Source organism: Priestia sp. VA7, from assembly GCF_055710015.1.
This window is the reverse complement of the sequence record NZ_JBVQPN010000001.1, coordinates 461373-576217: the sequence shown is the minus strand read 5'-3', so window position 1 is coordinate 576217 and position 114845 is coordinate 461373. Positions and strand designations below refer to the sequence as shown.

129 protein-coding genes and 1 riboswitch (2 of these 130 cut by a window edge) are annotated in these 114845 nt (G+C 38.7%); of the genes, 15 read left to right on the top strand and 114 right to left on the bottom strand.

What is annotated here, in order from left to right:
• The 35 genes from AC0C45_RS03085 to AC0C45_RS02915 all read right to left on the bottom strand — a co-directional run.
• Positions 1–143 carry the start of a carbohydrate-binding protein gene (locus AC0C45_RS03085; RefSeq protein ID WP_095378770.1) on the bottom strand. 244 nt of this gene lie to the left of the window's left edge, so the window shows 143 of its 387 coding nt (coding positions 1–143); it begins with the start codon at positions 141–143; its stop codon lies off the left edge, out of view.
• Between the two features lie 99 nt (positions 144–242).
• Entirely contained in the window at positions 243–479 is a 237-nt protein-coding gene (locus AC0C45_RS03080; RefSeq protein ID WP_013058988.1) for a YlbE-like family protein, read from the bottom strand.
• 5 nt (positions 480–484) lie between these two features.
• A complete protein-coding gene (ylbD, locus tag AC0C45_RS03075) occupies positions 485–895 on the bottom strand; it encodes a YlbD family protein (protein WP_016765459.1) in 411 nt (136 codons plus the stop codon).
• 82 nt (positions 896–977) lie between these two features.
• The gene (gene lhaT / locus AC0C45_RS03070) at positions 978–1565 is read right to left on the bottom strand and encodes a lipoprotein heptaprenylglyceryl N-acetyltransferase LhaT (protein WP_047930810.1); all 588 of its coding nucleotides are present in this window, start codon (positions 1563–1565) and stop codon (positions 978–980) included.
• A 136-nt stretch (positions 1566–1701) separates the two neighbouring features.
• Positions 1702–2469, bottom strand: coding sequence for a menaquinol-cytochrome c reductase cytochrome b/c subunit (locus tag AC0C45_RS03065; RefSeq protein WP_013058991.1), 768 nt, complete (start codon positions 2467–2469; stop codon positions 1702–1704).
• A 110-nt stretch (positions 2470–2579) separates the two neighbouring features.
• Positions 2580–3254, bottom strand: a complete 675-nt coding sequence (qcrB, locus tag AC0C45_RS03060) for a menaquinol-cytochrome c reductase cytochrome b subunit (protein WP_013058992.1) — start codon at positions 3252–3254, stop codon at positions 2580–2582.
• A 3-nt stretch (positions 3255–3257) separates the two neighbouring features.
• The gene (locus AC0C45_RS03055; protein ID WP_013058993.1) at positions 3258–3758 is read right to left on the bottom strand and encodes a QcrA and Rieske domain-containing protein; all 501 of its coding nucleotides are present in this window, start codon (positions 3756–3758) and stop codon (positions 3258–3260) included.
• 204 nt (positions 3759–3962) lie between these two features.
• Positions 3963–4421: a YpiF family protein gene (locus AC0C45_RS03050; protein WP_230586508.1), complete on the bottom strand. Its 459-nt coding sequence runs from the start codon at positions 4419–4421 to the stop codon at positions 3963–3965.
• Between the two features lie 117 nt (positions 4422–4538).
• Positions 4539–5084 (bottom strand): ReoY family proteolytic degradation factor, encoded by a 546-nt coding sequence (locus AC0C45_RS03045; protein ID WP_013058996.1) that lies wholly within the window; start codon positions 5082–5084, stop codon positions 4539–4541.
• A 97-nt stretch (positions 5085–5181) separates the two neighbouring features.
• Positions 5182–6444: a tetratricopeptide repeat protein gene (locus tag AC0C45_RS03040; protein ID WP_306437809.1), complete on the bottom strand. Its 1263-nt coding sequence runs from the start codon at positions 6442–6444 to the stop codon at positions 5182–5184.
• A 253-nt stretch (positions 6445–6697) separates the two neighbouring features.
• Entirely contained in the window at positions 6698–7987 is a 1290-nt protein-coding gene (aroA, locus tag AC0C45_RS03035) for a 3-phosphoshikimate 1-carboxyvinyltransferase (protein ID WP_047930811.1), read from the bottom strand.
• A 21-nt stretch (positions 7988–8008) separates the two neighbouring features.
• A complete protein-coding gene (locus tag AC0C45_RS03030) occupies positions 8009–9109 on the bottom strand; it encodes a prephenate dehydrogenase (protein WP_034649092.1) in 1101 nt (366 codons plus the stop codon).
• A gap of 72 nt (positions 9110–9181) precedes the next feature.
• Entirely contained in the window at positions 9182–10285 is a 1104-nt protein-coding gene (gene hisC / locus AC0C45_RS03025; protein ID WP_257061289.1) for a histidinol-phosphate transaminase, read from the bottom strand.
• A 4-nt stretch (positions 10286–10289) separates the two neighbouring features.
• Positions 10290–11105 carry a tryptophan synthase subunit alpha gene (gene trpA, locus AC0C45_RS03020; RefSeq protein ID WP_013084883.1) on the bottom strand — a complete coding sequence of 272 codons (816 nt, stop codon included), beginning with the start codon at positions 11103–11105 and terminating at the stop codon, positions 10290–10292.
• Complete coding sequence (trpB, locus tag AC0C45_RS03015; protein ID WP_013059002.1) at positions 11092–12306, bottom strand: tryptophan synthase subunit beta; 1215 nt, start codon at positions 12304–12306, stop codon at positions 11092–11094. Before trpB ends, trpA begins: the two co-directional genes overlap by 14 nt.
• Complete coding sequence (locus AC0C45_RS03010; RefSeq protein ID WP_016765467.1) at positions 12303–12929, bottom strand: phosphoribosylanthranilate isomerase; 627 nt, start codon at positions 12927–12929, stop codon at positions 12303–12305. Before AC0C45_RS03010 ends, trpB begins: the two co-directional genes overlap by 4 nt.
• Complete coding sequence (gene trpC / locus AC0C45_RS03005; RefSeq protein ID WP_016765468.1) at positions 12919–13686, bottom strand: indole-3-glycerol phosphate synthase TrpC; 768 nt, start codon at positions 13684–13686, stop codon at positions 12919–12921. The genes AC0C45_RS03010 and trpC overlap by 11 nt, the downstream gene beginning before the upstream one ends.
• The gene (gene trpD / locus AC0C45_RS03000) at positions 13676–14701 is read right to left on the bottom strand and encodes an anthranilate phosphoribosyltransferase (protein WP_034649083.1); all 1026 of its coding nucleotides are present in this window, start codon (positions 14699–14701) and stop codon (positions 13676–13678) included. Before trpD ends, trpC begins: the two co-directional genes overlap by 11 nt.
• A complete protein-coding gene (gene trpE / locus AC0C45_RS02995; protein ID WP_016765469.1) occupies positions 14694–16208 on the bottom strand; it encodes an anthranilate synthase component I in 1515 nt (504 codons plus the stop codon). Before trpE ends, trpD begins: the two co-directional genes overlap by 8 nt.
• Before the next feature lie 283 nt (positions 16209–16491).
• On the bottom strand, positions 16492–17574 hold the full coding sequence (gene aroB, locus AC0C45_RS02990) for a 3-dehydroquinate synthase (RefSeq protein WP_034649081.1): 1083 nt from the start codon (positions 17572–17574) through the stop codon (positions 16492–16494).
• Positions 17574–18746: a chorismate synthase gene (gene aroC / locus AC0C45_RS02985; RefSeq protein ID WP_013059008.1), complete on the bottom strand. Its 1173-nt coding sequence runs from the start codon at positions 18744–18746 to the stop codon at positions 17574–17576. The genes aroB and aroC overlap by 1 nt, the downstream gene beginning before the upstream one ends.
• A gap of 134 nt (positions 18747–18880) precedes the next feature.
• Positions 18881–19663 (bottom strand): CheR family methyltransferase, encoded by a 783-nt coding sequence (locus tag AC0C45_RS02980; protein ID WP_237892930.1) that lies wholly within the window; start codon positions 19661–19663, stop codon positions 18881–18883.
• A gap of 211 nt (positions 19664–19874) precedes the next feature.
• Positions 19875–20324: a nucleoside-diphosphate kinase gene (gene ndk / locus AC0C45_RS02975; protein ID WP_013059010.1), complete on the bottom strand. Its 450-nt coding sequence runs from the start codon at positions 20322–20324 to the stop codon at positions 19875–19877.
• Positions 20325–20439: 115 nt separating this feature from the next.
• On the bottom strand, positions 20440–21405 hold the full coding sequence (hepT, locus tag AC0C45_RS02970) for a heptaprenyl diphosphate synthase component II (protein ID WP_013084891.1): 966 nt from the start codon (positions 21403–21405) through the stop codon (positions 20440–20442).
• Positions 21406–21486: 81 nt separating this feature from the next.
• Complete coding sequence (locus tag AC0C45_RS02965) at positions 21487–22191, bottom strand: demethylmenaquinone methyltransferase (RefSeq protein WP_013059012.1); 705 nt, start codon at positions 22189–22191, stop codon at positions 21487–21489.
• A 4-nt stretch (positions 22192–22195) separates the two neighbouring features.
• On the bottom strand, positions 22196–22990 hold the full coding sequence (locus AC0C45_RS02960; RefSeq protein WP_026106690.1) for a heptaprenyl diphosphate synthase component 1: 795 nt from the start codon (positions 22988–22990) through the stop codon (positions 22196–22198).
• 278 nt (positions 22991–23268) lie between these two features.
• Positions 23269–23499 (bottom strand): trp RNA-binding attenuation protein MtrB, encoded by a 231-nt coding sequence (gene mtrB, locus AC0C45_RS02955; protein ID WP_013059014.1) that lies wholly within the window; start codon positions 23497–23499, stop codon positions 23269–23271.
• A gap of 25 nt (positions 23500–23524) precedes the next feature.
• The gene (folE, locus tag AC0C45_RS02950) at positions 23525–24091 is read right to left on the bottom strand and encodes a GTP cyclohydrolase I FolE (RefSeq protein ID WP_013059015.1); all 567 of its coding nucleotides are present in this window, start codon (positions 24089–24091) and stop codon (positions 23525–23527) included.
• A gap of 148 nt (positions 24092–24239) precedes the next feature.
• Complete coding sequence (locus AC0C45_RS02945) at positions 24240–24512, bottom strand: HU family DNA-binding protein (RefSeq protein WP_013059016.1); 273 nt, start codon at positions 24510–24512, stop codon at positions 24240–24242.
• A 373-nt stretch (positions 24513–24885) separates the two neighbouring features.
• Positions 24886–26364 (bottom strand): stage IV sporulation protein A, encoded by a 1479-nt coding sequence (spoIVA, locus tag AC0C45_RS02940; protein WP_013059017.1) that lies wholly within the window; start codon positions 26362–26364, stop codon positions 24886–24888.
• Between the two features lie 229 nt (positions 26365–26593).
• On the bottom strand, positions 26594–27316 hold the full coding sequence (locus AC0C45_RS02935) for a hypothetical protein (RefSeq protein WP_047930814.1): 723 nt from the start codon (positions 27314–27316) through the stop codon (positions 26594–26596).
• Positions 27317–27340: 24 nt separating this feature from the next.
• Complete coding sequence (locus AC0C45_RS02930; RefSeq protein WP_047930815.1) at positions 27341–27544, bottom strand: DUF2768 domain-containing protein; 204 nt, start codon at positions 27542–27544, stop codon at positions 27341–27343.
• A gap of 315 nt (positions 27545–27859) precedes the next feature.
• Positions 27860–28891, bottom strand: coding sequence for an NAD(P)H-dependent glycerol-3-phosphate dehydrogenase (locus AC0C45_RS02925; RefSeq protein ID WP_013084894.1), 1032 nt, complete (start codon positions 28889–28891; stop codon positions 27860–27862).
• A gap of 17 nt (positions 28892–28908) precedes the next feature.
• On the bottom strand, positions 28909–30219 hold the full coding sequence (gene der / locus AC0C45_RS02920; protein WP_013084895.1) for a ribosome biogenesis GTPase Der: 1311 nt from the start codon (positions 30217–30219) through the stop codon (positions 28909–28911).
• A gap of 297 nt (positions 30220–30516) precedes the next feature.
• The gene (locus AC0C45_RS02915; protein WP_047930816.1) at positions 30517–31122 is read right to left on the bottom strand and encodes a YphA family membrane protein; all 606 of its coding nucleotides are present in this window, start codon (positions 31120–31122) and stop codon (positions 30517–30519) included.
• A gap of 120 nt (positions 31123–31242) precedes the next feature.
• On the opposite strand from AC0C45_RS02915, the gene AC0C45_RS02910 reads away from it, so the two are divergent.
• Positions 31243–31380 (top strand): YpzI family protein, encoded by a 138-nt coding sequence (locus AC0C45_RS02910; RefSeq protein ID WP_013059024.1) that lies wholly within the window; start codon positions 31243–31245, stop codon positions 31378–31380.
• Between the two features lie 31 nt (positions 31381–31411).
• Here AC0C45_RS02910 and AC0C45_RS02905 read toward each other — a convergent pair whose 3' ends face one another.
• From AC0C45_RS02905 to prsW, 10 genes are all read right to left on the bottom strand, one after another.
• Positions 31412–32626: an MFS transporter gene (locus tag AC0C45_RS02905; protein WP_336437174.1), complete on the bottom strand. Its 1215-nt coding sequence runs from the start codon at positions 32624–32626 to the stop codon at positions 31412–31414.
• Between the two features lie 176 nt (positions 32627–32802).
• Positions 32803–33855 carry a type 2 isopentenyl-diphosphate Delta-isomerase gene (fni, locus tag AC0C45_RS02900; RefSeq protein WP_047930818.1) on the bottom strand — a complete coding sequence of 351 codons (1053 nt, stop codon included), beginning with the start codon at positions 33853–33855 and terminating at the stop codon, positions 32803–32805.
• A gap of 16 nt (positions 33856–33871) precedes the next feature.
• Positions 33872–35008 carry a 30S ribosomal protein S1 gene (gene rpsA / locus AC0C45_RS02895; RefSeq protein ID WP_013059027.1) on the bottom strand — a complete coding sequence of 379 codons (1137 nt, stop codon included), beginning with the start codon at positions 35006–35008 and terminating at the stop codon, positions 33872–33874.
• Between the two features lie 162 nt (positions 35009–35170).
• Entirely contained in the window at positions 35171–35758 is a 588-nt protein-coding gene (locus AC0C45_RS02890; protein WP_034649065.1) for a lysophospholipid acyltransferase family protein, read from the bottom strand.
• A complete protein-coding gene (gene cmk / locus AC0C45_RS02885; protein WP_034649064.1) occupies positions 35755–36429 on the bottom strand; it encodes a (d)CMP kinase in 675 nt (224 codons plus the stop codon). Before cmk ends, AC0C45_RS02890 begins: the two co-directional genes overlap by 4 nt.
• A gap of 162 nt (positions 36430–36591) precedes the next feature.
• Positions 36592–36768, bottom strand: coding sequence for a YpfB family protein (locus AC0C45_RS02880; RefSeq protein ID WP_013059030.1), 177 nt, complete (start codon positions 36766–36768; stop codon positions 36592–36594).
• 69 nt (positions 36769–36837) lie between these two features.
• Entirely contained in the window at positions 36838–37503 is a 666-nt protein-coding gene (locus AC0C45_RS02875; protein WP_047930819.1) for a flagellar brake protein, read from the bottom strand.
• 156 nt (positions 37504–37659) lie between these two features.
• On the bottom strand, positions 37660–39009 hold the full coding sequence (ypeB, locus tag AC0C45_RS02870) for a germination protein YpeB (protein ID WP_047930820.1): 1350 nt from the start codon (positions 39007–39009) through the stop codon (positions 37660–37662).
• 17 nt (positions 39010–39026) lie between these two features.
• Complete coding sequence (gene sleB, locus AC0C45_RS02865) at positions 39027–39947, bottom strand: spore cortex-lytic enzyme (protein WP_095378777.1); 921 nt, start codon at positions 39945–39947, stop codon at positions 39027–39029.
• Positions 39948–40093: 146 nt separating this feature from the next.
• The gene (prsW, locus tag AC0C45_RS02860; protein WP_013059034.1) at positions 40094–40744 is read right to left on the bottom strand and encodes a glutamic-type intramembrane protease PrsW; all 651 of its coding nucleotides are present in this window, start codon (positions 40742–40744) and stop codon (positions 40094–40096) included.
• Between the two features lie 198 nt (positions 40745–40942).
• Here prsW and AC0C45_RS02855 point away from each other — a divergent pair, with 198 nt between their 5' ends.
• Positions 40943–41914, top strand: a complete 972-nt coding sequence (locus AC0C45_RS02855) for an asparaginase (protein WP_013084903.1) — start codon at positions 40943–40945, stop codon at positions 41912–41914.
• Between the two features lie 19 nt (positions 41915–41933).
• On the opposite strand, the gene AC0C45_RS02850 is transcribed toward AC0C45_RS02855, so the two are convergent.
• From AC0C45_RS02850 to AC0C45_RS02805, 10 genes are all read right to left on the bottom strand, one after another.
• Complete coding sequence (locus AC0C45_RS02850) at positions 41934–42905, bottom strand: YpdA family putative bacillithiol disulfide reductase (RefSeq protein WP_047932128.1); 972 nt, start codon at positions 42903–42905, stop codon at positions 41934–41936.
• A gap of 124 nt (positions 42906–43029) precedes the next feature.
• Positions 43030–44295: a Glu/Leu/Phe/Val family dehydrogenase gene (locus AC0C45_RS02845; protein ID WP_370506064.1), complete on the bottom strand. Its 1266-nt coding sequence runs from the start codon at positions 44293–44295 to the stop codon at positions 43030–43032.
• 357 nt (positions 44296–44652) lie between these two features.
• Positions 44653–45255 carry a genetic competence negative regulator gene (locus tag AC0C45_RS02840; RefSeq protein ID WP_047932129.1) on the bottom strand — a complete coding sequence of 201 codons (603 nt, stop codon included), beginning with the start codon at positions 45253–45255 and terminating at the stop codon, positions 44653–44655.
• 127 nt (positions 45256–45382) lie between these two features.
• Positions 45383–46294, bottom strand: a complete 912-nt coding sequence (locus tag AC0C45_RS02835) for a MerR family transcriptional regulator (protein WP_016765484.1) — start codon at positions 46292–46294, stop codon at positions 45383–45385.
• 107 nt (positions 46295–46401) lie between these two features.
• Positions 46402–47169, bottom strand: a complete 768-nt coding sequence (locus AC0C45_RS02830) for a metallophosphoesterase (protein WP_257061285.1) — start codon at positions 47167–47169, stop codon at positions 46402–46404.
• Between the two features lie 20 nt (positions 47170–47189).
• Positions 47190–47564: a hypothetical protein gene (locus AC0C45_RS02825; RefSeq protein ID WP_047932131.1), complete on the bottom strand. Its 375-nt coding sequence runs from the start codon at positions 47562–47564 to the stop codon at positions 47190–47192.
• A gap of 54 nt (positions 47565–47618) precedes the next feature.
• On the bottom strand, positions 47619–48071 hold the full coding sequence (locus AC0C45_RS02820; RefSeq protein ID WP_047932132.1) for a DUF2663 family protein: 453 nt from the start codon (positions 48069–48071) through the stop codon (positions 47619–47621).
• A 93-nt stretch (positions 48072–48164) separates the two neighbouring features.
• Entirely contained in the window at positions 48165–48770 is a 606-nt protein-coding gene (locus AC0C45_RS02815) for a CPBP family intramembrane glutamic endopeptidase (RefSeq protein WP_047932133.1), read from the bottom strand.
• Positions 48770–50287 carry a RecQ family ATP-dependent DNA helicase gene (locus tag AC0C45_RS02810; RefSeq protein ID WP_257061284.1) on the bottom strand — a complete coding sequence of 506 codons (1518 nt, stop codon included), beginning with the start codon at positions 50285–50287 and terminating at the stop codon, positions 48770–48772. Before AC0C45_RS02810 ends, AC0C45_RS02815 begins: the two co-directional genes overlap by 1 nt.
• Before the next feature lie 23 nt (positions 50288–50310).
• Positions 50311–51360, bottom strand: a complete 1050-nt coding sequence (locus AC0C45_RS02805) for a YpbB family protein (RefSeq protein ID WP_171776634.1) — start codon at positions 51358–51360, stop codon at positions 50311–50313.
• 257 nt (positions 51361–51617) lie between these two features.
• On the opposite strand from AC0C45_RS02805, the gene AC0C45_RS02800 reads away from it, so the two are divergent.
• The gene (locus AC0C45_RS02800; RefSeq protein ID WP_013059046.1) at positions 51618–51866 is read left to right on the top strand and encodes a ferredoxin; all 249 of its coding nucleotides are present in this window, start codon (positions 51618–51620) and stop codon (positions 51864–51866) included.
• A gap of 78 nt (positions 51867–51944) precedes the next feature.
• Here the strand turns inward: AC0C45_RS02800 and AC0C45_RS02795 are convergent, their stop codons facing one another.
• A complete protein-coding gene (locus tag AC0C45_RS02795; RefSeq protein WP_013084915.1) occupies positions 51945–52520 on the bottom strand; it encodes an ECF transporter S component in 576 nt (191 codons plus the stop codon).
• Positions 52521–52674: 154 nt separating this feature from the next.
• Positions 52675–52817, bottom strand: a riboswitch (FMN riboswitch).
• A gap of 298 nt (positions 52818–53115) precedes the next feature.
• Here AC0C45_RS02795 and serA point away from each other — a divergent pair.
• A complete protein-coding gene (serA, locus tag AC0C45_RS02790; protein WP_016765490.1) occupies positions 53116–54690 on the top strand; it encodes a phosphoglycerate dehydrogenase in 1575 nt (524 codons plus the stop codon).
• 33 nt (positions 54691–54723) lie between these two features.
• Here serA and AC0C45_RS02785 read toward each other — a convergent pair whose 3' ends face one another.
• From AC0C45_RS02785 to AC0C45_RS02730, 12 genes are all read right to left on the bottom strand, one after another.
• Complete coding sequence (locus tag AC0C45_RS02785; RefSeq protein WP_034649031.1) at positions 54724–55413, bottom strand: peptidoglycan DD-metalloendopeptidase family protein; 690 nt, start codon at positions 55411–55413, stop codon at positions 54724–54726.
• Between the two features lie 169 nt (positions 55414–55582).
• Positions 55583–57355, bottom strand: a complete 1773-nt coding sequence (locus AC0C45_RS02780) for an ATP-binding protein (RefSeq protein WP_472927895.1) — start codon at positions 57353–57355, stop codon at positions 55583–55585.
• Positions 57355–58071, bottom strand: a complete 717-nt coding sequence (locus AC0C45_RS02775) for a response regulator transcription factor (RefSeq protein ID WP_013059051.1) — start codon at positions 58069–58071, stop codon at positions 57355–57357. The genes AC0C45_RS02780 and AC0C45_RS02775 overlap by 1 nt, the downstream gene beginning before the upstream one ends.
• A 349-nt stretch (positions 58072–58420) precedes the next feature.
• Positions 58421–59599: a c-type cytochrome biogenesis protein CcsB gene (ccsB, locus tag AC0C45_RS02770; RefSeq protein ID WP_016765494.1), complete on the bottom strand. Its 1179-nt coding sequence runs from the start codon at positions 59597–59599 to the stop codon at positions 58421–58423.
• Positions 59600–59610: 11 nt separating this feature from the next.
• A complete protein-coding gene (gene resB / locus AC0C45_RS02765; protein ID WP_472927894.1) occupies positions 59611–61233 on the bottom strand; it encodes a cytochrome c biogenesis protein ResB in 1623 nt (540 codons plus the stop codon).
• A 12-nt stretch (positions 61234–61245) separates the two neighbouring features.
• Positions 61246–61767, bottom strand: a complete 522-nt coding sequence (gene resA, locus AC0C45_RS02760) for a thiol-disulfide oxidoreductase ResA (RefSeq protein WP_013059054.1) — start codon at positions 61765–61767, stop codon at positions 61246–61248.
• A 197-nt stretch (positions 61768–61964) separates the two neighbouring features.
• Positions 61965–62690 (bottom strand): pseudouridine synthase, encoded by a 726-nt coding sequence (locus AC0C45_RS02755; RefSeq protein ID WP_013059055.1) that lies wholly within the window; start codon positions 62688–62690, stop codon positions 61965–61967.
• Positions 62691–62776: 86 nt separating this feature from the next.
• Positions 62777–63310 carry a spore maturation protein gene (locus AC0C45_RS02750; protein WP_013084923.1) on the bottom strand — a complete coding sequence of 178 codons (534 nt, stop codon included), beginning with the start codon at positions 63308–63310 and terminating at the stop codon, positions 62777–62779.
• The gene (locus AC0C45_RS02745) at positions 63307–63906 is read right to left on the bottom strand and encodes a nucleoside recognition domain-containing protein (RefSeq protein WP_013059057.1); all 600 of its coding nucleotides are present in this window, start codon (positions 63904–63906) and stop codon (positions 63307–63309) included. Before AC0C45_RS02745 ends, AC0C45_RS02750 begins: the two co-directional genes overlap by 4 nt.
• Positions 63899–65047 (bottom strand): D-alanyl-D-alanine carboxypeptidase family protein, encoded by a 1149-nt coding sequence (locus tag AC0C45_RS02740; RefSeq protein ID WP_047932137.1) that lies wholly within the window; start codon positions 65045–65047, stop codon positions 63899–63901. The genes AC0C45_RS02745 and AC0C45_RS02740 overlap by 8 nt, the downstream gene beginning before the upstream one ends.
• Before the next feature lie 118 nt (positions 65048–65165).
• A complete protein-coding gene (gene scpB, locus AC0C45_RS02735) occupies positions 65166–65738 on the bottom strand; it encodes an SMC-Scp complex subunit ScpB (RefSeq protein ID WP_016765498.1) in 573 nt (190 codons plus the stop codon).
• Positions 65735–66490 (bottom strand): segregation/condensation protein A, encoded by a 756-nt coding sequence (locus AC0C45_RS02730; RefSeq protein ID WP_013059060.1) that lies wholly within the window; start codon positions 66488–66490, stop codon positions 65735–65737. Before AC0C45_RS02730 ends, scpB begins: the two co-directional genes overlap by 4 nt.
• A 198-nt stretch (positions 66491–66688) precedes the next feature.
• Here AC0C45_RS02730 and AC0C45_RS02725 point away from each other — a divergent pair, with 198 nt between their 5' ends.
• Together AC0C45_RS02725 and AC0C45_RS02720 are read left to right on the top strand one after the other, a co-directional pair.
• Entirely contained in the window at positions 66689–66787 is a 99-nt protein-coding gene (locus tag AC0C45_RS02725; protein ID WP_170836726.1) for a YjcZ family sporulation protein, read from the top strand.
• 132 nt (positions 66788–66919) lie between these two features.
• The gene (locus tag AC0C45_RS02720; RefSeq protein ID WP_016765499.1) at positions 66920–67441 is read left to right on the top strand and encodes a DUF309 domain-containing protein; all 522 of its coding nucleotides are present in this window, start codon (positions 66920–66922) and stop codon (positions 67439–67441) included.
• Between the two features lie 75 nt (positions 67442–67516).
• Here the strand turns inward: AC0C45_RS02720 and AC0C45_RS02715 are convergent, their stop codons facing one another.
• Together AC0C45_RS02715 and AC0C45_RS02710 are read right to left on the bottom strand one after the other, a co-directional pair.
• Complete coding sequence (locus AC0C45_RS02715) at positions 67517–67870, bottom strand: GNAT family N-acetyltransferase (protein WP_013059063.1); 354 nt, start codon at positions 67868–67870, stop codon at positions 67517–67519.
• A 244-nt stretch (positions 67871–68114) separates the two neighbouring features.
• Entirely contained in the window at positions 68115–68549 is a 435-nt protein-coding gene (locus tag AC0C45_RS02710; RefSeq protein ID WP_013059064.1) for a peptidylprolyl isomerase, read from the bottom strand.
• 388 nt (positions 68550–68937) lie between these two features.
• Here AC0C45_RS02710 and AC0C45_RS02705 point away from each other — a divergent pair, with 388 nt between their 5' ends.
• Positions 68938–69813: a DUF1002 domain-containing protein gene (locus AC0C45_RS02705; protein WP_013059065.1), complete on the top strand. Its 876-nt coding sequence runs from the start codon at positions 68938–68940 to the stop codon at positions 69811–69813.
• Positions 69814–69861: 48 nt separating this feature from the next.
• Here AC0C45_RS02705 and lysA read toward each other — a convergent pair whose 3' ends face one another.
• From lysA to AC0C45_RS02605, 20 genes are all read right to left on the bottom strand, one after another.
• On the bottom strand, positions 69862–71181 hold the full coding sequence (gene lysA, locus AC0C45_RS02700) for a diaminopimelate decarboxylase (RefSeq protein ID WP_047932138.1): 1320 nt from the start codon (positions 71179–71181) through the stop codon (positions 69862–69864).
• A gap of 138 nt (positions 71182–71319) precedes the next feature.
• A complete protein-coding gene (locus tag AC0C45_RS02695; protein WP_034649016.1) occupies positions 71320–72801 on the bottom strand; it encodes a spore germination protein in 1482 nt (493 codons plus the stop codon).
• A complete protein-coding gene (spoVAEA, locus tag AC0C45_RS02690) occupies positions 72794–73360 on the bottom strand; it encodes a stage V sporulation protein SpoVABEA (RefSeq protein ID WP_016765502.1) in 567 nt (188 codons plus the stop codon). Before spoVAEA ends, AC0C45_RS02695 begins: the two co-directional genes overlap by 8 nt.
• Before the next feature lie 6 nt (positions 73361–73366).
• A complete protein-coding gene (gene spoVAE / locus AC0C45_RS02685; protein WP_016765503.1) occupies positions 73367–73717 on the bottom strand; it encodes a stage V sporulation protein AE in 351 nt (116 codons plus the stop codon).
• Positions 73705–74736 (bottom strand): stage V sporulation protein AD, encoded by a 1032-nt coding sequence (spoVAD, locus tag AC0C45_RS02680; protein WP_013084932.1) that lies wholly within the window; start codon positions 74734–74736, stop codon positions 73705–73707. The genes spoVAE and spoVAD overlap by 13 nt, the downstream gene beginning before the upstream one ends.
• A 13-nt stretch (positions 74737–74749) precedes the next feature.
• On the bottom strand, positions 74750–75211 hold the full coding sequence (spoVAC, locus tag AC0C45_RS02675; RefSeq protein WP_013059071.1) for a stage V sporulation protein AC: 462 nt from the start codon (positions 75209–75211) through the stop codon (positions 74750–74752).
• 18 nt (positions 75212–75229) lie between these two features.
• A complete protein-coding gene (locus tag AC0C45_RS02670; protein WP_016765504.1) occupies positions 75230–75652 on the bottom strand; it encodes a stage V sporulation protein AB in 423 nt (140 codons plus the stop codon).
• The gene (locus AC0C45_RS02665; protein WP_016765505.1) at positions 75642–76262 is read right to left on the bottom strand and encodes a stage V sporulation protein AA; all 621 of its coding nucleotides are present in this window, start codon (positions 76260–76262) and stop codon (positions 75642–75644) included. The genes AC0C45_RS02670 and AC0C45_RS02665 overlap by 11 nt, the downstream gene beginning before the upstream one ends.
• A 160-nt stretch (positions 76263–76422) precedes the next feature.
• A complete protein-coding gene (gene sigF, locus AC0C45_RS02660; protein WP_013059074.1) occupies positions 76423–77184 on the bottom strand; it encodes an RNA polymerase sporulation sigma factor SigF in 762 nt (253 codons plus the stop codon).
• Between the two features lie 12 nt (positions 77185–77196).
• A complete protein-coding gene (gene spoIIAB, locus AC0C45_RS02655; RefSeq protein ID WP_013084935.1) occupies positions 77197–77640 on the bottom strand; it encodes an anti-sigma F factor in 444 nt (147 codons plus the stop codon).
• Positions 77640–77990 (bottom strand): anti-sigma F factor antagonist, encoded by a 351-nt coding sequence (gene spoIIAA / locus AC0C45_RS02650; RefSeq protein ID WP_013084936.1) that lies wholly within the window; start codon positions 77988–77990, stop codon positions 77640–77642. Before spoIIAA ends, spoIIAB begins: the two co-directional genes overlap by 1 nt.
• Before the next feature lie 102 nt (positions 77991–78092).
• Complete coding sequence (locus AC0C45_RS02645; protein WP_128819686.1) at positions 78093–79259, bottom strand: D-alanyl-D-alanine carboxypeptidase family protein; 1167 nt, start codon at positions 79257–79259, stop codon at positions 78093–78095.
• A 116-nt stretch (positions 79260–79375) separates the two neighbouring features.
• The gene (locus tag AC0C45_RS02640) at positions 79376–80206 is read right to left on the bottom strand and encodes a purine-nucleoside phosphorylase (protein ID WP_013084938.1); all 831 of its coding nucleotides are present in this window, start codon (positions 80204–80206) and stop codon (positions 79376–79378) included.
• Positions 80207–80222: 16 nt separating this feature from the next.
• A complete protein-coding gene (deoB, locus tag AC0C45_RS02635) occupies positions 80223–81404 on the bottom strand; it encodes a phosphopentomutase (RefSeq protein WP_013084939.1) in 1182 nt (393 codons plus the stop codon).
• A 197-nt stretch (positions 81405–81601) separates the two neighbouring features.
• On the bottom strand, positions 81602–82495 hold the full coding sequence (gene xerD / locus AC0C45_RS02630) for a site-specific tyrosine recombinase XerD (protein WP_013059080.1): 894 nt from the start codon (positions 82493–82495) through the stop codon (positions 81602–81604).
• Positions 82496–82501: 6 nt separating this feature from the next.
• A complete protein-coding gene (locus AC0C45_RS02625) occupies positions 82502–82729 on the bottom strand; it encodes a YqzK family protein (protein WP_047932141.1) in 228 nt (75 codons plus the stop codon).
• A 193-nt stretch (positions 82730–82922) separates the two neighbouring features.
• Entirely contained in the window at positions 82923–83375 is a 453-nt protein-coding gene (fur, locus tag AC0C45_RS02620; RefSeq protein ID WP_047932142.1) for a ferric iron uptake transcriptional regulator, read from the bottom strand.
• Between the two features lie 112 nt (positions 83376–83487).
• On the bottom strand, positions 83488–84132 hold the full coding sequence (spoIIM, locus tag AC0C45_RS02615) for a stage II sporulation protein M (RefSeq protein ID WP_013084941.1): 645 nt from the start codon (positions 84130–84132) through the stop codon (positions 83488–83490).
• Between the two features lie 118 nt (positions 84133–84250).
• Positions 84251–84421, bottom strand: a complete 171-nt coding sequence (locus AC0C45_RS02610; RefSeq protein WP_162837682.1) for a hypothetical protein — start codon at positions 84419–84421, stop codon at positions 84251–84253.
• Positions 84422–84666: 245 nt separating this feature from the next.
• Positions 84667–85218, bottom strand: a complete 552-nt coding sequence (locus AC0C45_RS02605; RefSeq protein WP_013059084.1) for an NUDIX hydrolase — start codon at positions 85216–85218, stop codon at positions 84667–84669.
• A 71-nt stretch (positions 85219–85289) separates the two neighbouring features.
• Here AC0C45_RS02605 and mciZ point away from each other — a divergent pair, with 71 nt between their 5' ends.
• Positions 85290–85454, top strand: coding sequence for a Z-ring formation inhibitor MciZ (gene mciZ, locus AC0C45_RS02600; protein WP_013059085.1), 165 nt, complete (start codon positions 85290–85292; stop codon positions 85452–85454).
• A 93-nt stretch (positions 85455–85547) separates the two neighbouring features.
• On the top strand, positions 85548–86465 hold the full coding sequence (locus tag AC0C45_RS02595) for an aldo/keto reductase (protein WP_237892939.1): 918 nt from the start codon (positions 85548–85550) through the stop codon (positions 86463–86465).
• 27 nt (positions 86466–86492) lie between these two features.
• Here the strand turns inward: AC0C45_RS02595 and AC0C45_RS02590 are convergent, their stop codons facing one another.
• From AC0C45_RS02590 to AC0C45_RS02575, 4 genes are all read right to left on the bottom strand, one after another.
• Positions 86493–86741 carry a YqkE family protein gene (locus tag AC0C45_RS02590; protein WP_034649007.1) on the bottom strand — a complete coding sequence of 83 codons (249 nt, stop codon included), beginning with the start codon at positions 86739–86741 and terminating at the stop codon, positions 86493–86495.
• A 64-nt stretch (positions 86742–86805) separates the two neighbouring features.
• On the bottom strand, positions 86806–87474 hold the full coding sequence (locus tag AC0C45_RS02585) for a 3-oxoacid CoA-transferase subunit B (RefSeq protein ID WP_034649004.1): 669 nt from the start codon (positions 87472–87474) through the stop codon (positions 86806–86808).
• Between the two features lie 20 nt (positions 87475–87494).
• A complete protein-coding gene (locus tag AC0C45_RS02580; protein WP_013084945.1) occupies positions 87495–88184 on the bottom strand; it encodes a CoA transferase subunit A in 690 nt (229 codons plus the stop codon).
• 235 nt (positions 88185–88419) lie between these two features.
• On the bottom strand, positions 88420–89607 hold the full coding sequence (locus AC0C45_RS02575; RefSeq protein ID WP_013084946.1) for an acetyl-CoA C-acetyltransferase: 1188 nt from the start codon (positions 89605–89607) through the stop codon (positions 88420–88422).
• Positions 89608–89784: 177 nt separating this feature from the next.
• Here AC0C45_RS02575 and AC0C45_RS02570 point away from each other — a divergent pair, with 177 nt between their 5' ends.
• A complete protein-coding gene (locus AC0C45_RS02570; protein WP_016765512.1) occupies positions 89785–90681 on the top strand; it encodes a hydroxymethylglutaryl-CoA lyase in 897 nt (298 codons plus the stop codon).
• 68 nt (positions 90682–90749) lie between these two features.
• Entirely contained in the window at positions 90750–91661 is a 912-nt protein-coding gene (locus tag AC0C45_RS02565; RefSeq protein ID WP_034649000.1) for an alpha/beta hydrolase, read from the top strand.
• Here the strand turns inward: AC0C45_RS02565 and AC0C45_RS02560 are convergent.
• The gene (locus tag AC0C45_RS02560; RefSeq protein WP_013084949.1) at positions 91658–91996 is read right to left on the bottom strand and encodes an iron-sulfur cluster biosynthesis family protein; all 339 of its coding nucleotides are present in this window, start codon (positions 91994–91996) and stop codon (positions 91658–91660) included. The genes AC0C45_RS02565 and AC0C45_RS02560 overlap by 4 nt on opposite strands.
• 130 nt (positions 91997–92126) lie before the next feature.
• Between AC0C45_RS02560 and AC0C45_RS02555 the strand changes: the two genes are divergently transcribed.
• Positions 92127–92342 carry a CDGSH iron-sulfur domain-containing protein gene (locus AC0C45_RS02555; protein ID WP_013059094.1) on the top strand — a complete coding sequence of 72 codons (216 nt, stop codon included), beginning with the start codon at positions 92127–92129 and terminating at the stop codon, positions 92340–92342.
• Between the two features lie 73 nt (positions 92343–92415).
• Here AC0C45_RS02555 and AC0C45_RS02550 read toward each other — a convergent pair whose 3' ends face one another.
• Both AC0C45_RS02550 and AC0C45_RS02545 read right to left on the bottom strand, forming a co-directional pair.
• Positions 92416–93210, bottom strand: a complete 795-nt coding sequence (locus tag AC0C45_RS02550; RefSeq protein ID WP_034648997.1) for an SDR family NAD(P)-dependent oxidoreductase — start codon at positions 93208–93210, stop codon at positions 92416–92418.
• A 23-nt stretch (positions 93211–93233) separates the two neighbouring features.
• Positions 93234–94190, bottom strand: coding sequence for an MBL fold metallo-hydrolase (locus AC0C45_RS02545; RefSeq protein WP_237892941.1), 957 nt, complete (start codon positions 94188–94190; stop codon positions 93234–93236).
• A 268-nt stretch (positions 94191–94458) separates the two neighbouring features.
• Here AC0C45_RS02545 and proI point away from each other — a divergent pair, with 268 nt between their 5' ends.
• A complete protein-coding gene (gene proI, locus AC0C45_RS02540) occupies positions 94459–95307 on the top strand; it encodes a pyrroline-5-carboxylate reductase ProI (RefSeq protein WP_013059097.1) in 849 nt (282 codons plus the stop codon).
• A gap of 137 nt (positions 95308–95444) precedes the next feature.
• Positions 95445–96461, top strand: a complete 1017-nt coding sequence (gene namA, locus AC0C45_RS02535; RefSeq protein ID WP_047932146.1) for an NADPH dehydrogenase NamA — start codon at positions 95445–95447, stop codon at positions 96459–96461.
• Between the two features lie 28 nt (positions 96462–96489).
• On the opposite strand, the gene rnz is transcribed toward namA, so the two are convergent.
• The 12 genes from rnz to mce form a co-directional block, all read right to left on the bottom strand.
• Positions 96490–97419, bottom strand: a complete 930-nt coding sequence (gene rnz / locus AC0C45_RS02530; protein ID WP_034648991.1) for a ribonuclease Z — start codon at positions 97417–97419, stop codon at positions 96490–96492.
• Positions 97420–97487: 68 nt separating this feature from the next.
• Entirely contained in the window at positions 97488–98846 is a 1359-nt protein-coding gene (locus AC0C45_RS02525; RefSeq protein ID WP_034648988.1) for an aspartate aminotransferase family protein, read from the bottom strand.
• A gap of 93 nt (positions 98847–98939) precedes the next feature.
• The gene (locus tag AC0C45_RS02520) at positions 98940–100409 is read right to left on the bottom strand and encodes a CoA-acylating methylmalonate-semialdehyde dehydrogenase (protein WP_034648986.1); all 1470 of its coding nucleotides are present in this window, start codon (positions 100407–100409) and stop codon (positions 98940–98942) included.
• A gap of 207 nt (positions 100410–100616) precedes the next feature.
• Positions 100617–102248 (bottom strand): PucR family transcriptional regulator, encoded by a 1632-nt coding sequence (locus tag AC0C45_RS02515; protein ID WP_237892943.1) that lies wholly within the window; start codon positions 102246–102248, stop codon positions 100617–100619.
• Between the two features lie 139 nt (positions 102249–102387).
• Positions 102388–102579, bottom strand: coding sequence for a hypothetical protein (locus AC0C45_RS02510; protein ID WP_013084957.1), 192 nt, complete (start codon positions 102577–102579; stop codon positions 102388–102390).
• A 393-nt stretch (positions 102580–102972) separates the two neighbouring features.
• Positions 102973–103185 (bottom strand): hypothetical protein, encoded by a 213-nt coding sequence (locus tag AC0C45_RS02505; RefSeq protein ID WP_013084958.1) that lies wholly within the window; start codon positions 103183–103185, stop codon positions 102973–102975.
• 33 nt (positions 103186–103218) lie between these two features.
• Complete coding sequence (gene hydA, locus AC0C45_RS02500; protein WP_016765522.1) at positions 103219–104637, bottom strand: dihydropyrimidinase; 1419 nt, start codon at positions 104635–104637, stop codon at positions 103219–103221.
• A gap of 19 nt (positions 104638–104656) precedes the next feature.
• Complete coding sequence (preA, locus tag AC0C45_RS02495) at positions 104657–105937, bottom strand: NAD-dependent dihydropyrimidine dehydrogenase subunit PreA (protein ID WP_013084960.1); 1281 nt, start codon at positions 105935–105937, stop codon at positions 104657–104659.
• Between the two features lie 21 nt (positions 105938–105958).
• The gene (locus tag AC0C45_RS02490; protein WP_237892947.1) at positions 105959–107320 is read right to left on the bottom strand and encodes an NAD(P)-dependent oxidoreductase; all 1362 of its coding nucleotides are present in this window, start codon (positions 107318–107320) and stop codon (positions 105959–105961) included.
• A 225-nt stretch (positions 107321–107545) separates the two neighbouring features.
• The gene (locus tag AC0C45_RS02485) at positions 107546–108664 is read right to left on the bottom strand and encodes a tripeptidase T (protein ID WP_050688173.1); all 1119 of its coding nucleotides are present in this window, start codon (positions 108662–108664) and stop codon (positions 107546–107548) included.
• A 25-nt stretch (positions 108665–108689) separates the two neighbouring features.
• The gene (locus AC0C45_RS02480; protein ID WP_028411572.1) at positions 108690–110240 is read right to left on the bottom strand and encodes an acyl-CoA carboxylase subunit beta; all 1551 of its coding nucleotides are present in this window, start codon (positions 110238–110240) and stop codon (positions 108690–108692) included.
• Positions 110233–110658 carry a methylmalonyl-CoA epimerase gene (gene mce, locus AC0C45_RS02475; RefSeq protein ID WP_028411573.1) on the bottom strand — a complete coding sequence of 142 codons (426 nt, stop codon included), beginning with the start codon at positions 110656–110658 and terminating at the stop codon, positions 110233–110235. The genes AC0C45_RS02480 and mce overlap by 8 nt, the downstream gene beginning before the upstream one ends.
• Positions 110659–110806: 148 nt before the next feature.
• Here mce and prli42 point away from each other — a divergent pair, with 148 nt between their 5' ends.
• Positions 110807–110902 carry a stressosome-associated protein Prli42 gene (prli42, locus tag AC0C45_RS02470; protein ID WP_149917156.1) on the top strand — a complete coding sequence of 32 codons (96 nt, stop codon included), beginning with the start codon at positions 110807–110809 and terminating at the stop codon, positions 110900–110902.
• 74 nt (positions 110903–110976) lie between these two features.
• Here the strand turns inward: prli42 and AC0C45_RS02465 are convergent, their stop codons facing one another.
• The 5 genes from AC0C45_RS02465 to AC0C45_RS02445 form a co-directional block, all read right to left on the bottom strand.
• Positions 110977–111501: a L,D-transpeptidase gene (locus AC0C45_RS02465; RefSeq protein WP_034648976.1), complete on the bottom strand. Its 525-nt coding sequence runs from the start codon at positions 111499–111501 to the stop codon at positions 110977–110979.
• A gap of 98 nt (positions 111502–111599) precedes the next feature.
• Positions 111600–112550 (bottom strand): aromatic acid exporter family protein, encoded by a 951-nt coding sequence (locus tag AC0C45_RS02460; RefSeq protein WP_013059112.1) that lies wholly within the window; start codon positions 112548–112550, stop codon positions 111600–111602.
• A 159-nt stretch (positions 112551–112709) separates the two neighbouring features.
• On the bottom strand, positions 112710–113432 hold the full coding sequence (locus AC0C45_RS02455; RefSeq protein WP_013059113.1) for an amino acid ABC transporter ATP-binding protein: 723 nt from the start codon (positions 113430–113432) through the stop codon (positions 112710–112712).
• Entirely contained in the window at positions 113425–114084 is a 660-nt protein-coding gene (locus AC0C45_RS02450) for an amino acid ABC transporter permease (RefSeq protein ID WP_013059114.1), read from the bottom strand. Before AC0C45_RS02450 ends, AC0C45_RS02455 begins: the two co-directional genes overlap by 8 nt.
• 31 nt (positions 114085–114115) lie before the next feature.
• Positions 114116–114845 carry the 3' portion of a transporter substrate-binding domain-containing protein gene (locus AC0C45_RS02445; RefSeq protein WP_026106695.1) on the bottom strand. 74 nt of this gene lie beyond the right edge of the window, so only the last 730 of its 804 coding nucleotides appear in the window; its start codon lies beyond the right edge, outside the window; the stop codon is at positions 114116–114118.

Here is a 114845-nt window from a genome sequence, read left to right as displayed (position 1 = left end):
ATCAGTGAAGGTTTTGTATTCATTGTACCAAACGTTTCAGCTGCCCGCGGTTGAGAGGAAATTTTAGTTTCAGGTTTTGGTTTATCATGGTTGCATCCTAGCAGAGAAACTACACATAAGGCCGTCGTTAATAGTAAGCGCATAATACCATTCCTTTATCATTCGTTTCTCCATAGTGTTTACAAACTCTTTGTTTTTACTCATGACGTGCAAAAATCTCTGCATCGCTATGTATGCAGAGATCATTGATTTTTCATGGACTGAAACATATGAAACATCATGTTTGCCATTTGAATCGAATTCGAAAACTTTTCGACTTTATGAGGAATCGTTTGTTTGTAGTAGTGCTTAGATTCTAATTCAAATTTCTCCAGTTCTTCAGGATTTCTAGATAAACGCCGGTACCACATTGGCTGTTCACGAACAAAGTCGTTGAGTTTAGGACGAGACTGCATATACTCGTATATATCTTTTCTCATTGCGTTTAATCTTTCCTAAAGCCAAATGGATTCCCTGGCCCGGAAGCTGCTCCTCCACCGGATGGCTTAGATGGCTGAAATTGCTGCAGTACTTGTTGAATATTCGAAATAGCTGAATTTACATTTGTGATATGATTTTGCATTTGATTCAAGTCCATGTTTTTCAGCGAGGATACAATTGTACCCATAATATCTTTTTTCTCCTCTGTCGCAGCAGCTGGTTCAGTCTTTGCACTTTCTTCTGAACGATATGCCTCCCACATTGGATCTTCTGCACCGAATAAATACCAATCTTCATAAAACTCTTTCCACGTTTTTTGCTGCTTTCGAACCTGTTCTACTAATTTTGGATGTGATTTTACAAATTGTTTAAATTCCACAACGGACGGATGAAGCTCTCGTTTGGTTTCCTTCACAGTCACTCACCTCATACTTAAATATAGCCTACTATATCTTAGAAAAAGAGAGCTCGTTTCGTGCACCTATTTCAAAAAATTTTTATAGCTGTTTTTTCGAAGAAGCACGAACTGTGAACCAGTATGTAATGAAAATAGATAAAATACTTAGCCAAAATGTAAAATAGCCAATTTCAGACATATACGCATTGAGCATGCTGTATCTTGGCATCATAGAAAAAACGTAATCAATGATATCATTATGTACGGCCCATACAGCGGCAACAGCTAAATGCCATAATTTAATCCGGTAAAACGGCACGTATAAAAGCCCTTGAAAAGCCATTGCTGCATGAGAAGCCATTAACATAAGCATCATCCAATCAATGTATCCTGTTAACACATAGACCAATACATTCATTATGACGGCCCAAATCCCGTATTTAAACAGCGTGATCATGGCTAAAGCTTCAAACAGTGAAAAATGCTTTCCAAGTAAAAGACCGATAAGTACAATAACAAAAAACAAGCTTGCCGTTGGACTATCAGGCACAAATAATAAAAACTTCTTAGGTGTTTCCGCTAATTGACTTCCATACCAAATATATCCATAGATTGTTCCTAGTATATTCACAATCAGCAAAAGCGTTAAAAAACGCTTATCTTTTAAGGTATACCATAACCAAGCCATTTAGAAAGTCTCCTTTACATTTAATCTCTTCTTTATTATGTACAGTTTTTGAACAATAGCAAGCACCTATCTTATTGATGTAAAACACAGCATTAAATAAATTCAAAAAAAAAACCAGCCCTTTGGCTGATTTTTACTATTCTTTCCCTAAGTTGCCGACAAATTCCGAGAGCGTTTTCAATTCTTTATCTGAACCTTTGAAAACACCTTTTGGCATATTGCCTTTACCATTTTTTGCGATATTGGCGATTTCTTCAGGAGATAAATCAATTCCTGTTAAAGCTGGAGCCGCAGGGCCTCCTTGTAAATTATCACCATGACAGGTCAAGCACGTTTGCTCTTGCATGATTTTGTAGCCTTCTGAATTTTTGTCAATCGCTACTTCTTCTCTAATTTTCCCTTGCTCTTCACGCGCTTTCCAATCCACCTGTGTCGCTGACTGCCACGTTAGGAAAAAGACTGCTGCTATAGCCAAAAGCATGAATCCTGTTGCAAACGGCCTCTTAGCTGGTCGTCTTTCTGGCCCTCGATCAATGAACGGAGCAAGCATTAATGCGCCAAATGCAATCCCTGGAATAATAAATGCACCTATAATATTATATGGACCAGAAGCAAATGAATATTTAAGCAATTGATATAGGAACAAAAAATACCAGTCAGGAAGAGGCAAGTACCCCGTATCAGTCGGATCGGCAATACGTTCAAGAGGAGATGGATGAGCGATGGTTAAACATAGATAACCGATTAAAAAAACTGCCCCTACCATCCATTCTTTTAGTAAAAAGTTTGGCCAGAATGCTTCTGTTTTCCCTGGAAATTCAGAGTAATCTTTTGGAATATTGGGTTTTCGTTCTGCAGGAACACGTGAATCTCCAACAAACTTCATCCCTTTACCACGATGCATGTTCTCCCTCCTTTTTCTCACTGTTCTAGTGAAAGTACTAACAACGGAGTATGTGCTTGATGCATATGATGACTAGTGTGATTGAATACTTGAATAAAGTGTATAAAATTTTATAGTGGTCCTGAAATTCCTTGTTTACGAATCATTAAGAAGTGGGCACCCATTAAGCCAAGTAGAGCTCCGGGTAAAAAGAATACGTGAATGGCGAAAAAGCGAGTTAGTGTTTGAGCACCAACGATGTCTGGATGTCCTGAGAGTAATGTCTTCACTTGCTGGCCTATAATTGGTGTGGATTCAGCAATTTGCAAACCTACTTTCGTTGCAAATAGCGCTTTCATATCCCACGGCAACAAATAACCTGTAAAACCTAAACCTAACATAACAAAGAAAATTAACACACCCACAATCCAGTTTAACTCGCGGGGTTTTTTGTATGCTCCTTGGAAGAAAACACGCAGTGTATGTAAAAACATCATGACGATAACCAAACTTGCTCCCCAGTGATGCATACCTCGAACAATTTGTCCGAAAGCGACTTCATTTTGCAGATAATAAACGGATTCCCATGCATTTTTTATATCTGGTACATAATACATGGTTAAAAACATGCCTGATAAAATTTGAATAACGGTAACAAAAAACGTTAATCCACCAAAACAATACACAAATGCTGAAAAGTGATGTGCAGGATTTACGTGCTCTGGCACTTCATGATCGGCCACATCTCGCCATAAAGGAGTAATATCTAGCCGTTCATCCACCCAGTCATAGATTTTATTCAACATTTTCTATGCCCCTCCTTGTGGTTTGGCTTTTCCTAGATATAACGTACCGCCTTTTACTTTTTGAACGTATACATCTAACGGTCCCATCGGTGGTGTCCCCGGTACATTTTTACCGCTTTTTTCATACATTCCCCCATGACAAGGGCAGTAGAAACGGTGTGGATAGTTTTTGTCACCAGCCCAGTTAACCGTACAGCCTAAATGCTTACAAATTGGTGACAGCGCGACGATTTCACCTTTATCAGTTTTGTACACCCAAGCCGATCTTGGCTCTTCTGATTTATGCCACGCATCCACTTGCTTGATTTTAAAATCGACACGTTTCGGCTCTTTTGTAATGTCTTTAACCTGCGCCACAGCTACTAAATCCTGACCCGCTTCTTTTTCTAAAATTGGATCTACTGCGAAGCGCACCATTGGCATTAACATTCCAGCAGCCATAAATCCCCCTACACCAGTGAGCGTATAGTTTAAAAACTGTCGTCTTGATACCCGATCACCCATGCTTTTCCCCCCTTTAAAAAAGTTCAGTCCAGAGAATTTTGGACACATGATGGACCATTCTATTAAACTAGGACATAATCATGATATATTAATATTTCTGGAAGGTCAATACAATAAAAACCTAAAACATGGAAATAATCTTTATTTTTCTAAATTTTTCGTCATTATTTTGTTTGCGCTTCCATTACTTATTCTACAGTCTTTTTAAACACTCCATTTCTCTAAAAAAATCGGCAGGAGCTGTTGAACTTGTTCATGTATGAGCGTATACTTATGCGACTCGTCTATATGCTCAAGCGGTAAAGCAGGTATCCAAATGCAGTGAGCCCCTATTTCTTTTTCATATTGCAGCCAGTCTCGGTCGCTAGTAAGCACAAAAAGATGTTTGACTTCATTGTCATTTATATGCTCATTCCAACGAAGTAATGTTTCATAAACAGCAGCTACTCCATCTTTTTTTAAATATGTAAAACTAGGTGTTAAAATCACTCTTCCTTTAAATTGCCTCTCTAACTCTTCAGTAAGAGCAGTCGTATATTCACTCATAGATGCAGTAAGCTTTAAATCTTCTCCGAAATCAATCGGAATGAGTGGAACCAATACAGTATCAACATAACTTTTGGATTGTAAGTATACATCCATTTCCTTGGCCTGAAGCTTCAACTTCCTTCTCCTCTCAGCAAGCCCGCTAAAGCTTGTCTTATTTATTTTCCAAAATGAATAAGGAGATAAAAAAAGAGATTGACCTTTTTCTAAGAAGCTAGCCAATCCCTCATTTATCTACTGTACATAATGGTTATTTAAATATTCGCTTAAGCGCTGAAATTCCTCTTTATCGTTTTCATCTAATGCTTTATCAATTAGTTCCATGATTTTTGATCGCTGAAACTTCTGAATAGATTCTTCCAATATTTGCTCAGCTAATACTCTGTCTTTTTCATTTGTTTGATTAGCTTTTGGCATATACGGATTGTCTTCCAGTACAGCCACATATTGAGGCGATGAATACAACGATCGGAAGTTTAATTGAATATAAATGTCTTCTTCTCGATTCAAACGAATATCATGAAATGATTTTTCTGCATCAGTTGTCATGATATTTTCTTTATAGAAACGAAATGGAGGGTCTTCCACACAGTGCGTAGACATCACCATCCCGCGAGGACAAAACTGTGCTTGCTCAACGAAGTGAACTCGTTTCATCAATTGATCATGGCTCATCAAATAATTTAAAATCCATACACATTCTCTTCGCTTCAGCTGATAATTCGTTAAAAACCAGCGAACAAATTCTTTTTTCTCGTTGACAGTAACAGGGGTCGTCATATTCTCACTTCCCTCCTCTGTGTTTAAACTCTCAGTTAAAACACCTTTTACAGTTATTTATTCCACACGGCAGCAATAAAATCCTCTGAACTATTATTTATTCTTCTAATTGAAATAATATGTCTTGAATTTCATCTACTGTTGGATCCATTGCTAATAAGGCTTGGAAAATCCCCTTCGCTTTCGAGCGCTGTCCTTCTTCTAATAAGAAGTAGCCATACTCTTCTAAAAACCCATACTCTTCTTTAAAAACAGTGTATGCAGATTCGTAGTATTTTAGCGCTGCTTCATAATTTTCTAATTCTTGGTGAGCTTTTGCTAAATCCCATTCAAAATGAGGGTCATGCTCATTATATTCTTTGGCGTGCTCGATATTCTCTACTACATCTTCATATCTCTCTTGACTCATATAAAGTTTAGAGAGAGTTAAAATGGCTTCAATATACCCTGGATCTAGTGCAATCGCTTGTTGAAATGCCGATTCAGCCTCTTCTTCTAGACCGCGCTTTAATGCTATCTTCCCTTTAAAAAAGTAAAGTTCTTTTTGAAATTCATCCTGCGCAATACCTTCGTTAACAGCCACCGCAGCCTCTTCTAGCATCTCTTCATGCTCATATGATTTTGCTAAATATAAATAAAGAGAATGGTACTCACGGTCTAGCTCTTTTAGTTCTGTGAACTTTTCAATAGCGGTCTGATAATGACCTGCTTGATACGCTGAAATCGCATATTCAAATAGTGTGTTAATCTCAAGCTTATCTTTTAGCGCTTGATCAAAGTAAGGAAGCGCTTCTTCGAACTGACCGATACCTGCTAAACTTTCAGCTAATCGCTGACGAAGATCTGTGCCGTTAAATTCTTTTTCTGTTTTTAGCAGCGTTTGATAAAAAGGAATCGCCTTTTGATAAATTCCTTGACTGCTGTAAAATTCACCGAGCCCAAAATCTATAACCGGCTCATTTGGAAGCATTTTTTTCGCTTCCATTAACTTTTGCTCACTTACTTCACTAAGGCCTTGCATTTGATATAAGTCAGCTACAAGAAGCAGAGCTGGCACGTAGTTATCATCTTCGCTGCTAATTTGATTTAAAATATGAATCGCTTCTTCTTCTTCTTCTAAATCGATAAGCATTTCAGCTTTTAATAAATACAGCTCGCCTTCTTCTGGGTATTTAGCGATGAGCTCGTCTATTAAAGGCAGCGCATCATTTACTAGTCCCCACTCTTGAAGCTGTTCAGCCATTAAAAATTTTTCTTCGTCTGTAGCTTTATCTTTCAATTCATGAATAAGGGCAAGACCTTTTTCAATTTCATTGGATTCTACGTAACCTATCGCGCGGTCTAGTTCTTTCACACACAATTCTCCTTTATTATTACATTCACTTTTTATATACAAATAAAACGAATTAATTTTCTATTCTTTTCAAACCGAAGCAAGAACACATGCTTCTATACACCATGATAAAATAGTTTGAGCGTTTGTTCAACAAATCAATTTGAATACGCTTACATTTTTCGAATAAAAATCCGAACGAGTTTGATTCTCTATTAAGAATATCAATTCATCGTTCGGATTTTCCTTCAACCAAAATGCGCTTGTTCCAGCCTCTTTCTTATTCGCTTAGTTTATCAAGATCTTCAAAGAAAGTAGGATAGGAGACGTGAATAGCTTCACTTCTCATTAGTGTTACCTCTCCCGTTGCAATGGCTGCTGCGACCGCAAGCATCATTCCAATTCGATGATCTCCATAGCTGTCTACTTCACCACTTTTTAGAGCCGCCTTGCCTTCAATGATGAGGCCATCAGCTGTTGGAGTAACAGAGGCACCGAGCTTGCTTAACTCCGTTGCAACCGTATCGATACGGTTCGTTTCTTTTACTTTTAATTCTTCGGCATCTTTAATAACTGTTTTCCCATTGGCCTGAGTCGCCAAAAGAGCGATTACTGGAATTTCATCAATTAAACGAGGAATTACATCCCCTCCAATTTCAATCCCTTTCAACTGAGACGTTTCAATCGTCAAATCGCCAATAGGCTCTCCATTTTGAATACGTTCATTAGAAATTGTAAGGCGTGCACCCATTTGCTGAAGCACATCAATAATACCTGTTCTTGTAGGGTTGAGTCCGACGTTTTTCAAAACGATTCGGCTGTTTGGAACAATGGCTCCTGCAACAAGAAAGAACGCGGCTGAAGAAATGTCACCAGGTACGTATACATCCGTTCCGCGCAGAGATTGTCCTCCTTCAATGCTTACAGTCGTTCCATCTACCTCTACGTCTACTCCAAAGGCGCGAAGCATACGCTCTGTATGGTCCCGTGATGTAAAAGGCTCGGTTACTTTTGTTGTGCCTTCCGCATGAAGTCCCGCTAGTAAAATCGCTGATTTTACTTGTGCACTTGCTACAGGAGAATGGTAATGAATTGCTTTTAAAGCTCCTCCTCGAGTGGATAAAGGCGTATATTGGCCGTGCTCACGCCCATCAATCTTTGCACCCATAGAGCGCAGGGGCACCGTAACGCGGCTCATAGGACGCTTGGCAATCGACTCATCTCCAATTAGAGACGTATGAAATGGCACACCTGCAAGAATCCCAAGCATTAAACGAGTAGTCGTTCCTGAATTTCCTACATCTAAGATAGAAGCAGGTTCACTTAACCCTTCGATACCTTTACCTTCTACTTCGACATACTCGTCTTCTCTTTTAATCGATACGCCCATCTTTTCAAAACACGAAATCGTACTTAAGCAATCTTCCCCTGCTAAAAAATGATTAATCGTTGTTTTCCCTTCTGCCATCGCTCCGAACATCACAGCTCTGTGAGAAATCGATTTATCTCCAGGAATAGAAATTTCTCCTTGGAGAGATGAAAGATTAGTTTTTAATTGTTTTCCACTCATTTCATTCACACCTTTCGTACATTAAGAAATAAACGTCTGATATTGATGCTGATGGAGACACGCTCTTGCCCGCTTTCTATCTTCCTCTGTTTGAAAGCTCAAACGTAATACTCCGTATATGTCTTCTCGTGTTTCTAAAATTCGAATGTTTGTAATACTGATTTCATCTTCTGCTAAATAACCCGTTACTTCTGAAATAATCCCCGGATAGTCAGGAACATCCACATAGAGATCATAAAAGGATGGAATCGCTCCTTTGGTTCGTACAGGAAGCTGATCTCTAAATTGTTTTGCTTGTGAAAAATATGTATAGATATCGTTCGCGTCTTTTCGTTCGATCATATTTCGCACGTCGTTCATTTCTTCAAGCCAGTGGTCAAACATTGAAAGAAGCGCATCCTGGTTATGAAGCAAGATATCTCTCCACATCGCTGGACTGCTTGAAGCAATACGTGTAATATCACGAAACCCTCCAGCTGCAAGCTGCGAAACTAGCTGGTTGTCTTGTTGGTAATATTCTGCTTGATGAACAAGGCTTGCAGCAATAATATGAGGAAAATGGCTGATGACACCCGCTAATTTATCATGTTCTTTTGGTGACATCACAATAATTTTAGCTTTTGTACCACTTAGCAATTCCTTTAAACTGCCTAAAGCCTGCGAAGAAGTAGAAGATGAAGGTGTTAATACATACATTGCATTTTCAAACAAATGAGCTTTAGAAGCAGCTACTCCGCTTTTATGAGACCCAGCCATTGGGTGACCGCCGATAAACTCAATACCTTTAGCAATAAGAGCTCCCGCTGTTTTCACGACCTCTTCTTTTGTACTTCCTACGTCTGTGACGATAACAGACTGTTTAAGCGTAAAATATTCTAACTGTTTTAGCACTTCTGCTGCTTGAGTGACCGGAATGGCAATAACAATATAATCCGCTTGCTCCGCGCCTTGTTGTAAAGAAGAAGCCGCTTGGTCAATTACACCTAGAGTTTTGGCAAGCTCCAGCTGCTCTTGATTAATGTCAAAACCTATTACATCAAGATGATGATGCGTCTTTTTTATATTAAGTGCCAGCGATCCTCCAATTAACCCCAAACCTATAACAAAAACATTTTCTTTCACTTTCCTTCACCTCATTGTACATATGAAGATGAGAGTGTGAAATCACACTCTCATCTTTTACTATATTAGGTATTAAGCTTTCGCTGCTGCTTGGTTAACAAACTGCTGAAGCAATTCAATAATTTGTTCATTTTGTTCTTTTGTTCCCACTGTAATACGAACGGAAGTTGGGAAGCCTAATGCATTCCCTGAACGAACAATAAATCCGCGTTGCAATAAAAATTGAAACACTTCATCGCCTTGACGGCCAAAATCGATTAGAACAAAATTAGTGAAAGACGGATAATAGTTTAAGCCATTCTTATCACAGAAAGCATAGTATTGCTGCAAACCTTCTTCATTTTTCTTTTTACACTCTTCAATGAACGCTTGGTCTTCAAGAGCAACGATTGCTGCTTTTTGAGCCATGCGGCTTGTATTAAAAGGTTCACGAGCCGGCTCAATTTTTTGTAGCAATGATTCGTTTGCAATACCGTAACCAATGCGCAAAGAAGCTAAGCCGTATGCTTTTGAAAATGTGCGAAGTACAATTAAGTTTTCGTATTCATTCAAAAACTCTACCGTATCCGGATAGTCGGCTTGATCTGCTGCATACTCAAAATAGGCTTCATCCATAACGATTAATGTATGCTTAGGAACTTGTTTCATAAAAGAAATTAACTCATCGCCCTTCACATACGTTCCCGTTGGATTATTAGGACTGCATACCCACACAATTGTCGTATTTTCATCAATTGCACGAAGCATAGCATGTAAATCATGATCTCCGCCGCGCAGCGGTACTTCACGAATTTCTGCGCCTTCAATTACGGCATTGTGCTTATATTGAGGAAATGACGGCGTCGGCATGACAGTATTGGTATCAGCCGATAGCAAAGCTCGGCAAATAATTTGAATGACTTCATCAGACCCATTTCCAAAAATCAGCTGATCTTGCACTACGCCTACGTGCTTTGCTACTGCTGCACGCAGTTCAGCTGCATAGCCGTCTGGATAAAGCGCCATATTTTCGATTTCTGCAGCAATCGCCTCTTTTACTAAAGCAGAACTGCCGTAAGGATTTTCATTAGACGCTAATTTTACAACGCGATCTAAATTAAATTCACGCTTTACTTCTTCAATTGGCTTACCTGGTTTATATGGAGATAAAGTTAGTAATTGTTCTTTTACCTTCAACGTGTTACACCTCGCATTTTTGTATAGGCGAAACGATGGATGCAACATACTCCTCAATTTGATTTAATCCGTCTCGGCGTGTATCCTTATTTAAAAGAACTTGTTCAAGCTGGCCAATTTTATTAACAATTGCACTTCCAATTACAATGCCGTCGCTATGTTCTTTTAATACCTCTACTTGTTCACTTGTTGAAATCCCAAAACCGACGGCAACCGGTATAGAAGCTGCTGCTTTCACATCTTCTAAAAAGGTGCCAATATCAGCTGGCAACGTAGAGCGAACCCCAGTAACGCCTAAAGACGACACGCAATATAAGAAGCCCGTTGCATCTGCAGCGATTTTTTGGATACGCTCTTTAGATGTAGGAGCAACCATTGAAATGTAGGCAACTTCATTTTCAGCGGCAAGCTCTCGGATACGGCCACTCTCTTCGTACGGTAAATCCGGAATTAGCACTCCATCTATTTCATTTTCTCGCATTAACGCGAAAAAGGATTCTAAACCTAATTGTAACACAGGATTAAAATAGGTAAAGAGAATTACCGGTATTTTCACACCTTTTTTTCTCATCACCGATACAAGCTTAATGGCTTTTGAAATAGACATGCCGCCAGATAAAGCTCTTTTAGACGCCTCTTGAATAATTGGACCATCTGCTAAAGGGTCAGAATATGGTACGCCCAGCTCTAAAATAGAAGCACCTTGCTTTTGCAAAGACAAAGCAATTTCCACCGTTGCATCTTCATGAGGATCTCCTGCCGTAATAAATGGAATAAACAATGTTTCATGTTTAGGTAGTCTCGCTTCAAACGTATTCATGTTCTTCTTCCTTCCCTTCTAGCAAGTTTACTAATGTATGAACGTCCTTATCTCCTCGACCTGACAAGCAAATTAAAATGGTTTCTTCTTTCGTCATGCTTTTGGCCAGTTCAAATGCTTTTGCCAACGCATGGGCGGACTCAATAGCCGGGATGATTCCCTCTGTTTTCGCCAGCAGCTGAAGAGCTTCGATTGACTCATCATCCGTTACACTTTCATATTCTACTCGTCCAATAGATGAAAGGTGAGAATGCTCTGGACCGATACCTGGATAATCCAAACCTGCTGAAATAGAATAAGGCTCTGTAATCTGACCATTTTCATCTTGAAGTAAATACGTGAGCGTTCCGTGAATAACACCTTTTGTGCCTTTAGCCATTTTAGCAGCATGGAGGGCTGTATTTAGTCCTTTCCCTCCTGCTTCTACGCCGATCAAGCGTACATTTTCTTCTTTAATAAAATCATAAAACATTCCGATTGCATTACTGCCGCCTCCGACGCATGCCACGACAGCATTCGGAAGTTTGCCTTCTACCGCTGTAAACTGTTCTTTTGCTTCTTCTCCAATAATTTTTTGGAAATCTCGAACCATTTTAGGATAAGGGTGCGGTCCAATGGCCGAACCAATTAAGTAAAAATGATCTTCGCAATGTTGAACCCAGTAGCGGATTGCTTCATTTGTTGCATCTTTTAGCGTTTTTGTCCCAGAAGTTGCAGGAATGACTTCCGCTCCTAGAAGCTTCATGCGAAAGACGTTCAACGCCTGACGTTCAATATCTTCTTCTCCCATGAATACTTTACATTCCATTCCGAACTTTGCAGCTACTGTAGCTGTGGCTACCCCGTGCTGACCCGCTCCTGTTTCAGCAATAATTTTTGTTTTTCCCATACGTTTAGCAAGTAAAATCTGTCCAATGGCATTATTGATTTTGTGAGCACCCGTATGATTTAAGTCTTCACGTTTCAAATAAATTTTTGCCCCGCCGAGCGTTTCGGTAATATTATCAGCATATGTTAAAGCTGTTGGTCGCCCAGAGTAGTTAACAAGTAAGGATAGATACTCATCTTTAAATGCCGGATCTTTCATTGCTTGATTCAAAGCTGCTTCTACTTCTTCAAGTGGCTTCATTAATGTTTCAGGTACGTATTTTCCGCCAAATTCACCAAAGCGGCCAAATTCATCAGGATGATTGTATGTCATAGTATGATCTTCCTTTCAATCTCTATAATTTTTGTATAGTCCTTCGTTCCATTTGTTTCAATACCGCCAGAAATATCAATCGCCCCAGGCTTGTAGGGTAACAAGTTCTCAATGTTACAAGCATTGATTCCTCCAGCAATAAAGCATTTTTTACCTAACCTTTGGGCAGCTGATTCATACTGAGGAACGAAACTCCAATCAAAAGCGACGCCCGTTCCTCCAAATTGTTCTTTAACCTTGCTATCAATTACATACCCGTCAGCCTTTTCATATACATGCATTTGCTGCACCGTTTCTTTATTGTGAGGGAGCGCTTTCCATACTTCATATCCACGCTGCTTTAACCGACGTACGTCCGCAGCTGTTTCTTGCCCGTGGCACTGAATTACATCTAAATTTGTTACGGAGGCAATTTCAAGTATTTGATCTACCGGTGTATTAACAAATACCCCTACTAGCGAGACTTGTTTTTTTATTTCATCCGTTACAAACTCATTTACTCGTTCAGGCTTTACATATCGTTTACTTCTAGGATAGAAAATAAAGCCAATGTGAGTAGCAGCCGACTTTTCGATTAAAGCTATATCTTGTTTTGATCGAATACCACAGTACTTAATGAGCATATTCACTTTCCCCAAACAGCTTTTCAATCGCTTTGGTTTGATTATCCTGTCTCATAAGCGATTCCCCTACTAAAATAGCTTTTGCTCCCGCTTCTTTTACGTAGGAAACATCATCGTATAAGTAAATTCCGCTTTCACTCACTAGCAGCTGATTTTTCGGAACATGCTTGGCTATTTCTTTGGTCTGTTGCACGCTGGTTTCAAACGTGTGAAGATTTCGATTATTAATACCAATAATCTTCGGGGTAAATACAGCTAGCAGCTTTTCAAGCGTTTCTAGAGAATGCACTTCTACTAAACAATCTAACTCTTTTTCAGCAGCTTGAAGATAAAGCTCTTGCAATTTTAATGGTTCAAGTACTTCTCCAATGAGTAAAATAGCATCAGCACCGATTCTTGCACTTTCTTCCACTTGAATGGAATCAATGATGAAATCCTTGCGAAGCACAGGGATAGAGACATGCTGTTTAATGTCACTTAAAAACGTTCGGTTTCCTTGAAAATAGTGCTGATCTGTTAACACAGACAAAGCATCTGCTTTCCCTTTCTCGTAGGCTTTAGCAATTTCCACAGGCTGAAAATTCTCTTTTATTAATCCTTTGGAAGGAGAAGCTTTTTTCACTTCTGCAATAAGAGCCAGCTCTCGATTCGGATTTGATAAAGCGTCTAAGAATGATCGTTTTGCAACATTTTGCTGTTCGGGTAACTGTAAGTTTTGAATTTCTTCTTTTTTTGTTTCAATAATTTTATTGAGCATGTTCAACCACCTTTTTCGATTTCAATCGTTGTAATTGTGTGTATGCAGCACCTGATTCAATTGTTTCTAAAGCTACAGCTACTCCTTCTTCAAAAGTAGAAACGTTTCCGCTAACGTAAATAGCTGCAGCAGAGTTTAATACGACTGCGTTTTTAGCAGTTACATTGCTTTTATTTAAAAATAGCGATTCAATAAGCTCGGCACTCGATTTCGCATCTTCTACCACTAAGTCTTCAAGCTTCCCTCTCTGTAAGTGTACATCCTCTGGTGCAAGCGTATATTCTGTAATGACATTGCCCTGTACTTCTACAACATCCGTTACAGCCGTGGCACTGATTTCATCTAAACCGTCTCTGCCCGCAACCAGAAGGACGTGGTTAGCTCCCAGTACAACAAGCGCTTCTGCTAATTTTCGTGCAAGCTCAATGGAATAAACGCCAATTACTTGCTTTGTGCAGTTAGTAGGGTTTGCTAATGGACCTAATGCATTAAAAACCGTTCTAAATCCTAATTCCTTTCGAGTAGCAGCAACGTGTTTCATAGCAGGGTGATAAAGCGGCGCAAATAAAAAGGACATATTGAGGTCAGCCACCGCATTTTTCACTTCTTTTTCATTTCCTTGAATCCATATATCCAGATGTTCTAACACGTCGGCGCTTCCGCTTTTAGAAGATACGGCTCGATTCCCATGTTTCGCAACCTTTACTCCCGCAGCAGATGCCACAATTGCACTAGCCGTTGAGATATTAAACGTAGAGGCCCCGTCTCCTCCGGTACCGCATGTATCTACTACGTTTAATTCTTCTAGAGAAATAGCATTCATATTATTTTTCATACCTCGGACAAAACCAACAATTTCATCGACGGTTTCTCCTCGGTACGTTAAGATGGTTAGTACGCTAGCAATTTGAGCTGCCGGGACTTTACCGTTCATAATATCATTCATAATTTTTTCTGCTTCTTCCGCTGAAAGTGACTCACCGCGCAAACACTTTTTTAACAATTCTTTAAACATATACATCCTCCTTTTTATCGTAGATGTCTTGGGCTAATTGAATTGTTTTGATTAAAGCGCTAGCTTTATTGCGGGTTTCTTTCCACTCAAGCTCCGGTTTTGAGTCAGCAACCACTCCTGCTCCAGCCTGGATATAAGCGGTCTGATCTTTCAAAAGAATGGTCCGAATCGCAATGCACGAATCAATGTTTCCATCAAATCCGAGATATGCTACGGTTCCAGCATATACATTTCGCGCCACTGGTTCAATTTCATTTAAGATTTGCATCGCTCGCACTTTTGGAGCGCCAGATACGGTACCCGCTGGAAATGCAGAAAGCAGCGCATCAATGGGATGTACTTTTTCGTCAAGGCGCCCTGTCACTTTAGAAATCAAGTGCATGACGTGCGAAAAGTTAACCTGCTGCATTAATACTGGTGTTTGGACACTTCCATACTGTGCAACTCGGCCGATGTCATTTCTTGCTAAGTCCACGAGCATATAGTGTTCTGCCCGCTCTTTTTCATCGTTAATTAAGTCTTCGTATAAGCGCGCATCTTCTTCTGCATCCCTGCCACGTCTTCTCGTTCCTGCAATCGGATGAATTTCTAAATGGCCGTTTTCAATTTGAATCAACCGCTCAGGAGAACTTCCAATTAGCTCCACGCCTTTTACTTTCACGTAAAATAAATAAGGAGAGGGATTAACTAATCGCAATACTCTGTAAATATCAAATCCAGCTACGGTCGTATCAATTTGAAATCTCTGCGACAATACGGCTTGAAAAACATCTCCGCTTTTAATGTATTCCTTAATTTTTTCCACATCTTGCACAAATTTATCTTTTTGGTATGACGATGTCACGCCTTCAAAGCTAACTTCGCGCTGCTCGCTTTCAAACATCATTGGCTTTTCTTTCACCGTCTGCGCTATTCTTTCAACATATCTATTGATCTCTGCTAGAGCTTCACGGTATTTTTCTTTTTTCTGCTGCTCTTTGTCTTGCTCATTAAGCTGAATGTAGTGAATCACCATAAGCTCTTTTGTTTGATGATTGTACGCAAGCATCGTTTGACAATAGATAAAGTGAAAAGTAGGCATGTTCAAATCATTTTGGGCATGTACGTTCACTTTTTCAATTTGCGATACGGCGTCGTAGCTGATAAACCCTACTGCTCCTCCTTTAAAAGGAAGTGCAAGGTCTGGTACTTTCACTTTCAGCTCTTGCTGAATTTTACAAAACACCTCTTTAAAGCTGTCTCCTTGCAGCATAGGCTGAAGCTGCTTGTTTTTTGCTAGATAGCTTCCGTTTTCTTCCTCAACATACAAAAATGGATTTAAGCCAATAAAAGAATAATTGGACCATGGTGATGATTCATCATTACTTTCAAGCAAATATACGGCTTCATCTTTTACTTGTTGAAAAAGATCAACAGGTGTCATGCTATCGATAAATATTTTTTTTATAATTGGAATGGTTAAATACTCTGTAGAGTCTTCTAAAAAAGAAGTATACGTGTTCGTCATATCTTTCAATCCTCCATTTCATGGAGAATGAGAATAGATGAGGTTATATAAAAGAGGATATAATAAATAAACCCAAAGACACATCAAAAATGGGCCTTTGGGTATACGAATGGTAAAATTCACTCAACTAAACTCTGCTCAACTGTCTCATTCTCGTCTACCCTAATCTCAACTAAACTGTCTATTGTTTTCTCATAACTAAAATCTCTAAACTAACTTGTTACCAATTGTAGTACGTTTCAAATTCATTTGTCAACTACTATCTACTTGACTTTAGACGAAACTAAGCTTTAAGCTCTTCATTCAGCAGTTTAAGAATCACTTCATCTTCTACTTGTTGAACAAAAGGTTTGCCTATGCCTTCAAGCAGTACCATGTGAACATTGCTTGATTTAGACTTCTTGTCCGCTTTCATTCTTACAAGCAGTTTTTCAGCTGAAAGATGGTTTGGGACAGACGTCTTGTAGCCAAATTTTTCAAACCATTTCGCAATGTCGTCCACAGAGAACTGACTTTTTTCAAGAACATTGCTGACTTTCATAGCAAACAGCATACCAATCGCTACGCCTTCTCCGTGACTGATTTTTCCATAGCCGCACTCCGCTTCGATCGCATGCCCTAGCGTATGTCCAAAGTTCAGATGAGCGCGAACGCCAGCTTCTGTCTCATCTTCTTTTACAACAGATGCTTTGACTAAAATACCGTTTTGAATAGCATAAATTAATTTTTCATCTTTTAAATCAGTCAGCGATTGTATATTTTGCTGAAGCCATTTATAAAATTCTTCATCGTGAATAAAAGCGTGTTTAATCACTTCTGCAAAACCGGAACGCCACTCTCTTTCGGGAAGCGTTTTAAGAAGATCAATATCATAAACAACCGCTTCAGGCTGATAAAAAGCACCAATCATATTTTTTCCAAGCTCATGATTAATGGCTACTTTACCGCCTACAGCACTATCGTGAGCAAGAAGCGTCGTTGGCACTTGAATAAAAGAAATTCCTCTCATATAAGTAGCGGCTACAAATCCAGCTAAATCGCCTACTACCCCTCCGCCAAAAGCAATAACGAGCGCATTGCGGTCAAGCTGCTGTTCGAGCGCAAATGTCTGACAATCGTAGTAATGTTGAAATGACTTTGCATGTTCACCGCTTGGCACTACGTATTTAGCCACTTTAAACTTTGTATCGATCGCTTTTACAACCGCTTCTCCATAATATGAATCTACAGCTGAATCGGTGATGATTAACACGGACGACAGATTAGGTTTTACACTCTCGATAATAGAAGGCAGCTTTTCAATTAATCCATTTCCTAAATAAAGAGGATATGTTTTGGATAAAGTTTGAATATCAATTTGCAACATTAAAACTCCCTCGCATGTGCACGCATTTTCTCAATATTTTCAGCAATTAAATCAATTCGGTCTTGTCCAAACTGTTCGATTAGCGCATCAGCCAATTCCCAAGCTACAACGGCTTCTGCTACAACGCTTGCCGCCGGCACAGCGCAGCTGTCTGAACGTTCGATGCTTGCCTCGAAGGCTTCTTTTGTTTCAATATCAACACTTTTTAACGGCTTGTAAAGCGTTGGAATAGGCTTCATTACTCCGCGTACTACAATTGGCATACCTGTTGTCATGCCGCCTTCAAAGCCGCCTAAGTTGTTTGTTTTACGGGTATACCCGTTCTTTTCATCCCATAGAATTTCGTCATGAACTTCGCTTCCTGGTCTGCGAGCCGCTTCAAATCCAATCCCAAACTCAACGCCTTTAAATGCATTAATGCTCATAACAGCTGCAGCAATCTTCGCATCTAATTTACGATCGTAATGAACATAGCTGCCTACTCCTGCTGGCACGCCTTCAATAATAACTTCTACTACGCCTCCGATAGAATCGCCATTTTTCTTAGCATCATCGATTGCTTGCATCATGTCTTTCTCAACAGCTGAGTCAAAACATCTTACTGGAGAAGCTTCAGTGACTTCTTGAAGTTCCTCTAAGCTTTTGTATTGAGGCGGATTTGCCTGTACGCCGCCAATTTCTAATACATGTCCAGCTACAGAAATCCCGAACTGAGCAAGGATTTGACGAGCGACAGCACCTGCTGCTACCCTTACAGTTGTTTCGCGAGCTGAAGAACGTTCTAATACATTTCTCATATCGCGATGACCATATTTAATAGCGCCGTTTAAATCGGCATGCCCTGGTCTTGGTCTTGAGATTTTACGCTTTACTTCTTCTGATTCTTCTTCAGAAATTGGCTCGATGCCCATAATTTTTGTCCAGTGTTTCCAGTCGTTATTTTCTACCGCTAACGTAATAGGAGATCCTAGCGTATAGCCGTGGCGGACACCGCTTAAAATTTCCGCTTGATCTTTTTCAATTTGCATACGTCTTCCGCGACCATGACCTTTTTGTCTTCGCGCTAAATCTGTATTGATGTCTTCGGCTGTTAAAGGAAGCCCGGCGGGAACACCCTCTAAAATAGTAGTCAATTGTGGACCATGTGATTCTCCTGCTGTTAAATATCGCATAATCGTACCTCCGCTTAATATGTATTATTCGTCAGAATTTTTCCATTTTTAAATATGACTATACCATACTATAACATAAGAATGTACAAAAAGTTTCACCTCAGCTTTTAAGAAACCGCTTCAGGTTGTCTCGATTAAATGGTCTTTACTTTTCTGTAAAAAAACGTATCAGCCGTTTCAAATCCATACTTTTGCGGAGTAAAAACCTGCTCTGTGCTACCTACAAATAAGATGCCGCCAGGTGCTAAAGCTCTGCTAAATTTTTCATATAAAGCATGCTTTGCTTCATCTGTAAAATAAATAAGCACATTTCGACAAACAATCAAGTCAACGTTTTTTGGAAAAGAGTCTGACAGTAAGTTATGTTTCTGAAAAACAACTGTTTTTTTGATTTTTTCATCTAATAAGTACCCGGTTCCTCTTTTTTGAAAGTACTTATTTTTCATCGAAACAGGCATCTCCTGAAGTGAACGTTCATCATAAAAGCCTATTTTTGCTTTTTCTATCACTTTTTCATCCAAATCAGTCGCTAATATAGAAATACGCGAAAGAGGAAACAATGTTGATAAAACCATCGCTAGTGTATATGGCTCTTCCCCTGTTGAACAGGCAGCGCTCCACACTTTCAGGTCTGTTTTTCCTTTTACAAGAGCCGGTAAAATTTTTTGCTCCAATATATCCCACCGCTGATAGTTACGATAAAACTCTGAAACGTTAATCGTCATCCGATCTAAAAACTCCTCAAGCAGTTCGCTGTTACTGCTCATCGCTCGATAATATTCAAAAAAACTAGAAAAACCTTTTTTTTCATAAAGGGAGGTGAGGCGGCGTTTCATTTGAGACTGCTTATATAGTGATAAATCAATGCCTGTTTTTATTTTTATTTTCTCCACAAACGCGTCGTATTCGTCTATCATTTTCGACTCTCCTTTCTCATTTCTATACGTTTATGTTAGACGTATAAGGAAATAAAACCTTTATATACGCTTATCTTCTTAATTAATATATCGGAATACATTGTGAAAATGTTTATGTAGAGAGATATTCGCAATCAATAGCCTAGGACCTATGTATAAACACAATAAAAAAGACGAATGAAAATTCATTCGTCTCCTTGCGCTATCTAAATTAGTAAATCCAAGCGTCTGCGTCTTTTTTATAGAAAGTCAGCTCTTCACTTTCAAAGAATAAGCTGATTTCACGCTCCGCACTTTCTGGTGAATCTGAGCCGTGAATAATATTCTTATCAACAATCAGTCCATAATCACCTCGAATAGTTCCAGGAAGCGCTTCTTGAGGGTTAGTTTTCCCCACCATTTGACGTGATACTGAAATCACGTTTTCACCTTCCCATACCATAGCAAAAACTGGACCTGATGTGATAAATTTCACTAACTCACCGAAGAAAGGTTTCTCTTTATGTTCACCGTAGTGTGTTTCAGCTAATTCCTGCGAAATATGCATAAGCTTAGCTCCGACTAATTGAAAACCTTTTTTCTCAAAGCGAGAAATAACCTCACCAATAATGCTTCTTTGTACCCCGTCTGGTTTGACCATTAAAAACGTTTTTTGTATCATTTTACTCTCCACCCCTGAAGTTCATGATATGTAAACAAGTTTTGAAAGCGCAATCACACCTCATGAAGATATTAACATTGTTTCGAGCAGTTTACAACTTATGAAAGTAAATAAATCAAAATTTCCGTTTTCCAATGTACTTCGCAATTTGATGCAGCGTTTTTTTCGCCTTGTTTGGCGGCAGTTCTTCTAAAATACTCATCGCTTTTTGCAGATAACGATCGCTCATCTCAAATGAACGTTCAATGGCGTTAGAAGATTTAATATCAGAAATAATTTCATTGATCAGCTCTTGCTCATATTCCCTCTCGAAAAGCTGTTCTACTTTATCTCGAAACTCAGCATTTTCAATGGCATACAAAACTGGCAGCGTAATATTTCCTTGCAGTAAGTCGCTGCCAACTGGTTTCCCAAGCTGTTCTTCTGATGAGATAAAATCTAAAATGTCATCGGTAATTTGAAATGACATTCCCACGTAATATCCAAACCAAAATAAACGTTTATGTATATCTTCAGGAGCTCCCGCTGCAATTGCACCTAACTGACAGCTTGCAGCAATTAGCAGTGCCGTTTTACGTTTAATTCTACGCAGATACACGCGTAAGTTTTGGTTTAGATTGTATTTGTCCTTAATCTGTTCAATTTCACCGAGCGTTAATTCCACCATCGTATTAGATAAAATTTTATGTGCTTCCACATCTTTAACCTCACTCATAACTTCAAGCGCACGAGCAAAGATGTAATCCCCTGTATACATAGCAATACGATTGTCCCATTTTGCCTTAATTGTTGGTTTTCCGCGTCGCTTATCAGCGTCATCAATAACATCATCATGAACAAGAGACGCCATATGAATCAGCTCAAGCGCTACTGCCACGTGTTTGATTTGGTCGATGTTGTAATGCCCAAATTTAGCTGCCAACAAAACAAATACAGGGCGAATTCGTTTCCCCCCTGCTTGTAAAAGGTGAAGAGAAGCATCTGTGATAAGTGTTTCATCGGTATGAACAGTTTGTTCAAGTTCTTTCTCAATAAGGGTAATATCCGTATTCAAAAAAGCGTACATCATTTTTAGTTTCATTGGACTCACCTTGCATTATATATTCATTCTTTACTCCTTATCCTACAGGCTGTTGCACCTGTAGGACAAGCTTTTTCTCTTTTATCGTTTGTACCCTAGATGCATCGCTGCTACTCCACCTGTGTAAGATTTCACTTCAACATCTGTCAAACCGGCTTCACGGAACATATCAGCCAATTGCTTTTGACCTGGAAAGTCCCTTGCTGACTCTTGAAGCCATGAATATTCATCATAGCTTTTAGCGACCATCTTTCCAAGCGCAGGCATAATATACTTAAAGTAAAGCAAGTACATTTGTCGGTAGCCGATCATCGTGGGCTGAGACGTTTCAAGGCAAACCACTTTTCCGCCAGGTTTCACGACGCGCTGCATTTCCTTTAAAACTTGAAGGTAATCGGGCACGTTGCGCAGTCCGAATCCAATCGTTACATAGTCAAATGAATTATCTTCAAAAGGAAGTTCCATTGCATTGCCATGTAGTAAGGTAATATTTGAAAAAGGTGAGTTTTTTACTTTCTCTTCACCAATCTTTAGCATATTTTGACTAAAATCCAGGCCAACTGCCTCTCCTGTTTCTCCAACTGCTTCAGCCATAGCTAGCGTCCAATCCGCAGTTCCGCAACAAACATCTAAAGCTTTTGTTCCTTTTTGAACATTCATTCGCTTCATCGTATCTTTGCGCCATGCCTTATGACGCTGAAAACTAATAACAGAATTCATTTGATCATAATTTTTGTATATTTTTTCAAATACGCCATGGACACGCTGTTCTTTTGATTGCTGCATATCTCTATCCTTCTCCTACGACATTTTTCAGCACTTCTAAGCTAGATGTAAGTTCATCTAAGTGCTCTCTTAAAAACTCATTCATCACAAATTCACTTCGTAAGTATCCTCTAACAATGTTTACAGACTGTTGAGTATACGAATAAAGGTATTCTTTTATTTGTTCTTGATTCATACCAATTTGTTTGCAATAGTTTAGCAAGAGAGTAGACTCTTTATGCTGCAATGACTTTAATTGCTTTAATATCCCGTTCAAATACGCTGCATGTTTTAAAAGTTCTTTCCACTCTTCACGTTCAAAATAGTCACATAAGCATCTTACAAACGATGATTCTGCTGCTAAAAAACTATTCATAACGTCGTGTGGATTAGTAGAGCGATTGTTATAAATGTGTATCTTAGCGATATTAATTTCTTTAATAGCAGATGCTATAACTTTCATTAAATTCAGCTGGTTGCTTTGAGCTAAATAGTAATAGTACAGGCCGCTGTAATAATCTCCGGCCAAAACTACCAGCTGCCGCTCATGCAGCTTTCCTTCATTTCCGCTAACATTTTGAGTGGAGACTAGATCGTGGGTATCAAGTGCGGTTTGAACGAGCATCACAGATAGCACAGAGCTGTTCTTTTTTTCTTCTTCCATTGAAAGAGTATCTAAGAACGAACACATGTACAGTAATCTATTTTCATCAATACGCGGATGATGAATATATTTTTTTACATATGGATGACTTAATTCAACATGAAGCTGTTCTTTCATGTTGGCCACAATATCATAGATGGTTTTTACGCTCATCATCCTTGTCTCCCTTTCCATCACTATTTGTTTAAAGTTCTTTTAACTCCAAATCGATAGTGTCAATTATAACATAATTACATTATAAAATATCCTTTAAATTCTTTTGAAGCTTTTTCACGGTTTAAATCATTTAGCTGCTCATCCGCTTGAACACCGTTCATCTACATACCATCTGGATTTCTTAGACAGTAATTTAAGATATTGCTTTTAGTTTCACCATGTTTTTCCTGTTCTTATTCATTTATTTTAAATATAAATAAAAGCAGGAAAATCCCTGCTTATTTTTTCGTATCGGATTCAATTTCTCCGTGAACAGTCTGAATGACGGCTTTGCCACGAATTTTAATTGCGGATGTATGCTCAGTAAACTGCGCAATCATTACTTCGCCTTTATCTAGTTTTTCTGAATGATGAAATCGCGTATCTGCTCCTCGCGTTAAGCCAATTACGTTAACTCCATCTTCGACCGCTTTAATGACAATATACTCCGGCGTTCCTTTTTGTGTCATATTCTCTTCTCCTTCATCATCCACATTATGATTTAATCAGTGATAAAACTTCAGCTCTAGAACTTGCATCGTGTTCTAACACTCCGCGTACAGCAGAAGTGATTGTCATAGCTCCAGGCTTTTTAATGCCTCGCATGGTCATACACATGTGCTCTGCTTCCACTACTACCATTACCCCGTGCGGCTCTAATGTTTCTACAATAGAATCCGCCACTGTAGATGTAATTCTCTCCTGAAGCTGAGGACGTTTCGCAACAGCTTCTACTGCTCTTGCCAGCTTACTTAAACCGGTCACTCGTCCGCCTTTTGGAATATACGCAACATGAGCTTTTCCATAAAAAGGCACTAAGTGATGTTCACACATAGAGTAAAAAGGAATATCTTTTACAAGCACTAGCTCTTCATGATCTTCTCCAAAAACTGTTTTAAAATGTTCTTTTGGATCTTCATTCAACCCGGAAAAGACTTCCTCATACATTTTAGCTACTCGCTTTGGTGTATCTAATAATCCTTCACGGTTTGGATCTTCGCCAATTGCTTCTAAAATTAGTCTCACGGCTTGTTCGATCTGTGGTTTATTTACAGATGACATGTTGTTGCCCTCCAATTCGTTGCATTACGACTTTATGAAAAAAATTCTAGCATATGTATATACCAAAGGCAAAAAAGAAAGGTCGCAAATATGCGACCTTTCAAAGCTCTTCATCAACGGCTATGAATAAAGCCATTTTATGTAGATATTATTTTACAGCATCTTTAAGAGCTTTACCTGGTTTGAATGCAGGAACTTTGCTAGCAGGAATTTCGATTTCTTCGCCAGTTTGTGGATTGCGTCCTTTACGAGCAGCACGTTCACGTACTTCGAAGTTACCAAAACCGATAAGTTGAACTTTGTCCTCAGCTTTTAAAGCTTCTAAAATTGTATCGAAAACAGCATCAACTGCTTTTGTAGCATCCTTTTTTGAAAGCTCACTTGCTTCTGCAACAGCATTAATTAATTCTGTCTTGTTCATGCCATTCACCTCCTCCCAAAATCGGATCATATAATAACTAAAAACCTTGTTAGAAAAGGAATCTAGTAATTCGTTATATCTCATTCTTTAACAAAACAAATGGATATTATACATAACCTATGTATCGACAAGCCTAATCATAAACGATTGAACTAAATAATTCAATGTTTTTCATTCATCTGCCGTATGTATGTAGTGAAAACAGTATGATCGATCGATTTCTGTTAAAAGATTAACATATTGAACAAGGCATAGCAAGCAGAAAATAACGCAGGAATAGGATAACCATGCGATCTATCACAATATATGTAAAGTTTTGTATGATCTATCCAAAAAGAAGAGGCTCCTTTATGAGGAGCCTAACGTTACATGCTTATAGAATAATCGCGATTAAACCTCCGGATCCTTCGTTAATAATCCGTTCTAGCGTTTCTTTTAACTTATATCGTGCATTTTCAGGCATCAGCGACAGCTTTCCTTGAATTCCTTCTCTTACAATTGAACTTAGAGAGCGGCCAAATATATCTGAATTCCAAATTGAAAGCGGATCATCTTCAAAGTCTTGCATCAAATAACGAACTAATTCTTCGCTTTGCTTCTCCGTTCCGATAATCGGCGCAAATTCTGATTCTACATCCACTTTAATCATGTGTATAGAAGGTGCCACTGCTTTTAAACGAACTCCAAAACGCGATCCTTGGCGAATAATTTCAGGTTCATCAAGGCTCATATCCGAAAGCGAAGGTGCAGCTACACCATAACCCGTTTGTTTAACCATACGAAGGGCATCAGAGACTTGATCATACTCGGTTTTTGCATGCACAAAATCTTGCATTAACTGCAGCAAATGATCTCTTCCGCGAATTTCTACTCCCACGATTTCTTTCAAAATCTGGTCGTATAAGTCATCTGGAGCATATAAGTCAATTTCAGCAATTCCCTGCCCCATCTCAATTCCGGCTAATCGAGCCTGATCGATAAACTCAAACTGGCTAAATTGCTCTACTACCCGTTCAACGTCTCTCAGCCTCTTAATATCTTTTACCGTTTCTTTAACGGCTTCTTGATAGCTTTCACGCAGCCAATGTTTATCTTTTAAAACCATTACCCAGCTTGGTAGATTAACGTTGACTTCTAATACAGGGAACTCGTAGAGTGCTTCTCTTAATACGTTCATCACATCAGTATCGCGCATGCTTTCCACGCTCATCGCTAATACTGGAATATCATATTTTTCATTAAGCTTTGCACGAAGCTTTTCTGTATCAGGATGATATGGCTGTACGGTATTAATAACCATGATAAATGGTTTGCCTACTTCTTTTAATTCATTAATGACGCGCTCTTCTGCTTCCACGTAATCTTGACGAGGTATATCTCCAATTGAGCCATCTGTTGTAATGACGACACCAATCGTTGAGTGTTCTTGAATTACCTTTCTCGTTCCAATTTCAGCCGCTTCGTGAAATGGAATGGGTTCTTCATACCAAGGTGTATTGATCATTCGAGGTCCGTTTTCATCTTCGTACCCTTTAGCCCCTGGCACCGTATATCCTACACAATCTACTAACCGTATGTTAACTTCTAGCCCGTCATCTACCAAAACATTAACTGCTTGATTCGGTACGAATTTCGGCTCAGTTGTCATAATCGTTTTTCCAGCTGCACTTTGTGGTAGTTCATCTTGTGTGCGAGCTCTTTCTGCCTCGTTCTCGATGTGAGGCAGGACCACCAGCTCCATAAATTTTTTAATAAATGTAGATTTTCCTGTTCGAACTGCTCCCACCACACCTAAATATATATCGCCTCCTGTACGTTCAGCGATATCTTTAAATACATCCACCTTTTCCAAAAGATCCCCTCCGATCTATGAGTTCATGGAATATGACATCCATTGCGAGAGTAAATTAGGACACTATATAGTTATGACGTTGTCCTATTAAAATATGACTTTTGATAGAAAAATTTATGATTTTTTTCATGCACATGCTGACTTAGTCATTCTGATTATCATTATTGGTGTACAAGAAAGAGAAAACCCCTTCTCTCTGAATATTATTCAAGGAGAAGGGGTTCATGACTTATTTTTTAAAAAATATTGGTTCATTCTTATCGTTAACTGTATAAGGAAGAGAGTAAGCAGGTACAAAATCACTGTTTTCCACAAGGAGCTTTCGTATATCTTCACCAGGTTTGTAGGAGCTTTTATGCTTTTGAATGGCATCATACAAATCAGGACGATAATCTACAAATACATCTCCCTGCCCATTAACAATTAAAGAAAGACTATTCCCTGTATATGGGCTAGTAACGACAGGAGGCTCTTTCATATTCAATTTTTTATAATTAATAGAGAATACGCCGGGAGCGATGACGTCTTTAAACGGTACGTACCCTTTATGATTTTGACGGTATATATTCAAATGTACGTTAACATCTTGAATCGTATCGGCCATCCGTAAGTCTAATAATTTAACCGTGGGCTTTGTTTCTGCATCCACAAGTACGTACGCAAATACCCCTCCGCTTTCATACGAATTTCCAGGTGCGTCTTGCATGTATCTAGGAACAATTTTCGTAAAGTCAATCGGATATTTTTGATAAATCGGCGTGTCCATATCTTTCGTTTTTATTGGCAATAAGCCTCCGCTTTCTTGTTTAAATTGATCAACCGCCGTTTGCACGGAAGCAACTTGATCTTTATAAGGAACTTGATTTTGAGACATTCTTTCCGTCGGGTACAAACAACCGGATAATACAAAAATGGTTAACCCAACAATAGACGTTAGCATGATTTTTTTCATTTTTCTCACCCTACCATATGTACATTAAGCATCTGTCGGCCCGCTGAATACAACAATTACCATAATAAGACCTGCTACAATCATAAGCGCATAGGCAATGAAAGCGAGTACAATTTTACCAATGCGGTTCGTAATTTTATAACGACTAAAGTAAATAGAAAATACCGAAATAAACATAAATACAATGGAGCCCAATGAAATCCACATCTTTAACAAACCTGGCGACAAATTGCATCCACTCCTTTTTTCACCGTTATTATAACATAAGGACTTATAGTTAAGATGGATATTGATAGAACTTTCTAAATTAACTATTTATTTACCTTCCAGTGATTCATGGTCTATAGTAATTACTTTCCTATTAAATTGACAAATTCCTGCTTTTTCACATAAAAAAAATCGAAGCGAAGGGGGCTCTTCGCTTCGATCATAACTAAATATTCCCATACTAACAGTTCTACTCATCTTTATTTACACGTTATTTTATGCAAGTAAATGATTTTGGGTATCACCAATTGCCTATTTTTTCATATTTCTTTGCACTTAATTTAATTTTTCTCCTAAAACATTCGCTAAATCTTCCATTTCATGTGTTTTAGTACGAGACATAAGCGCGTCTACTGCATCCTTTGCCTTCACATCATTAAACAGTACATTATATAAAGCATCAGCAATCGGCATTTTTACGTCATATTTTTGAGATAGCTGGTAAGCTGCTTTCGTGGTGCGTACACCTTCTACAACCATTCCCATATTTTCTAATACTTCGTCTAAATTTTTGCCTTTTCCAAGAAGATTACCAGCGCGCCAATTTCGAGAATGAACGCTTGTACACGTTACAATCAAGTCTCCAATCCCCGTTAAACCTGAGAACGTCAGAGGATTAGCACCAAGCACAGTACCTAAACGAGCGATTTCAGCCAAGCCACGAGTCATAAGAGCGGCCTTCGCATTGTCACCATATCCAAGTCCATCCGTGATACCAGCAGCAAGAGCAATAATATTTTTTAACGCTCCCCCAATTTCCACACCAATCACATCAGGATTTGTATAAACACGGAAGTACTGCTGATTATTAAATAAATCCTGCACTTTTTCTGCTGCTTGTATGTTTGTTGAAGCTGACGTCACAGTTGTCGGCTGCCTTCTACTTACTTCTTCAGCATGACTCGGACCTGATAAGACAACGATGTCTTTTGTATCAATTTCTTGTTGAATCATTTGAGATATACGTAAAAGAGAATCCGGTTCAATCCCTTTACTTACGTGAACAATTGTAAATAGTTCATCGGTAAGGGATTTTAGCTGCTGCAACACTTCACGAATGGCCTTCGTTGGAACAGCTAAAATAAGGGTTTCAACACCTTCTATTGCCTTTTCTAATGACGTAAAACCTTTAATCTGATGAGGAAGCTCTACACCAGGCAAATATTTTTCATTCTTATGCGTCTCGTTGATTTGATCAATGACTTGTTGTCTATGTCCCCAAATGCGAACATCGTGTCCATTTTCCGCCAATACGAAAGCTAATGCAGTTCCCCAGCTTCCTGCTCCTAGTACAGCTATTCTTTCCACGCCGATCACATCCTCTGTTATTTTCTTGGTCTTGCAATAATTTTAATTGGAGTTCCTTCAAATCCAAAAGCTTCACGAAGCTTATTTTCTAAGAAACGTTTATATGAAAAATGCATTAGCTCAGGATCATTTACAAACACAACAAAAGTTGGCGGCTTAATTGCTACTTGAGTTGTGTAATAGATTTTTAAGCGGTTGCCGTTGTGAGTAGGCGTAGGGTTCATTGCTACTGCATCCATAATCACATCATTTAAGATGCTTGTTTCTACACGTACCGCATGGCTTTCGCTTGCAAGATCAATCATTGGCAATAGCGTATGCGTACGTTTTTTCGTTTTAGCTGAAAGGAATACAATTGGAGCATATGTTAAGAACTGAAAATGCTCACGTATATTCTCTTCAAATTTTTTCATTGTTTTTTCATCTTTTTCTACTGTATCCCATTTGTTTACAACGATGACAACAGCTTTTCCAGCTTCTTGTGCATAGCCAGCAATTTTCTTATCTTGTTCAATAATACCCTCTTCAGCATTTAATACAACTAAGACAACATCTGAGCGTTCAATTGCCTTTAATGCGCGCAGTACGCTGTATTTTTCAGTACTCTCGTACACTTTTCCACGCTTTCTCATTCCAGCTGTATCAATAACAACATATTCTTGATCTTCTTTTGTAAACTTTGTATCAATGGCATCGCGTGTCGTGCCGGCAAGATCACTGACAATAACACGGTCTTCACCTAGAAGAGCATTAACTAATGAAGATTTCCCTACGTTAGGACGACCAATCAATGAAAATTTAATGACTTCTTCTCCGTAATCTTCGTCTTTTTCTTTTGGAAAGTGCTTAGCTGCCTCGTCTAGCAGGTCACCTAAACCTAAACCATGCGTTCCAGAGATTGGGAACGGTTCTCCATATCCTAGTGCGTAGAAATCATAGATTAATTCTCTCATTTCAGGATTATCTACTTTATTAACAGCTAGGACAACGGGCTTTTTGGATTTGTATAAAATTTTCGCCACTTCTTCATCAGCTGCAGTAATTCCATCGCGTCCATTTACTAGAAAAATGATTACGTCCGCTTCATCAATTGCAATTTCTGCCTGCTGTTTGATCTGTTCTAAAAATGGCTCATCTCCAATATCAATACCGCCGGTATCAATAATGTTAAAGTCCACATTCAGCCACTCACCTGAACTATAGATACGATCACGAGTTACACCCGGAATATCTTCTACAATAGATACTCGCTCTCCTACAATTCGGTTGAAAATTGTTGATTTTCCTACGTTGGGACGACCAACAATCGCAATAATTGGTTTTGGCATACGATTCTTCCCTTTCCTTGATCTTTTTTATGTATCGGCAACCAGTCTTTAATCGACTAAAGGTATTTATCTACATGTACAAATAAATAAGATCATTCTTTTTTCAAAAATTGAGGCCATGCAGCGTGGCATGACCTCTACTAATCGATCATAAGCGATAAAGCAGGCTTTTTATCAGCTCTATTTTACATCAAGCTGATTAACTGCCTATCCGCTGAATAAGCATTACTCTTTCAATCAAACAATTTTATCAAAAATCACCGGTAACAACAATATAATTTTACGAAATCTCTTCTTCTATTTGTAAGTACTTTGCTTTTGCCTGTGAGACTTCAGCACGTACAAATCTAAATAAGCAGAGAAATAAACCAGCATCTCCCAAATAAACATAGCTCCTACTGCTGTTGCTAAAACGTCGAGTGTCCGAAGAGACCCTACTTCATAAGATGCAATATCTCGAATGACAACTGCGTATAAAAAATCTCCTCCAACTACACCTAAAATGAGCGCTGCGAATCTTTTTTCAGCATCTTTAATCACCATAAAGCAAATATATAAGATAAGTCCAGTCAAAATCCACTTACGGTCAATAAAAATCCATACAGGATCATAGAGCTCAAGTAAACAAAAACCAGCATAGGCAATTATTATAATGCCGCATACAATAACATAATATAACTGCTGAAACCTGCTGTAGCCTGAAGCATAAACACACGCTACCCCCACTAAAAACAAAGCGGTATAGCTACATGAAAACTGAGCCATATGCATGTTCATTCCACTTAGGAGTATACTGATTAATATAATGGCTGCTACCTTCCAACGCCTAAGTGTTTTGGGCATAAGAAAAGTCGCAACAATCCATCCCATCCACGAAAGCCAATAAAAGAAAATTCCGTCCACTGAATATGGCACCTCCTCTACCTGTCATCAGTATGTATCAATTTGGTAAAACTTAATCGGAGTTTTAGAATAGAACCTCTTATTTTGGACAACCTATCAGAAAAAAGGAGGGAATCTAAAATGGGAAAAGATCGTCAAGAGAAAAAATTAAAAGAATCAAAACGAGTTGAATCTGACCGTGATCAAGGACTTCACTATCCGGGAGCAACTAGCTTGCAAAGTCCTGAAGAAGCGCGCGAGTTAAATGAGCATAAATAAAAAAATGCGCTGACTAAGTCAGCGCATTTTTTTATTTTAAAACTGGATGTGAAACAGGATAGGAACGTTCTTTCTTTCCTGTAAACAAAAAGAGAACTCCTCCCACTAACAATAGTGCTCCTGACAAATAAAACCCGAATTCCATACTTCCAAGTTTATCTGCAAAATATCCGGTAATGTAAGGTGCAAAGATCGATGACAGCATGCCGCTGAAGTTGAAAAAACCGTACACTTTAGAGTACATGGACGATGGAGTAATATCCGCCATATACGAAATCAAAATCGGATCTAATGCTAATTTACCTATCAAACCGTACACAATTAAGCCGATTAATAGCCAAGAATAACTCTCTGTATAGGGAATAAAAAATTGACACAAAGCGCCCGCTACTGACAAACTCACAATTAATGCTTTTTTATTTGCAATTCGATCAGATATATACCCAAAGAAGATTGCTCCTGGAATAGACGCCCAAGGTACTAAAGATGCTATGATGCCTGTTTGAGACCCTTCTAAGCCTCGCGAGTGCTGCAAATAATAAGGAAGCCAAGTCAGCATCCCAAAAAATCCGTAAAGAGAGCAGAAGATTAAAATGTATACGAAAATATGATTTTTTGTAAATAATACTTTTAGCGACTGCTTTGTTTCTTTATTTAGCGAATTTTTTTCTTGATTCCTCTGCTTATCTTTTACAAAGAAAGCTATTAAAATAGCTATTACTATAGTTGGAATAGCAAATAAGTAAAAAGTAAACTGCCAGTCTTTTTCTAACGTATATGTAATGTATGTAGAACCGATAAAACCAAGTGATATACCAAAAGCCATTCCACTATTAATGAGCGCCGACACTAAACCTCGGTATCGTTCAGATGTGATGCTCGAAGAAATTCCGTATTGTGAACCATAATACGTTCCTTCTCCAAGTCCTGTCAGCGCCCGCATAAGTAAGAACATACCGAAAGTAGTTGTAAGTCCTGTAAAAAATGTGGCAACTCCAAACAAGATGTATCCAGCTACTAAGATCTTAACGCGACCAAATTGATCTGCCAAAAAACCCGTTGGAATTTGCATAGCTGCATATGCTGCAAAAAATACGGTAGACATTAGCCCAAGTTCAGCTTTATTAAGATCCCACTGCGCACCGATATCTCCCATAACCGGAGATAAAATATTACGATCTGCATACATGAAAACCCAACCTAAAAAGAAAAGAAAAATTGTAAATATAGGATGTCCCTTTTTCATCACGCCACCTCTTTTTTCTGATTTTTCTGTTTATTTTACTTATTATAAGGGGCTAACGTTTGGGACTTCATGCTTTTTGTCACTTCTTCTGCCAACATTTTTTGTTTTTTTAAATGAAAACGCGATCATTCATCTTTTAAAGAAATAAAAAAGCACGCAGTCAACTGCATGCTTTTTTATGATCTGTTATTAAATGTTTCTATAGATACATTTCGCTGAGTCAGCCAACTATGGGTATCCCCTGTAATAACTAGAGGCATTTGCTGAAGCTTAGCAATAGAGGTTGCTCCTAGCGCAGCCATGATGAACGTTAACTCCTCATGCAGCTCGGCTATCTCTTCTACAACTGCTTCTAAACCAGACTTCATTAAAATGGATAAAAAATATCCTGCCATTCCCGTTGCAGAAGCTCCTAACGCAATAGACTTAGCAATATCCATAGAGGTTTGAATACCTCCCGAACCAATAATGGACATACCTTCTACGTGCTGAGATACTTCTGCTAAAGAAGCTGCTGTGGAAATTCCCCAATCATTAAAGAAGTGAAAATGTTTTGCTCGTCTTTCATTTTCGATTTTCGAAAAATTGGTACCACCGTACCCACCAATATCAACGATTTCAACACCAACATCTTTAAGCTTTTGCACTGCTTGAGCGCTCATCCCAAAACCTACTTCTTTGACAATTACAGGAACGGTTACTTCTTGGACAATGCGTTCAATACGACGTAATGCATCGGTAAAATCACGATCTCCCTCCGGCATGACCAGTTCTTGTATAACATTTAAATGAATTTGAAGTCCATTTGCTTCAAGCATATCAACTGCTTTTTTAGCTTGTTCAACTGTAGCTTCACTGCCTAGGTTGGCAAAAATAATTCCGTTAGGGTTTTCTTGACGCACTACTCTGTATGATTGTTCTTCCTTTTCATCTTTAATCGCAGCCATCTGCGATCCAACGGCCATTGCTAATTGACCATGATGAGCAATTTGAGCAAACGAACGGTTAATCCGTTCCGTTTCTTGTCCGCCTCCGCCCGTCATAGCATTTATAAAAATTGGCGAACTTAACAAAAGTTCGCCAATTTTTGTATCAATATGAACATCGTGCACGCCAGTATTTGGCAAGCTATTATGAACGAAGCAAATATCATCCAGCCCGTGTAGCCGATGCTGTCCCGTTTGAATCGCATGATGAATGTGATCAATTTTACGTTTTGCTCTGCTCACAAATCATCACCATTACTTATCTTAATTTTTTTAATTGATCCCCAATCATATCACCTAATTGGAAACCTTTTGACTCTTCTTGTAATTCATAGTCACCGTAATCTTCTTGTTCTTCTTCCTCAAGATCACGAATGCTTAACGAAACGCGTCGTTCTTGTTCATTCACATCAAGTACTTTCACCGTCACTTTTTCGCCTTCAGAAAGCACTTCATGCGGTGTCCCGATATGCTTATGGGAAATTTGAGAAATGTGTACAAGTCCTTCTACTCCAGGTAGAACTTCCACAAAAGCTCCAAAAGATACAAGTCTTTTAACGGTTCCATCTACTACATCACCTTGGCGAAGCTTCGTAGAAATGTTGGACCATGGACCTTCTAACGTATCTTTAATAGATAATGAAACACGCCCCGTTGATTTGTCAACAGACAATACTTTGACTTTCACAGCATCTCCCTCAGCTACTACATCTGAAGGTTTTTCTACACGCGTATGTGAAAGCTGAGAAATGTGCACTAACCCATCTACTCCGCCTACATCTACAAACGCTCCAAAGTCTGTTAAGCGCTGAACGGTTCCTTCTAAAACCTGACCTTCTTTTAATGACTCAAGAACATTTTCTTTTTGTTGTACAAGCTCTTCTTCTACAACTGCACGATGCGAAAGGATCACGCGATTTTTTTCTTTATCTAATTCCACTACTTTGACCGTAAGAGTTTGATCTTGATACTCTGCAAAATCATCAACGAAATGAGTTTCAACAAGAGAAGCTGGAATGAACCCTCTTACACCAATATCTACTACTAATCCGCCTTTGACAATTTCTTTGACTACCGCTTCAAACACTTCACCTGAAGAAAGTTTTGCTTCTAAACCATCCCATGCTTTTTCAGCATCTACAGCTCGTTTAGATAGCACAAGCAAATCGTCTTCCACTTTAATTACTTTCGCTTCGACTTCGGCACCTTCTTGGATTACATCGCCTGCTTTTTCAATATGTAAGCTCGCTAATTCACTAATTGGAATAATACCGTCTAGTTTGCTGTTAGGTACATCTACATACACTTGCTTTTCTTCTACTTTTGTAATAGTACCTTTTACTGTTTCTCCTACTTCTAATGACGTTACCTCTACTTGATTCATATCTTCTGTCATCGTCTTTTCCTCCTCCAATATCCATCTACAATATGTATTCCCTTGTAAGAGTTCTTCACTCTTTTAGCTCATCATTATTGTATATAGCTCTGTATAGAAAAAACTCTCTTTGTTACTAACTTCTAATAAATAGAATCTTTTGTCAAGTCATAAGGTTACAAACTATTGATATTTTTCAATTAATTCACCAATGCTTTTCATAATAACTTCGGTCACTTCGTCGGCTGATGCTTTTCGTTCGCGAAGCTCATCCATCTGAATTGGCGGTCCGTACACTACTTTTAACCTTGCAAAACGCTTGTATGGACCAATAACAGCGCAAGGCACAACAGCTGCTTTTGAACGCAAAGCAAAAAAGCCTACTCCAGCCATCCCTTTGCCTAATTCCCCATCTTTACTTCTTGTTCCTTCGGGAAATAATCCAAGCACTTTTCCTTCTTTTAAAATCTTTAACCCTTGGCGCAAAGCTTCACGATCTGCCATCCCGCGCTTTACAGGGAATGTTTCTAACTTTGGCAGAACCGTCTTCAGAAAAGGTGCTTTAAACAGCTCTGCTTTTGCCATAAACGAAATAGGCCTTGGACATGTCACACCTACAGTAGGCGGATCTAAGTTGTCAATATGATTTGAACAAAGTAAAACTCCGCCTTCTGAAGGGATATTTTCTGCACCGATTACTTCATAACGATAAACTGGTGTTAAAATGCCTTTTACAATGGCACGTGCAAACATATAAAAGCTCAAAATCATCCAATCCTTTCTTTTGTAATAGAAAGTATTTTTTCTACAACTCCTTCAATCGATAAGGAAGTTGTATCGATTTCAATTGCGTCTTCAGCTTTTTTAAGAGGTGCTACTTCGCGCTCAGAATCCAGCTTATCTCTGCGGGCAATTTCTTCTTTTAAACGCTCTAAATTTGATTCAAAACCTTTTTTTATGTTTTCGTCATGGCGTCGCTGTGCTCTTTCATCCACAGACGCTAATAAAAAGATTTTAACTTCTGCGTGAGGAAGCACGTGTGTACCGATATCACGTCCGTCCATTACAACGCCTCCATCTTTAGCAAGGCCCTGCTGTCTCGCTACCATCTCTTCACGAACTGCACGATGTTTCGCTACGAGGGATACAGAGTTAGTTACTTCTGCGGAACGAATTTCACTTGTAACATTCTGCCCATTTAAGATGACTACCTGTCCAGATTCAGACGGCTTTAAATCGATGACTGTTTCGTTAAGTAAATGCAATAGCTCTTCTTCATTTTGCAAATCTACCTGGTTTTTCTGCGCTTGATACGTTAGAGCACGATACATCGCTCCTGTATCAACATAAATATATGATAAGGTTTCTGCTATAATCTTTGCCACTGTACTTTTCCCAGCAGCTGCAGGACCGTCAATCGCGATTGAAATTTGTTTTTCCATAAGTGCCTCCCTTAATTTCAAAACAGGAACAAACCACTTTCATCTTTTATACAATGAGCCATTTTATATGAAGCGTTTATAAACGAAAAAAAGAGCAGGGGGTCTTCTCCTGCCTGGTGTTCACTGCATGTTTCTTTCCTAGTTATTCTACCATACGTCCGACTACTGGTCGAATGTTTCAATAATTTTATTAAAATTATTTTTGCTAACTCCCTCATACTGAATAACCTTTGAGAAATATGTACTGTGACTGCTAGATAGTAAAATACATTGAGCAATTATTAAAAACACAAATTGAATAACCACTAATTTAATTAAAATTCGTTCTATTCGATTCACCTTTTTTCTCCTTTTGTAAGAAGTAATACCTTTGCTTACAGTTTAGGAAAGAGAAGTTTTTTTTATACGCTAAAGAAGACCTTTTCTTCTTAGGTCGAGCTGACGCTTTAAGGTATAACGAATCATCATTTCTTTCGTTTGTTTTTCCATGTCCATAAATTTAATAGATAGCTGACCTACTTTACAAGAAGTCGGGGCGGTAATTCGTACAACTTCCCCTTTTAATTCAAGATGCTGCAAAGCTCCCTCACGATTAGGAAGACTTAATCGTACAACAACCGAATCTTTCTCATTAAAAAGCAGCGAGTGATGGAAGGAGCCGGCTATTCCACCTGCACTGATGTTTTTAGTCATGATTTCCATTACATCCTGTTGTTCTTGCTCACTTTCTATCACCGCCTTCACTGTAAGCGGCACACGGAAAAAATTTCTTCTTTGGATAGATTTTAACTTTTTATCGCCCGGGTAAAAGAGCTTCACAACAGGCATGCCTTTTATTTCACGCCCTGTTACTTCAGTTGGAAAAGTATATACATTTTGATCATATCCAATAAACGTAGCAAGCAATTTTGTACCTTTTAGTAAAAAAGCACTTCGCTGCGTTTCTTCATTTAGCGGATAGCTAATATAAATCACGTCTTCCGTAAACTCAACTACTTTACATCGATATGTTTGTTGTAATATAGACTCTCTGTGCCCGCTCTCTAACGTCAGCCTCATTCCCGCTTTTATCATCTTCTCTCTCCTTCAGTTCCACTATATACACTTTTTCCCTTTATTTAAACATAGTTAAATATGTTTATTTTGTAAATACAAATTAGTCATTTAGACTCAATAAAATATTAAAAAACACAAAAAACCGGTGTCTATAGACACCGGTTTTTATCAACTTTACACTTCATTATATAAAGGTTCTGAGTTTTGCAGTTTTTCGACTTTTTCTTCAAAACCCGTATCGGCATTGATGAAAATACGATACGTATCATTTTTTATTGTCCCTAAAAACTCATAGCATAGCACTTCTTCGTTTAAATCATTCGTAATAATTGCCAAGCGGTCTTCCATCACTTTTACATTCGAATTCAGCTTGGTTTTTGCCTGTTCTTTCGAAATTTTAGGTTTTGGAATATCTCTTGTACGATGTTTTAATAAGAAGTCTTTAGCTGAGAAACCAATCACAGATCCATCTTCTAAAGACATTTTCATTTTAACTGAATCCGGATAAATCCGAACTCCACTTTCCGTTTGCTCTACGAATGTAAAGACTCCCATGTTATCATATTGAGCGCTTTCAGCCATTACTAGGCTTTCAAAACGATGACCTTTTAAAAACTTAGTCGCTTTGTTCATAGCATCGTTTAAACTAATATTTTGTTTTTTAATATCTCGATCTTCGAGCACCCAAAGCGGATAACCACCTTTTTGTGTAATATCCATATACGTCTCTTGTTTAGTCTTTGGATCTGTAATGGTTAAGCTGTACACCTCATAATCAGCGTCTTTTCCGCTCTTTACAATATGAATTTGTTCATTTCCTTTTAAATTCAAAAACGAACGCGCCACTTGTTTTGCAACATCTTCACTAACTTCTCTACCTTTTAATTGATGAAAAGCGTTTTTTTCCTGCTCATTCGTTGCATTCATAACGCCCAAATCTGTTTCGGCAAAAGAATCCATACTTTTTTCCACGGTTTTTAATCCGTCAATAATCGTATTGTCACCTTGCTTTTCTTTTGTGGCTAGGGCTAGTTCAACATCCATCCAGCGCAAGTTATTATCAATGACTAGATGCTGTACTTGGCGCATTTCATTTTGAATTTCACCTGACTGATCATAAAGCGAATTTAACGTTTTATACTCTTTATCTGTTAAGGGTGCTTTGCTTAAATCCCTTACCGCCACTTTGTACGTAAAGTCACCAACATCTGAAAGAAACTCTTCTGTTTTATTGAACGGCAAAAGCGATAAAGGCAGCTGTCCTACATTGTTATGAGCTTCAGAAGTTAAACGCCATACTTCTGCAAGCGCGGGCGAAAGCTGATCTCTCGAACTCATGGCGAGCGTGCCACCGATTTTATCATTTAATAAATCTAGCTGATATGATAAATCATGAAATGCTCGTTGATACGTATTCTCTGCTTGAAGCAGCACAGCATCTTTTTCTTGATGTTCGCTGTACCCCCAATAGCCTACACCTACAACACCAATAGCTAATAATACAATTAAAATTGTGCGAATCATGTTTCCTTCACCTCTTTTTATCGACAGAAAATGTGTTTCCCGATTTGCTTAATTTGAGGACGTGACCAAATCCATGCGCTTGTTGCTGTATCCGGATTAAAGTAATAGATAGCATTCCCAGTAGGATCCCATCCGTTAATCGCATCCATAACCGCTTTTTTAGATGTTGGATTGGGTTCAAGCCAGATTTGTCCATCTGCTACGGCAGTAAATGCACGCGGTTCAAAAATAACTCCAGCAACTGTATTTGGAAATGACGGACTGTTAACTCGGTTCAAAATAACGGCCGCTACGGCTACTTGGCCATTATATGGTTCACCCCGTGCTTCACCATGCACAGCATTTGCCATGAGCTGAATATCATTTTGTGAAAAGCCGCTTGGTACATTCACCGCTGTTGGCTTTTGTGCTTTTTCTTTCTGTTGTTCAGAATTTCCTTTAGACGTATTACGCTGCGGCTGACTGGCAGGTTTTTTTGCTTGAGAAGATCCGCTTTGTGCTTTTTGCTGACCATTGTTCCCGCTGGTACTGCTTCCTTTAGACTGCTGATCAAGAGGCCGACCCCCATAGTGCGTAAACTTATTTCCTTTTCTAATTTGATTTTTCACATAGTTTTCGTGATATTTTGTTGCGTTGGCTAATTTAATCTTTGTTTGCCAGCCTGCTAAACCGTCAATCTTTTTAATGCCAAATTCATATTGAAAATTGCGCAGTGCCCAGTATGTGCTCCATCCAAATACACCGTCAATTTTCCCATTGTAATAACCTAAATACTGAAGTCTCGACTGCAGCTCAATAACGTCATCTCCAACTGCTCCGTGTTGAATGACTTGATTTGAAAACGCGTGAGCGGCCTTTGGACTCACAACGGACGCTGCAATAAATGAACATATGCATATGAGACATGCATACTTTTTAAAACATCGAAATGATAACATGACAAAACCTCCTACATCGTATGTAACTGATAAGATGATAGGAGTATTTTTTGTAAAGGTTGTTTTTTTATACAAGATGCGCAAAATTTACCGAAATGAAAAAAACTCAGCTCGTAAATCTCTCAAAAAAGATTTACAAGCTGAGCCTAGACAATCGAGGGCTGTTTGGCCTTTTTTACTTTTCTTAATGCTAGCCACCATAAATAAATCATAAATGGAATAATAATAAATACCCAATGATCCATTGTTTTTAAAATATAATCATATGTTCCATGTAAAATGAGCGGCGCAAATACGGAGTACAGCGTCCACTTCGTTTTTTCCTTTCCTTCAGAAAACTTTGCTTTCCCTAAATAATACCCCATAATGACGCCGAATAAAGCATGACTAGATACGGGTAAAAAGGCTCTTCCTAGCGCTGATTCTAGACCATTTGCAAATAAATATAAAATATTTTCAACGGTAGCAAAACCTAATGAAACAGCTGCCCCGTAAACAATTCCATCATAATGCTCATCAAATTCCACATGCTGATAAATCGTGAAATATAAAATGAACCATTTGAAAAATTCTTCTAAAAAGCTTGTCGTAAAAAATGCTTGAAGAAAAGGTGATTGAAAAACGTGTTCTTCACCAAATACATATTGAATAAACATAATTGGCAAAACAAGCATTGCTCCAAAAATAAATGTTTTTAATACCATTGAAATAGGCTCAGTTTCATATTCATCTTTCAAATAAAAAAAACTTAACAATGCCAATCCTGGCGCAATGCCTGCAGATACAATCGCCAACATAAATAGCGCCTCATCTCCTCTGTTTTTTTTAATAGTAACATGTTATCTTTAGGATGAAAATCTCCGTCTATAATGTCCTTATCTTTATATGTAAATGCTCACATAACTTGCTGTCGATTTACAAAGCCTAACAAAGACCTTAAACAAGTATACCAAAAAATGTATCATACTTATATGAAAAATTGAAAGGAGCTCTCTATGAAAACTGTTTATATTCTTCACACCGGCGGCACAATCTCTATGAAAGAAGACATGGCAACTGGATCGGTAACACCAGATATTCAAAACCCGCTTCACCGCTCCACATCATCTGTTTCAGGTATGGCCAATGTGATCGTAGAAGAAGCATTTCATCTGCCTTCTCCTCACATTACTCCTAAGGAAATGCTTATACTTTCAAAAAAAATACGCGATAAAATTAATGAAGGCAAAATTGATGCAGTCGTGTTAACTCACGGTACGGACACCCTGGAAGAAACCGCTTATTTTTTAGATTTAACAGTGCATACAGATATTCCAATTGTCTTAACTGGAGCCATGAGATCAAGCAATGAAATTGGTTCAGACGGTCCTTATAATTTTATATCTGCGGTTCGGGTGGCTATTAGTGACGGTGCAAAAGGAAAAGGTGTCTTAGTTGTGATGAACGATGAAATTCATACCGCTGAAAATGTGACCAAGACCCACACAAGCAACGTGGCGACATTTCAAAGCCCACAGTACGGGCCAATAGGATTAATCACAAAACGCGGCGTATCTTTTCACCACATGCCTACAGAACACGAATTTTATCCTGTCAATCAGATAGATAAACAAATCACTTTATTAAAAGCTTATGCAGGAATGGACGACCATTTATTTCAAGCAGTGGCTTCAATGAATGTTGATGGACTTGTAATTGAAGCCCTCGGCCAAGGAAATCTACCTCCTCTCACAATTCCAGGCATTCAATTGCTTTTGGAGCGAAAGATACCCATCGTACTCGTTTCCCGCTGTTTTAATGGAATTGCTCAAGATGTATATGGATATGAAGGCGGCGGCAAGCAGTTGAAAGAGATGGGCGTTATTTTTTCAAATGGCTTAAATGGTCCTAAAGCACGCATTAAACTGTTAGTTGCTCTCCAAGTAACAACGAATCATGATGAACTGCAGCAGCTATTTAATCATTAGTAAAACAACGCATAGAAGCCTATGCGTTGTTTTTGTTGATAATATGAGAAGCAATTGATTTTCCATGAAAACGTCCATTTTCGATAAAAATCTCATTAGCATTGTTTCCTGCAGCAATCACACCAGCGATATAAATTCCTTCCACGTTTGTTTCCATCGTCTCTTCGTTAAAAGAAGGGCGGCCTGTTTCATCATCTAATTCCACACCCATTTTTATTAAGAACGAATGATCAGGATGATATCCAGTCATCGCAAAAACGAAATCGTTACTAATCGTAGATTCTTTCCCTTCCTGTTCATATGTTACCGTTTCATCCGTTATCTTTGTTACATGAGCATTAAAATGCATCCCAATTGTTCCATTTCGAACCAGAGCCTCAAATTCAGGCAATATCCAAGGTTTTACGCTAGGTGAGTAATCTGAGCCACGATAAATAACCGTCACCCTTGCATCACACTTCACCAATTCCAGAGCTGCATCGACGCTAGAGTTTTTTCCGCCTATAACGACTACATCTTTATCAAAGTACGGATGCGCTTCTTTAAAATAATGAAATACCTTTGATAAATCTTCACCAGGCACATTCATATAATTAGGATGATCGTAATAGCCCGTAGCTATAATGACATTCTCCGCTTCATATGTCTCTTTAGATGTTGTGACAATAAATTGGTTTTCCGCTTGTTTGTCTACTTGCAAGACACGTTCAAACGGCTGAATTCGAACTTGCCTGCGCTTCACCACTTCTCGGTAGTAAGCAAGAGCTTGGTTGCGCATAGGCTTACGATTTTCGGTAATAAAAGGGACATCCCCTATTTCCAGTTTTTCACTCGAACTAAAAAACGTTTGGTGGGTCGGATAGTTATAAATTGCATTCACGATATTTCCTTTTTCAATTACAAGGGCATCAATACCTGTATGTTGAAGCTCAATAGCTGCTGAAAGGCCGCATGGTCCTCCGCCAACAATAATTACTTTTTCTTTCTTCATGCCTGTCACTCCTTCAGTTGTAAACGCACCTTTTTTTTATTTTAACGCAGTGTAAAACAAAAAAATCTCCTCATTAATGATAGGAGATTTTTTCTATTTACGCAATTGTTCTGCTGTTCTGTTTTTAAATCCAGCCTCTGAAACGAGAGCCTTCTGCCATTTTTCTTACGCCTATCATATAAGCAGCTAGACGCATGTCGACTTTTCGAGTTGTAGAGGTTTCGTAGATGTTATTAAATGATTTAACCATTACTTTTTCAAGCTTTTCTTCTACTTCTTCTTCCGTCCAATAATAACCTTGGTTATTTTGCACCCATTCAAAATAAGAGACTGTTACACCGCCGGCACTTGCCAAAACGTCTGGAACTAATAAAATTCCTCTCTCTGACAAGATGCGCGTTGCTTCAAGAGTTGTTGGTCCATTTGCTGCTTCTACTACAATACTCGCTTGAATGTTATGGGCATTTTCTTCTGTAATTTGATTTTCAATCGCAGCTGGAACTAGGATGTCGCAGTCAAGTTCAAGCAGCTCTTTATTGCTGATTGTATTATTGAATAATTTCGTTACTGTACCAAAGCTATCGCGTCGATCTAATAAATAATCAATGTCTAAACCGTTAGGATCATGCAGCGCTCCGTACGCATCGGATATCCCTACAATTTTAGCCCCAGCGTCATGCATGAACTTAGCTAAAAAGCTTCCTGCATTTCCAAACCCTTGTACTACTACCCGTGCACCTTGTAATTCAATGCCTCGTTTTTTCGCTGCTTCACGAATACAAATAGTTACTCCTTTTGCAGTCGCTGTTTCACGGCCGTGTGAACCACCTAAGACAAGGGGCTTTCCAGTAATAAAGCCCGGGGAGTTAAATTCATCAATCCGGCTGTATTCATCCATCATCCAAGCCATAATTTGTGAATTTGTAAACACATCCGGCGCTGGAATATCCTTTGTTGGTCCAACAATTTGGCTAATCGCACGAACATATCCGCGGCTTAAACGCTCTAATTCTCCAAAAGACATATTTCGAGGATCACAAACAATTCCACCTTTTCCTCCACCGTAAGGAAGGTCAACGATTCCACATTTTAAACTCATCCATATAGATAGAGCTTTTACTTCTTTTTCAGTTACGTTTGGGTGAAAACGAATTCCGCCTTTCGTAGGACCAACTGCATCGTTATGCTGCGCTCGGTGACCTGTAAAAATCTTAACTGATCCGTCATCCATACGAACAGGAATTTTTACTGTCATCATTCGTAATGGCTCTTTTAATAGTTCATACACTTCATCAGGATAGCCTAGTTTTTCTAACGCTTTATGTATCACTGTTTGTGTAGATTTTAAAACATCATGCTTCTCTTCTTGACTATTTTTACTGTCTTGCATCTTGTCGGCTACCATCTGTAAACCTCCTAAAATGTATCGAAAATTATTCGTTTTTAATTGAATGGTGCTTCTTTCATGACATAGTATACACCCTTAGTTTTACATTGCAAAGGAAAATATCGAACTTTTAGTATTTTTTGTGTTCTTCTAAGAAAACGCTTCCAATAACTTTACAAGGTATGCTACAATGTTTTAAGTCTGCCTCTTTTCTAGTATGCTTTAATCGTCTAAAAAAAATAAAAAACACCCGGTGATAAAGAGCACTTTCAACAACTTTGTACAAGCTGAAAGTGCAGCCACTCTTATTTTAATAAAAGTGCTTTATCCTTCACGGGTGTAATTATTTCAATTAAACAATTAAGAAAAGACAGAATTAATATACTCCAAAGCTCTCTTTTCTACTAACATTTTTCCATATTCATTGACGCGGTGCTTTGTAATTGTAGAGGGATTTCCATACTCCGCCAAAACCGCAATCATATTCCCAACTTCAGCCGGTGGCAGCATGTGATAATCCAACAGCACGTAAAAACGTTTTTCAAATGAATAGAGCACGCTATCCGTATCGTAAAAGTTTGACATGCGTTTGGTCAGCTGAATGACATCTTCAAATGAATCAAACTCAAAAAACATGTCTTCGCTTTCATCTAGCATGACCTGCATTTCAATGAAGTCTTCGAACTCGTCTTCATCGAACTCACCGTAGCTGGTTTCTTCTTCATACTGCTTTGTCACAAATACAACCATTCCCTGTGCTTGAAGTGAAAAAACTTCTACCGAAAGAGAATTTGTAGGTTCAAAGTTCAGTTCTTGAGAAGCTTGCTCTATCATCTCACGAAAAAGCTGTTTTACTTTGAATGTATCTGTCCATAGATCTTCTTTTGTTAACCCTCTTTCTTTTAAATCATCGTAGGTCAAAAAAACTTTTAGCTTATTATAGTTTAATCGTTCAAGCCTCATTAGCGTCCCTCCCCGCTTGCACTCATAACCACATGGTTCGATAATGCAGTATATGTATTTTTTGGAAAACGGTTCGTGATGTTTACTTACGAGTTTACAGGTTTATGATAGGAAAGACAAGCTATTCTCAATCAATTTCTGCTAATTTTTTTGTTAGCCAGCTGTTCCACTCTTCTTTTGTATTTCCTAAAATAAACGGCTGGGCCTCGCCTTTTCTTTTGCTATCTAAAACATCAAACACATAACCGCCTAATCCTACTTTAAGATGGGGGAATTTCTTTATCATTTGGTTCGTCAAGTTTAGTGTTTTCTCGGCATTTTCCAACATTGTGCATGACATAAATAAAAATGTTGGGTCTACTTCTTTAACAATTAACTCGACATCTTTATCTTCAATGCTGCTTCCTAAATAAATAACTTCAAACCCTTTACGGCGTAAAAATAGCGTAAAGACTAGGAGTCCCACTTCATGTGTCTCATTAGGTCCGCATACAGCAATCGCTTTAGGTAATAAGCCATTTGAAGGCAGCGAATAAAAAATCATGCTGATACGCGTTTTTAATACTTGAGTCGTATAATGCTCATGAGCACTTGTAATTTGCCCTTTTTCCCACATATCTCCAACCGTCACGAGTAGAGAACCCAAAATATCAATAACCACTTTTTCTACCGAATACAGGCTAAAAGCATGATTAATTAAATCCTGTGCTTTTCCTTCTTCAAAAGATAAAAGCATCGTTAACAGCTCATCCCTAATTTTTTGAGGGGAATCTACTTCTCCTTCTTCTTCAAACGTTCCTACTGTACTGCTTTCCGTTTCTAATAACGAAACCGCTTGACTGATGGTAAAACCTCCGCTCACTTTTTCCGTGAGCCATTTTAATTTCCGCAAATCTTCCTCTGTATATAACCGATGCCCCGAATCGTTGCGGACAGGATTTAAAATTTGATAACGTCGTTCCCATGCACGCAAAGTTCCCGGCTGGATTCCGACCATATTTGAGATGGCTTTAATATTATACTTCCCTTCGTGAGCCATACGTAACCTCCAACTACTCTTCGTGAACTGTATCTATTAATTGAATTATAGGATAAGTTATCCTGTGTGTAAAATTTGTATATGCTATGTAAAGAGTTTGTTCAAGGCTATTCTTTCCTTTTTAAAGTGATATAATGCGTTTGGGCTCTAGCTTGTAAACGGAGAGGCAAAGAGGTTGTACCATATCCGTTACTGACAAAAAGAGGAATCTTTCTTTTTTCTTTCAGCCCTCCTAATTCATACATACCCAAATTAAATAAGCGTATCTGTCCCCCGTGTGTATGCCCGCTCAAAATTAAATCTACTTTTGATTCTTTATCTACATAATAGATAACATCAGGATTATGGCTTAGAAGAATGGTAAGCTGTTCAGGTTCAATGGAAGAAACAGCTCTCTTTAGATTCATCTGACCTTCTGATAAATCATCTACCCCCGCAAAGTGGCATGTAGTACCATATTTAGAAACGGCAAAGACATGCTCATTTTTAAGGGCAATAACTCCTTCATCTTTAAGCATCTGCTTCAATTGCATCTGACTTACTTCGTAATCATTATTTCCCCACACAAAATAGACGGGTCCTAGCGTTTTAAGCTGTTGAATATTTTGACGAGCCCGCACTAAAGGGACTCCTCCTTCTAGTAAATCACCGCCTATGATCACAAAATCTACTTCGCCCGGTATTTTTTCCAACAGCTTCGACGAAACTGTTCGCTTATGTATATCCGATATAAAAAACAGGCGCAAAGGCTGCTTATTTTCAGGAAATCTTGATAAATGAATCGTTCTTTCTTCGACATATGTACGATGGGCTTCTGAAAACATAAAAATCAGCAAGCCTATGCCTAACGCTAAAACAATTAAAAGAATAACCATATATTCTCCTTCTTTTCATTTTATACCCGATGTGTTTCCTTTAAAGAAGAAAGGGCATAAATTATCGCAATTGTTAACAAACCTACTACTTGATAAAGTGCAATGGCACTTAACGATAAAATTCCTATCACACATAGACATGAAACAAGGTATTCATGCCATTTTACCTTATAGCCTTTTAGAAGCAACCGACTTTGCAGAAACACTTTACGAACTGCCGCCGACAGACAAAAAAGAGCCGTAAAAAACAAGATTATAACACTAAACACCTCTAACGGATGTAAAATCATTTGAATAAGTAAATAGGTTAACGAAGCTTTTGAGCCTACAGCCGTTAAACTGCTGATATAATAACTGCATAACCACGCAGCCAGCAAGTTAAACCAATCCCTCACAAAAAAACCCCCTTCACTAAACTTCTATGTAAAAAGAGGCTTTTTCATGCGATTCTATTTGTTTTCATGATATAAATTAATTCCATAGGTTGACTGCATCCAGCGGAACGTTTCTTTTCGGTGCTCCCATGTTTCAGGCGTCGCCCATAGCTCTTTGCTTCTTTTAATAATCTCACAGCGCAAATCTTGAAAAGTCTTTTCTGCTTTCTCGCTTTTTTTCTGCAGCTGTACAGTATAAAAGTAAAGTGAGACGGTAAGCAATAGAAACATCAAATGTCCCATGTTGCCTAACAAAAATGAAAAAAATTCGCTAAACGTCCTAAAAAAACCGCTTTGAAATATGAAAAAAAAGTAGCTAATAACAGCCGTTACACTGGCTAAAAACAAAAACTTCCATTTTTTCTCTTTAGCTTTCAGCTTATTGACTGTCTCTTTTCTTTTAATAACGCTAGCTAATATATATTGAAGTGTTTCATCGTTTTCAAAGTCTACCACTTTGTTTTCCATTATTCCACCCCCCCTCTTATGCTAGTACAACATATGAGGGAACATAAAAGATTATGTGGGGAGTATTGAAAATAATGACTGTTTCCTTAACCTTTACTGCATTAATTCTTCTGGCTGTGCAGATTCCCCTTTTAATTTTCGTATCTGCAGGCCCAATAAAAAATCAATGAGAAAATGAGTAAAAATCGTGACATATAAATTTTCAGTCCACCAAAAAAGCAACCCTATTAAAAAGCTTAAAAACACAACCGAAATAAAAAGAAACCACTTTTTTAAATATCGAATGTGAACGAGTGCAAATACAATACTCGCCCAAAAGAGGCCAAACTGAACTTGTATAACCCCTCGAAATAATATTTCTTCTGAACATGCAACGATTAGGCAAATAAGGATCAGATGAGGAACAGAACGTTTAGCAAATAAACGTTCATTGATCCCTCCGTCATCGTATAAATGCTCAGGTACGCATTTCATTAGAAGTATATCTCCTCCTACTACAAAGAGAGCCGTTCCTCCCCCGTACAATAAAATAGAAGACCAATCCAGCTGAAAAAACTGCAAAAAGGAATTCCACGAATCGAATGTAAAAAAACCGATGCCTAAAGCAATGAAGCAGATGAGCAGCTGTGTTACATATAAATTTTTAACTAGCTCTGCATCTGTCATGGATGAAATAAGCTCTTGCTGTGATTTTGCCATTATATCTCTCCTTGACGAAGCAAACGAGCTAATTCTAATTCCCAGCCTTGAAATGTCCATTGCTCCTGCTCACCATTTGTTTTTTTATAGTTTTCTAAATCCAAGCCGCAGCAATCGCAACAATTCTCATGCTCTGATTTTCCCGTTTCATCGAAATAGCCAAGCAGCACGTGACGACGGCATTCTTTTGTCTCAATAAACCCCTTCATCGCACGATACTTGTCATGTTTGTTTCGAAGACGTTTATTTACAGCCGCAACAATCGTTTCATGCAGCGATGCAGGAATTTCCCAGGGTTTTACATATTCATTTTTCACTGCATTTTCTTTGTACAAATAATAACGAATAAATCGCCAATGTGTTTCTTGAACACCCACTGTATAAAGAAAGTGAGACTCTACTTGTTTTAAAGGAATGGCCTGATCATGGTTTCGTAAATACGACAAGCAGTATAAGATGGTATCTGAAGAAGGAAGCTCAATTTCAAGTAAAGAATGAGCAAAATCATCGTCTCCTTCAGCATAAAGCAAGATCGCAATACTGTTTCGCTGATCGCGTCCACTTCTTCCAATTTCCTGTACATATGCTTCTAACTGCGTAGGTGTATGAAAATGAATAACAAAGCGAACATTCGATTTGTTAACCCCCATTCCAAATGCACTTGTGCAGCAAATGATATCAAGCTGATTTTCTAAAAATTGCTGTTGAACAAGCATTCTTTCATTCGGTTCCATTCCCCCATGGTAATACTGCACTCGCTGTATCCCATTTTCCTTTAGAAGCTGTGTTAATGCTTCTGTCCAAGATCGGCTGGAACAATAGATAATTCCCGGACCTTGCAGTTCACTAACGTACATCAGTAATTTCTCTTTTTTTTCTTCAATACTTGCAACAAAATCAACTTCCATCGCAATATTACTTCGATTCATGGAATAGATGTGCTCGTTGACAGCAGGAAGCGATAAGTAGCGCTTAATATCTTCCACTACTTCCCTAGTCGCAGTTCCCGTTAGTGCCAGACATAGCGGACTGCCAAGTTCCTTCCATATATCTCCTAGCTGTAGATAATCTAAACGAAAATCATGTCCCCACTGAGAAATACAATGCGCCTCGTCCACAACGAAAAGGCCTACCTTTGCCTGCTTTAATGCTTCTACTACAACAGCATTTTGCAAAATTTCAGGAGATGCATAAATAAAACGATAAAAAGCTAAATTTTTTAGCGCTCGTTGTTTTTCTTCTTGTTGTAGGAAACTATTTAAGGCAATAACTCGCTTTTCTCCGCTTGCCTTTAGTTGTTGAACTTGATCTTCCATCAGTGAAATTAAAGGAGATACAATCAGCACCGGTCGGTTCAACAAATAAGCTGGGAGCTGATAGCACAATGATTTTCCTGTTCCTGTAGGCAGAACCGCTAACACATTATGACCGGTTAAAATATCTTGAATAATCTCTTTTTGTCCTATTCGAAATTGGCTATAGCCAAATTGTTTCTGTAGAAGTTGTTCTATCTTCACATCAAACACCACTTTTTTTAGTATCAGGTAAAATGTTTTGCTAATACGAGACGAATCTGAAAATAGGTAACGTCGTCTTTTACTTCTTCTTTTATCACCTTTAATTTATTTGTACGCAAACCTTCAAAAGCTGAGATAATTTTTTCCTGCTGCTTAGGCGATACGTATGCATCGATTGAAAAAGATGGAACAAACAGAGCTAATTCTGCAATATGATCTTCAATTGTACTTTCTTTCAAACGCCTTATATAAGCAATTTCTTCAAGCGTCTTGCCTTTTTGAAGCCAGCTATACGTTTTTAACGTCGAGCTTGTCAAAGGCAATTCTAAATATAGATCACGTAAAAAAGAAGACAGTACATGAAAGCTTTCATTATTTTTACTTACTTTTTCAATGATATGGTGAATAACCCCTAAAAGTTGAATATGAACATAATGCTCATCGAGTTCATATTGATATGCTAACTGATTTTTTGTAAAGCCTACTCTTTGGTATCCAGTCAGCTGCAAAACAAAAAGAGACGCGTCCCGTTCCGTGCAACCTTTCAAACACATTCGGAGCTCTTCGAATAGCTCGGCGGCTAACTCTTGACGCGTTTGCTTTTGAGACATAATATACGTTTTTACCCATTGAATGACCTCGGCATTTTTGGAAATGGGTAAAAACCCTTTTTGAAAATACTGTAGGTTTGATAAGGTCTGAATGAACAAAGTGATTCTTGCTAAAAATAATTGAGTACTGCTTGCGAATTTCCATCCGTCTAAAGCTGGATGAAAGGGTCGAGCCGTCAGTTCATCTTCAAGGCGTGCTTGTCCCTTATCTGTCATCACATACTTTTGATTTTCAGTTTCTTCAATATACTGCTGTTCTTTTAGATATGCAACGCAGGCTTCAAAAGACCGTTTATCTAAGTAAACAAATGACTGAAAAAGAAACGAAATTCCAAAAATTTTTCCGTCTTGAATCGTTTGAGCTGACTTTTTACCTGTTAATAAATGATAAATACCATAGGCGGTTCGCTCACCTTTTAACTGTTTTATACAAAATAAAATGCTAACTTGAATATAATTCAAAGGTGTCAACTTCCTTTCTCATTCATTGTACCAAAAGTGACCAATAGCATGTGAGATAAAGGCTTTTTAGCTCTTTCCTTTATGTATCAAAACGTTTGGGTAAGTGAAGAAACCTTGATTTGATAAGCATTCTCAGTGACTTTTCTATTGAAAAGTTTTATAAATCATTTTACAATGAATAAGGAGAAATTTCACTCTTGATTCGCCAAGAGATTATATAATGAGAAATTTTCGAACACTTTACAGGAGGTCTTGTTATGCCAAAATATACAATTGTTGATAAAGATACTTGCATCGCATGCGGCGCTTGCGGAGCAGCAGCACCAGACATTTATGATTATGATGATGAAGGTATTGCATTCGTAACATTAGATGATAACCAAGGTGTAGTAGAAATTCCAGAAGATCTAGAAGATGATATGATGGATGCAATGGAAGGCTGCCCTACGGATTCAATTCGCGTAGCGGATGAAAAATTCGAAGGCGATGCTAATAAATTCGAATAAGTATGGAGCAAACCTGTAGTGTACATGCTGCAGGTTTTTTTATATATAAAAATCGCTCTCCCCGGGAGAGCGATTGAATTAAACAGCAATGCGACGCGTGATCCATTGCTTCATTTTTGAAAACAATAAGACAAAGATAACCCCTGTTGCTGCTCCTTTTATTAAGTTAAACGGCAAAATACCTGCAACGATATATTGACGTGCTTGTTCACTAGACATTTCTGGCGATTGCAAGAAGATTGTATACGCTGGTAAGAAGACATAATAATTTAAGACAGCCATGAGTACCGTCATTACCACCGTACCCGTAACCAAACCTATCGTTACACCTTTAGCCGTTTTAAATCGGTTGAACATGTATGATACAGGAAGAACGAACAGTAAACCAGCCACAAAGTTCGCCACTTGACCAACTGGAACCCCTGTAGCACTTCCTTGAATTAAATAATTCAATAAATTTTTTATTCCTTCTACTATAACAGCAGCCATCGGTCCAAATACAAGTGCTGCTACGAGTGCAGGAATTTCGCTAAAATCAATTGTTAAAAACGGAGGTAATCCAGGAATTGGAAAATTAATCATCATTAAAATATAAGCAATACTACTTAACATTCCTAGTATGACCAGCTTTTGAGTTTTCTTACTTTGTTGCATCTTGCCTCTCTCCTTCTTTGTGATCCACTCTTCAAAGAAGAAAGGTTCAACTTTATATCCCCACGCAAAAACCTCCCAACAAATGATTCGTTGAGAGGAGACATGGCAGGCATATTTAATAAACGTTCATCACATTAGGTTTTGAACGCTGAACCTCCACCTTCTCCCATCCAGACTGTACTGTCGGCTTTGGAATTTCACCAAATCTGCTCGTATGTATTACATATAAGCTCGCGGGCTCAAAACAATTTGTTTTTTACCGCCGGTCGGGAATTTCACCCTGCCCCGAAGATAGACCAATATTTAATTATGAATTTATTATATGTTATCTCGAATTAAAAGTAAATAAAGAAGTTTTTTAATTCCTATTAAATTGATGTCTTTTATAAACTTCATTACTGTTTTATATGTAAAATAAGGAAATAAGTGCATAACCAACAGCATTATGACATATTTATAGTTTCAATTTTACGTTTATAATTGTGTATTTGATAACTAATCGTAAAGTTTGAAAAATATAATTGACAGAATTTTTTTAACATGGTAAATTATCAAATATTTGATGATAGTAAAATCCAAGGGAGATGTTCACGTCATGTATAATGTATTAGTAGCTGATTCAATTAGCAATGAAGGTCTTGCTCCACTACTTGAAGCTCCTCATGTGAATCTTACGCGAAAAAAAGTTGAAGAAGTTGAGAATGATTTGCATACGTACGATGCGCTTTTAGTACGGAGTGCTACGACGGTTACAGAGGATTTGCTGGCAAAAATGCCGAATTTAAAAATTGTTGCTCGCGCTGGAGTAGGTGTCGATAATATTGATATTGAAGCCTCAACCAAACGAGGGGTTGTCGTTATTAACGCGCCGAACGGAAATACCATTTCAACGGCGGAACATACATTTGCTATGATGGCTAGCTTGTTTCGGCATATCCCCCAAGGAAATGCTTCAGTCAAAGCGCGCGAATGGAACCGCTCAGCATTTGTTGGAACAGAGCTTAATCGCAAACACCTGGGCATTATCGGATTTGGACGAATTGGCTCAGAGCTTGCCAAACGCGCAAAAGCCTTCAATATGAGCGTTCACGTTTACGATCCTTTTTTAACCTCTTCCCGAGCTGAAAAGCTAGGCGTAGAACTATTATCCCTGGATGAATTACTAGCAGCAGCGGATGTTATTACCGTGCACACTCCACTTACCAAAGAAACAAAGGGATTGCTCAATCGTGACACGTTAGCCAAAACAAAGAAGGGTGTGTTTTTATTAAACTGCGCACGCGGCGGGATCATTGATGAAAAAGCCTTAGTCCATTATTTAGAAATTGGCCATGTTCAAGGTGCAGCTATTGACGTATTTGAAGTTGAGCCGCCGATTGATAACCCTTTGTTACATTTTGATCAAGTTATTACAACTCCCCATTTAGGAGCTTCTACAAAAGAAGCCCAGCTTAACGTTGCTGAAGACGTGGCACATGACGTTTTGCGTTTTCTAGAAGGTAATCCTGTAAGCTCATCCATTAATTTACCAACGCTTTCTAAAGAAGTTTTTGAAAAAATTCAGCCGTTTACGAGCCTTACTAAACAAATGGGAGCTATCTTATCTCAATGCATGCGAGAACCTGTTCAGCATATCTCTATCTCCTACGGAGGTACAGTGACGGATTTGGAAACCACTTATATTACACGAAGCTTATTATCAGGCTTTTTAACTCATCGTATCGACTCACCTGTTAACGAAGTCAATGCTTCTATGATTGCCAAAGAACGAGGAATTACATTTGGTGAAAAAACATCGGAAGATACGCAAGGATATTCCAATATGATTGACGTTACCGTAACAGGCGAACAGCGTACATTTACCATTACGGGCACCTATATAGCCGGCTATGGACCTCGAATTGTTAATATTGATTCGTTTGATATTGATTTTTATCCGGAAGGACATCTTCTTTATATCCGTCATAGTGATCAGCCTGGAGTTATTGGAAATGTAGGGAAAGTACTTGGAGATTTACGTATTAACATTGCTACCATGCAAGTGGGCCGTAAGCAAAAAGGCGGAGAAGCCATTATGATGCTTACGTTTGATAAACTTTTAGATGATTCTGTCATCGCTTCGTTAAAACAAACAAGCGAAATTGTGACCATACAGCGTATTGAATTGTGACATTGAAAAAAAGAGCCTGAGCGGCTCTTTTTTTTATGGACTTATTTTTAACACTTGTCCTGCATTTAACATCGTATTTTCTAAATGATTCCACTTTCTTAGCTGATCCATATCTACTTCATATTTGACTGCGAGCTCAGATAATGTATCTCCTTGATGGATAAGAATACAGTTATCAGAAGTCTGATGTAACTGCTGAAAAACCGTGGCAGCTAAATCGCTTTTTACGTATGCGGATAGTTTTTGCTTGTCCAATTTGGCAAGTGGGTTTACTGCATTGGTTTTATCCGGATTCCACCTTCCTTGATGAACTTCAAAATGCAAATGTGCACCTGAAGATCGCCCTGTATTGCCAACTCGTCCAATGTTTTGACCTGCCGCTACACGATTTCCTTCTGCAACAAAACGTTCCTCTAGATGAGCATAGACCGTTTCGTATCCATTTGTTTGTTTGATAAAAACAACCTGTCCATATGTATTTGAATAATAAGAGCGGCTCACCACTCCTTTTGCAACAGCATACACCTGTGTACCAACAGGTGCTGCTATATCAATTCCAAAGTGTTTGGCGTGACGTGAACCAAATATATCAGTTAAGACTCCTTCAACCGGCCACTCCCACTGCTTCTCTTCTGCTTTTACCATTTGCCCGCCCAAAAATAAAAGACCTATACACAATCCCATTACTAATACAACCAATATTCTTCTTAACACGTCAATCATGAAGAAAGAACCTCCTATGTAGATCATTGCACACAAAACATACTATATGCCAATTCCTTCTCTTTTAGACTTGTTTATAGAAAAAATAAAGAGATGTGATTCTCCACTGAATCACATCTCTTTGTTATTCTTATTATTTCAGCGGAACAAGCTGTTATTTAGCATGTGTTTACTTTGGCAGTTTGATAAAGAAAGTTGTTCCTTCATTTAATTCACTTTCAACCGCAATGACCCCTTGATGTGCCTCCACGATATTTTTGGCGATTGCAAGCCCAAGACCAGTTCCTGACTTCCCTCTTGTTCTGGCTTTATCCGCTTTATAAAATCGTTCAAATACAAATGGAAGATCTTCTTTCGGAATGCCTGCTCCTGTATCTTGAACAGAAAGATGGATTTCAGATTGACTTTTATCAAGATGCAGCTTTACTTCTCCGTAGTCATCCGTATGACGAATAGCATTATCAATTAAGTTTGTCAGCACTTGTTCCATACGGTCTGAATCAATCATCGCCTCAAATTCATCTTCTACTTTTCCATTAAGAGACAATTTAATATGTTTTTCTTTAGCTAACCCTTGAAACTTACGCAAAACACGTTCTGTAAATTCAACCATTGCTACAGATTCTAAGTGAAGCTGCACATGTCCCGCTTCCATTCGCGCCAAATCTAAAAGTTCATTTACAAGCCGGCCCATACGGAGTGATTCATCATAAATCACCTGTGCAATTTCTTTCTTTTCTTCATCCGTACTTGCAATATCATCAATAATAGCTTCACTATAACCTTGAAGCATAGAAATAGGTGTACGCAATTCATGAGACACGTTTGCAATAAAATCTTTTCTCGATTTATCAAGTTTACGCTCTTCAGACATATCTCGTAGTACGGCTACAGCACCGCGAATTTTCGTTTGATTATAGAGCGGTGACATTAAAATGACCCACGTTTTCCCTTGAATTTTCAATTCTGCACTTCGCTCGGTTTCAGTCTCTACTACCGTTTGAAACAAATGGACAACGTTTGCTGGAAGCTCCGGCACCTGCTGATTGTTGACATCCTGCTCATAATACCAAGTCTGAAGAAAATGCTCCGCTGGGGGGTTGGTAATTAAAATCGATCCGTCTCTACTAAACGTAATAACACCGTCTGCCATACTGCTTAAAATACTTGAAAGCTGCTCTTTTTCCTGATTAAGCGCATTGAGGTTAAACTTTAACTGCCTGCCCATTTGATTAAAAGCAATCGCTAACTCTCCAATTTCATCGTGAGTTAAAATAGGTACTTTTGTATCAAAGTTGCCTTTTGTTACTTCAAATGCCGCCTGCCTCATTTTTCTAAGAGGCGCTGTAATTCGAGTGGATAAGAAAAAAGCAAAGATAGTAGTTAAAATAATAGCAATACCTGCAGCCAATAAAATGAACTTAGTCGTATACTGAGCGGGTTCTTCAATTTCAGAAAGAGATTGATACAAATAAACGCCGCCTGTCGGTTTGTTATCTTTCATTAAAGGTACACCGACAACAAACATTAAAGGTTCATCACTCGTGTCTTTCTTTGTGGTCATGTACATTTTTTCCCGTATTACTTTACCTTTTTCAACCACTTGATTTAGCTGATCGTTTTGTTTAACAATGGCCGAAATAGCTTTCTTATTTTCTTTATCAGGATGGGTGGAATGCCAATAAAAATCTTTGTCTTGAACAATAACTACACTTGCTTGGTCTGCAAGTTCACGAGCAATGGATAGTCCTAGTTTTTCATCGTCCGTTTCCTGCACAATGGTAGAGATTTTAGCAGCCGTTTTAGTTAAACGGTTTTCTGCATCTACAACATGATAATTTTCAAAAAACTGAAGCAATAAAATAGTCAAAATAAATAAAACAAGCGTGACGAGCAATAGGATAGTAAACCATAGTTTACCAACTACACTTCTCCAAAACATCAGTTATTTTCAACCTCAAATTTATACCCTACTCCCCATACGGTTACAATCATTTTCGCCGCTTGTGACGATACACGATTTAACTTTTCACGCAAACGCTTGACGTGCGTATCTACCGTACGAAGATCTCCAAAGAAATCATAATGCCATACTTCACGCAGCAGCTGTTCTCTGTCATATACTTTATCTGGCGTTTTTGCAAGGTAGCATAATAATTCATATTCTTTTGGAGTTAAGTTAACTTCTTTTCCGTCTGCTGTAACGCGATGTGCATCATTATCAATCGTTAAGTGATCAAAGACGATAAGATTTTTCACGCTCGTTTCTGGTTGAATAAACGTTGCTTGAGAGGAACGTCGAAGCAGTGCTTTTACGCGAAGAACCACTTCTCTTGGGCTAAACGGCTTAACGATATAATCATCTGTACCTACTTCAAACCCTTGGACTCTGTTTACTTCTTCCCCTTTGGCTGTAAGCATGATAATAGGAGTTGCTTTTTTCTCCCGAATTTGTTTACAAACCTCAATACCATCTATGCCGGGCATCATTAAATCCAATACAATCAAATCATAGTCTATGTGTAACGCTTTTTCGATTGCTTCATGCCCATCTGCTGCTTCTTCAATGATGTATCCTTCTTTTTCTAAGTACATTTTTAACAATCGTCTAATGCGATCTTCATCGTCTACTAGCAGTAATCTTTGTTCGTTTTGCATGTATTTTCAACCTCCTAGTCTTAGTGTACAAAAAAAAACCAGCGAGTTCTACTTATGATACCCAAACAATGTGACAATTCGTGAACACCTTTACGAAAAACAGCTGTTTTTACCAAAAAGAGGTTGAGACGCAACGAAATCCATGCAATCTACAGCTGAATAAATAAAATAAAGAAGCTAGTAGGGATCGCTTGTTCCACGGCTATAAGCACCTACATACACGAACTTTGCGTTCACTATCTCAATGAAAAAATCCGAACGAATGAGATTCTCCATCAAGAAGCTCATTCGTTCGGATCTTTCTTCAACTAAAATATCTTCGTTTCAGGCTCTATGCTATTATTAAAGGTTACGCATATGAATGTAAACCTGCAATAATTAGGTTCACAGCCACTAAGTTGAACATAATGATGGCAAATCCGCCAACTGCCAGCCAAGCTGATTTTTCACCGTGCCACCCTTTCGACAGCCGAAGATGAAGAAAAGCGGCGTAAAATAAAAAGGTGATCAGCGCCCACACCTCTTTAGGGTCCCACCCCCAAAAACGCGTCCAGGCCATCTGAGCCCAAATCATAGCGAAAATAAGTGCTCCTAGTGTGAAAATAGGAAATCCAATCGCCACTGCTCTGTAGCTTACTTCATCAAGCAAGTCGCTGTTTACCTGTTTCACAAGCGGCTGCAGCGCAGCTCCAATTCGCTTCCGTAAAATAAGACGAATCAGCCAATATAAGACGAATCCACCAGCTAACGACCAAATGACCGTATTTAATTTTTTAGCATTGATAATAGCGGGCATATCAATAAGCGGCTGTATATCGTTCCCATCTGTCCATTCACTTTGATGCGGCCCCACTAGCGGAACCATATGATACACGGCTTGCTCTTGTTCTCCACTTTTATTAATCCAATTAAATGATGACTCGTAGTGTGCCGCATTAAAAGCCAGCGTCACCGCTACAAACCCAAGCGTACTAATAAGCGTATACAGGATGAATTCCAACCAAAATGCTTTTTTATTTCGCTTGGATTGGTCAATCGTTTTGATTAAATAAATCAATCCTGCAACAAAGCTAATAGAAAGCACGGCTTCACCCGTAGCTGCGGTTGTAACGTGAATATGCAGCCAATTCGTTTGAAGAGCCGGTATCAGCGGCGTAATTTCAGTTGGAAACATGCTTGCATAAGCAATGATCAAAAGAGCCACCGGCAATGCAAAAAGTCCAAGCATGCTAAGACGATAAATAAAGTAAATAACAATAAATGCGCCAACAAGCATCATGCCAAAAAACGTCGTAAATTCAAATAAATTACTAACAGGAGCGTGGCCTGATGCAATCCATCTTGTAATGAAGTAGCCAATCTGTGCAATAAAGCCGATGATGGTAACCGCAATTCCAAACGTTGCCCACTTTGTTTTCTTTTGAGCTGCTCTCTTATCTCGAATAGCTCCTCCGAAAAAAAAGGTTGCAACTAAATAAGCAATAAACGCCACATACAGTAAATTACTACTTATACTCGCGTAATCCATGCTTTTTCCTCCTATTTTGTTTCTTTATCATTTTGGTCCTTCAGCTGTGTAAGGGATGTTGATTCTAATAAACCATTTAGTTCTTTTTTAAGCCCATACCAGTTTTTATTTGTATGTGCGGCCAACCATATCTCATTATTGACTTTTTGAATCCACATGCGGCGATGATTCCAATACATCCCTTGAATTACACCAATCATAAAGATGGCTCCGCCAACTCCTAAAAACCAAAGCGTATAGTCTCTGCGAACAGTTAATCCCGTTACATTTTTCGTTTCCACACCAGCAAAGGTCATTTTATAATCGTTATTTCCTAGGGGCTCCAAGTTCTCTCTAATTCCAACAAAAGCAACTTCACCTTTTTTATGCTGAGGGGTAATCATTTTAAATACAAAAGCCGGATTGTTAGGCACTCTGGTCTTTGTATTTGGATTTCCTTCATCATCAAAGAAAAAGTCTGGAAAGTAACTCATGAGCTTGACTTTATATCCGTTTTTTAGATCATATATTTCTTTTGGATTATGTAAATCTACTGTAAGTGAACCAACGTTTCTATTTGCATTTTTATCTGTTAAATGGAAAGACATAGAGCTAAATTCATTTAACTTGAAATCCACTTGATACATGGCATATCCTTCAAACTTAAGCGGCTGATTCACACGAATCTCTGAATCTTTTATTTTCTTTAACTTTGGATCTGCTCCCGGTATAAGCTTTCCTTCGCGCTTATACAGACTAACATCCGCTTCATATTTTTTGGCTACTTTATTATTCCCTGCACGATCAATTGCTTCTTGAAACACAGCGTTTTCGCTATCTTTATCATACATTTCAACAGTAAAACGATGGTTTTTCAAAAAATACTCTCCGTTCGTCCCAGGAATAACCTTTGTTTCACCTTCACGGATCCAAAGAACTTCATCTATATACATACCTGGTACAAACCTAAGCATAGCACCTAGTAAAAAGATAATGAGACCGATATGATTAACGTATGGACCCCATCTTGAGAAGCGTCCTTTTTCAACCAGCAGATTGCCGTTTTCTTCACGAATAGAGTATCTTCTTTTTTTAAGCATACTTTTTACATGTTCATAATCTTGATCCGTCCACGATGATGAAGTGGTATATAAACGCTGTCTTTTTAAGAAGTTTGGATGTTTTGTTACACTCTGCCTTTTTAGAGCTCGGTACAAAGGCAATACTCGATCTAAACTGCAAATGACTAACGACATTCCTAAAGCAGCAATTAAAAGCAAGTACCACCACGATTCGTAGAGATGATGAAAACCTAACTTATAATAAAGCTCTCCTGTCCATCCATATTCCTTTTGGTAATACTCATCTGCTGTCACATTAGGAGGTATGTAAGCTTCTTGAGGATAAATGGTTCCGACTGCAGACGCAACAAGCGTCACGATAATGATCCAAATACCTACTTTTACAGAAGAGAAAAAGTTCCATATTTTATCGATAACTGTTTTATTGTACGTTTGCGATCGCCTTGCGCTTCCTTCATAACGCATATCTACTAATTTATCAGTTGTTTCTTCTGCAATCGGCTTACCACAGGCTTCACACAAAATCGTACCATGCGGGTTAACGTGTCCACATTCACATTTTACGTGTTTCATTGTCAACACTCCCTATGGTTTAATTTCTTCCATATATTCTTTTATTTTAGATTCTTCCAATCCCCCAATAAAACTGTCTACAATCTTTCCGTTTTTATCAATTAAAAATGTAGTCGGCAGAGGATCTATTCCGTATGCACCCAACACTTGTGAATCTTTATCCATCAAAATCGGAAAAGATAGCTCATACTGTTTAGCAAATTGCTCTACTGCTATATTCGTTTCTGCAACGTTAACAGCTAGAATTTCGACACCTTGCTTTTTATATGATGCATACTGCTTTTCCATAGCCGGCATCTCTTGTTTACAGGGCTTGCACCATGTTCCCCAAAAATTCAAAAAAACTCCTTTGCCTTTGTAATCTGATAGCTGATGAGTTTCTCCATTAACATCTCTTAATATAAAGTCAGGTGCCTTATCTCCTACTGATACCTTTTGTTTATCAGCAAAAAATTGAGCATAAAGGGTATATCCAACCGCGCACAGCAAAACTGCCAATATAACTGTTCGAATAATCAAGCGCTTTTTTTTCATGGCATGAACTCCTTTTAACCGCTTTCAATACGCTTTTTTCTACCATTATATCATTTTTTTGGTAGTGGCTTTCCAATAATATTTCGACGTTTCTGTGAAGTCTTCCTCTCATTCTACAAGTTCGACATTTTTTCAAAAAACCTTGCTTGTTTTTCTAATTCACGACATTTTTCATAAAAAAAACAGGTAAGTGAAAATTACTTACCTGTTTGAGACATTGAATATAATTGTTTGACTTCATGCGCTGTAAGCTCACGAGCTTCTCCTGCATTTAATCCGCGTAAATCTAAAGGTCCGTAGCGTTCACGTTTTAATTTTAAGACAGAATGCCCAATTGCATCGAACATGCGACGTACTTGACGATTTTTCCCTTCATGAATCGTCAATTCCACAATCGCCGTCTGCTTGCTTTTATCAATAGAAAGAACTTTTGCACGAGCTGGTGCTGTTTTTCCGTCCTCTAGCATCACACCGCGCTGCAGCTGTCTGATTTTTTCACGACTTGGAATTCCTTTAATTTTAGCCACATACACTTTGTCCACTTCAAATTTAGGGTGCATTAGCTGATTAGCAAATTCACCGTCGTTTGTTAAAAGAAGTAAACCCGACGTATCATAGTCTAGACGTCCAATTGGATAAATTCTTTCTTCTACATGTGGAAAGAAGTCAACGACTGTTTTTCTTCCCTTGTCGTCGTTAGCAGCTGAAATTACGCCTCTTGGTTTGTATAACATAAAATAAACGGGCGCTTCGCTTTCTACAGGCACTTCGTCTACTTCAATTTTATCGTTAGGACCTACTTTCGTGCCCAATTCTCTTACAACTTTTCCATTTACTTTCACTCGGCCTTGGCCGATTAATTCTTCAGCTTTACGTCTTGATGCTACACCTGCGTGAGCAATCACTTTTTGTAATCGTTCCATTAACACTTCACCTCTTGTAACATCTTACTTGTTTACGAAGTAATACACAAGTGTATTTGCCACCCAGAGGTAGAATTTTCGATTTCTTACCGGCCAAACACAAGGATTACAATGACAACTGAGGCAATAATTCCTACCAAATCTGCCAGTAAACCAACCTTCAGCGCATCTCCCATTTTTTTAATGCCAACCGCTCCGAAATAAACCGTTAAAATATAAAATGTGGTATCTGTACTTCCTTGCATGGTCGATGCCAAACGACCGATAAAAGAATCAGGTCCGTATGTAGAAATTAGATCCGTCGTGATACCAAGAGCAGCCGTTCCAGATATCGGTTTGATAAGAGCTAAAGGTACAATTTCAGCCGGAACGCCGACTGCTTGCAGCATAGGTTTTAAAACAGATAAGAAAAAATCAAGCGCTCCTGAAGCTCGAAAAATAGAGATGCTCACTAACATGCCGACTAAGTAAGGAATGATGGAAAAAGCAATTTGTAATCCGTCTTTCCCTCCCTCTACAAACTTTTCATACGTAGGAATTTTTTTATAGGTTCCATAAAGTAAAATGCATCCTACGATAAGAGGAATAAACATCAATGATACTTGATTAAGCATAGTCATTTTCGTTTTCCTCCTTTTCGTGTACGTCGATAATAAAAGAAGCGATCAATGATGATAGCTCCTATCGTAGCTACAACAGTTGCTAAAAGCGTGGTACCGACAATTTCAGTAGGATTAGCCGAGTTATACGTAATCCGAATGGCAATAACTGTGGTTGGTATAAGTGTTAAACTGGTTGTGTTAAGTGCTAAAAGCGTGATCATAGAACGGCTTGCTTCGTCTCTATCCCCGTTTAGCTTTTTAAGCTGCTCCATCGCTTTAATGCCAAGAGGAGTTGCCGCATTCCCGAGCCCAAACATATTCGCCATCATATTGGACAATATATACCCTAAGGCCGGATGATCTTTTGGAACATCAGGAAAAAGTCTTGTAATGATGGGTCGAAACAGTTTCGCTAACTTGTCGAGAAGTCCTGCACTTTGAGCAATATTCATCATCCCTAACCAAAAGACCAGCACGCTGATTAACCCAATGCTGATGGTCACTGCTTCGCCTGCTCCTTGAAAAATTGCTTTGTTTACATCACCAATTTTTCCATTTATAATCGCAAAAACAATTCCGATAATGGTCAGCAGCATCCAAATAATATTAACCATCTGTTTTGGCTCCAGACTGAATAAACATTAATCGCTTCACTTTATCAAAAAAACCTTTTTGCTGCTCGGACTGCTTTTCGAAATAAATTGGAACACTGTCAATCGTCTCTCCACTTCTATAAATATCGAGCTTTCCTACCACATTTGGAACTTCCCCTGTTTCTTTCCACTGCTTTTTAGGCTGAATTAACGTTGTTTTTACTTCTACAGAGCTTTGTTCTTTCTTTGTGAGCGGATAGACGACATTTCGTTTAATATACAGCTGATCTTTATAGAAAGAATTTTTTATATCGGCCAATTCTCCTTTTGAAGCTAAACTGGTCATATCATATTTATCAAATGCATTTTCATACATGGAAATGTGATCGTTCCAATCATCTGGAGCATTAATCGTTACGGCAATTAAATCCATTCCATCTTTTGTAGCAGTTGTCACAAGCGTTCGTTTTGCTAATTTTGTATACCCTGTTTTTCCGCCAGTACAGTATGCATATAGTGTTGTCAGCAGTTTATTTTTGTTTTTCCACACTCGATCCCATTTCTCTTCAGGATGCTTCATTCGATAGACTTTTGTTCCTGAAATCTCTTTGAAAATTTTATTATTCATTGCATAGCGCATGAGCAGAGCCATATCGTGCGCGGTTGAGCGATGATTTTCATGATCGTCTAATCCATGCGGATTTTGAAATGTTGTATTTGTCATGCCAATTTCTTCTGCTTTTTTATTCATCAAATAAACAAATCCATCTTCGCTTCCTCCAACGGCTTCTGCGATAGCTACAGCAGCATCATTACCTGAACGAAGCATCAAGCCATATACTAAATCTTTTAATTTTATTTTTTCACCTTCAACTAAATACACAGAAGAACCTTCAACACCAACTGCGCTGTGGCTCACGGTAACTGTTTTATTTATTTTGCCAGATTCAATCGCCAGTATTGCTGTCATAATTTTTGTAATGCTAGCAATTCGGCTAACTTGATCTGCATTTTTAGCATATAACACTCTCCCTGATTTCTGTTCCATCAAAATAGCACTATGAGCACTTACGCTCCCCGCTGCAGATGATATGGAAGGCCAACCGCTGAGACATAGCAATACAATAAATAGATAGATGATACTTTTTTTGCTTCTTTTCATGTCATCCCCGTCCCTCTACCTGTTTGTACAAGTTTATGCTCGTCTTTTTTGGTTATGAATGAAAAGATTTGTCCATACAAAAAAGAACATAGAAAAAACTCTATGTTCTTTTACATTTTCACTTCATTTCTTGAAACGATTGAAAAAACAAATCTGCTTCTTGATCGGTTCCTTCTTGTAATAAATCTTCTGGAAGCGGCGGCAGCTCTTCGATACTTTTAAGGCCAAAATAGCCTAAAAATTCTTTTGTCGTTCCGTATAAGATGGCCCGTCCCGCGCCTTCCGCTCGTCCCACTTCCTTTAATAAAACTTTTCCAATTAAAGTTTGAAGAGGTCTTTCCGTTTTCACTCCGCGAATCTCTTCGATTTCAGCTCTTGTAATTGGCTGCTTATACGCTACAATAGCTAACGTTTCAAGCGCTGCTTGTGATAATGATTGATTAGCGGGAGCTTCTACGAGCTTCTCAATATATGGTGCATAGTCTTTTTTTGTGACAAGCTGATAGGCCCCTCCTATTTCAACAAGTGTAACTCCTCTGAACTTACACTCTTGTTTTAAGCTCTCCAAAGCACCTTGAATGTCTTCATGAGGCTTTTCTATAATCTCAGCTAACCGGCTAATAGATAGACCTTCATCACCAGAAACAAAAAGTAAGCTCTCAATAATAGCCTGTAGATTATTCGTTGTCATTCCTCTTCATTCCTTTCTCGATACGATACATAAAGCTCGTCTAGATTGTGCTGCTGTTCCACAACGATTTCATTTTCTTTCATTAATTCCAGCACAGCTAAAAACGTTACAACAATATGATCACGCTCTTGATAAGGAAACAGTTGATAAAAACTTTTTTTCCCTTTAAAGGCTTTTAATTCATTCACAATTTCACTCATGCGCTTGTCAATTGGAATGTCTTGCCTTGCTATTTTCGTCTGCATAGGCTTTTTATTTTGCTTTCGTTTCATCAACTTTTGAAAAGCACTTAGCATATCATACAGTGATATATCCAATCCTTCATCCTGAGGCTGCGTACGTTCTTCTGCATTTATTTGCACATTACTTGGAGGTTTTGTATACACATGACTTTGGTCTTCTTCCAGCTTTTGAAGCTCTACAGCCGCTTCTTTAAACTTTCGATATTCAATTAAGCGCTGCATCAATTCTTCACGCGGATCTTCTTCATCGACCATTTCAATTTCATCCATATCTTCTTCATACGTAGGCAGAAGCATTTTACTTTTAATTTGAAGCAAAGTTGCTGCCATGACTAGATATTCACTGGCAACGTCTAGCTGAAGCTCATTCATTGTATGTATAAACATCATATATTGCTCAGTAATTGTCGCTACTGGGATATCGTAAATATCAATTTCAAATCGGTTAATCAAATGCAGAAGAAGATCTAAAGGTCCTTCAAACGCATCTACTTTTACACTATACTCCACTTTTATCTCACCAACACTTTTCAATTGCTTATCATTTCTGCTGCTTTATATAACGTTACTATCATTAGTATAGAGGATTATAGACACATGTCCAATACAAATTAACGTAAAAATAGGTCATTTGCCCATACAAAAAATTCAAACATACATATGATGTCAAGGTAATAAGATTTTGAAATGGCTGAAGGAGGAACTCGCATGGGTGAAAAATCTTGTGGATACGGTAGCGGTTTCGCTTTAATTGTTGTACTGTTTATTTTATTAATTATTGTTGGTTGTTCTTGCTTACGCTTCTAACCACACATATTGAATAAAAACAAACGTGTTCGCCATACCTTGAGCACGTTTGTCTCTTTAAAGGCACCGCGCTGATGAATAGCTAATTTTTGTGATACACTACATATAGAGCCTTACCAGGAGGGAACAAGATTGTATTCACAAGCCTATATTGATTATTTAGTTCATTTTCATGGCGACCGGGATTACTTTGAATGTCATGAACTGCTAGAAGAACACTGGAAAAAAGACGAAAGAGGACACCGCAATATTATTTGGGTTGGCCTTATTCAAATTGCTGTTTCACTCTATCATCATCGACGCCAAAATTTCGCTGGAGCCAAAAGAACGATGCAAAAGGCGCTGGCAATTTTAACGAAGGAAGAAGAAAATATTACGCAGCTTGGACTTAATTATCCTTCACTGCTTAAACTTCTTCGCAAACAATTAGCTTTAATCGATACCTATCAGCCATATAAAAGTATTAACTTGCCCATTGAAGATCCAGCATTATTACGAGCTTGCAAACAAAGAAGCACTGATAAACAGCTTGTCTGGTTATCAGCTTCTAATCTGCAAAATGATGCGATTGTTCATCGTCACAGCACGCGAGATCGGTCAGATGTGATTGCGGAAAGACAAGCGAACTTATTGGCAAAACAAAACAACAGGTAGCTTCTAGCTACCTGTTGTTTTATGATGACTAAGATGTGAAAGAAGCTTTCACACCTCACCTAATCATGCTTTTTTTTATTCATCCGCCTGACACTTTTCATAAAACGGAGCGATGATTTCACTCGGCTTAATTTGTGCAGTCGTGTACATTTCTTTAAGAGCTTTAATCATTTTTTTGCCAATACCCTGTTGGCGGTGTGAAGGGTTTACACTGACGTGTTGAACCTCAATCAAACTTTTATCGAGCATGGAAATGCCAACAATCCCAATAATATCTTCTTCTTGCTTCCAAAGATACAGCTGCCAATGTTCGTTTTGCTCATATTCTTTCATCGTTTGTTGAAGTTTTTTTAAATCTTTTTCCGTAGGTACAAACGATAGAAGACCCATGGCAATTTTTTCATAGTTTCGTTTATAGCGAATAAGCATACGATTCTCCCTCGTCCTCAAACTTTCCTACAAATTAATGCGCTGCGTTTTTTACTGCTTTTATCATACAAAATTTATAAGTAAATAGCAATATTACACAAAAGCTTGTCCTATGTCATGCGTGTATGAGAAACCTAATCTATTACGCTTTTTGAGCTGTTGCGCGAAGAAAAAACGCCGTAACCCCCTGTAAAAGGTTGTTATGACGTTTTATCAGCTAATATCCATTTATAGCAGTATACTCTTATTCTTCCCAGACTTTTACTTCTTTCATTACGTCGCCATTTTTCATTTTTAACACTGTATCTAGTCCTTCTGTTACTTTTCCAAATACAGTGTGAACACCGTTCAAATGAGGCTGTGGCTCATGAACAAGAAAGAACTGACTGCCGCCTGTGTCTTTACCAGCATGTGCCATTGATAGAGAACCCGCTTCATGTTTGTGAGGGTTTCCTTCTGTTTCACATTTAATTGAGTAGCCAGGGCCGCCAGCACCTGTACCAGTTGGGTCTCCTCCTTGAGAAACAAATCCAGGGATAACGCGGTGGAACGTTACGCCGTTGTAGAATCCTTCATTAGCTAACTTTTCAAAGTTTTCTACTGTTCCTGGTGCTTCGTTAGGAAATAAATCGATTAGAATTTTTTCGCCATTTTCCATTAGAATACTTGCTTTTTTCATATAAATGACCTCCAATATATGTATTAGTACCGCTATAGGCTCTGTTTCCCCTATCAAAGCGGCAAAACGTAAAAGTTGTAAGTGCCACCTAGAGTAGAACACTTACATTTATAAACTCACTCTATTCTACTACAAACAAGCTCATGAATTCAATGAATGCACTTCTTCACTTTCTTCTCGTAGGGCTCTAAATAAAAAATAGTAGTTGTGAGATGAAACTTTTTATAGTATCATCCGTCTAATACAGTGATAAAGATACATAGATTTCATTTCATATAGAAATCTACGCCTCTAGACTGATTTATGGGAAAATGATGAATTGACTCTGTTACTTCAGACCTGCCCGTATTATAATAGGGCAAGTATGGGATTAAAGGAGGAAAAAGGTTTGAAATTAACGATAAAAGCAATGATGGTGACATTAGGTCTTCTTCTATTCCTAACCGCACCCTTAAAAAGTTTTGCAGATGCTGCTCCGGGCGATGTTATTATTACATTAGGTCAGGACTTAACCAGCTCTCAGAAGCAACAAGTATTAAATGACCTTGATGCACCAAGCAATGCTCAAACAGTAACCGTGACAAACCAAGAAGAGCATGAATATTTAGGTGACTTTATTCCAAAGGCTACTATTGGATCTCGTGCTATTTCATCTTCTAGTATTACCCTTGGTTCAAAAGATTCAGGTTTAAGCGTATCAACTCAAAATATTAATGGTATTACAGACGACATGTATATTAATGCTTTGATGACCGCCGGTGTTAAAGATGCAAAAATCCAGATTACCGCTCCATTTGAAGTATCTGGTACAGCTGCTTTAACAGGTATTATGAAAGCATATGAAGTTCAAACAGATCAAAAAATCCCAGAAGAAGTAAAAAAAGCAGCCAATGAAGAGATGGTCCAGACCTCTGAGCTTGGTGAAAAAATCGGTAAAGAAAAAGCAGCGCAGTTTATGGCAACGATTAAAGAAGAAATTGCCAAAGAAAATCCTCAAACAAAGGACGATTTACGCACGTTAATTCAGCGAGTGGCTGATGATTTAGGTATTAAATTAACAGATTCAGAGCTTAATACACTTGTTGATTTTTTCAATCGTTTAAAAGATATGAACATCGATTGGAATCAAGTAAAAGACCAACTTTCCGCGACAAAGGAAAAAGTAACAACATTTCTTCAGTCAGAAGAAGGCCAATCATTTCTTGATAAATTAAAGCAATTCTTTGTTGATATTATTAATGCTATTAAATCGTTATTCTCATAAAAAAAAGAGCCTCTTGAACAAGAGGCTCTTTTTTACGTTAATCACTCGTTACTTTTTTACCGTCACTTTGTATTTCACATCATTTTTTACAAGGTCTTCATACGTTTCCCGTTTTACGACTAACTGTGCTTCTCCATCTTCTACGAACACGACAGCTGGCTTTGGCAAACGATTATAGTGACTTGCCATAGAATAACCGTATGCGCCCGTACAAAACATCGCTAATAAATCATCTGGGTTTGCTTTTGGGAGTTGTACATCCCACATCAGCATATCCCCCGATTCGCAGCACTTACCCGCGATGGACACGAGCTCATCACTTTCATCATTCATTCGATTGGCAATGACCGCTTCATATTTCGCTTGATACAGCGCAGGACGGATATTGTCGTTCATTCCTCCATCAATCGCTACATATTCACGTACATTAGGTACATGCTTACGAGAACCAATTGAATACAGGGTCGTTCCAGCATCTCCTACAAGAGATCGGCCGGGCTCAATCCAAATTTCAGGAATTTCTACCTCTAACTGTTTGGACTGCTTTTTGACCTCTTCTATAATAACTTCCACATACTGCGAAACAGGAATAGGCTGATCTTCTTCCGTATAACGAATGCCAAAGCCGCCGCCTAAATTTAGTACTTGCGGAACAAATTTTATACGTTGTTTCCACTCTTTCATTTTTGCAAAAAGCTTTTGAGTCGCCATAATAAATCCGGTTGTTTCAAAAATTTGAGATCCTATATGACAGTGAATACCTAAAAGTTCTAGCTCCTTGCTATTTTGTACAAGACGCACAGCTTCGTCTGCTTGACCGTTTTGAAGATCAAACCCAAACTTCGAGTCTTCCTGCCCTGTCAAGATATAATCATGTGTATGAGCTTCAATTCCGGGTGTTAACCTGAGAAGAACAGGCATCTTTTTTTGATACTGTTCCGTTATTTCCTGAAGCAATGCAATTTCATAGAAATTATCAACTACAATGCAACCTACATCTTCTTTGACGGCCATTTCTAGTTCTGCTCGGCTTTTATTGTTTCCATGAAAATGAATACGTTCTTTCGGAAAGTCACCTGCTAAAGCCGTATACAGTTCTCCTCCCGAAACAACGTCTAACGAAAGACCTTCTTCATGAACGACTTGGACCATGGCAATTGTAGAAAAAGCTTTGCTTGCATAAGCGACCTGTGCTTTTACCCCATGCTTTTCAAATGTTTCTTTAAATCCTCTAGCACGCTGCCGAATTAAAGCCACGTCATATACGTAAAGGGGTGTTCCAAAATTTGATGCTAATTCAACCGTATCAACTCCACCAATTTCAAGATGACCCTGCTTATTTATGCGACTTGTTCCGTGTAAAAACATGTTTAGACCCCGTTCCTGTGTATAGTGTAAAAAAGACAGTTAACGGCAATTCGCTGCTAACTGTCTAAATATTTATTATTTTCCATATTTAAAACAAATCTATCACATCTTCATACAGGTTTCAACCACATATTTTGTTTAAGGTTTTGCAGGCTGGCGGTCTTTGTCCTGCGGATGTACAATACTAGGACGCGGATTTGCTCCAGGAACCGGTGTACGAATGATAATCTGCCATAAAGCCTGCGGGTTGAATGGAAGAAACGGCCACAAATAAGGCGTATTCAATGATTTTAGACGCACCATATAGAGAATGATACACGTTGTTGCAATAAGAAACCCTGGAGTATGAAAGGCCGCCACAAAAATTAACAGAAATAATCGCAGCATTTTATTTGCCACTGCTAACTCGTAGCTTGGCGTTGAAAAAGAACCAATGGACGCAATAGCTACATAAAGAATCACTTCTGGAACAAACAATCCTACATCAATGGCAATCTGTCCAATTAGTGCTGCAGCAATCAAGCCCATCGCCGTGGCAAGCGGTGTCGGCGTATGAATGGCGGCCATCCTCAGGAACTCAACCCCTAGGTCGGCTAAGAAAATCTGGATAACTGTCGGAATGTTTGTTGTTTCGTTTGGCCCAATAAATTGCAATTTTGCCGGCAGCAGATCTGGTTCAAGTACAAATAACAGCCATAACGGCAATAAGAAAAGAGATGCAAGAATTCCTAAAAATCGTATCCAGCGGATAAAGGTACCGACAGAAGGAGCCTGCCTGTATTCTTCTGCATGCTGCACGTGATGAAACAGCGTAGTTGGTGTAATAATAACGCTTGGTGACGTATCGGTAATAATAATCACATGCCCTTCTAGTACATGGGCTGCTGCTGTGTCAGGGCGTTCTGTATAGCGTACCATTGGAAAAGGATTAATTCCTTGTTTGACTAAAAACTCTTCAATGGATTTGTCAGCCATAGGCAAACCATCTACATCGATAGCTTCCAGTTCATCTTTTATCAGTTTAACCAGTCCTGGATCAGCTACCCCCTTTATGTACCCAATCGCTACGTCCAGTTTCGAACGTTCGCCTACCTTCATAATTTCAAAACGAAACCTTCCGTCACGGATTCGTCTTCTCGTTAACGCTGTATTGATAATGATATTTTCAGTGTATCCATCTCTTGCTCCGCGAATCACTTTCTCTGTATCCGCTTCCTCAGGCGATCTGCCGGGATACGTACGCACATCGACTTCAAAGCCAACTTCTTCACCGTCAATTAAAACGAATAGCAGTCCTGATAAAACCGACACCATTCCATCATCCAGCGTCTTTAAAGGCTTGACTTGCTGATGAATAAGACGGTTTTCAACAATATCCTTTAGCTTTGCTCGTTCAACTTCATTATCATTAATTTGAACGAGCACTTTTGTAATTTCAATAATAAATGAACTGTCGCATAATCCTGTTACATAGTAAACATGAACTTCTCGATCCAAAATAAGTAGTTTACGCACGCCCACATCAAAACTTGTGTTCATACTAGCGTTTTCTTTGAACCACTGATCGTTTTTTTGTACCTTCGAAAAAATAGCTGTTTTCTGCTCTGCTAGCTTACCCAAACGAACCGCTCCTTTCTAAAATAAGTCTTGCTGCTTTTTCTGTAATAGGACATCCCAGTTTAACATCATCCATCCTAGCCATTTTGCCGATATCCCCTATTCCTACAACTAAGGGAATATCGAGCTGATCCAAGCAGTAAACTGTATCTCCATTAATTCGTCCGACTTCTAACTCTTGAATTCCGCTTTTATCCACGCCGTAATGCGATATTTCCCCAAAACGATCAATGGTCACATCCACTCTTGTCCATTCGCTTTGATGAGTACGTGACGCAACAGCAATCACTCCAAGAACTTCTACTTGAGGATGCTTTGCTACATGGAGCAAAGCAATTTCCCCAGGTCCTTCCTCTAAGAAACCGCTATCGTCAAACATTACAAAGACGGGATCATATGGTGCTTGAAGGATTAAATTTACCGTTTGACTACCTGTTAACGTAGTAGGGTTTCCATATGATCTCGAAATGCATCTGCCACCAACCGATTTAGCTACATGCTCAATTGCTTTGCGTGCATATTCATCGCCATCGGTTACAATAATGATCCTTCTTTTTTTCATAATCTTTTATCCTTTCGGCTTAAAGATTAACGCGATAATAAAAGCAAATAAAATAGCTGCTGAAATTCCAGCCGAGGTAAGTTCAAAAATCCCAATCCCAATCCCGATAAATCCATGGTCATCCGCTTGCTTCATCGCTCCGTGCAGCAAAGAATGACCAAAGCTTGTAATTGGAACCGTTGCTCCGGCGCCAGCAAATTCAATTAACTTATCGTAAAGACCAAATCCATCTAAAATCGCTCCTGCAACTACAAACGAACTCATAACATGCGCTGGAGTAAGCTTAGCAAGATCAAGCAGCAGCTGCCCAATAACGCAAATGATTCCTCCTACAACAAAAGCTATTACATACTCCATTGATCATCCCCCTCCCCAATATGTTCTAAGACGACGCCATGAGCAATTGTTGGAATTGACTCTTTTTGCTGAATCATCGTTGGACTTAAAAGAGCTCCTGTTGCTACCATAAACACTTTCTTTAAGTTTCCTGATTTTAATTCATTTAAAATATGCCCATACGTGACAATAGCGGAGCAGCCGCAGCCGCTTCCTCCTGCAAATACATTTTGATCAGGACGGTATACCATTAATCCGCAATCATTATGGTTGGTTGATATATCGTAGCCTTCGTCCTTGAGCAGCTGTTTTAAGATTGGACTTCCTACACCAGATAAATCTCCTGTTAAAATAAGATCATACTCGCTTGGAGCAACGTTTAAGTCTTCCAAATGTCTTTGAATGGTATCTGCAGCAGCTGGTGCCATAGCAGAACCCATGTCGTTTGCATTTTTAATTCCATAATCCATTACCCGACCAATCGTTGCAGAAGTCAGACGCACAATACCTTTTTCTTTTGAGACCAGCGCTGCCCCTGCTCCCGTAATGGTTGCCGTTGCTGTATCTGGTTTTTGTCCTCCGTACTCGGTAGGATTTCTAAATTGGCGCTCAGCCGTTGCGTTATGACTGCTCGCTGATGCAATAACACGATTAGCAAACCCTGCATCTACAAGAGCTGCTCCTGTTGCAAGCGTTTCCATTGATGTGGAGCAAGCGCCAAACATGCATAGAAATGGAATTTGGTTATGCCGCGCTACAAAATTAGCCGTTACGTTTTGATTTAATAAATCTCCAGCCAAAAACAAATCAACGTCTTCATAGGATAAATTTATTTTTTGCAAGCAGGAATCAATGGACTCCGTCATCAGTCTTCTTTCAGCCAACTCCCAGTTGTCTTCTTCACAGTGCAAATCTTTATGTGTAATATCAAATGTTTCTCCTAACGGTCCATCTGCTTCTTTTGGCCCTACTGCTGTTCCTGTCGCATTAATATAAATAGGATTTTCATAAACCCACGTTTGTTTTCCAGTTTTTCTCATAATCCCCCTCTTTTCATAGCAAATAAGTTTTAAAAAGGTAGCGAATAATTCCTACAATGTAAGCCGAAACCGTTCCAAATACAATGACGTTTCCAGCCAGCTTGAACATGTTTGTCGCAACTCCAAGAACAATTCCTTCACTTCGATGTTCAAGCGCTGCACTCGTCATGGAATTGGCAAAACCCGTAACAGGAACGGCTGAACCTGCACCTGCAAATTGACCAATACGATCATATATCCCAAACCCGGTTAAGAGCGCAGATATTAAAATAAGGGTTGCAACGGTAGGATTACCTGCATTTTTTTCATTAAAGTCAAAAAATGCAATATAGAAATTTTGAATTGCCTGTCCTAATGTACAAATGATTCCCCCCACCAAAAAGGCTTTTAGGCAATTTGCCACATATGAAGGTTTAGGCTGAAATGGTTTAATGCTTTCTTGATAGTTATCTTTTAATTTTTGATTATTTGCCATGTTACATACATCCTTTTCTTATTGATTAACAAAATAAATCCAATGAAATAATGATCCGCATACTTTGCCTAGTACAATGGCCATTAACAATAAAATAAGCTTGCCTTCCATTCCTATTCGTTTCGTTAACGTCGGCAATACATTAAGCACTTCTGTTAACGCTGCTGCCAGCATCCCAATAAAAATACCGCTGGTTAAACCTATGATCATAATAAGCAACCCCGGAAACTGCCACGTGTATTGATGAAGACTGCACCATCCGCCTGTAACAGCACCACCTACGACTCCCCACTCATATGCTTGAATGTATTTCATGGTTTTAGTCAGCTGCATTAAACGCGGGATGATGCCCAGCACCGTTAAAAATGCTACAAACCCAGCACCTGCAGCCAGTCCTCCCGCAAGTCCAATTACAATGGTCATCACAATGTTAATGATCATCAATTTTTTTCATACTTTCTTTATTCTCGTGCATAATGACGTATTGATCTAAGTCTTGCTGGTAATTAAACATTTCGACTTCGAGAGGACTAGGCTCTTCATTAATTCGTTTTCTAAAGACATGGTTAAAAAACAGAATCATTCCCAGGCCTAAACCGATAGAGTAAGGCACTTGAATCAGCAAAGGCTGCTTATCTCTCAGACCGGTCAGCATGTAAAACAATTTTTGATGTACTTGTCTCATGCTCACATCTTCGTGAAAGTTCATAATTGCCAAAGCAGCTCCGATGAAGAGAAGAAACCAAACAGCTAGAAAAAACAAAAAGGAATATTGTTTCTTTTTATACATGACCTCTACAATCGTTTGAGCGGGTCCAATCGTCTGAATGTCTAAATGCGGATACCGAGAGGCAACTTTTTCAATTACCTTCATTAAATCAACAATGATAATATTTCGATCACTCATACTTACTTGATATACAACTAGCTTTTCAATTTGCTTTTGAACAGAATCTCCTGCTATAACCATTGCTAATTGTCCAATATTTACAGCTTCATCAGGTTTTACTTGAATACGATGTCTCATTTTAAGATAAAGAACGTTTTCCATTCATATCACACCTTACGATTCATTATCTCCCTGTACGTGTAGTATGGATTTTCTTAAATTTTCTAATTCACGTTTCTGAACAGACCATTAATTACCAAATAAAAAAGCAATCCGTTTCACTATTCTTCTTTGAATAGCAAAACGGATTGCTTCTTAAGTATTACGTATCATTCATATGCAGCTTCATTTGTTTTAAGATTTTCTTCTCAAGCCTCGATACCTGAACTTGAGAAATTCCCAGCCTTGCGGCCACTTCGGACTGAGTTTGATCTTTGTAATACCTCAAATAGACAATGAGCTTTTCACGCTCATCAAGTTCTTCAATTGCTTCTTTTAAGGCAATTTTATCAAACCACTTCGCTTCCGTATGATCAGCAATTTGGTCAAGAAGGGTAATTGGATCTCCATCATTTTCATAGACGGTCTCGTGAATAGACGAAGGAGCACGATTAGCTTCTTGAGCTAGCACTACTTCTTCAGGAGTGAGATCCAAATGTTCTGCAACCTCAGCGACTGTAGGGACGCGTCCAAGTAATTTGGAAAGCTCGTCTTTTGCCTTACGTATTTTATTGCTCATTTCTTTCAGAGAACGGCTAACCTTTACCGTGCCATCATCACGAATAAATCGCTGAATTTCACCAATAATCATTGGAACAGCATATGTTGAAAATTTAACATCATACGATAAGTCAAATTTATCAACGGACTTTAATAGCCCTATGCACCCAATTTGAAATAAATCATCGGGCTCATAACCACGGTTAATAAAACGTTGAACAACCGACCAAACGAGCCGCATATTTTTTTGGACGATTGTATCTCGTGCAATTTGATCACCTTGCTGACTGCGCTTGATGAGGTCTTTAACTTCATGATCCTTTAAATACGGTTCGTTTTTATTTTTTTTGACCTCCACATCCATTGGCAAGTCTCCTTAATTACATAGCGCTTTACTATTTGTTAAGTGCTTTTTTAAATATAAGGTCGTACCTTCTAATACAGTAGACTCCACTCGAATTTCGTCCATAAAGTTTTCCATTATGGTGAAACCCATTCCAGAACGTTCTAGATCTGGTTTGGTTGTGTATAAAGGCTGCTTGGCTTCATCCACGTTATCGATACCAATTCCTTCATCACGAATCATCAGCTCGACTACACCGTCTTCATGAAGCGTCACAGAAATATATACCACACCATCCGGATTGCTTTCGTAGCCGTGAATAATAGCATTTGTTACTGCTTCAGATACGACTGTTTTAATTTCTGTTAACTCATCCATTGTTGGATCTAACTGCGTAATAAATGATGCTACCGTGACGCGGGCAAACGATTCATTTTGACTAAGCGCGGAAAATTGGAGGTTCATTTGATTTTTCATTATGCCACCCCCAATTTTTGAAGCGCGTTTTCTTCATTAGGTTCAAAACGAATAATTTTAAATAAGCCTGACATATTAAACAAACGTTCTACGGCGGGAGAAATAGCGCATACAACCATTTCCCCGCCGTTATTATGAACCTGTTTGTATCTCCCTAAAATAACCCCCAAGCCAGAGCTGTCCATAAAGGTTAAATGCTGTAAATTTAAAATCAAATGGCTGATAGATTCCTTCTCTATCGCTTCGGTGATCTTGCTTCTTAGCTCTTCTGCCGTATGATGATCTAATTCTCCTGTTAATCGAACCAACAAGACATCTTGTTTGAATTCCAATTCAATCGAAAGACTCACTATACAAACCTCCTCGGAAATCTTATAGTCAGTCTTTCGCTGCCGACAGAATAGAATCCTTCTCACCGACAAAACTAGTTCTATTTCGTCACATTTAGCTGTTTAAGATGTTTGAGAGAAAATAGAGAATGTACGTTTGAATATCTTCCACCAAGAAGCAGCATCAATATCTTCTTTTGCAAGAAGCGGTGAAGAACTAACTACTTTGTTATCCTTCTTAATGGTCAACATTCCAATTTTGTCGCCTTTTTGAATAGGCGCATTTAGCTTCTCGTTCATTTTCACTTCTGTTTTAACGTCTTTGGCTGCATTTCCTTTTTTCAATAAAACCGAAATAGGCTCGGACGTAACAGCTGTTACCTGATCTTCGCTACCCTTGTTTACATCTATCTTGGCAATAACGTCTCCTTTTTTGTATAAAGGCTTCGTTGTATATTGACTGAATGCGTAGTCTAACATTTTGGTTACTTGATTATTGCGATCTTTTGGCGTGCTTGCACCGAATACAACCGCTAACACACGCATATTTCCCTTTTTAGCGGTAGCTGTCAGGCAATACTTAGCTTGACCTGTAAATCCGGTTTTGAGTCCATCAACGCCGGGATAAAACTTTACTAAGCGATTTGTATTTACTAACCAAAACTTCTTATCTGTATCCGTGCGCAAATAAGCTTCGTATTTACTTGTATAGTTAATAATTTTTTCATACTTTAGCAGCTCTCTGCCCATCATGGCCATATCATGAGCTGTACTATAGTGATTTTCTACGGGCAGGCCTGTCGGATTTTGAAATTTTGTATGAGTCAAACCAAGCTCTTTCGCTTTTTGGTTCATCTTTGCTACAAATTTTTCTTCTGATCCAGCTAAATATTCAGCCATTGCCATAGAAGCATCGTTACCGGAACCTATCGCAATCCCTTTCAGCAAATCATTTACCGTCATTTCTTCTCCGGGCTCTAAAAAGATTTGTGAGCCTCCCATTGAAGCGGCATATTCACTTGCCCGCACTTTATCTTTTAAGGTAATTTTCCCTTTATCTAAAGCCTCCATAATTAAAATCATTGTCATAATTTTAGTCATACTGGCAGGGGGAAGTTCTTGATTACTATTTTTTTCGTATAGAATTTTTCCTGTATCCCGTTCAATTAAAATAGCTGACCTAGCACTGTCAGCAAGCTCGGAATTCTTTTTTTCTGCGGCTAAAACAGGTTGCGTCATAAGTGGAAATAAAAATATGACAACGAGTAACTTTACAATAGTTCGCTTCATCTCCACAAACCTCCATTCTTTATACAACCTATTTTTTCCAAGGTATAATCGATTTATACTAAGGGAAATAAAAAAAGCATCGAGAAATTCTCGATGCTTGAAGTCATATTTTCTTCTTATTTTTGATAAGCTGGAAGCTGCTTTACTACTTCTTTTACAAGCGATAAAAACTGCTGTTTTACTTTTTCAGTCGTTTCAATTACTTCTTCATGATTTAACGGCTGATCTAAAATACCAGCTGCCATATTAGAAATACAAGAAATACCTAGCACTTTCATACCTGCATGGCGTGCCACAATAACTTCTGGCACTGTAGACATACCGACCGCGTCTCCCCCGATAATGCGAAGCATACGCACTTCAGCAGGCGTTTCATATGTTGGACCTGTATTTCCTACATATACACCTTCTTGTAAGGCGATATTTAAATCAGCTCCTACTTTCTTCGCTAATTGACGAAGATCCTTGCAGTAAGCAGTTGACATATCCGGGAACCTTACTCCGAAATCAGAGTCATTAGGTCCAATCAAAGGATTGGTTCCAAAATTATTAATATGATCAGAAATAATCATTAAGTCTCCTGGATTAAAGGATTCGTTTACTCCGCCCGCTGCATTCGTTACAATCAACGTTTCTACACCGATTTCTTTCATTACGCGCACTGGAAATGTTACTTTATCAAGAGCGTACCCTTCATAAAAGTGAAAACGTCCTTGCATAGCTACAACTGGTACGTCATGAATAGTACCTATTACTAATTGGCCTGCGTGACCTTCAACTGTTGAAACCGGGAACTCAGGAATGTCGTTATACGGAATTTTTACCGCGCCTTCAATTTCGTCAGCTAATACCCCTAGTCCAGAACCTAAAATAAGCCCAATTGTTGGTGTAACAGCTGATTGATTTTTAATATATGCTGCTGCTTTTTCAATATATTCTTTTTTCATACTCCATTCCCCCTGCTTAATTCAACTCTTTTAAAAAACTTTTTCCATGCTTAGGCATTGCTACGCCAAAATTTTCTGCTACCGTTGCGCCAATATCCGCAAACGTTTGACGAATAGAAAGTTCTTTTCCTTCTTGCATGCCTTTATTGTACACAAGAAGCGGCACGTATTCACGCGTATGGTCTGTCCCATGATGAACAGGGTCATTTCCATGATCCGCTGTAATAATCAATAAATCATCTTCTTTTAATAAATCAAATACTTCTTCTAAGCGTGCATCATATTCTTCAAGTGCTTGCCCATATCCTTGTGGATCGCGGCGATGACCATAGAGAGCATCAAAATCAACTAAATTTAAGAAGCTTAAGCCTGTGAAGTCCATGTTTAATGTATCAACTAGCTTATCCATGCCGTCCATATTCGATTTGGTACGAAGAGATTTTGTTACCCCTTCTCCGTCGTAAATATCAGAAATTTTACCGATAGCAATAACATCGATGTCATTGTCTTTTAATTCATTCATTACAGTACGTCCAAAAGGCTTTAATGCATAATCATGACGATTGGATGTACGTGTAAAATTACCTGGTTCACCTAAAAACGGGCGAGCGATAACACGTCCAATCATATATGGATCATCAAGCGTTAATTCACGAGCAATCTCACAAATTTTGTACAATTCATCAATTGGAACAATTTCTTCATGAGCAGCAATTTGCAAAACAGAATCTGCTGATGTATAGACGATTAAGTCACCTGTTTCCATATGCTGTTTTCCTAGCTCATCCAAAATTTCTGTACCAGACGCTGGTTTGTTCCCAATGATTTTTCGACCTGTTTTTTCTTCTAATTGTGAAATCAGCTCTTCTGGAAATCCATCTGGAAATACATTAAAAGGCGTATCAATATTAAGGCCCATAATTTCCCAATGGCCTGTCATTGTATCTTTTCCTGCAGAAGCTTCCTGCATTTTTGTATAGTAAGCCAACGGTTTTTCGGCTTTATCGATTCCTTTAATTTCACGGATATTGCTTAGGCCAAGCTTAGCCATATTAGGCATACGAAGACCGTTGCAGTGCTCTGCAATATGACCAAACGTATCAGCACCTTTATCATTGTATTTTTCAGCATCCGGTGATTCACCGATACCCACTGAATCCATGACAATTAAAAATACGCGTTTATATGTATGCGCCATTTTATTCCCTCCAAATATCAATTTATTTATTCTCTATAAAATTCCCGTTTGGAAATAATTTAACCATCTTCTCTTATTGGTCAGAAGTCTGACCTCTCTATTAGTATAGACGCTTTTTATTTTTTTGTACACATGAATGAAAGTGTTTTCAATCAAAAAAACCAATGTCTATGAACTCATTGGACATTGGAATCTTCCTATGCTCGCGGATGAAACTGATTGTATACATCTTTTAAACGTGCTTTTGTAACATGTGTATAAATTTGAGTGGTCGAAATATCCGCATGCCCGAGCATTTCTTGAACGGCTCTCAAGTCCGCGCCGTTCTCTAACAAATGAGTAGCAAACGAATGCCGTAACGTATGTGGAGTTAATTCTTTTTCAATTTTTGCTTCAGAAGCTAACTTTTTTAATATTTTCCAAAATCCCTGCCTTGTTAAACGCCTTCCGTGATGATTAACAAAGAGTGCTTTGTCCTGTTCCTTTTGCTTTGTTAAAACACTCCGGCTATGCTGTAAATACTCTTCGATAGCCTCCGTTGCCAACCTTCCGATGGGGACAATTCTTTCTTTATTTCCTTTTCCGATACAACGAATAAATCCCATCGTCAAATGTGCATCATCAATATTTAAGTTAACGAGTTCAGACACACGAATTCCAGTAGCATAAAGCAACTCAAGCATCGCTTTGTCTCGTATGCCAAAAGGCGTCGAAGTATCAAACACATTTAACAGCGCCTCTACTTCTTCTGCATTTAGCACTTTTGGCAGCTTGCGCTCAAGCTGCGGGGTATCAATATGAACGGATGGATCTGTATCCGCTGCTTTTTCTCTTAGTAAGAATTGATGAAAAGATCTAGTTGAAGCCACATGTCTCGCAATCGTTTTAGATGACTTTTGCTGATCACTTAAATATTTCAGAAAATTAACGATGTGAAGTCTTGTTACTTCATTAAATGATTTCAGCTGCTCTACATGCTCTAAATATTGAGCATACTTTTTTAAATCTCGTTCATACGAATCAATTGTATTTTTAGCTAGTCCCCGCTCTACTACTAAATAATGAATAAAATCTTGAATTTGATCATTCAATAGCCTCTACTCCCCGTTTTGATAAAACATAAATAAACGCTCTAGCCACGTCTGATCTTTGTTCACACTTGCTTGCATGACCTTAACTGCTGAACCCGACGGCTCATCATAACGTTTATAATTTTGATACTCTTGAGATACCCATATCATTCCAAAATAAAACAAAAGAGTAAACCCGGTAAATAAGATAAATACTTTACATGTATTATATACTATTTCAGCCCATGATTTCATGAAACAATTCCTCCAATTTTTGATTCTATTAGAAGATATGCCAATTAGGACAGGTTTTATACATGTTTCTTGCCTTTATACACTGAGTTCTCTCCTGATCATTTCCTTTCTTTCTATAAAACTATGTAGCTTATAAACTCGTTATTTTTTATTTATGTACAACAAAAAACCTTCTCCATTAGGGAAAAGGCTTTTACTGCTTGTCTTCTTTATCCTGACAGCGATGGCAAATGCCATGAAATGTCAAGCGGTGATCTTTAATTTTAAAATCCCATTGCTTTTCCACAATTTCTTCAACGTCTTCAAGCAAATCTTCTTGAATTTCGTCCACAGATCCACATTCCATACACACAAGGTGATGATGAAAGTGTGCGGCTCCTTCTTGTCTTAAATCGTAGCGAGAAACGCCATCGCCAAAGTTTATTTTATCAACAATTTTAAGTTCAGTTAACAATTCTAACGTACGATAAACAGTTGCCAATCCAATTTCCGGAGACTTTTCCTTGACGAGGAGATATACATCTTCGGCACTTAAATGATCCTCTTCATGTTCAAGAAGTACTCTTACAGTCGCCTCACGTTGAGGTGTCAATTTATAGCTAGCTGAGTGCAACTGCTGCTTAATTCGCTCAATTCGACTTTCCATAATTATTCCCTCCCTCGCCATTCACTAATCCATTATATCAGATGTGTCGAGGGTGTCAAAATAAAGTTATTATTAATAAGAAAAAAGAATTCTTTTTACTTAATACTTATTCTTACTTATTTAATAGAGCCATTACACTTTTCATTAAAGTAGGTGATACGTAAGCTTCAATTGTAGCTGCACAGGCAACCAAACATATCATAGCAATCATGGTTCCGCTGTAGCGTAAAAATGAGGCGGAAATAGGCTCCGCTGCTTTTTTAAAAAACTGCTGCCGCACAAGCTTCAAAGAAAAGGCAACTGAAGCTGCAGACAAGATCAGAAATGCCGGTATGAGAAAGATATTTTGCGGCATAACAGATACAAAAGATAGCGCAAAACCAGAGAGTCCCATTTGATTGACTAAAAAGCCTACGGTAAAACCAATCACCATTCCTTTTAAAAACAGCAGAATTAACACTACAGGCAAACCAATAATGGCGATTCCTAATATCCAAATGAGCCCTAAGTATTTAACATTATGAAAAAAACTTTGCTGAAACATTTCAACGCTGCTTGCTACTTCTCCACTCTTTACCTGTCCGAAAAACCGGTTTAAATAGAAGTACAGGTCTTCTTTTTGATCAAGCGTCAAACTATTTACAACAATAGCCCCAAAAATGATTCCCATTAAAAACAGCACGGTCACAAACAAATAAATAGAACTGTTTTCTTGAAAATGTCTTGCATACGATAATGGCAATTGTTTTTTTCTCATCGTCTTCCTCCTATTAATCGCTTAATAGAGTGTATGATAGAGTACAAAAACTATGCCAAGAATCTTTTGAATCTATCAAATAAAAAAAGAGAATGAGACATAATAAAATCAACCCAATCTAAATAAGATCAAATGAGATAGTATGGATGGCTTGTGAAACGGCTGTCGATTTCCATGCAAGGCTTCGCTTTCCGCGGGCCGCCGGTGACCCTCTTCGTCGCGTACGCTTCTGCGGGGTCTCACCTATTCCGCTTTTCCCGCAGGAGTCTTCGCCTTGCCCTCCAATCAACCGCTAGAACCAACTATATAAATGAAATCTACATTCACCATCACCTTAAAAAAATCCGAACGAATTTGATTCTCCATCAAGAATCTCTATTCATCGTTCAGATTTTCCTTCAACTAAAATATGGTTGTCAAACATTTTTTTAGTTAGAGATACACGCATGCCTGTTTTTTCTCACATCAAATGACGTTTCAATGTAAACCTCTAAATTGCTAGATTGCCGTTCGTATGTAAAAGAAAAAACTCTCTTACTCTCCTAATCCGCTTTTTAACTGTAAGTACTGCACAGCATAGGCTGTTTTTGCATCATAAATTTCCTTGTTTTGAATAAGAGTAAGCGCCTCATCTACCGTAACTTCCATCACTTCAACAAATTCATCTTCGTCTAATTCCGCTTTGGTGGTCATCACTTTTAAATCTTCCGCTAAATAAAGGTGCACCAACTCATCCGCAAAACCTGGTGATGTATAAAAAGAAATAATATGGCTAAGCGAATCTGTTGTATAGCCTGTTTCTTCTTCTAACTCACGTTTTGCCGTCACAATCGGCTCTTCTCCTTTTTCTAGCTTGCCGGCTGGAATTTCGACTAAAATACGATCCATCGGCCTGCGATACTGTTTGACCATAACCATTTTATGGTCGCTTGTTAACGCAATGACAGCTACGGCTCCAGGGTGCTTAACTACTTCTCTTGTACTCGTTTTTCCGTTTGGAAGCTCTACTTCTTCTAAGTACAAATCAATCACTCTGCCTCCAAACAGCTTTTCAGAAGACAGCATTTTTTCTGTTAAATGATCCATTTTCTACACCTCGTTCTATTTTTTTGACTCTTACATATATTCTATCATACGAACCTTGGGAGGTAGAAAAAATGAAAGTTTATGTTCACGAGAAGCAAATAATTTTGGTCGGTAAAGCATGGGAAATCAAGCAAAAGTTAAAAGAATACGGCGAACAATTTCAGTATGTCGATGAATGGACGAACGCTATCTCTCAAAATTTTAATTCTTACAAACAAGCAGACTGCAGACACTAATTGTGCTGCAGTTTTCTAATCTTCTTATTTGAGTTTCCCTCTATCATAGCGCTACAATAGATAGAAACCAGTAAAAAATAAGGAGTGACATATATGGAAAAAAGACACTTAGGTACTTCAGACTTGCTTGTCAGTACATTAGGTTTAGGGTGCATGTCTCTTGGAACGGAACAAAAACACGCTGTCAATATGATTGATGAAGCTCTCGAATATGGCATTAATTATTTCGATACAGCAGATTTATATGATTTTGGCTTAAACGAGGAGTTTGTGGGACAAGCCCTAAAAAAACGCAGAAATGATATTATTTTAGCCACAAAAGTGGGGAATCGCTGGAATGATGCAAAAGACAGCTGGACATGGGATCCGTCTAAAGCTTATATAAAAGAAGAAGTAAAAGAAAGCCTGCGCCGTCTTCAAACAGATTACATCGATTTATATCAACTGCACGGAGGAACCGTTGAAGACAATATTGAGGAAACGATTGAAGCATTTGAAGAATTAAAACAAGAAGGCGTCATTCGCTACTATGGCATTTCATCTATCCGCCCAAATGTGATTCGAGAGTATGTGCAAAATTCTTCTATTGTTAGCGTCATGATGCAATACAGCTTGTTAGACAGACGCCCTGAAGAAAGTGCACTTCCTCTTTTACATGACAACGGCATTAGCGTTGTAGCCCGAGGTCCAGTAGCCAAAGGGCTGCTAACCGAAAAAGGAGAGCAAAAACTTGCTGCATTCGAGGGCAAGGGCTATTTAGATTATAGCGGTACGGAATTAGCAAAAACTCTAGAAGAATTTCGTCACGTACGACCAACTCACTCTCTAAACTCAACTGCACTTCAATACTGTTTAGCTAATCCTGCGGTAGCCTCAGTTGTAGCAGGAGCAAGCTCTTCTTCACAGCTTCGCGAAAACGTCAAAGCTGTCGAGGCTTCCCCGCTACAGCCTACTGAAGTTAACAAGCTGCAATCGATCTTTAAAACAAATCAATATGAAGCTCACCGTTAAAAAATAAAAGCGCCGGTAAAGGCGCTTTTATTTTTTAAACTCGGACCAGTTCATATCACTTTCATTTAACAGTTCTTCAAACGACTTATTTTTTTCTTTTTCTTTTCGAATTCGAGCAGCTTCTTTACGCTCTGTTTCTTTCTGCTCTTCTTCTTTTAAAGAAAGCGCCTGTTTTTTAGCTTGAAGCTGTTTTAATAAGCTATCATTTAGCTGATCTTTGATACTGAGCTGATCACTTTGTTTTTGTGCTGATTGTTTTTGCTTTTTTTTAGCCATCACAATTCCCCCGCTACTTTAATTGAGAGATATTGTATCATATTCTTGCTTTTGTTACCAAAAATCAAAATGCATCTAGTTTTACATGTTCATCAATGATTAAAGTTGGCTCTGTAGATTGTTGAATATCTTCTACCGTATAACCTTTCGCTACTTCGACAAGTTTTAGGCCTTCTGCCGTAATATCAATGACCGCTCGATCTGTAATAATACGATCTACTACCTCTTTTCCTGTCAGAGGGAGAGTGCACTCATTTAAGATTTTAGGTTGGTCTTTTCTCGTCACATGTTCCATAATGACAATGATGCGCTGCGCTCCATGAACTAAATCCATTGCACCGCCCATTCCTTTAATCATTTTCCCAGGAATCATCCAGTTAGCCAAGTCACCAGTTTTTGAGACTTCCATGCCTCCTAAAATCGCAATATTAATATGCCCTCCCCGAATCATGCCAAACGATTCAGCACTGTCGAAGTAAGAAGCCCCTTTTGTCGCCGTGACGGTTTCTTTACCTGCATTAATTAAATCAGGATCTACTTCTCCTTCTTTCGGATATGGTCCAATGCCTAACAGACCGTTTTCGGACTGAAGCACCACCGTTTTATTATCTGAGATATGATTAGCCACAAGCGTTGGAATACCAATTCCAAGGTTTACATAAAATCCGTCCAAAATTTCTTTTTCAGCACGTTTTGCAATTCGCTCTCTCACGTTCACGCCGTTTTCAATCATGAAAAATCTCTCCCCTTTTGTTATTTTTGAACGGTTAAACGCTCAATACGTTTTTCTTGTTCACCAATAATTAACGATTGAACATATACACTAGGTGTGTGGATAATATTTGGATCAAGTGAGCCTGTTGAATGAAGTTCCTCCACTTCTGCTATCGTCACTTTTCCTGCTGCTGCAATCATTGGGCTGAAATTGCGCGCTGTCTTGTTATACACTAAGTTCCCCATATGATCGGCTTTCCAAGCTCTAACCAAACTAAAATCAGCTTTTAACGCCTCTTCTAGTAAATATTCTTTTCCATCAAACACGCGAACTTCTTTTCCTTCAGCAATGGGTGTTCCCACTCCCGCTGGTGTATAAAATGCAGGTATGCCCGCTCCGCCGGCGCGAATCTTTTCAGCTAGCGTGCCTTGAGGTAGCAATTCTACTTCAATTTCTCCTGACAATACTTGTCTTTCAAACTCTTTATTTTCTCCCACGTAAGAACCAATCATCTTTTTAATTTGTTTGTTTTTCAGAAGCAGTCCAAGTCCCCAGTCGTCTACGCCGCAGTTATTTGAAATTACGGTTAAATCTTTTACCCCTGTTTCAACTAACGCTAAAATCAAATTCTCCGGAATTCCACATAAACCAAAACCACCGACCATAATCGTAGCACCGTCGTGAATATCTTTCACCGCTTCTTTAAACGACGTATGTACTTGTTTCATACATAACCACCCCTTCGTTATTTTTGAAAACGCTTTCTAATCTATTATAAAAGATTTTTATTTCTTTTTAAATATATATATAACTGAAAATTATAATTTAATCATTTTTTTGTCAAAAAAGTTATATTACTAGACAAATTAAAGGAAAAACAAAAACGCCACGAGTTCCAAAGCTGTATGTTTGGAATCTGTGGCGTTGTGATATAGCTTTAATGTTTGTTAAAACTATATCAAATTAAGGACGTTCAACGATTGTTGCAACGCCTTGGCCTCCGCCAATACATAACGTTGCTAACCCAAGTTTTGCGTCGCGTTTTTGCATTTCATGAATAAGTGAAACTAGGACACGTGTACCACTTGCACCAATAGGATGTCCAAGCGCAATTGCTCCACCGTTTACATTTAAAATATCATGATTAAATTGAAGTTCACGATCCACAGCGATTGACTGTGCAGCGAATGCTTCGTTCGCTTCTACTAATTGAACATCTTCTAATGAAACAGCAGCTTTTTCCAGCGCCTTTTTCACTGCGCTTACAGGACCGATTCCCATAATGCTTGGGTCTACTCCGGCAGTTGCATTACTTTTAATTGACACTAATGGTGTTAGGCCTAACTCGTCTGCTTTTTTACGGCTCATTACCACTACTGCCGCTGCACCGTCATTGATACCAGATGCATTACCAGCTGTTACAGAACCGTCTTTTTTGAAGGCTGGACGTAGTTTCCCTAAGCTTTCAGCCGTTGTGCCTGCGCGCGGGAACTCATCTTGTTCAAAAATAGTTACTTGACCTTTTCTTCCAGGCACTTCTACTGGCACGATTTCATCTTTAAAACGACCAGATTGAATAGCTGCTTCTGCTTTTTGCTGACTTGAAGCTGCAAACGCATCTTGTTCGTCACGAGTAATTTCATATTTATCACACAGATTTTCAGCTGTAACGCCCATATGGTAGTCATTAAATGCACACCATAATCCATCTTGAATCATGCTGTCAACTACTTTTTGGTCGCCCATTTTAAACCCGTTGCGTGCATTTTTTAATAAGTATGGTGCTTGGCTCATGTTTTCCATTCCACCAGCAACAATCACATCAGCATCCCCAGCAAGAATCGCTTGTGTAGCGAGATGTACTGCTTTTAGTCCTGATCCGCATACTTTATTGATGGTTAATGCTGAAACAGTTTCAGGTAAACCTGCTGCTAAAGTTGCTTGTCGTGCTGGATTTTGTCCTAAACCTGCTTGTAAGACATTTCCCATAATAACTTCATCTACTTCGTTTGCTGATACCCCTGCTTTGTTTAAAGCTTCTTTAATTACAGTACCACCTAAAGTTGTTGCGGATACATTTTGTAAGCTTCCCCCAAAGCTGCCGATTGCTGTACGTACAGCGCTTACAATGACTACTTCTGTTTGACCCATGTCGAAAACCTCTCCTTACTGTTTGATTACTGTGATTAACTGTCACCTGTATTAATTTCGACATCGCTTGCGAAATTCCTCTTTTTTTGTAAAAATTTATAATTTTTATTGAATTTTAATTTTTTAGAATTAAAATAAATATTAGTAAGCGTTTACAATGTAGGAGGAGAGCGGTTTATGGGATTTCCTGAAAAAGTAACAATTATAGAAGTTGGTCCACGAGATGGCCTTCAAAATGAAAAAAATTTTGTTCCAACTGAAAAAAAAATTAATTTTATCAAAAAATTAAAAGAAGCTGGACTATCCGAAATCGAAATTACATCCTTTGTTTCTCCAAAATGGGTTCCTCAAATGAAAGATGCTTCTACTGTTGCAGATACATTTCAGCCTGATACATGTCGAAACATTGTGCTTGTGCCGAACCAAAAAGGCTTGGAAAAAGCACTGCAAGCTAATTGCCGCTCCGTTGCGCTGTTTATTGGCGTAAGCAATACCTTTAATCAAAAAAATATTAACAAAAACACCAAAGAAGCTGTACAAACGCTGCTTCCTCTCATTCAGCAGCTCAAGCAGCAAGAATGTTTTATTCGAACTTGCATTTCCACCGCCTTTTATTGCCCGTATGAAGGAAAAATACATGAACGCGACGTGCTGGCCCTTTGCGAAAGCTTTGTGGAGGCTGGAGTGAATGAGCTAAGCGTTGCTGATACAATTGGCATGGCAAACCCTAAAGATGTATTTTCACTTTTCTCGAAATTAAAACAAAACTTTCCCCACACGCTACTTGCTGCGCACTTTCACGATACGAGAGGATTAGCCATTGCAAATATCTATGCAGCTCTGCAAGCCGGTATTAACAGGTTCGATTCATCCGCTGGGGGGTTAGGTGGATGTCCATTCGCTAAGGGAGCAACGGGAAACGTAGCTACGGAAGATCTCGTCTTTATGCTTCATGAAATGGATATTTCCACTTCTATTAATGAAGAAAAGCTGCTCGAAGCGGTCGCTTTTATCGCTCCTCACATTTCAAGACCGATTGAAAGCAAGCAATACTCTTTATTTGCACAGCGTTAAAAATTAGGTTTTTATGAGAGCGATGCTATAATAAATAATAGCTATATTAACAAAAGGAGCCGCTAATCATGAAAAAATGGCTATTATTAATAGGAAGTGTTTTCGGAGCATTTGCCGCTCTTGGCATCTTTTTTACAAATCAAATGATGTACATCCGTAAAAAGACCGACAAAGTTATTATTGACCGCGATACGGAAGATGGCTTTTATGATGAGAAAGTCTATAGCACTCTTCCTAAAGAAGCATTTGTGCTTCCTTCTTCTCTAGGCTATAACATAGCTGGGACCGTTATTAAACAATACGAAAACAACCGATTTATGATTCTTTCGCACGGAGTTACAGTTCATTCACTGAACTCTATGAAATATGCTCGGCTTTTTCTAAAGCTTGGATGGAACGTCGTTCTTTATGATCATCGCCGCCACGGCAAGTCTGAAGGGAAAACAACGAGCTACGGCTATTATGAAAAACTGGACCTTCAATCCGTTGTTCACTGGGTAAAAGAACAATTCGGTTCAACTATTTCCCTCGGGATTCACGGGGAATCTATGGGAGCTGCGACCACTCTTTTGTATGCTGGAATGGAAGACGGAGCTGATTTTTATATTGTCGACTGCCCTTTTTCTGACTTAGAAGAACTTCTTGCCTATCGCTTAAAACAAGATTTCCACTTACCAAAACAGCTTGTGATGCCAGCAGCTAATATTATTTTAAAATGGCGAGAAGGCTACTCATTTAAAGACGTATCACCTATTTCAGTCGTAGATCAAATCAAACATCCTGTTCTGTTTATCCATAGTAAAGAAGATGACTATATTCTTCCTAAAATGACGGAGCAGCTGCATGCCAAAAAAATGGGAGCAAAACGGATGTATTTAGCACCTGTAGGCACTCATGCCCGCTCGTATGCTGATAATCCAGAGGAATATGAACAAGTTATTGAATCATTTTTAGAAAAAATACAAAAAGAAGCGCTTTAAAGCGCTTCTTTTGTTTTATCGATAAATGACATGCGCGGATTTAAAATTTGAGAAGGACATTTTAGCATAAACGCATAGGCACTTTCATTGTAGTCAATCGTCATATTATCATCTAAAAATACTTGCTTTGTTTTTTCGACAAGAACAGGAACAAAATTCGTCTCAATGATTACATCATCGCTCTCTTTTTCATCAACAATCCATAGCGTCGTTACACCGCTCACAACACAGCCGCATCCATCTGTATCGTATTTTAATTTTAAATATAGTGAAGAATCTTTCCCGTACTTTTCTTGTACTTTTGCTATCGCTTTATCAGTAAAGGTAATATTCATTTTCCTTTAACTCCTTTTAAACTAATTGTATAAACAAACGAAAATTGCTTATATAATGAGTATAATACACATCTCGCTTTCATTAAACTCTGGCGCTTCATATAGATGTGTACAAAAAGGAGGTTTTTTTATGTCAAAAGTACAAATTAAAGTAATGGATAACGGCTCTTTCCGTGTCACTGGAGACGTTGAATTAATTGATGCAGACGGCAACAAATTTGAAACAAAGCCGACATTTTCACTATGCCGATGTGGCCAGTCGCAAAAGATGCCCTTTTGCGACGGAAATCATAAAGGAAAATTTGACTCTTGTGTGCGCGCTGCAAAAATTTTAGACGAGCAGTAAATTCATAGAAATACAGCCTTACTGAACGAAACCATTAACGAAAAACATTGATAACCTGTGGTTAAAGCACAGGTTATTTTCTATTAAACGCATCCCCTGCCAATTTCTCTACGAGCCCCGGGGCAAGCTGATACATCTTCGAGCCTATATTCATCCACTTAGGCAAGTTGACTTCTCGTTTTGGTTTCCCAATAATATTGACCGTTTTTTCAGCTACGTACTGAGGGGTTAACATAAACTTTTCTACACTTTTTTCATAGTTTCCTGATTGATCTGCTATTGAAAAGAAGTTGGTTTGAATAGGACCTGGATTCACTGCCGTTACATAGATATCTGTTTTCGCTAATTCCATTCGCAGGCTGTTGGTAAACCCTAGCACGGCATGTTTAGAAGCTGAATAGCCACTGGATTTAGGTGTCGCAAGTTTGCCTGCTTGAGAAGCAATGTTAATAATATGTCCTTTGTTTTCTTTTAGCATATAAGCTAAAATTTCTTGTGTACATGCAATCAATCCAATAACATTGACTTGAAACATTGAGGCAATTGTCTTAATCGATGCTTCTTTCACTTCTTCAAATACACCAAAGCCTGCATTATTAATCAGGACATCAACACGCTTAATTTCACTCATCATTTTCTGAACGACTCTATTGACTTCCTCTACGTTCGCTACGTCAGCTTTGTATATGTAAGAGGTAATCCCATATTTTTGACTAATTTGCTCGGCTACTCGGTGCAGCTTTTCTTCTGTACGTGCAAGTAAAACGGGGACGCCCCCTCTTTTGGCCACTTCATAAGCTAAATGCTCTCCAAGACCTCCTGAAGCGCCTGTAATCACGACATGTTGGTTCTTTAACGAGGATTTCAAATATAACACACCTTTTTTATAAGTTAAGAGCACACAGAATAAATAAGCGTACTTTCTTTTTCATGTGTACTGATTTTATTGGCATCTTCTAAAAAATCGAGCTGACCAATTGTTTCAGAAAGAGTTAGCCCTAGTTCTTTTTCATAAATAGTAGGAAAGAGCTGTTTGCAAATATCAAACGCTGTTTGAGGACGTTCTTTTATCATGCCAAGCACTTTATCCGCTCGGTCGCTTTGCTTTTGTAACCGCTCTTGTACAAGTTCGCGAACATGTAACACTTCATCTCCATGACCTGTATAGATACAGTTTATCTCTAAATCAAGCAGACGTCTTAAGGAATGATTATATTGAAGAAGCGTTTTAGGTCGCTCGCCGCTTGGTTTCATAGGAGGTTCAATGAGCGGATTAGATGAAATATGCTTTAACAGTAAATCTCCTCCAATCATAACCGCTGTTCTTTCATTGTATAATGCAATATGGCTTTGAGCATGACCTGGTACTTCAAGTACTTTCCAACTCTCTAGGTCCGGAATGTAATCTCCTTCCTGCACAGAAGTTGTAAGAGAACGATGACATGAATACTTCATTGATGCTTTTAAACGTTTTAAATAAGGGCGAAACCTTTCATCTACGCCGGCTTTCATAAAGTGGTCTTCAAAAAACGCATCGTACCACTCAAAAAAATCTGGATTTTGGGAGATCCAAGGCTGATTTTTTGCATGACCGACTATGGCGATATCTTTATCAAAAAAATCAAGCATTCCTACGTGATCAGGATGGTGATGAGTTAGGACAACTTGCTTAATATCATCTGGTTTTAATCCTATTTCATTAAGCTTTTCTTTAAATACAGACCACGCCGCCTCCGTTTTAATACCAGCATCGATTAACGTAACGGTCTGACCTTTTATAACAAAAACATTCACATCTCCTACCGCAAAAGGAGTAGGCAGCACAATTTTATATAATTGCTCATTCATCTGTATTTTTGCTCCTTTACCATCGCATTTTCTTTTAAGTTTACACGATTTTTCCTGTTATTTATACAATTGCATTCGTTTTCTGAAAATTACATTGACATCCTTCTCTTTTTCATTGCATAATGACAGAAATATAGTGAAGTTTTATTCATATCTTTAGATAACTATGCATTTTATAAAGAAGAGATACACAAACACAAACCTTTAACAGATACTGAAATCTCAGTATCTGTTTTCATTGGATAGCAAATGACTGGAGGAACTTTTAATGAAAACGGATTTAAACATCGCCTTTATTGGAGCTGGATCAATGGCTGAAGCTATGATCTCAGGGCTGCTGTCAGATAAAAAGCTTCGCCCCAATCAAATCACCGTAACAAATCATAGCAACGATAAAAGACTTCACGAACTTCGAAACGCCTATGAAATTAACATTACGCGTAATCATGCCTTGTTAATCGAAAAAAGCGATATCGTCGTGCTTGCTATTAAACCAAAAGACGTAGCGGAAAGCATTGATACGATTAAGTCCTATATTCGTCCGCACCACCTCGTTCTCTCTGTTTTAGCAGGTGTATCGACTGCCACAATTGTAAACTTGTTTGACCAAGAAGTAGCGGTTGTAAGAGCTATGCCAAATACATCGGCCTCTATTGGATTATCGGCTACAGCCATTGCACCCGGCAAGTTTGCTACAGCAGAGCATATGAACGTTACTACTGCTTTATTTGAAACGATTGGTACGGTTACAACTGTAGAGGAAGAGCAGCTTCACGCTGTAACAGGACTATCTGGAAGCGGCCCAGCGTATGTCTACTATCTAGTAGAAGCAATGGAAAAAGCAGCTGAAAAACAAGGCTTGGATACGTCAGTGTCAAATGAACTAATTCTTCAAACTCTTATCGGTGCTGCAGAAATGCTGAAACAGTCACCTAAAACGCCAGCCGTACTTCGAAAAGAAGTGATGAGTCCGGGCGGCACAACAGAAGCAGGAATCGAACAGCTTATTTCTCATAACTTCCAAGAAGCCATGATGCAGTGTATTGAACAAGCTACAATTCGCTCCAAATATTTAGGAGATACGATTGACGAAAAAATCTCGAGTAAACGTTCGTAAAGGTTCACCTCTTTCTAAAAAAAGAAAGAGGTTTTTTTATGATTAAAAATGGATAAGCAGATTATGTGAAAGAAAATTCAATGCGGTGATATAATAACTTTTGTTTAGAGTATCGAAATAATTGGAGGTTAAACCGAATGACAACAAAACTATTTTCACCTTATACAGTGAAAGATGTAACATTAAAAAACCGAATTGTGATGTCACCAATGTGTATGTATTCATGCGAAAAGGAAGACGGCGTAATAACTGACTTTCATATGGTTCACTACACAACTCGTGCGGTTGGACAAGTAGGTCTCATTATGGTTGAAGCCTCAGCTGTCGTGCCACAAGGTCGTATTTCAGCTCAAGACTTGGGAATTTGGAATGATGAGCAAAGAGATGGATTAACGAAACTTGTGACACAGCTAAAAGAAAACGGTGCAAAAACGGCCATTCAACTTGCACATGCAGGACGTAAAGCAACTGTTGAAGGCGATATTTATGCTCCTTCCGCTATTGCTTTTGATGATAAAAGTAAAAAACCTGTGGAAATGACCAAAGAACAAATTCATGAAACGATTTCTGCCTTTAAAGAAAGCGCTCGACGCTCAAAAGAAGCTGGGTTTGATATTATCGAACTTCACGCTGCACACGGTTATTTAGTACATCAATTTCTATCGCCGCTAAGCAATAAACGCAGCGACGAATATGGCGACAGCGCAGAAAATCGCTATCGTTTCTTAAAGGAAATTATTGAAGCTGTGAAAACAGAGTGGGACGGCCCTTTATTTGTCCGTGTTTCTGCTTCTGACTATACAGAAGGCGGATTAACAGTCGATGATCACGTTGCATTTGCAAAATGGATGAAAGAACAAGGCGTCGACTTAATTGATGTTAGTTCCGGTGCTCTTGTACACGCTCCAATCAACGTATACCCTGGCTATCAAGTGCCGTTTGCAGATAAAATTAAGCAGCAGGCAAATATTGATACAGGCGCAGTTGGATTAATTACAACAGGACGACAAGCAGAAGAGATTTTACAAAGCGAACGCGCTGATTTAATTTTTGTTGCGCGCGAACTTCTGCGTGATCCGTACTTCCCGCGCACGGCGGCAAAAGAACTAAATGAAACAATTTCAGCACCCGTGCAGTACGAACGCGGATGGTAAAAAAAGACGAGGATACCCTCGTCTTTTTTTATGAAATCGTAAACCGTTTCAAGTCTTCTGCTATGTCGGTATTTGGAAAAATTTCTTTTGCTCCTTCTGCTAGCCGGCTGACTGCGTCTCCTTGGTAACGCGAACTAATATGAGATAAAATAAGACGCTCAGCCGATGCTGTTTTAGCGATTTCAGCGGCTTCTTTTGCAGTAGAATGAAAATAGTTGTAAGCAAGCTCCTCGTCTCCCGCTGAAAAAGTAGCTTCATGGACTAAAACACTTGCATGCATAGCAAGCTGAACACTTTGCATGCACTTTCTTGTATCTCCTAAAACCGTGATGACCTTCCCTTTTTTAGGCTCTCCTAAAAACTCTTGACCATTGATTATACGCCCATCTTTTAATACTACTTCTTTCCCTTCCTTTAACTGCTGATAATGAGGCCCCGGGGGAATATTCATCTCTTTTAAACGTTGAACGTCCAGTGATCCTGGCAAATCTTTTTCGACAACTCGATATCCATAAGATAAAATGCCATGTTCAAGTTTGCCAAACTCCACTGAAAAAGTTTCATCTTCAAAAATCGTTCCACTTTCACTTTCCTCTTCTATTTCAACAATCTCTAGAGGATATTGCAGATGAGTTTGACTTACAGCCAGCGTGACTTCAATAAATTCTTTAATTCCTTTTGGCCCGTATACAGTAAGCAGCGATTCTCCGCCTTGAAACGAACGGCTTCCAAGGAGTCCAGGCAATCCGTAAATATGGTCACCGTGAAGGTGCGTAATAAAAATTTTCTCAATTCGCCTCGGTTTAACGGTTGTATGTAAAATTTGATGCTGAGTTGCTTCTCCACAATCAAAAAGCCACACCGCCCCTCTTTCTTGCAAAAGTTCGAGCGCAAGAGATGAAACATTCCGCTGTTTCGCCGGTACTCCTGCACCCGTTCCTAAAAATAACAATTCCATTTTCTACTTCCTCCTTCATACGCACAAAAAGCCTGTAAGTATATTATACAGGCTTTTTGCAAACTTACCTATTTGATGCTGTCAAGCGCATACGTAATAGTAGCTAATAACAGCTCAATATCACTTTCCTCAATGTTGAGAGGCGGCGAGAGCGTGAGAACATTATTATAGCCGGCCACCGTTGCTCCATTTTTCCCAATAATGACTCCTTTGCTTTTGCATTTAGCAACCACTTCATTTACAAGATTAACGTCTAACGGTTCTTTCGTTTGTTTATCAGCTACAAGTTCAATTCCAATTAAAAGCCCTTTACCTCTTACGTCTCCAACGTATGGGTGGCTATCGATAAGCGGCGTTAGCTCACTTAATACGTAAGCTCCGAGCTGTTTAGAACGATCAAAAAGATTTTCTCTCTCCATAATTTCTAAATTCTTTAATGCCAGTGCACATGCAGCCGGGCTTCCTCCAAATGTATTAACATGGCGAAAATACTCGTACTGATCGCTATCTTTGAACGCTTCATAAATTTCTTTTTTAACAGCAGTTGCAGAGAGCGGAAGATATGCGCTTGTAATTCCTTTTGCCATGGTAATGATATCTGGTTTTACATCGTAATTCATAAAACCAAAGGCTTCTCCTGTACGTCCAAAGCCGCAAATAACTTCATCTGCAATTAAAAGTGCACCGTGTTTTTCACACGTTTCTTTTACGCCTTTCATATAATTTTGAGGCGGTAAAAGAATTCCTCCTCCTGTAATAATTGGCTCCATAATAACAGCGGCAATCGTTTCACTTAGCTCCCACGTCATAACATTGTCAATATCTTTTACAGATTGAAGCTGTTCTTTGGGTGCATCGTAGTCATCTTGCCCTCGGTACGAATCAGGCGGGGCAACGTGAATAAAGCCAGGGGCAAGCGGTTCATATTTATATTTACGCTGAGCTTGGCCCGTTGCTGCTAGTGCGCCCATTGAATTTCCGTGATACCCTCGGTAACGCGAAATAAATTTGTAGCGAGAATGCTCTCCTTTTTGCTGATGGTACTGACGCACAATTTTAAAAGCCGTTTCATTTGCTTCAGATCCGCTATTTGAAAAGAAAATAACATAGTCATCACCTAACATTTCATTTAGCTTCTCTGCCAGTTTGATAGCAGGTACGTGAGATTGAGTGAGTGGAAAATAAGCCAGTTCTTTTAGCTGCTCATAGGCTGCGAGCGCTAATTCATCCCGTCCATACCCGGTATTTACACACCAAAGCCCTGCCATTGCATCTAAATAGCGATTTCCTTGTTCATCTGTAATCCAAGCACCTTTTGCTTTTGTAGCTACCATCGTTGCATCCGGACTGTATGGTTTCATTCCATGCCATACATACTGCTCATCTTTTGCACGCAGATCTTTTTCATTTTGACTGACCTGTACCATCTTATCCACTCCCAAATCGCTAGCGCGGTATTTTTTTCTGTATGAAAAGACTTCGACAAAATGCCGAAGCCACTTGCTATATTCATCTATATGTTAAAAGTCAAAGCGTGATGTAACCATCTTTTTACGTGTAAAGAAGTTCAAACCGTCTTTGCCGTTGACATGCAAATCTCCGTAAAAAGAGTCTTTCCAACCGGAGAATGGGAAGAAGGCCATTGTAGCAGGTACTCCTACGTTAATACCGAGCATACCCGCATCTGCTTCTTCTCTAAATTGACGTACCGCTTTTGCATCTTTTGTATAAATCGTTGCTCCATTTCCAAAACGAGATTTTTCCATATAGCGAAGTGCTTCATCTAATGTGTCAGCGCGAAGCAAGCTTAGTACAGGTGCAAAAATCTCTTCTTTAGCAATGGTCATATCAGGAGTTACGCGGTCAAAAATTGTTGCTCCTAAGAAATTGCCTTCCATATGTTCATCCATTTCTTTACGTCCGTCACGAATGAGTTCCGCCCCTTCTTTCATGCCCAGTTCAATATAATCCAGCACCTTATCACGGTGCTCTTTTCGAATCACAGGCGTTAGAAGCACTTCATCATCAAAGCCGCTTCCCATAATTAATTCATCTGCTTTTTGCTTTAATTTTGCGACGAATTCATCGCCTTTTTCACCAACCACGACCACGGCGCTGCACGCCATGCATCGCTGGCCGGCACTTCCATAAGCCGAGCTGATAATATGTGATACTGCTTTATCCATATCGCAGTCTGGCATCACAACATGATGATTTTTAGCTCCAGATAAAGCCTGAACTCGTTTCCCTTGAGCTGCAGCTTGTTCATAAACATATTTTGCTACCGGCTGCGATCCGACGAATGAAATCGCTTTAACTTTTTCATGCTCTATTAATCCGTTCACAACATCGTGTGCCCCGTGCACAATATTTAATAATCCATCCGGTGCTCCTGCTTCTGTAAAAAGTTCAGCAAGTCGCGTTGCTAAAAGCGGCGTTCGCTCAGACGGTTTTAATACAAACGCATTTCCACATACAATTGCAAGAGGGAACATCCAAAGCGGTACCATCATCGGAAAGTTAAAAGGTGTGATGCCGCCAACGACACCCAGTGGAAAACGGAACATCTCAGAATCAATTTCTTCCGCTATGTTATTTAATGATTCCCCCATTAATAAAGTAGGAGCACCCGCGGCAAACTCCACGCATTCAATACCGCGCTGTACTTCACCGTAAGCTTCTTTAAAAGCCTTGCCGTTTTCTTGTACCACTAATTTAGCTAACTCTTCATGATGCTTAACTAGTAAATGCTGAAACGCAAACATTAACCTTGCTCGTTTTGGAGCAGGCACGTTACGCCATGTTTCAAATGTTTTTTGAGCTGTTTCCACCGCATTGGCTACGTCTTCTTTTGTAGAAAGTGGTACTTTTGCAATGACTTCGCCCGTCGATGGATTAATTACCTCTCCAAATTTTTCCCCTGCCGTATCAACCCATTTTCCGCCCACGTAATTTTTTAAAACTTGCGTATCATTATTCACAACTGACATATCGCTTGGCCTCCTCAAAAAATAAGAAATGACAAATCTACCTTTATTATTGAATAAATAAATGGTGGTTGCATTAGACAAAATGTGAAACAACTCTAGATTCTCGTTTCACATTTTGCGCAGTGAACTCGGAGAAAGCATGAACTAAAATGAACATATAGTAAAATCAGCCTCGACATAAAAAAACAGCTGTTTCCAGCTGCTTACTTATCCGTTTATAAATTCCGCGCGCGACTTTTTCATCATAAACAAATATTCATATGCCATAATCATAAACTCAATTGCCAGTCGTTTTTCCGGCTCCATAAAGTCTTCACCCAGCAGCTTTTCTAGTTTTTCGATACGGTGATACAGCGTTTGCCGGACAATGTATAAACGCTTAGCCGTCTCTTGTTTAGATCCGTTGCATGCTAAATAAATTTTTAATGTTTCCATAAGTTTTGCATTATACGTTTCATCATATGTAATAACGGGCTGCAGATATTCAAACACCACTTCCTGTAAGTCTTCATGTTGATGTAAAAGCGAAATAATCCGGTACATATGCAAATCATCATAAAAATGAATAATGGTTTGTTTTTGTAGCATTTCTTGAATCGAAATCGTTTCTTTAGCCGTTTCATAGCTTTTATGCATGCAGTCAAGCTGTTCACAGTATTGGCCAATTCCGATAAAGCTAATGGCGTTCCTCTTTGAATTTTCATCCGATTCATATTGATTCATCCAGCGATGAAGGCTGTTTTCTAATCTCTCTCTCCACGTGCTAACCATTCGTTTGTTCAAAAGAATAAATAATACTTCGCGATTTCGCTCGGAGACTAATAAGTGAAAGCCTTCTTGTTCAAAAATGCTTCTCAAGATCAGCTTAAAATACGTTCGATCAAACTTCTCCCGCCTTTGCCACTTACAGCAAACAACGACACCTCCGCGAATAGGCGAATCTGAACACACTTCGTGCATAGAGTCTTTTATTTGTTCAAGAGTTAACTCTCCGTTCATCCATTTTGTCATCCATTCGGTTTCATCTACTCTTTTTTTCTCTTCGACATACAGGTCCTTCAAAAAATGCTGAGCAAGTGCAGTCGCCGTTCGGTCAACGGTGAGCACTTCAAGTTCTGTTAACGCTTCATTTATAGAAGCAACATATAGCTGAGCATAATCTTGTCCTAATAAATGAATAGGCTGCTCAGTAAAATGCAGACTTTCATTTTCCCTGCTTATATAATGAAGTAGGAGCTGCTGTTTAAGCAAGTCCATCTCAGGAGCAAAGGTAATCAATTCATTTGAAACTTTAAGGCCGACAAGAAGCCCCGTAGATTCATATAAACACTGTAAGATGAGGGCCGGATCATTAACTGTTAACAGCAGCTGATTTAGCCTATGAGAATACTGTTCTAAATCGGAAATCATTTGATAGTGCTGATTAATTAAAAGCGAGTGAACATCTTGCGTAATTTCAACGAACGGAACTTCCTCGTGAAATAAAATAATCGGAAAATCACATTCGTCCGCTTTATCAATTACAATTTGCGGAATCTTAGAAGTATAAGTGCCAAGTTCAATACACAGTCCTGATGCCTTGCAAGAAATTAATTGCTGAAGAAATGATAAACAAGATTGAGAATCTTCTCCCCAGCCTACCCCTGTTGATAAAATGAGCTCGTTTCCTTTTAGCAGCTCATTAATGCGCGTCACTTCCATCACGTGCACCCACTTAACAGAATTAGTAAGCCCTCTCTCTCCAGCTATTACTTCACAGTTTACAAAATGTTTCCTTGTTAAAATCTCTGTTACTGTTAAATATGATTTCAAGTCAACACCGCCCCTAGCGAATTTCACATCATGTCTCCTGGATCATTAACGCGTATTTCGCATATGTGTAGAACAAAAGCTATATCTTCTTACATTATATTAAATATTTAGAAGAAATAAAATATTTAATGAAAGAAACGAAAAAAGCTGTAACGATAATGGATCGTTACAGCTTCTGAGCTGTTTGCTGTAATTTATTAAAAAAACCTTGGCGTTTAACCGCTTGTTCTTTAATTCGGTGAATTTCTTTTTTATAAAAACGCAAATCTTGTAGTGACACTGCATTTAACATTTCCATTTTTAATTTATCAATAATTTTTGTTTCTTCCTGTGTCATACACTGCATAGCTTGATCCATCCGTGTCACACCCTTTTCGTATTTAATAGATTTAGTTTGAAAACGTTCTACTATAATATTTACTACAATTTACTAGATAACTAAACCTTTTCTCTTTCGATGTAAACGAAATGTAACAACTGTAATACAGTCAATGGATAATATCTAGTTATTTTGTTTCACATCCAAAACGAAAAAAACACAAAAACGGATCACTTTTGTCAGCCAATATAGTAAATAACTTATAGGAATTAGTAAACAAATAAAGAGATTGAAACATAATTAAAATTCCAATCAACAGCTAGAAGCACCTTCGTATATGAAACCTACGTTCACCCTGCCAATAAAAAAATCCGAACGATTCACCGTTCGGATCTTCCTTCAGCTAAATTAATTTTGTCCCAGCCTCCGTTTTTATACTTGTTGAATCAGTACGGATGAAAAATATTTTCTAGCATCCGCCGTCAATATATGAAGGGTTTCTTGTTCGGTTTGGTTATTTTCGGTGCGTTCAAACGTCACAAATGCCCCGCTTAGATTCTCCGTTACGGCTGTTATTTTAAATCCTTTTTGCAGCAAAAAATCAATCTTTTCTCGCTCTGCCATATATTCATGGTAACTTGACATTTCCCTGCCCCCGATCTATTTCTTCATCTGTTTTTATAACATTAATTTTTCAGCTTCGTTAGCCGTGTTTAACTCATTAAACTTTGCTCGTTTTGTAAATTGTCCGTAGCCTTTTTGACCGACAAACTGCTTATCTTTTACGACAAATTCCCCGCGGCAAAGTACTGAAACCGGCTCACCCGTGACTTTCATTCCCTCAAATGCGCTATAATCAACTGCCATATGATGCGTGTTTGCTGAAATCGTACGTTCAACAGAAGGGTCAAATATAAGCAGATCCGCGTCTGCGCCAACCGCTATTGTTCCTTTTTTCGGGTACAGTCCGAACAGCTTAGCAATTTTTGTTGATGTTATATCTACAAACTGATTGATATTAATTCGTTTCTTCACTACTCCTTCTGAAAATAAAATACTCATGCGATCCTCGATAATAGGGCCTCCGTTTGGAATTTTCGTAAAATCTCCTTTTCCCAGATCTTTTTGACCGTTAAAATCAAACGAACACTGGTCTGATCCAATCGTTTGCAAGTCGCCATTACGCAGAGCATTCCACAAAACATCTTGGTTCCATTTTTCACGTAAAGGCGGCGACCATACGTATTTTGCTCCTTCAAAATTCGGTTTTTCTAAATAGGTTTGGTCAAGCATCAAATACTGCGGACACGTTTCGCCCCAGATATTTACGCCTTTTTCCCTTGCTTCAGCAATCTTTTTAACTGCTTCAGCGCACGACACGTGAACAACATAGAGCTGTGAGTCAGCCAGCTCCGTTAGCACCGCGGCTCTTCCCGTAGCTTCTCCTTCTATTTCTGGAGGGCGAGTCAGTGCATGATAGATAGGATCGGTTTGTCCTTGTTCTAGTGCTTTTGCCGTTAAATACTCAATAACATCTCCATTTTCAGCATGTACCATCACAAGCGCCCCTAATTTTTTAGCTTGCACTAGCGTTTGATAAAGGGTAGCATCGTCTGCTTGAAAAACATTTTTATAGGCCATGAATACTTTAAAAGAAGTAATTCCTTCTTTTTCAATAATCGTAGGAAGCTCATTTAATACATCTTCCGTGATTTCTCCAATCATTAGATGAAAGCTATAATCGATAGCCGCTTTTCCTTTTGATTTTTCATGCCATGTGCCGATCGCTTTTTGCAGCGGTTCGCCTTTATTGGTTAAGCAAAAATCAATAACAGTTGTCGTACCTCCAAAAGCTGCTGCTCTTGTACCTGTTTCAAAGTCATCTTTTGTAACGGTGCCTCCAAACGGCATATCTAAATGAGTATGAGGATCGATCCCTCCTGGAAATATATAGTTGCCTTTTGCATCAATCACTTCACAACCCTGCTCTTCAAATGCCGAGCCAATTGCCGAAATAACTCCATTTTCAATTAAAATATCGGCTTTATACGTATCTGTTGCTGTGACTACCACACCATTTTTAACGATTTTCTTCATTTCTTCATCCCCTTTGTATTTATACGTCTAATCGCTGTGCAGCCGTCGCTTGTAAAGCAGCTTGGCGTTCATTCCACGTCATTGGAGGCTGTTCATTCGGTAATTCAACCATGGATATAGCCCCATCCACCGGACATACAATCGAACATAAATTACAGCCTACACAATCTTCTTCTCTTACTTTTAAATAAGATTTTCCTGAAGGGTCTTTCAGCATATCAATACATTGGTGAGAAGTATCTTCACAAGAAATATGACATTTATTGCAGTTAATACACGTATCCGGATCGATGCGAGCCACTACTTTATAATTGAGATCTAAGTTGCCCCAGTCGGAATATTTTGAAACGGCTTTCCCTACAATATCACTTACTTTTTCAATTCCTCTTTCATCCAAATAATAATTGAGACCTTGAATCATATCCTCTACAATGCGGAACCCGTGATGCATTGCAGCTGTACATACTTGCACACCTGTAGCACCCATGAGCATAAATTCGACGGCTTCCTGCCAGTTCGAAACGCCTCCCATACCTGATATTGGAACGTTAATAAACGGACTTCTCGCACATTCAGCAACCATGTTTAATGCAATCGGCTTAACAGCCGGGCCGCAATAACCTCCGTGAGCGCCTTTTCCTGCTACGTGTGGAATCGTATTCCATGAATGAATGTCTACTCCTGCTAAACTATTAATAGTGTTAATCATGCTCACAGCGTCAGCACCGCCTCGAACCGCTGCTTCTGCTGTAACGGTGATATCTGTGATATTTGGAGTTAATTTAACAATGACCGGTGTTTGAGCAACTTCTTTAGCCCAATACGTTTGTTTTTCAACCAAATCAGGGACTTGCCCAGAGGCAGCACCCATCCCTCGTTCTGCCATTCCATGCGGACAGCCAAAGTTCAGCTCTAGTCCATCCACTCCTACGTCTTCTACTTTTTTGACAATCTCATGCCATTTTTCTTGCTGAGGCTCTACCATAAGAGAGGCAATAATTGCGTGGTTAGGAAACTTCTTTTTCGTTTCATAGATTTCCTTCAAATTAACTTCAAGCGGACGATCGGTGATTAACTCAATATTGTTAAAGCCGGCTACGCGCTGACCGTTGAAGCCAACGGCAGCAAATCGAGAGGAAACATTTAAAATCGGATCACCAAGCGTTTTCCAAACTGCGCCTCCCCATCCTGCTTCAAATGCACGCTGCACTTGATAACCTGAATTGGTTGGCGGTGCGGATGCCAGCCAAAACGGATTTGGTGATTGAATACCTGCTAAATTTGTTGTTAAATCTGCCATAGATTTCTCCTCCTCCTGATTTTAAGCTGTTTCCATTGTTTCTTTTGTTAACTGCATATGAATATTTAACGCCGTTTGTTTTCCTTGCTGAGCAGCGGTCACAACCATTGCTTCTCCCTGCCCTTTACCAAAAATAACGTCTCCGCAAGCAAATACTTTTGGATTTGATGTTTGAAACGTCTCTTGATTAATTAAGACAACTCCGTCTTCATGATGCAGCTGAAATTGTTGAATCAAAGACAGGTACCGTTCTTGACCAATTGCTTTAACAACAGCATCGACTGGAATGGTAAACGTTGAACCTTCAACAGGAACAGGCTTTCTTCGGCCGTCTGCATCTGGATCTGTTAGAGTCATTTTTACACATTCAATCCCGCTCACCTTACCATTTTCATCTCCAATAATTCGTATAGGAGCCGTTAACCAGCGGAATTCAACACCATCTTGTTTTGCAAATTCAAATTCAAAATCATAAGCCGTCATTTCTTCTCGTGTACGACGGTATAAAATTTGAACATTTTCAGCCCCCAAGCGCACGGAACATGTAGCACCATCAATCGCAGTATTTCCCGCACCAATGACGGCAACACGCTTACCCACAAATTCTGTTGATAACGCTTCTGACTTCGTTTTTTTCACAAAATCAATCGCATCATACACACCGTCTAGCTCTTCACCTTCAACATGTAGGGAAGGCACCTTGCTCATACCAATAGCTAATACAACCGCGTCATACGACTGCAGCAATTCGCTCGGAAGAATATCTTCTCCAATTCTTACGTTTGTTTTAATTTTTACATCTAATCTTTTTACTTGTTCAACTTCCCAGAATGAAATCGCTTGAGGAAGACGAAACGACACGATTCCATATGTATTTAACCCTCCTGCTTGTTTTTCCGCTTCAAAAATGGTTACATCATATCCAAATCGCGCCAGTTCTCTTGCTGCAGAGAGACCCGCCGGACCTCCACCAACAATTGCTACTTTTTTGCCGTTTGCTTTTCCTTTTTCAAACAGCACCTGTTCATTTTGAATAGCCCAATCCGTGGCGTAGCGCTGCAAATCTCCAATCATAATTGGTTTAGTTGAATGATTAAGCACGCACGCTCCTTCGCAAAGTTCATCAGTCGGACAGACTCTCGAACAGCTTGCTCCTACGGGATTAGAAGACATAATCGTTTCGGCAGACCCTTTTAAATTGCCCGATGCAATTTTTTTAATAAACGTCGGGATGTCAATTCCTGTAGGGCATGCCTGAATACAGGGTGCATCATAACAGTACAAACATCGATTAGATTCTTCGACTGCTTCTCTATTTGACAACCCTTTTTCTACTTCATTAAAGTTTTGAATGATGGACTGCAAACTTTCCTGTGATCGCATTGCATCAACCTCCCAAGGATATCTGTTGATAAAGCTCAAATTGAAAGCGCTTACATATTTTTTATATACGTTATTTTCAACTTCTACTTTGGTAAAATGTATTACTAACTTTATTGTACAAAACGACCGTCTTTTCTTCATTATACATTATGTTAAAAAATTCAGACTATTTACTATTCACTATGTAAAAAGCCTTGCTTTTATATAAAAGCAAGGCTGCAACTATTATTTTGCTACTTCTTTAATAATCGACACTACTAGTTCAGATGTCTTCACCAGTTCTTCTACCGGAATTTTTTCATTTGTTGTATGAATGTCTTCATAACCAACTGCTAAATTTACTGTTGGAATATCAAAGCCTGCGATTACATTTGCATCGCTTCCGCCTCCGCTTTGAAGCAGGCGTGAAGGACGATCGATATTAGCCACGGCTTTTTTAGCAACTTCGACAACATGATCTCCCTCACCGAATTTAAAGCCTGGATACATCACTTTAATATCAACTTCTGCACGTCCGCCCATTTCTTGTGCAGCTGTTTCAAACGCTTCTTTCATTTTCGCTACTTGTGCTTCCATTTTTTCTGGAATTAATGAACGAGCTTCTGCTAAAATATCGACGCGGTCACACACGATATTCGTTTGCGTTCCACCTTCAAAACGTCCAATATTCGCTGTAGTCTCTTCATCAATACGTCCAAGCGGCATTTTAGAAATGGCTCTTGAAGCAATCGTAATAGCAGAAACGCCTCGTTCAGGAGCTACACCCGCATGAGCTGTTTTTCCATAAATTGTTGCATTTACTTTTGCTTGCGTCGGCGCAGCAACAATAATGTCTCCCACTTTGCCATCGCTATCTAAAGCATAGCCGAATTTTGCCGTTACGAGACTAGAATCAAGAGCTTTAGCACCCACTAAGCCAGATTCTTCTCCTACTGTAATAATAAATTCAATTTTGCCGTGCGCGATATTTTCTTCTTTTAATACGGTAATGGCTTCTAGCATTGCTGCTAAGCCTGCTTTATCATCCGCTCCAAGAATTGTCGTGCCGTCACTTTTAATATAGCCATCTTCAATAGACGGTTTAATACCGTTTCCAGGTACGACTGTATCCATATGAGAAGTAAAGTAGATTGTGTCTACTCCTTCTTTTGTAGCTGGCAGTGTGCAGATTAAGTTGTTGGCTCCGTGTCCGGTTTTTTCTTTGGCATCATCTTCTACTACTTCGACGCCTAATGCAGTAAATTTTTCTTTTAGTACAACAGCAATTTTTTCTTCATGCTTTGTTTCTGAGTCTACTTGTACTAATTCAATAAATAAATCAACGATTCGTTGTTCATTAATCATAATATGTAATCCCTCCAAAAATAACCTACAATGGTATGTTACCATGTTTTTTTGCTGGACGCTCTTCCTTTTTATTGTGCAACATTTCAAGCGCTTGTATTAATTTTATTCGTGTTTCCCGAGGATCAATAACATCATCCACCATTCCAGCGCTTGCTGCTACGTAAGGATTAGCAAATTTCTCGCGATACTGTTCAATTTTTTCATGTCTTGTTTCATCTGGGTTTTCACTGCCTCGAATGTCGTTTGCAAAGATAATATTTGCAGCACCTTGAGGACCCATAACAGCGATTTCTGCATTCGGCCACGAATACACAAGGTCCGCTCCAATCGATTTACTATTTAAAGCTACGTATGCACCTCCGTACGCCTTTCGCAAAATCACTGTGATTTTCGGAACGGTAGCTTCGGAGTATGCATATAAAATTTTAGCACCATGACGTATAATTCCGCCATGTTCCTGCTTGATACCTGGGAAAAAACCTGTAACATCTTCAAATGTAATAAGTGGGATATTAAATGAATCGCAAAATCGAATAAACCTTGCTGCTTTATCTGAGGAGTTAATATCTAAACTGCCTGCCATTACTTTAGGCTGGTTACACACAAGTCCGACAACTTTTCCATCTATGCGAGCAAAACCAATGACAATATTTCTTGCAAAGTCTTTTTGCACTTCAAAAAATGAGCGCTCGTCCACTACTTGCTGAATAACTTGACGCACATCGTAAGGGCGCACGGCATCAAACGGGACAACGTCTAATAAATCCGGACGATAATGATCAGACTCTGCTTTTGAGGCTAAAGGAGGCTGCTCTTGACTAGACTGAGGAAGATAGCTTAAGAGCGTTCGTACTTGTTCTAGCACCTCTTGTTCTGTTGCACCTCTAAAATGGGCATTACCGCTAATTTCGTTATGAACAGCTGCTCCTCCAAGATTTTCAGAGGAAATGCTTTCTCCCGTTACCGTTTCAATTACTTTTGGTCCTGTAATGAACATTTGACTTGTTTCTTCTACCATAAAAACAAAGTCCGTAATCGCCGGTGAGTACACGGCTCCGCCTGCACAAGGACCCATAATAACAGATATTTGAGGCATCACACCCGAATAAATGGCATTTCGATAAAAAATATGACCGTATCCATCAAGAGACATGACGCCCTCTTGAATACGAGCCCCGCCTGAATCATTTAAGCCAATAAACGGCACGCCTGTTTTAGCCGCTAAGTCCATTACGTGCGCAATTTTTTTAGCATGCATTTCACCTAACGCGCCTCCGAATACTGTAAAATCTTGCGAAAACAAGTAGACTGAGCGACCATTTATCTTGCCGTAACCTGTTACTACCCCGTCTCCTGGTCCTACTTGATTATTCATACTGAAATCCGCACACCGATGTTCAATAAACGGATTTAATTCGACAAATGTATGTTCGTCCAAAAGAATTTCAATTCGTTCGCGCGCCGTTAGCTTTCCTTTATGGTGCTGTTTTTCAATTTTTTCGTCTCCACCGCCTAACTCGATCTTCCGACGCTTATCGTACAATTCATTTAATTTATCATAAATGTCAACCATGTTTCTTCTCCTCCTCTAGTGTTTTTTCACAGAGCTCATAAAGAACACCGTTTGCTGATTTTGGATGCAAAAAAGCAATGGATGCTTCCCCTGCGCCTTTTCGCGGAACATCGTCAATCATTTGTACACCCTTTTCCTTTAACTCGTTAATCCGTTCTTCAATCGTGCGCACACCTAAAGCAACATGATGAAGACCTTCACCTCTCTTTTTGATAAACGCGCCGACCGCACTGTCTTCAAAGAGTGGCTCTAATAATTCAATTTTTACGTTGCCGCACTGAATAAAAGCAACTTTTACTCCTTGTTCTTCTACTTCTTCTACTTTTAATAGAGACAGTCCTAATACCTTTTCATAAAATGGGAGGCTGCCTTCAATTGATTTTACAGCTATTCCTATGTGGTCAATTCCTTTTATCACTTTCTCACCTCTTAAAAAAGCGTTTTCATTTACACATATTCTTGAAAACAAAAGAAATCTCCTGCTCGCGTATCTACAGAAAGTTGCTTGTCTAAGCAGCGGAAGACATGTAAAATAAGAAAAAAACGTGTAGGAGGACTTTGGTTGTATGTCTAATAAGAAAATCCAAAAAACCATTGTGTTTTTAATGCTTCTTGTCATGTTAATATCTACGCTTTTAGCGGGACTTGCCATGTGGTTTTAATCGGGACTGATGACGAAAAACATAGCTGCACTGCTGTTTCTGTGTGCAATGCAAACATATAAAAAGACTGGTGACTAGTCACCAGTCTTTTGCTGTATATTCACAATCCCTTTTTGGGCGGCTAACTCTTCAAAAGATTGATCTGTAGATACAATCCATACTTTTGTACCTAACGGGACTTGATCATATAGATGGCTTACTTCACGATTTTCTACGCGAATACAGCCATTCGATACATATTTACCGATGGAATCCGGCTGATTTGTACCATGAATGCCATAAATACGTCCGTCAGTCTCTCTTGCATCAAATCCAATCCACCTTACACCTAGAGGATTTTGAGGAGCGCCTCCTTCAATGTTACTTCTCCGATAATAAGGATTAACAGCTTTTACTGTTACCGTGAACTCCCCTTCGGGCGTCAGATTAACTGCTTTCCCCGTTGCTACTTTAATAATTTGTTTAATTTCTTTATTTTGAATATAAGCAAGCTCATTGCTTTGTTTATTAATAATAATATAAGGATCATTTGGCAACGGATTTTCTCCTAATGGCCAAACCGGAGATAGTAGTAAAAGGATAAAAGCAAACACATGCACGTAATCCACCACCTTACGTTAGTCCTAAGTAAAAGATAAGAGAGGTATCTCTTGTCTTATTTAGTGTTCGTAAGCAAGATAAACAACATGCATACTGTTTAACTTATTTTTAAGGTTTGTTTAATAACCAAATATTGTTCAATTTCTTTGACTACGTGCAGTAAATCGGCACGCGCTTCAAACTCTTCCCGCGTTTTGGGAAGCGGCATCTCTGCAAACGCTTCTCGTAAATGCTGAAGTTTGGCTAAAAATAGCTTTGCTGTATTACCGGGGTGGATGGATAGACTTAATTCTTCAATAAAATCGGCAATCATGTAGCGCTGTTCTACCACCAAATCAATAGCGGTAATGAGAGGAAGGGTACGCTCAATAATTTCAAGCTGTTTTTCACGAATTTTAAAATAGCGGTAATAATAATTTTCCCCACGCACAAAATGATTTTCTACATCACGAAACGCAAGGCTTTTTGCTTTTTCTAAAATTTTTACCGTATCTGCAATTTCCTTACCGTCCCAGCTGCTGTCATTGGTTCTGAGATACAGGGCAATTTCTTTTAACATCGACCGGAAATTTTCTTCAATTTCTTGCTGATACGTGCGAAGCTCTTGATCTAAACTTGGCATGTATAAATTCACAAGCAGGGCAACACCTATCCCAATTACAATTAAGCCAAGTTCATTAAAGACGATTCCCCATGTCATATTGCCTTTGGAGTAAATATGAAGCAAAATAACGGAGCTTGTAACAATGCCTGCATTAACTTTGAATATAACCGTAACCGGGATAAACAAAAGCAGCATCAGTCCTATAACAAGTGGATGATAAGCAATCCCTTCAAAGAATATAAACGAAAACAGAATGGATAAAGAACAAGCAATAAAACGATCGCTTGCACTTCGCAACGATTTTTTCTTTGAATTTTGAATGCACAAAATGGTGATAATTCCAGCTGATACAAAAAACTCGAGGTGAAAGAACTGAGCTATAATAATAGCCAGTGATGTACCGACGGCTGTTTTAATTGTCCGGTACCCAATTTTAAATTTCATTTTCTAGACTCCTACATGTTGGTTTCTTTTTAGTGTGATAAAATACTCTATTCTTTATTAACACGAATAGAAAAATAACACAACCTTAAATCTTGCTGTACTGTATAAATTCCAATAAAAAAAGTGCAGAAAAGATCGTACTCTTCCTGCACTTTTTTATTATAAAATCTTTTCTAAGAAATCTTTAGCACGCTTGCTTTTAGGAGCTGAGAAAAATTCAGCCGGAGGCGCATCTTCAACAAGGACACCGCCGTCTAAAAACAGCACACGATCCGCTACTTCTCGTGCAAATCCCATTTCATGCGTTACAATGACCATCGTCATTCCTGTTTCTGTTAGCGACTTCATTACATCTAGTACTTCTTTTACCATCTCTGGATCTAATGCTGAGGTTGGTTCGTCAAACAGCATCACTTTCGGCTCCATTGCCAGTGCTCTGGCAATAGCTACACGCTGCTTTTGACCGCCCGATAAGCGATTTGGAAACTCGTTGGCTTTTTGAGCAAGTCCCACTTTTTGGAGTAATTCTTTGCCTTTAGCAACAGCCGTTTCTCTTGACACGCCTTTTACCGTCATCGGAGCATACGTCAAATTTTCAAGCACTGTCATATGTGGAAACAAGTGAAAATGCTGAAATACCATTCCTACGTTTTCACGCACACGCATAATGTTTGTTTTTTTATCTGTAATCACTTGACCGTTAATTGAAACTACTCCGCTCGTCGGTTCTTCAAGCAGGTTCATACAGCGTAAAAAAGTAGATTTACCAGAACCAGAAGGGCCAATAACAGCTACGACTTCTTTTTCTTTAATCGTAGTTGAAATACCTTTTAAAACTTCATTTTTACCAAATGATTTGTGTAAATTTTCAACGTTAATCACCTTTTCTCATTCTCCTCTCGACTGCTTTACCAAGGAGCGTTAAGCCCATTACCATTACATAATAAATCAACCCTGCAAAAATTAACGGTTCAAGGTAGGCGAATTTTTCTCCACCTACAATGTAAGCACGGCGCATAATGTCGAGTGCTCCAATAACTGTAACGATAGCTGATTCCTTTGTTAATGTAATGAACTCATTCATTAAAGCAGGTAAAATATTTTTAAGTGCCTGTGGCAAAATAATTTGTCCCATCATGCGGCGATAAGGAATTCCTAACGCTAATGCCGCTTCACGCTGTCCTTTATCAACAGCTAAAATACCAGCGCGAATAATTTCAGATATATATGCTGCAGAGTTTAGCCCGAACGCAGCAACGGCCGCTGGAAACGGGGCAATATCAAACCCGAGCAGCTGAGGTAATCCAAAGTATATTAATAATAATTGCAATACTAGCGGTGTTCCGCGAAACACGGACGTATATGCATCCGCAAACCATTGAAGAGGTTTATTGCGGCTGATTTTACATAAAGATAAAATAACTCCCAGCACAAACCCTAAAATTGCTGAAGCTAGGACTATCTGTATCGTTACCCCTATCCCTTTTAAAATATAAGGCATAGAAGGCACGATTTGCGAAAAATCCAAATTCATGCCTAGTTCCATTCCTCTCTAACTATCATTCTTATTTTTGGTCGTCAAACCACTTAACGATTAATTTATCTAATTCACCGTTTTCTTTCATTTTCTTTAATTCACGGTTAAAGTCATTCGTTAGCTTGCTGTCTTTAGGAAATGCGATTGCTGATCCTTTACTTGAATCTGGACGTCCTGTATCAGACATTTGCAAGCTTTTGTCTTTGTTCACATACCCTTTAGCTACTGTATCTTCAATAATCGCTGCATCGATACGATTTGATTTCATTTCTTGAATTAGTTCTGGAATACGGTCACGCGTTGTTACATTTACTCCGTCAACTTCTTTTGCAATTTCTTTTGCTTCGTCTGCTTGGATAGAAGAAGTTTGTACACCGACTGTTTTCCCTTTTAGTTCTTCTGCATTTTTAATTGGCGCATCTTTCTTCGATACAATCATGTTTTTTGCTTCATAATATACGTCTGAGAAGTCCACGTTCTTTTTACGCTTTTCAGTTGGCGTCATACCAGCTAAAACTAAATCGACTTTATTAGATTGTAAAGCTGGAATTAATCCGCCAAATTCCATATCCTTCACCTGTACGTCATAGCCTAACTTTTTACCGATTGTTTTTGCTAAATCTACGTCAAATCCGATTGCTTCACTATCACCTTTTGCCGTATCAATATATTCAAATGGTGGGTAATCTGCTGATGTTCCCATTACTAGTACTTTTTTATCTTTGTCGTCGCTGCTTGCTCCGCCATTAGACGTTCCT

What these genes read in the sequence shown, in the direction of transcription:
- rnz (WP_034648991.1), bottom strand. Translation starts at nt 97,419, where the DNA reads ATGGAATTGTTATTTTTAGGAACGGGTGCAGGAGTACCGGCGAAACAG.
- AC0C45_RS02835 (WP_016765484.1), bottom strand. Translation starts at nt 46,294, where the DNA reads ATGGCTCACGAAGGGAAGTATAATATTAAAGCCATCTCAAATATGGTC.
- AC0C45_RS02605 (WP_013059084.1), bottom strand. Translation starts at nt 85,218, where the DNA reads ATGGATCATTTAACAGAAAAAATGCTGTCTTCTGAAAAGCTGTTTGGA.
- spoVAEA (WP_016765502.1), bottom strand. Translation starts at nt 73,360, where the DNA reads ATGAAAAAAAGAAGGATCATTATTGTAACCGATGGCGATGAATATGCA.
- AC0C45_RS02785 (WP_034649031.1), bottom strand. Translation starts at nt 55,413, where the DNA reads ATGATTGACGTGTTAAGAAGAATATTGGTTGTATTAGTAATGGGATTG.
- AC0C45_RS02570 (WP_016765512.1), top strand. Translation starts at nt 89,785, where the DNA reads ATGGGATTTCCTGAAAAAGTAACAATTATAGAAGTTGGTCCACGAGAT.
- AC0C45_RS02560 (WP_013084949.1), bottom strand. Translation starts at nt 91,996, where the DNA reads ATGAATATTACCTTTACTGATAAAGCGATAGCAAAAGTACAAGAAAAG.
- AC0C45_RS02980 (WP_237892930.1), bottom strand. Translation starts at nt 19,663, where the DNA reads ATGATAGACGAATACGACGCGTTTGTGGAGAAAATAAAAATAAAAACA.
- AC0C45_RS02565 (WP_034649000.1), top strand. Translation starts at nt 90,750, where the DNA reads ATGAAAAAATGGCTATTATTAATAGGAAGTGTTTTCGGAGCATTTGCC.
- AC0C45_RS02745 (WP_013059057.1), bottom strand. Translation starts at nt 63,906, where the DNA reads ATGGTTAATATTATTTGGATGCTGCTGACCATTATCGGAATTGTTTTT.
- AC0C45_RS02740 (WP_047932137.1), bottom strand. Translation starts at nt 65,047, where the DNA reads ATGAAAAGAAGCAAAAAAAGTATCATCTATCTATTTATTGTATTGCTA.
- AC0C45_RS02820 (WP_047932132.1), bottom strand. Translation starts at nt 48,071, where the DNA reads ATGGAAAACAAAGTGGTAGACTTTGAAAACGATGAAACACTTCAATAT.
- resB (WP_472927894.1), bottom strand. Translation starts at nt 61,233, where the DNA reads ATGAAACACGTAAAATGTGAATGTGGACACGTTAACCCGCATGGTACG.
- serA (WP_016765490.1), top strand. Translation starts at nt 53,116, where the DNA reads ATGTATAATGTATTAGTAGCTGATTCAATTAGCAATGAAGGTCTTGCT.
- AC0C45_RS03010 (WP_016765467.1), bottom strand. Translation starts at nt 12,929, where the DNA reads ATGCTCATTAAGTACTGTGGTATTCGATCAAAACAAGATATAGCTTTA.
- spoVAE (WP_016765503.1), bottom strand. Translation starts at nt 73,717, where the DNA reads ATGGAGTATGTAATAGCTTTTGTTGTAGGAGGAATCATTTGCGTTATT.
- mtrB (WP_013059014.1), bottom strand. Translation starts at nt 23,499, where the DNA reads ATGACACAAAAAGGAACGCCGGAGTATATTGTCATTAAAGCGGTCGAA.
- AC0C45_RS02875 (WP_047930819.1), bottom strand. Translation starts at nt 37,503, where the DNA reads ATGATAAAAGCGGGAATGAGGCTGACGTTAGAGAGCGGGCACAGAGAG.
- AC0C45_RS02815 (WP_047932133.1), bottom strand. Translation starts at nt 48,770, where the DNA reads ATGGCAAAATCACAGCAAGAGCTTATTTCATCCATGACAGATGCAGAG.
- hepT (WP_013084891.1), bottom strand. Translation starts at nt 21,405, where the DNA reads ATGAAACTAAAAATGATGTACGCTTTTTTGAATACGGATATTACCCTT.
- AC0C45_RS02575 (WP_013084946.1), bottom strand. Translation starts at nt 89,607, where the DNA reads ATGGGTCAAACAGAAGTAGTCATTGTAAGCGCTGTACGTACAGCAATC.
- AC0C45_RS02490 (WP_237892947.1), bottom strand. Translation starts at nt 107,320, where the DNA reads ATGCGATCACAGGAAAGTTTGCAGTCCATCATTCAAAACTTTAATGAA.
- hydA (WP_016765522.1), bottom strand. Translation starts at nt 104,637, where the DNA reads ATGAAGAAAATCGTTAAAAATGGTGTGGTAGTCACAGCAACAGATACG.
- AC0C45_RS02525 (WP_034648988.1), bottom strand. Translation starts at nt 98,846, where the DNA reads ATGGTACAGGTCAGTCAAAATGAAAAAGATCTGCGTGCAAAAGATGAG.
- aroB (WP_034649081.1), bottom strand. Translation starts at nt 17,574, where the DNA reads ATGTTGCAAATTGATATTCAAACTTTATCCAAAACATATCCTCTTTAT.
- cmk (WP_034649064.1), bottom strand. Translation starts at nt 36,429, where the DNA reads ATGGAAAAACAAATTTCAATCGCGATTGACGGTCCTGCAGCTGCTGGG.
- ypeB (WP_047930820.1), bottom strand. Translation starts at nt 39,009, where the DNA reads ATGATTCGCACAATTTTAATTGTATTATTAGCTATTGGTGTTGTAGGT.
- trpD (WP_034649083.1), bottom strand. Translation starts at nt 14,701, where the DNA reads ATGTTTAAAGAATTGTTAAAAAAGTGTTTGCGCGGTGAGTCACTTTCA.
- ndk (WP_013059010.1), bottom strand. Translation starts at nt 20,324, where the DNA reads ATGATACAAAAAACGTTTTTAATGGTCAAACCAGACGGGGTACAAAGA.
- AC0C45_RS02800 (WP_013059046.1), top strand. Translation starts at nt 51,618, where the DNA reads ATGCCAAAATATACAATTGTTGATAAAGATACTTGCATCGCATGCGGC.
- AC0C45_RS03045 (WP_013058996.1), bottom strand. Translation starts at nt 5,084, where the DNA reads ATGACGACCCCTGTTACTGTCAACGAGAAAAAAGAATTTGTTCGCTGG.
- AC0C45_RS02850 (WP_047932128.1), bottom strand. Translation starts at nt 42,905, where the DNA reads ATGAAGAAAGAAAAAGTAATTATTGTTGGCGGAGGACCATGCGGCCTT.
- AC0C45_RS02845 (WP_370506064.1), bottom strand. Translation starts at nt 44,295, where the DNA reads ATGCAAGACAGTAAAAATAGTCAAGAAGAGAAGCATGATGTTTTAAAA.
- prli42 (WP_149917156.1), top strand. Translation starts at nt 110,807, where the DNA reads ATGTCTAATAAGAAAATCCAAAAAACCATTGTGTTTTTAATGCTTCTT.
- AC0C45_RS02585 (WP_034649004.1), bottom strand. Translation starts at nt 87,474, where the DNA reads ATGATTGAAAACGGCGTGAACGTGAGAGAGCGAATTGCAAAACGTGCT.
- aroC (WP_013059008.1), bottom strand. Translation starts at nt 18,746, where the DNA reads ATGCGATATTTAACAGCAGGAGAATCACATGGTCCACAATTGACTACT.
- lysA (WP_047932138.1), bottom strand. Translation starts at nt 71,181, where the DNA reads ATGTTTTTACACGGAACAAGTCGCATAAATAAGCAGGGTCATCTTGAA.
- mciZ (WP_013059085.1), top strand. Translation starts at nt 85,290, where the DNA reads ATGAAAGTTTATGTTCACGAGAAGCAAATAATTTTGGTCGGTAAAGCA.
- AC0C45_RS02480 (WP_028411572.1), bottom strand. Translation starts at nt 110,240, where the DNA reads ATGGTTGACATTTATGATAAATTAAATGAATTGTACGATAAGCGTCGG.
- AC0C45_RS02640 (WP_013084938.1), bottom strand. Translation starts at nt 80,206, where the DNA reads ATGAAAAAAGAATATATTGAAAAAGCAGCAGCATATATTAAAAATCAA.
- rpsA (WP_013059027.1), bottom strand. Translation starts at nt 35,008, where the DNA reads ATGACAGAAGATATGAATCAAGTAGAGGTAACGTCATTAGAAGTAGGA.
- spoIIM (WP_013084941.1), bottom strand. Translation starts at nt 84,132, where the DNA reads ATGAGAAAAAAACAATTGCCATTATCGTATGCAAGACATTTTCAAGAA.
- spoVAD (WP_013084932.1), bottom strand. Translation starts at nt 74,736, where the DNA reads ATGAGAAAAACTGGAAAACAAACGTGGGTTTATGAAAATCCTATTTAT.
- der (WP_013084895.1), bottom strand. Translation starts at nt 30,219, where the DNA reads ATGCCAAAACCAATTATTGCGATTGTTGGTCGTCCCAACGTAGGAAAA.
- AC0C45_RS02460 (WP_013059112.1), bottom strand. Translation starts at nt 112,550, where the DNA reads ATGAAATTTAAAATTGGGTACCGGACAATTAAAACAGCCGTCGGTACA.
- AC0C45_RS02665 (WP_016765505.1), bottom strand. Translation starts at nt 76,262, where the DNA reads ATGGAAAACGTTCTTTATCTTAAAATGAGACATCGTATTCAAGTAAAA.
- AC0C45_RS02710 (WP_013059064.1), bottom strand. Translation starts at nt 68,549, where the DNA reads ATGAAAAAAGCAAGTATTCTAATGGAAAATGGCGAAAAAATTCTAATC.
- AC0C45_RS02590 (WP_034649007.1), bottom strand. Translation starts at nt 86,741, where the DNA reads ATGGCTAAAAAAAAGCAAAAACAATCAGCACAAAAACAAAGTGATCAG.
- AC0C45_RS02795 (WP_013084915.1), bottom strand. Translation starts at nt 52,520, where the DNA reads ATGCAACAAAGTAAGAAAACTCAAAAGCTGGTCATACTAGGAATGTTA.
- AC0C45_RS02840 (WP_047932129.1), bottom strand. Translation starts at nt 45,255, where the DNA reads ATGAGGCTTGAACGATTAAACTATAATAAGCTAAAAGTTTTTTTGACC.
- spoIIAB (WP_013084935.1), bottom strand. Translation starts at nt 77,640, where the DNA reads ATGAAAAATCAAATGAACCTCCAATTTTCCGCGCTTAGTCAAAATGAA.
- trpC (WP_016765468.1), bottom strand. Translation starts at nt 13,686, where the DNA reads ATGCTCAATAAAATTATTGAAACAAAAAAAGAAGAAATTCAAAACTTA.
- prsW (WP_013059034.1), bottom strand. Translation starts at nt 40,744, where the DNA reads ATGTTGGCGATTGTATCTGCAGGCATTGCGCCAGGATTGGCATTGTTA.
- preA (WP_013084960.1), bottom strand. Translation starts at nt 105,937, where the DNA reads ATGGCAGATTTAACAACAAATTTAGCAGGTATTCAATCACCAAATCCG.
- AC0C45_RS02830 (WP_257061285.1), bottom strand. Translation starts at nt 47,169, where the DNA reads ATGGTTATTCTTTTAATTGTTTTAGCGTTAGGCATAGGCTTGCTGATT.
- deoB (WP_013084939.1), bottom strand. Translation starts at nt 81,404, where the DNA reads ATGGCGCATACATATAAACGCGTATTTTTAATTGTCATGGATTCAGTG.
- sigF (WP_013059074.1), bottom strand. Translation starts at nt 77,184, where the DNA reads ATGGATGTGGAGGTCAAAAAAAATAAAAACGAACCGTATTTAAAGGAT.
- AC0C45_RS02645 (WP_128819686.1), bottom strand. Translation starts at nt 79,259, where the DNA reads ATGAAGCGAACTATTGTAAAGTTACTCGTTGTCATATTTTTATTTCCA.
- AC0C45_RS02965 (WP_013059012.1), bottom strand. Translation starts at nt 22,191, where the DNA reads ATGCAGCAATCAAAAGAACAGCGTGTCCATGGCGTATTTGAAAAAATA.
- AC0C45_RS02715 (WP_013059063.1), bottom strand. Translation starts at nt 67,870, where the DNA reads ATGCTTATTCGCTATAAACGAAACTATGAAAAAATTGCCATGGGTCTT.
- trpE (WP_016765469.1), bottom strand. Translation starts at nt 16,208, where the DNA reads ATGACGAACACGTATACTTCTTTTTTAGAAGACTCTACAGAGTATTTA.
- fur (WP_047932142.1), bottom strand. Translation starts at nt 83,375, where the DNA reads ATGGAAAGTCGAATTGAGCGAATTAAGCAGCAGTTGCACTCAGCTAGC.
- AC0C45_RS02670 (WP_016765504.1), bottom strand. Translation starts at nt 75,652, where the DNA reads ATGATCATTAACATTGTGATGACCATTGTAATTGGACTTGCGGGAGGA.
- AC0C45_RS02775 (WP_013059051.1), bottom strand. Translation starts at nt 58,071, where the DNA reads ATGCAAAACGAACAAAGATTACTGCTAGTAGACGATGAAGATCGCATT.
- AC0C45_RS02545 (WP_237892941.1), bottom strand. Translation starts at nt 94,190, where the DNA reads ATGAATGAGCAATTATATAAAATTGTGCTGCCTACTCCTTTTGCGGTA.
- AC0C45_RS02890 (WP_034649065.1), bottom strand. Translation starts at nt 35,758, where the DNA reads ATGATTTTGAGCTTTTATATGTTTGCACGTGCCATTGTAAAAGGCATT.
- AC0C45_RS02580 (WP_013084945.1), bottom strand. Translation starts at nt 88,184, where the DNA reads ATGAAACAAGTACATACGTCGTTTAAAGAAGCGGTGAAAGATATTCAC.
- AC0C45_RS02520 (WP_034648986.1), bottom strand. Translation starts at nt 100,409, where the DNA reads ATGTCAGTTGTGAATAATGATACGCAAGTTTTAAAAAATTACGTGGGC.
- AC0C45_RS02485 (WP_050688173.1), bottom strand. Translation starts at nt 108,664, where the DNA reads ATGATTAATGAACAACGAATCGTTGATTTATTTATTGAATTAGTACAA.
- AC0C45_RS02555 (WP_013059094.1), top strand. Translation starts at nt 92,127, where the DNA reads ATGTCAAAAGTACAAATTAAAGTAATGGATAACGGCTCTTTCCGTGTC.
- AC0C45_RS02510 (WP_013084957.1), bottom strand. Translation starts at nt 102,579, where the DNA reads ATGGATCAAGCTATGCAGTGTATGACACAGGAAGAAACAAAAATTATT.
- AC0C45_RS02780 (WP_472927895.1), bottom strand. Translation starts at nt 57,355, where the DNA reads ATGTTTTGGAGAAGTGTAGTTGGTAAACTATGGTTTACTATCCTATTG.
- namA (WP_047932146.1), top strand. Translation starts at nt 95,445, where the DNA reads ATGACAACAAAACTATTTTCACCTTATACAGTGAAAGATGTAACATTA.
- spoVAC (WP_013059071.1), bottom strand. Translation starts at nt 75,211, where the DNA reads ATGGCAAATAATCAAAAATTAAAAGATAACTATCAAGAAAGCATTAAA.
- AC0C45_RS02450 (WP_013059114.1), bottom strand. Translation starts at nt 114,084, where the DNA reads ATGAATTTGGATTTTTCGCAAATCGTGCCTTCTATGCCTTATATTTTA.
- proI (WP_013059097.1), top strand. Translation starts at nt 94,459, where the DNA reads ATGAAAACGGATTTAAACATCGCCTTTATTGGAGCTGGATCAATGGCT.
- qcrB (WP_013058992.1), bottom strand. Translation starts at nt 3,254, where the DNA reads ATGTTGAATAAAATCTATGACTGGGTGGATGAACGGCTAGATATTACT.
- AC0C45_RS03080 (WP_013058988.1), bottom strand. Translation starts at nt 479, where the DNA reads ATGAGAAAAGATATATACGAGTATATGCAGTCTCGTCCTAAACTCAAC.
- aroA (WP_047930811.1), bottom strand. Translation starts at nt 7,987, where the DNA reads ATGAGTGGAAAACAATTAAAAACTAATCTTTCATCTCTCCAAGGAGAA.
- AC0C45_RS02960 (WP_026106690.1), bottom strand. Translation starts at nt 22,990, where the DNA reads ATGATGAGCGTAAAAACCATCTATGATATTGTGGCCAACATGAAAGAA.
- trpA (WP_013084883.1), bottom strand. Translation starts at nt 11,105, where the DNA reads ATGAATACGTTTGAAGCGAGACTACCTAAACATGAAACATTGTTTATT.
- resA (WP_013059054.1), bottom strand. Translation starts at nt 61,767, where the DNA reads ATGAAAAAAAAGCGCTTGATTATTCGAACAGTTATATTGGCAGTTTTG.
- sleB (WP_095378777.1), bottom strand. Translation starts at nt 39,947, where the DNA reads ATGTTATCATTTCGATGTTTTAAAAAGTATGCATGTCTCATATGCATA.
- lhaT (WP_047930810.1), bottom strand. Translation starts at nt 1,565, where the DNA reads ATGGCTTGGTTATGGTATACCTTAAAAGATAAGCGTTTTTTAACGCTT.
- AC0C45_RS02935 (WP_047930814.1), bottom strand. Translation starts at nt 27,316, where the DNA reads ATGAAAAAAATCATGCTAACGTCTATTGTTGGGTTAACCATTTTTGTA.
- trpB (WP_013059002.1), bottom strand. Translation starts at nt 12,306, where the DNA reads ATGACATACAATCATCCTGATGAATTTGGCCGCTTTGGTGAATTTGGC.
- AC0C45_RS02910 (WP_013059024.1), top strand. Translation starts at nt 31,243, where the DNA reads ATGGGAAAAGATCGTCAAGAGAAAAAATTAAAAGAATCAAAACGAGTT.
- folE (WP_013059015.1), bottom strand. Translation starts at nt 24,091, where the DNA reads ATGTCATCTGTAAATAAACCACAGATCGAACAAGCCGTGAGACTAATT.
- AC0C45_RS02945 (WP_013059016.1), bottom strand. Translation starts at nt 24,512, where the DNA reads ATGAACAAGACAGAATTAATTAATGCTGTTGCAGAAGCAAGTGAGCTT.
- scpB (WP_016765498.1), bottom strand. Translation starts at nt 65,738, where the DNA reads ATGACAACGAATAATCTACAGGCTATTATTGAGAGCTTACTTTTTGTT.
- AC0C45_RS02755 (WP_013059055.1), bottom strand. Translation starts at nt 62,690, where the DNA reads ATGGAACGATTACAAAAAGTGATTGCTCACGCAGGTGTAGCATCAAGA.
- AC0C45_RS02855 (WP_013084903.1), top strand. Translation starts at nt 40,943, where the DNA reads ATGAAAACTGTTTATATTCTTCACACCGGCGGCACAATCTCTATGAAA.
- AC0C45_RS03065 (WP_013058991.1), bottom strand. Translation starts at nt 2,469, where the DNA reads ATGCATCGTGGTAAAGGGATGAAGTTTGTTGGAGATTCACGTGTTCCT.
- AC0C45_RS02625 (WP_047932141.1), bottom strand. Translation starts at nt 82,729, where the DNA reads ATGAAATCATGGGCTGAAATAGTATATAATACATGTAAAGTATTTATC.
- AC0C45_RS02595 (WP_237892939.1), top strand. Translation starts at nt 85,548, where the DNA reads ATGGAAAAAAGACACTTAGGTACTTCAGACTTGCTTGTCAGTACATTA.
- AC0C45_RS02725 (WP_170836726.1), top strand. Translation starts at nt 66,689, where the DNA reads ATGGGTGAAAAATCTTGTGGATACGGTAGCGGTTTCGCTTTAATTGTT.
- AC0C45_RS03055 (WP_013058993.1), bottom strand. Translation starts at nt 3,758, where the DNA reads ATGGGTGATCGGGTATCAAGACGACAGTTTTTAAACTATACGCTCACT.
- AC0C45_RS02505 (WP_013084958.1), bottom strand. Translation starts at nt 103,185, where the DNA reads ATGTCAAGTTACCATGAATATATGGCAGAGCGAGAAAAGATTGATTTT.
- ccsB (WP_016765494.1), bottom strand. Translation starts at nt 59,599, where the DNA reads ATGGATTACGCGAGTATAAGTAGTAATTTACTGTATGTGGCGTTTATT.
- AC0C45_RS02905 (WP_336437174.1), bottom strand. Translation starts at nt 32,626, where the DNA reads ATGAAAAAGGGACATCCTATATTTACAATTTTTCTTTTCTTTTTAGGT.
- AC0C45_RS02750 (WP_013084923.1), bottom strand. Translation starts at nt 63,310, where the DNA reads ATGACTATGCTTAATCAAGTATCATTGATGTTTATTCCTCTTATCGTA.